The sequence below is a fragment of the Rhodococcus sp. ABRD24 genome, from assembly GCF_004328705.1.
Lineage (GTDB): Bacteria > Actinomycetota > Actinomycetes > Mycobacteriales > Mycobacteriaceae > Prescottella.
The window spans coordinates 3,047,935-3,163,277 of the sequence record NZ_CP035319.1 but is presented as its reverse complement, the minus strand read 5'-3'; the positions used below and the strand labels follow the sequence as shown (position 1 = coordinate 3,163,277).

Annotated in this window: 103 protein-coding genes, 1 tRNA gene and 1 other RNA gene (2 of these 105 only partly in view); 51 read left to right on the top strand and 54 right to left on the bottom strand. The window is 65.4% G+C overall.

Annotated features, from left to right (window positions below; translation table 11 throughout):
* Positions 1 to 660 carry the 3' portion of a site-2 protease family protein gene (locus ERC79_RS13950; RefSeq protein ID WP_131579031.1) on the top strand. It extends 495 nt beyond the left edge of the window, so the window shows 660 of its 1,155 coding nt (coding positions 496–1,155); its start codon lies beyond the left edge, outside the window; its stop codon occupies positions 658 to 660.
* A 25-nt stretch (positions 661 to 685) separates the two neighbouring features.
* Here the strand turns inward: ERC79_RS13950 and ERC79_RS13945 are convergent, their stop codons facing one another.
* Entirely contained in the window at positions 686 to 946 is a 261-nt protein-coding gene (locus ERC79_RS13945) for an acyl carrier protein (protein ID WP_131579029.1), read from the bottom strand.
* A 211-nt stretch (positions 947 to 1,157) separates the two neighbouring features.
* Entirely contained in the window at positions 1,158 to 2,456 is a 1,299-nt protein-coding gene (locus ERC79_RS13940) for an MFS transporter (protein ID WP_131579027.1), read from the bottom strand.
* 300 nt (positions 2,457 to 2,756) lie between these two features.
* On the opposite strand from ERC79_RS13940, the gene ERC79_RS13935 reads away from it, so the two are divergent.
* Positions 2,757 to 3,506, top strand: a complete 750-nt coding sequence (locus tag ERC79_RS13935; RefSeq protein ID WP_131579025.1) for an IclR family transcriptional regulator — start codon at positions 2,757 to 2,759, stop codon at positions 3,504 to 3,506.
* Between the two features lie 161 nt (positions 3,507 to 3,667).
* Here the strand turns inward: ERC79_RS13935 and ERC79_RS13930 are convergent, their stop codons facing one another.
* Positions 3,668 to 4,711 carry a PDR/VanB family oxidoreductase gene (locus tag ERC79_RS13930; protein WP_131579023.1) on the bottom strand — a complete coding sequence of 348 codons (1,044 nt, stop codon included), beginning with the start codon at positions 4,709 to 4,711 and terminating at the stop codon, positions 3,668 to 3,670.
* Positions 4,712 to 4,828: 117 nt separating this feature from the next.
* Here ERC79_RS13930 and ERC79_RS13925 point away from each other — a divergent pair, with 117 nt between their 5' ends.
* The gene (locus ERC79_RS13925; RefSeq protein ID WP_131579021.1) at positions 4,829 to 6,031 is read left to right on the top strand and encodes a cytochrome P450; all 1,203 of its coding nucleotides are present in this window, start codon (positions 4,829 to 4,831) and stop codon (positions 6,029 to 6,031) included.
* 90 nt (positions 6,032 to 6,121) lie between these two features.
* On the opposite strand, the gene ERC79_RS13920 is transcribed toward ERC79_RS13925, so the two are convergent.
* Genes ERC79_RS13920 through acsA form a run of 4 tightly spaced genes read right to left on the bottom strand, consistent with a single transcriptional unit; the run spans position 6,122 to position 11,019 of the window.
* On the bottom strand, positions 6,122 to 7,270 hold the full coding sequence (locus ERC79_RS13920) for a dihydrolipoamide acetyltransferase family protein (protein WP_131579019.1): 1,149 nt from the start codon (positions 7,268 to 7,270) through the stop codon (positions 6,122 to 6,124).
* Entirely contained in the window at positions 7,267 to 8,253 is a 987-nt protein-coding gene (locus ERC79_RS13915) for an alpha-ketoacid dehydrogenase subunit beta (RefSeq protein ID WP_131579017.1), read from the bottom strand. The genes ERC79_RS13920 and ERC79_RS13915 overlap by 4 nt, the downstream gene beginning before the upstream one ends.
* Complete coding sequence (gene pdhA / locus ERC79_RS13910) at positions 8,234 to 9,244, bottom strand: pyruvate dehydrogenase (acetyl-transferring) E1 component subunit alpha (protein ID WP_131579015.1); 1,011 nt, start codon at positions 9,242 to 9,244, stop codon at positions 8,234 to 8,236. Before pdhA ends, ERC79_RS13915 begins: the two co-directional genes overlap by 20 nt.
* On the bottom strand, positions 9,241 to 11,019 hold the full coding sequence (gene acsA, locus ERC79_RS13905) for an acetate--CoA ligase (RefSeq protein WP_131579013.1): 1,779 nt from the start codon (positions 11,017 to 11,019) through the stop codon (positions 9,241 to 9,243). The genes pdhA and acsA overlap by 4 nt, the downstream gene beginning before the upstream one ends.
* Positions 11,020 to 11,198: 179 nt before the next feature.
* Between acsA and ERC79_RS13900 the strand changes: the two genes are divergently transcribed.
* From ERC79_RS13900 to ERC79_RS13890, 3 genes are all read left to right on the top strand, one after another.
* Complete coding sequence (locus ERC79_RS13900) at positions 11,199 to 12,068, top strand: alpha/beta hydrolase (protein WP_131579011.1); 870 nt, start codon at positions 11,199 to 11,201, stop codon at positions 12,066 to 12,068.
* Between the two features lie 148 nt (positions 12,069 to 12,216).
* On the top strand, positions 12,217 to 13,740 hold the full coding sequence (locus tag ERC79_RS13895; protein WP_131579009.1) for an aldehyde dehydrogenase family protein: 1,524 nt from the start codon (positions 12,217 to 12,219) through the stop codon (positions 13,738 to 13,740).
* The gene (locus ERC79_RS13890; protein ID WP_242676566.1) at positions 13,710 to 14,681 is read left to right on the top strand and encodes an oxygenase MpaB family protein; all 972 of its coding nucleotides are present in this window, start codon (positions 13,710 to 13,712) and stop codon (positions 14,679 to 14,681) included. Before ERC79_RS13895 ends, ERC79_RS13890 begins: the two co-directional genes overlap by 31 nt.
* A gap of 27 nt (positions 14,682 to 14,708) precedes the next feature.
* On the opposite strand, the gene ERC79_RS13885 is transcribed toward ERC79_RS13890, so the two are convergent.
* A complete protein-coding gene (locus tag ERC79_RS13885; protein WP_131579007.1) occupies positions 14,709 to 16,055 on the bottom strand; it encodes an NAD(P)/FAD-dependent oxidoreductase in 1,347 nt (448 codons plus the stop codon).
* A 118-nt stretch (positions 16,056 to 16,173) separates the two neighbouring features.
* Between ERC79_RS13885 and ERC79_RS13880 the strand changes: the two genes are divergently transcribed.
* Positions 16,174 to 17,109 (top strand): LysR family transcriptional regulator, encoded by a 936-nt coding sequence (locus ERC79_RS13880; protein WP_131579005.1) that lies wholly within the window; start codon positions 16,174 to 16,176, stop codon positions 17,107 to 17,109.
* 7 nt (positions 17,110 to 17,116) lie between these two features.
* Here the strand turns inward: ERC79_RS13880 and recR are convergent, their stop codons facing one another.
* The 3 genes from recR to ERC79_RS13865 form a co-directional block, all read right to left on the bottom strand.
* Entirely contained in the window at positions 17,117 to 17,725 is a 609-nt protein-coding gene (gene recR, locus ERC79_RS13875) for a recombination mediator RecR (protein WP_131579003.1), read from the bottom strand.
* A gap of 10 nt (positions 17,726 to 17,735) precedes the next feature.
* The gene (locus ERC79_RS13870) at positions 17,736 to 18,053 is read right to left on the bottom strand and encodes a YbaB/EbfC family nucleoid-associated protein (RefSeq protein WP_242676565.1); all 318 of its coding nucleotides are present in this window, start codon (positions 18,051 to 18,053) and stop codon (positions 17,736 to 17,738) included.
* A 75-nt stretch (positions 18,054 to 18,128) separates the two neighbouring features.
* Complete coding sequence (locus ERC79_RS13865) at positions 18,129 to 18,563, bottom strand: SRPBCC family protein (RefSeq protein WP_131578999.1); 435 nt, start codon at positions 18,561 to 18,563, stop codon at positions 18,129 to 18,131.
* 177 nt (positions 18,564 to 18,740) lie between these two features.
* Between ERC79_RS13865 and ERC79_RS13860 the strand changes: the two genes are divergently transcribed.
* Both ERC79_RS13860 and ERC79_RS13855 read left to right on the top strand, forming a co-directional pair.
* Positions 18,741 to 20,315: an FAD-binding oxidoreductase gene (locus ERC79_RS13860; protein ID WP_131578997.1), complete on the top strand. Its 1,575-nt coding sequence runs from the start codon at positions 18,741 to 18,743 to the stop codon at positions 20,313 to 20,315.
* Positions 20,312 to 21,613, top strand: coding sequence for a class I SAM-dependent methyltransferase (locus ERC79_RS13855; protein ID WP_131578995.1), 1,302 nt, complete (start codon positions 20,312 to 20,314; stop codon positions 21,611 to 21,613). Before ERC79_RS13860 ends, ERC79_RS13855 begins: the two co-directional genes overlap by 4 nt.
* A 38-nt stretch (positions 21,614 to 21,651) precedes the next feature.
* On the opposite strand, the gene ERC79_RS13850 is transcribed toward ERC79_RS13855, so the two are convergent.
* From ERC79_RS13850 to ERC79_RS13840, 3 genes are all read right to left on the bottom strand, one after another.
* Positions 21,652 to 22,671, bottom strand: a complete 1,020-nt coding sequence (locus tag ERC79_RS13850) for a type IV toxin-antitoxin system AbiEi family antitoxin domain-containing protein (protein WP_131578993.1) — start codon at positions 22,669 to 22,671, stop codon at positions 21,652 to 21,654.
* 135 nt (positions 22,672 to 22,806) lie between these two features.
* Positions 22,807 to 24,948, bottom strand: coding sequence for a 3-hydroxyacyl-CoA dehydrogenase NAD-binding domain-containing protein (locus ERC79_RS13845; protein ID WP_131578991.1), 2,142 nt, complete (start codon positions 24,946 to 24,948; stop codon positions 22,807 to 22,809).
* Between the two features lie 31 nt (positions 24,949 to 24,979).
* Positions 24,980 to 26,194 carry an acetyl-CoA C-acetyltransferase gene (locus tag ERC79_RS13840; RefSeq protein WP_131578989.1) on the bottom strand — a complete coding sequence of 405 codons (1,215 nt, stop codon included), beginning with the start codon at positions 26,192 to 26,194 and terminating at the stop codon, positions 24,980 to 24,982.
* Positions 26,195 to 26,454: 260 nt separating this feature from the next.
* Here ERC79_RS13840 and ERC79_RS13835 point away from each other — a divergent pair, with 260 nt between their 5' ends.
* Entirely contained in the window at positions 26,455 to 28,149 is a 1,695-nt protein-coding gene (locus ERC79_RS13835; RefSeq protein ID WP_131578988.1) for an amidase, read from the top strand.
* A gap of 6 nt (positions 28,150 to 28,155) precedes the next feature.
* Here the strand turns inward: ERC79_RS13835 and ERC79_RS13830 are convergent, their stop codons facing one another.
* From ERC79_RS13830 to ERC79_RS13815, 4 genes are all read right to left on the bottom strand, one after another.
* Positions 28,156 to 28,794 carry a response regulator transcription factor gene (locus tag ERC79_RS13830; RefSeq protein WP_131578986.1) on the bottom strand — a complete coding sequence of 213 codons (639 nt, stop codon included), beginning with the start codon at positions 28,792 to 28,794 and terminating at the stop codon, positions 28,156 to 28,158.
* On the bottom strand, positions 28,791 to 30,749 hold the full coding sequence (locus ERC79_RS13825) for a histidine kinase (protein WP_131578985.1): 1,959 nt from the start codon (positions 30,747 to 30,749) through the stop codon (positions 28,791 to 28,793). Before ERC79_RS13825 ends, ERC79_RS13830 begins: the two co-directional genes overlap by 4 nt.
* 42 nt (positions 30,750 to 30,791) lie before the next feature.
* Positions 30,792 to 31,472 carry a hypothetical protein gene (locus ERC79_RS13820; RefSeq protein ID WP_242676889.1) on the bottom strand — a complete coding sequence of 227 codons (681 nt, stop codon included), beginning with the start codon at positions 31,470 to 31,472 and terminating at the stop codon, positions 30,792 to 30,794.
* Positions 31,473 to 31,641: 169 nt separating this feature from the next.
* The gene (locus tag ERC79_RS13815) at positions 31,642 to 33,792 is read right to left on the bottom strand and encodes a DNA polymerase III subunits gamma/tau (protein ID WP_131578983.1); all 2,151 of its coding nucleotides are present in this window, start codon (positions 33,790 to 33,792) and stop codon (positions 31,642 to 31,644) included.
* A gap of 354 nt (positions 33,793 to 34,146) precedes the next feature.
* On the opposite strand from ERC79_RS13815, the gene ERC79_RS13810 reads away from it, so the two are divergent.
* The 3 genes from ERC79_RS13810 to ERC79_RS23505 all read left to right on the top strand — a co-directional run bounded on the left by ERC79_RS13810 (position 34,147) and on the right by ERC79_RS23505 (position 36,183).
* Positions 34,147 to 34,884 (top strand): hypothetical protein, encoded by a 738-nt coding sequence (locus tag ERC79_RS13810; RefSeq protein WP_131578982.1) that lies wholly within the window; start codon positions 34,147 to 34,149, stop codon positions 34,882 to 34,884.
* A 53-nt stretch (positions 34,885 to 34,937) separates the two neighbouring features.
* The gene (locus ERC79_RS13805; protein WP_131578980.1) at positions 34,938 to 35,288 is read left to right on the top strand and encodes a hypothetical protein; all 351 of its coding nucleotides are present in this window, start codon (positions 34,938 to 34,940) and stop codon (positions 35,286 to 35,288) included.
* A 628-nt stretch (positions 35,289 to 35,916) separates the two neighbouring features.
* Positions 35,917 to 36,183 (top strand): cupin domain-containing protein, encoded by a 267-nt coding sequence (locus tag ERC79_RS23505; RefSeq protein ID WP_242676564.1) that lies wholly within the window; start codon positions 35,917 to 35,919, stop codon positions 36,181 to 36,183.
* A 146-nt stretch (positions 36,184 to 36,329) separates the two neighbouring features.
* Here ERC79_RS23505 and ERC79_RS13795 read toward each other — a convergent pair whose 3' ends face one another.
* The 3 genes from ERC79_RS13795 to ERC79_RS13785 form a co-directional block, all read right to left on the bottom strand.
* Entirely contained in the window at positions 36,330 to 36,761 is a 432-nt protein-coding gene (locus tag ERC79_RS13795) for a cupin domain-containing protein (RefSeq protein WP_347563569.1), read from the bottom strand.
* A 137-nt stretch (positions 36,762 to 36,898) separates the two neighbouring features.
* Complete coding sequence (locus ERC79_RS13790) at positions 36,899 to 38,494, bottom strand: AMP-binding protein (RefSeq protein ID WP_165497123.1); 1,596 nt, start codon at positions 38,492 to 38,494, stop codon at positions 36,899 to 36,901.
* Positions 38,488 to 40,449: an alpha-ketoacid dehydrogenase subunit alpha/beta gene (locus ERC79_RS13785; RefSeq protein ID WP_131578974.1), complete on the bottom strand. Its 1,962-nt coding sequence runs from the start codon at positions 40,447 to 40,449 to the stop codon at positions 38,488 to 38,490. The genes ERC79_RS13790 and ERC79_RS13785 overlap by 7 nt, the downstream gene beginning before the upstream one ends.
* A 290-nt stretch (positions 40,450 to 40,739) precedes the next feature.
* Between ERC79_RS13785 and ERC79_RS13780 the strand changes: the two genes are divergently transcribed.
* The 7 genes from ERC79_RS13780 to ERC79_RS13750 all read left to right on the top strand — a co-directional run bounded on the left by ERC79_RS13780 (position 40,740) and on the right by ERC79_RS13750 (position 47,821).
* Complete coding sequence (locus ERC79_RS13780) at positions 40,740 to 41,657, top strand: alpha/beta fold hydrolase (protein ID WP_131578973.1); 918 nt, start codon at positions 40,740 to 40,742, stop codon at positions 41,655 to 41,657.
* Positions 41,658 to 41,696: 39 nt separating this feature from the next.
* On the top strand, positions 41,697 to 43,010 hold the full coding sequence (locus tag ERC79_RS13775) for a sugar ABC transporter substrate-binding protein (protein WP_131578972.1): 1,314 nt from the start codon (positions 41,697 to 41,699) through the stop codon (positions 43,008 to 43,010).
* Between the two features lie 2 nt (positions 43,011 to 43,012).
* On the top strand, positions 43,013 to 44,542 hold the full coding sequence (locus ERC79_RS13770; protein WP_131578970.1) for a sugar ABC transporter ATP-binding protein: 1,530 nt from the start codon (positions 43,013 to 43,015) through the stop codon (positions 44,540 to 44,542).
* 9 nt (positions 44,543 to 44,551) lie between these two features.
* Complete coding sequence (locus ERC79_RS13765) at positions 44,552 to 45,568, top strand: ABC transporter permease (RefSeq protein WP_131578969.1); 1,017 nt, start codon at positions 44,552 to 44,554, stop codon at positions 45,566 to 45,568.
* Positions 45,565 to 46,416: a mycofactocin-coupled SDR family oxidoreductase gene (locus ERC79_RS13760; RefSeq protein WP_131578967.1), complete on the top strand. Its 852-nt coding sequence runs from the start codon at positions 45,565 to 45,567 to the stop codon at positions 46,414 to 46,416. The genes ERC79_RS13765 and ERC79_RS13760 overlap by 4 nt, the downstream gene beginning before the upstream one ends.
* A gap of 32 nt (positions 46,417 to 46,448) precedes the next feature.
* Entirely contained in the window at positions 46,449 to 47,282 is an 834-nt protein-coding gene (locus ERC79_RS13755; RefSeq protein ID WP_131578966.1) for a mycofactocin-coupled SDR family oxidoreductase, read from the top strand.
* 140 nt (positions 47,283 to 47,422) lie between these two features.
* Positions 47,423 to 47,821, top strand: coding sequence for a VOC family protein (locus tag ERC79_RS13750; protein ID WP_131578964.1), 399 nt, complete (start codon positions 47,423 to 47,425; stop codon positions 47,819 to 47,821).
* Positions 47,822 to 47,830: 9 nt separating this feature from the next.
* On the opposite strand, the gene ERC79_RS13745 is transcribed toward ERC79_RS13750, so the two are convergent.
* The gene (locus tag ERC79_RS13745) at positions 47,831 to 48,415 is read right to left on the bottom strand and encodes an HhH-GPD-type base excision DNA repair protein (RefSeq protein WP_131578962.1); all 585 of its coding nucleotides are present in this window, start codon (positions 48,413 to 48,415) and stop codon (positions 47,831 to 47,833) included.
* Between the two features lie 120 nt (positions 48,416 to 48,535).
* Between ERC79_RS13745 and ERC79_RS13740 the strand changes: the two genes are divergently transcribed.
* Entirely contained in the window at positions 48,536 to 48,982 is a 447-nt protein-coding gene (locus ERC79_RS13740) for a hypothetical protein (protein WP_131578960.1), read from the top strand.
* On the opposite strand, the gene ERC79_RS13735 is transcribed toward ERC79_RS13740, so the two are convergent.
* Positions 48,976 to 50,556 carry an AMP-binding protein gene (locus ERC79_RS13735; protein ID WP_131578957.1) on the bottom strand — a complete coding sequence of 527 codons (1,581 nt, stop codon included), beginning with the start codon at positions 50,554 to 50,556 and terminating at the stop codon, positions 48,976 to 48,978. The two genes, ERC79_RS13740 and ERC79_RS13735, sit on opposite strands and share 7 nt — an antisense overlap.
* Positions 50,557 to 50,779: 223 nt before the next feature.
* The gene (locus ERC79_RS13730; protein ID WP_207390523.1) at positions 50,780 to 52,732 is read right to left on the bottom strand and encodes an NAD(P)/FAD-dependent oxidoreductase; all 1,953 of its coding nucleotides are present in this window, start codon (positions 52,730 to 52,732) and stop codon (positions 50,780 to 50,782) included.
* Between the two features lie 154 nt (positions 52,733 to 52,886).
* Between ERC79_RS13730 and ERC79_RS23745 the strand changes: the two genes are divergently transcribed.
* From ERC79_RS23745 to ERC79_RS13720, 3 genes are all read left to right on the top strand, one after another.
* On the top strand, positions 52,887 to 53,021 hold the full coding sequence (locus ERC79_RS23745; RefSeq protein WP_278249706.1) for a hypothetical protein: 135 nt from the start codon (positions 52,887 to 52,889) through the stop codon (positions 53,019 to 53,021).
* Complete coding sequence (locus ERC79_RS13725; RefSeq protein ID WP_131578955.1) at positions 53,018 to 54,628, top strand: class I adenylate-forming enzyme family protein; 1,611 nt, start codon at positions 53,018 to 53,020, stop codon at positions 54,626 to 54,628. The genes ERC79_RS23745 and ERC79_RS13725 overlap by 4 nt, the downstream gene beginning before the upstream one ends.
* Before the next feature lie 85 nt (positions 54,629 to 54,713).
* Positions 54,714 to 55,301 carry a TetR/AcrR family transcriptional regulator gene (locus ERC79_RS13720; protein ID WP_242676888.1) on the top strand — a complete coding sequence of 196 codons (588 nt, stop codon included), beginning with the start codon at positions 54,714 to 54,716 and terminating at the stop codon, positions 55,299 to 55,301.
* A gap of 94 nt (positions 55,302 to 55,395) precedes the next feature.
* Here ERC79_RS13720 and ERC79_RS13715 read toward each other — a convergent pair whose 3' ends face one another.
* Positions 55,396 to 56,565: an iron-containing alcohol dehydrogenase gene (locus tag ERC79_RS13715; protein ID WP_131578950.1), complete on the bottom strand. Its 1,170-nt coding sequence runs from the start codon at positions 56,563 to 56,565 to the stop codon at positions 55,396 to 55,398.
* Positions 56,566 to 57,161: 596 nt separating this feature from the next.
* Here ERC79_RS13715 and ERC79_RS13710 point away from each other — a divergent pair.
* Positions 57,162 to 57,788 carry a DUF5701 family protein gene (locus ERC79_RS13710; protein ID WP_131578948.1) on the top strand — a complete coding sequence of 209 codons (627 nt, stop codon included), beginning with the start codon at positions 57,162 to 57,164 and terminating at the stop codon, positions 57,786 to 57,788.
* 40 nt (positions 57,789 to 57,828) lie between these two features.
* Here ERC79_RS13710 and ERC79_RS13705 read toward each other — a convergent pair whose 3' ends face one another.
* Complete coding sequence (locus ERC79_RS13705; protein ID WP_131578946.1) at positions 57,829 to 59,121, bottom strand: aminotransferase class I/II-fold pyridoxal phosphate-dependent enzyme; 1,293 nt, start codon at positions 59,119 to 59,121, stop codon at positions 57,829 to 57,831.
* A gap of 43 nt (positions 59,122 to 59,164) precedes the next feature.
* Positions 59,165 to 59,259, bottom strand: an RNA gene (gene ffs / locus ERC79_RS13700) — signal recognition particle sRNA small type.
* Between the two features lie 95 nt (positions 59,260 to 59,354).
* Here ffs and ERC79_RS13695 point away from each other — a divergent pair.
* The 5 genes from ERC79_RS13695 to ERC79_RS13675 all read left to right on the top strand — a co-directional run bounded on the left by ERC79_RS13695 (position 59,355) and on the right by ERC79_RS13675 (position 63,891).
* Positions 59,355 to 59,442, top strand: a tRNA-Ser gene (locus ERC79_RS13695).
* A gap of 221 nt (positions 59,443 to 59,663) precedes the next feature.
* Entirely contained in the window at positions 59,664 to 60,716 is a 1,053-nt protein-coding gene (locus ERC79_RS13690) for an iron ABC transporter substrate-binding protein (protein ID WP_131578943.1), read from the top strand.
* The gene (locus ERC79_RS13685; RefSeq protein ID WP_131578941.1) at positions 60,700 to 62,256 is read left to right on the top strand and encodes an iron ABC transporter permease; all 1,557 of its coding nucleotides are present in this window, start codon (positions 60,700 to 60,702) and stop codon (positions 62,254 to 62,256) included. The genes ERC79_RS13690 and ERC79_RS13685 overlap by 17 nt, the downstream gene beginning before the upstream one ends.
* Positions 62,253 to 63,314, top strand: a complete 1,062-nt coding sequence (locus tag ERC79_RS13680) for an ABC transporter ATP-binding protein (RefSeq protein ID WP_131578939.1) — start codon at positions 62,253 to 62,255, stop codon at positions 63,312 to 63,314. The genes ERC79_RS13685 and ERC79_RS13680 overlap by 4 nt, the downstream gene beginning before the upstream one ends.
* Before the next feature lie 19 nt (positions 63,315 to 63,333).
* A complete protein-coding gene (locus ERC79_RS13675; RefSeq protein ID WP_131578937.1) occupies positions 63,334 to 63,891 on the top strand; it encodes a TIGR03086 family metal-binding protein in 558 nt (185 codons plus the stop codon).
* Positions 63,892 to 63,906: 15 nt separating this feature from the next.
* On the opposite strand, the gene ctaD is transcribed toward ERC79_RS13675, so the two are convergent.
* Positions 63,907 to 65,706, bottom strand: a complete 1,800-nt coding sequence (gene ctaD / locus ERC79_RS13670; protein ID WP_131578935.1) for a cytochrome c oxidase subunit I — start codon at positions 65,704 to 65,706, stop codon at positions 63,907 to 63,909.
* A 193-nt stretch (positions 65,707 to 65,899) separates the two neighbouring features.
* Between ctaD and gluQRS the strand changes: the two genes are divergently transcribed.
* The 3 genes from gluQRS (at position 65,900) to ERC79_RS13655 (ending at position 68,709) form a co-directional block, all read left to right on the top strand.
* On the top strand, positions 65,900 to 66,814 hold the full coding sequence (gluQRS, locus tag ERC79_RS13665) for a tRNA glutamyl-Q(34) synthetase GluQRS (protein WP_131578933.1): 915 nt from the start codon (positions 65,900 to 65,902) through the stop codon (positions 66,812 to 66,814).
* Positions 66,815 to 66,918: 104 nt separating this feature from the next.
* Entirely contained in the window at positions 66,919 to 67,821 is a 903-nt protein-coding gene (locus ERC79_RS13660; RefSeq protein ID WP_131578931.1) for a hypothetical protein, read from the top strand.
* Between the two features lie 135 nt (positions 67,822 to 67,956).
* Positions 67,957 to 68,709 (top strand): queuosine precursor transporter, encoded by a 753-nt coding sequence (locus ERC79_RS13655; RefSeq protein WP_207390325.1) that lies wholly within the window; start codon positions 67,957 to 67,959, stop codon positions 68,707 to 68,709.
* On the opposite strand, the gene tgt is transcribed toward ERC79_RS13655, so the two are convergent.
* The 6 genes from tgt to ERC79_RS13625 all read right to left on the bottom strand — a co-directional run bounded on the left by tgt (position 68,676) and on the right by ERC79_RS13625 (position 75,808).
* Positions 68,676 to 69,941: a tRNA guanosine(34) transglycosylase Tgt gene (gene tgt, locus ERC79_RS13650; protein WP_207390324.1), complete on the bottom strand. Its 1,266-nt coding sequence runs from the start codon at positions 69,939 to 69,941 to the stop codon at positions 68,676 to 68,678. The two genes, ERC79_RS13655 and tgt, sit on opposite strands and share 34 nt — an antisense overlap.
* Before the next feature lie 79 nt (positions 69,942 to 70,020).
* Positions 70,021 to 70,857, bottom strand: a complete 837-nt coding sequence (locus ERC79_RS13645) for a class I SAM-dependent methyltransferase (protein WP_131578929.1) — start codon at positions 70,855 to 70,857, stop codon at positions 70,021 to 70,023.
* Positions 70,858 to 71,176: 319 nt separating this feature from the next.
* The gene (locus ERC79_RS13640) at positions 71,177 to 72,103 is read right to left on the bottom strand and encodes a DHH family phosphoesterase (RefSeq protein ID WP_131578927.1); all 927 of its coding nucleotides are present in this window, start codon (positions 72,101 to 72,103) and stop codon (positions 71,177 to 71,179) included.
* Positions 72,100 to 73,956, bottom strand: a complete 1,857-nt coding sequence (locus ERC79_RS13635; RefSeq protein WP_131578925.1) for a PEP/pyruvate-binding domain-containing protein — start codon at positions 73,954 to 73,956, stop codon at positions 72,100 to 72,102. Before ERC79_RS13635 ends, ERC79_RS13640 begins: the two co-directional genes overlap by 4 nt.
* Positions 73,953 to 74,504, bottom strand: a complete 552-nt coding sequence (locus ERC79_RS13630; RefSeq protein WP_165497122.1) for an adenylyltransferase/cytidyltransferase family protein — start codon at positions 74,502 to 74,504, stop codon at positions 73,953 to 73,955. Before ERC79_RS13630 ends, ERC79_RS13635 begins: the two co-directional genes overlap by 4 nt.
* The gene (locus ERC79_RS13625) at positions 74,501 to 75,808 is read right to left on the bottom strand and encodes a hypothetical protein (protein WP_131578920.1); all 1,308 of its coding nucleotides are present in this window, start codon (positions 75,806 to 75,808) and stop codon (positions 74,501 to 74,503) included. Before ERC79_RS13625 ends, ERC79_RS13630 begins: the two co-directional genes overlap by 4 nt.
* A 340-nt stretch (positions 75,809 to 76,148) precedes the next feature.
* Here ERC79_RS13625 and ERC79_RS13620 point away from each other — a divergent pair, with 340 nt between their 5' ends.
* The 7 genes from ERC79_RS13620 to ERC79_RS13590 are packed head-to-tail and all read left to right on the top strand — an operon-like array spanning position 76,149 to position 83,429.
* Positions 76,149 to 77,510 (top strand): AMP-binding protein, encoded by a 1,362-nt coding sequence (locus ERC79_RS13620; protein ID WP_165497121.1) that lies wholly within the window; start codon positions 76,149 to 76,151, stop codon positions 77,508 to 77,510.
* Entirely contained in the window at positions 77,507 to 79,243 is a 1,737-nt protein-coding gene (locus ERC79_RS13615) for a prenyltransferase/squalene oxidase repeat-containing protein (protein ID WP_131578915.1), read from the top strand. Before ERC79_RS13620 ends, ERC79_RS13615 begins: the two co-directional genes overlap by 4 nt.
* A 50-nt stretch (positions 79,244 to 79,293) precedes the next feature.
* Positions 79,294 to 80,055 (top strand): SDR family NAD(P)-dependent oxidoreductase, encoded by a 762-nt coding sequence (locus ERC79_RS13610; RefSeq protein ID WP_131578913.1) that lies wholly within the window; start codon positions 79,294 to 79,296, stop codon positions 80,053 to 80,055.
* A 26-nt stretch (positions 80,056 to 80,081) separates the two neighbouring features.
* Complete coding sequence (locus ERC79_RS13605) at positions 80,082 to 80,813, top strand: hypothetical protein (protein ID WP_131578911.1); 732 nt, start codon at positions 80,082 to 80,084, stop codon at positions 80,811 to 80,813.
* Positions 80,810 to 81,982, top strand: a complete 1,173-nt coding sequence (locus ERC79_RS13600) for a hypothetical protein (RefSeq protein ID WP_131578909.1) — start codon at positions 80,810 to 80,812, stop codon at positions 81,980 to 81,982. Before ERC79_RS13605 ends, ERC79_RS13600 begins: the two co-directional genes overlap by 4 nt.
* Before the next feature lie 38 nt (positions 81,983 to 82,020).
* Positions 82,021 to 83,058 (top strand): phytanoyl-CoA dioxygenase family protein, encoded by a 1,038-nt coding sequence (locus ERC79_RS13595; protein WP_131578907.1) that lies wholly within the window; start codon positions 82,021 to 82,023, stop codon positions 83,056 to 83,058.
* The gene (locus ERC79_RS13590; RefSeq protein ID WP_242676563.1) at positions 83,058 to 83,429 is read left to right on the top strand and encodes a holo-ACP synthase; all 372 of its coding nucleotides are present in this window, start codon (positions 83,058 to 83,060) and stop codon (positions 83,427 to 83,429) included. Before ERC79_RS13595 ends, ERC79_RS13590 begins: the two co-directional genes overlap by 1 nt.
* A 25-nt stretch (positions 83,430 to 83,454) precedes the next feature.
* Here ERC79_RS13590 and ERC79_RS13585 read toward each other — a convergent pair whose 3' ends face one another.
* The 8 genes from ERC79_RS13585 to ERC79_RS13550 form a co-directional block, all read right to left on the bottom strand.
* Positions 83,455 to 84,618, bottom strand: coding sequence for an acyl-CoA dehydrogenase family protein (locus tag ERC79_RS13585; RefSeq protein WP_131578904.1), 1,164 nt, complete (start codon positions 84,616 to 84,618; stop codon positions 83,455 to 83,457).
* 2 nt (positions 84,619 to 84,620) lie between these two features.
* Positions 84,621 to 86,519, bottom strand: a complete 1,899-nt coding sequence (locus tag ERC79_RS13580) for an ABC transporter ATP-binding protein (RefSeq protein ID WP_131581116.1) — start codon at positions 86,517 to 86,519, stop codon at positions 84,621 to 84,623.
* Positions 86,520 to 86,545: 26 nt separating this feature from the next.
* A complete protein-coding gene (locus ERC79_RS13575) occupies positions 86,546 to 88,279 on the bottom strand; it encodes an ABC transporter ATP-binding protein (protein WP_131578903.1) in 1,734 nt (577 codons plus the stop codon).
* A gap of 100 nt (positions 88,280 to 88,379) precedes the next feature.
* Positions 88,380 to 90,728: an MMPL family transporter gene (locus tag ERC79_RS13570; protein ID WP_131578901.1), complete on the bottom strand. Its 2,349-nt coding sequence runs from the start codon at positions 90,726 to 90,728 to the stop codon at positions 88,380 to 88,382.
* Between the two features lie 26 nt (positions 90,729 to 90,754).
* Positions 90,755 to 91,354 carry a TetR/AcrR family transcriptional regulator gene (locus ERC79_RS13565; RefSeq protein WP_131578900.1) on the bottom strand — a complete coding sequence of 200 codons (600 nt, stop codon included), beginning with the start codon at positions 91,352 to 91,354 and terminating at the stop codon, positions 90,755 to 90,757.
* A 111-nt stretch (positions 91,355 to 91,465) separates the two neighbouring features.
* Entirely contained in the window at positions 91,466 to 92,386 is a 921-nt protein-coding gene (locus ERC79_RS13560; protein ID WP_131578899.1) for an ABC transporter substrate-binding protein, read from the bottom strand.
* Positions 92,387 to 92,393: 7 nt separating this feature from the next.
* Positions 92,394 to 93,203 carry an ATP-binding cassette domain-containing protein gene (locus ERC79_RS13555; RefSeq protein WP_131578897.1) on the bottom strand — a complete coding sequence of 270 codons (810 nt, stop codon included), beginning with the start codon at positions 93,201 to 93,203 and terminating at the stop codon, positions 92,394 to 92,396.
* Positions 93,200 to 94,258 (bottom strand): iron ABC transporter permease, encoded by a 1,059-nt coding sequence (locus ERC79_RS13550; RefSeq protein ID WP_242676562.1) that lies wholly within the window; start codon positions 94,256 to 94,258, stop codon positions 93,200 to 93,202. Before ERC79_RS13550 ends, ERC79_RS13555 begins: the two co-directional genes overlap by 4 nt.
* A 78-nt stretch (positions 94,259 to 94,336) precedes the next feature.
* Between ERC79_RS13550 and ERC79_RS13545 the strand changes: the two genes are divergently transcribed.
* Positions 94,337 to 95,950, top strand: a complete 1,614-nt coding sequence (locus ERC79_RS13545) for an ABC transporter ATP-binding protein (RefSeq protein ID WP_165497120.1) — start codon at positions 94,337 to 94,339, stop codon at positions 95,948 to 95,950.
* Entirely contained in the window at positions 95,947 to 97,650 is a 1,704-nt protein-coding gene (cydC, locus tag ERC79_RS13540) for a thiol reductant ABC exporter subunit CydC (protein WP_131578893.1), read from the top strand. The genes ERC79_RS13545 and cydC overlap by 4 nt, the downstream gene beginning before the upstream one ends.
* 19 nt (positions 97,651 to 97,669) lie before the next feature.
* Here cydC and ERC79_RS13535 read toward each other — a convergent pair whose 3' ends face one another.
* The gene (locus ERC79_RS13535) at positions 97,670 to 98,125 is read right to left on the bottom strand and encodes an Rrf2 family transcriptional regulator (RefSeq protein ID WP_131581113.1); all 456 of its coding nucleotides are present in this window, start codon (positions 98,123 to 98,125) and stop codon (positions 97,670 to 97,672) included.
* Between the two features lie 143 nt (positions 98,126 to 98,268).
* Here ERC79_RS13535 and ERC79_RS13530 point away from each other — a divergent pair, with 143 nt between their 5' ends.
* Complete coding sequence (locus ERC79_RS13530) at positions 98,269 to 99,240, top strand: sterol desaturase family protein (protein ID WP_131578891.1); 972 nt, start codon at positions 98,269 to 98,271, stop codon at positions 99,238 to 99,240.
* Positions 99,237 to 100,673 carry a carotenoid oxygenase family protein gene (locus tag ERC79_RS13525; RefSeq protein ID WP_131578890.1) on the top strand — a complete coding sequence of 479 codons (1,437 nt, stop codon included), beginning with the start codon at positions 99,237 to 99,239 and terminating at the stop codon, positions 100,671 to 100,673. The genes ERC79_RS13530 and ERC79_RS13525 overlap by 4 nt, the downstream gene beginning before the upstream one ends.
* Before the next feature lie 116 nt (positions 100,674 to 100,789).
* Here the strand turns inward: ERC79_RS13525 and ERC79_RS13520 are convergent, their stop codons facing one another.
* From ERC79_RS13520 to ERC79_RS13500, 5 genes are all read right to left on the bottom strand, one after another.
* Positions 100,790 to 102,118: an MFS transporter gene (locus ERC79_RS13520; protein WP_131578888.1), complete on the bottom strand. Its 1,329-nt coding sequence runs from the start codon at positions 102,116 to 102,118 to the stop codon at positions 100,790 to 100,792.
* Positions 102,115 to 102,573: a MarR family transcriptional regulator gene (locus tag ERC79_RS13515; RefSeq protein ID WP_207390322.1), complete on the bottom strand. Its 459-nt coding sequence runs from the start codon at positions 102,571 to 102,573 to the stop codon at positions 102,115 to 102,117. The genes ERC79_RS13520 and ERC79_RS13515 overlap by 4 nt, the downstream gene beginning before the upstream one ends.
* Positions 102,574 to 102,778: 205 nt before the next feature.
* Positions 102,779 to 103,210: a hypothetical protein gene (locus tag ERC79_RS13510; RefSeq protein ID WP_131578887.1), complete on the bottom strand. Its 432-nt coding sequence runs from the start codon at positions 103,208 to 103,210 to the stop codon at positions 102,779 to 102,781.
* Positions 103,211 to 103,219: 9 nt separating this feature from the next.
* The gene (locus tag ERC79_RS13505) at positions 103,220 to 104,110 is read right to left on the bottom strand and encodes a dihydrodipicolinate synthase family protein (protein ID WP_131578885.1); all 891 of its coding nucleotides are present in this window, start codon (positions 104,108 to 104,110) and stop codon (positions 103,220 to 103,222) included.
* A gap of 29 nt (positions 104,111 to 104,139) precedes the next feature.
* Positions 104,140 to 104,928 carry an aldolase gene (locus ERC79_RS13500; RefSeq protein ID WP_131578884.1) on the bottom strand — a complete coding sequence of 263 codons (789 nt, stop codon included), beginning with the start codon at positions 104,926 to 104,928 and terminating at the stop codon, positions 104,140 to 104,142.
* Positions 104,929 to 105,080: 152 nt separating this feature from the next.
* Here ERC79_RS13500 and ERC79_RS13495 point away from each other — a divergent pair, with 152 nt between their 5' ends.
* Together ERC79_RS13495 and ERC79_RS13490 are read left to right on the top strand one after the other, a co-directional pair.
* Positions 105,081 to 105,668, top strand: coding sequence for an XRE family transcriptional regulator (locus tag ERC79_RS13495; protein WP_131578882.1), 588 nt, complete (start codon positions 105,081 to 105,083; stop codon positions 105,666 to 105,668).
* Between the two features lie 77 nt (positions 105,669 to 105,745).
* On the top strand, positions 105,746 to 107,011 hold the full coding sequence (locus tag ERC79_RS13490; protein ID WP_242676561.1) for an LCP family protein: 1,266 nt from the start codon (positions 105,746 to 105,748) through the stop codon (positions 107,009 to 107,011).
* Positions 107,012 to 107,056: 45 nt separating this feature from the next.
* Here ERC79_RS13490 and ERC79_RS13485 read toward each other — a convergent pair whose 3' ends face one another.
* The 3 genes from ERC79_RS13485 to ERC79_RS13475 all read right to left on the bottom strand — a co-directional run bounded on the left by ERC79_RS13485 (position 107,057) and on the right by ERC79_RS13475 (position 110,054).
* On the bottom strand, positions 107,057 to 108,685 hold the full coding sequence (locus tag ERC79_RS13485) for an alpha/beta-hydrolase family protein (protein ID WP_242676887.1): 1,629 nt from the start codon (positions 108,683 to 108,685) through the stop codon (positions 107,057 to 107,059).
* A gap of 149 nt (positions 108,686 to 108,834) precedes the next feature.
* On the bottom strand, positions 108,835 to 109,683 hold the full coding sequence (locus ERC79_RS13480) for a hypothetical protein (protein ID WP_242676560.1): 849 nt from the start codon (positions 109,681 to 109,683) through the stop codon (positions 108,835 to 108,837).
* A 38-nt stretch (positions 109,684 to 109,721) separates the two neighbouring features.
* Positions 109,722 to 110,054 (bottom strand): Lsr2 family protein, encoded by a 333-nt coding sequence (locus ERC79_RS13475; protein WP_131578880.1) that lies wholly within the window; start codon positions 110,052 to 110,054, stop codon positions 109,722 to 109,724.
* Between the two features lie 446 nt (positions 110,055 to 110,500).
* Between ERC79_RS13475 and ERC79_RS13470 the strand changes: the two genes are divergently transcribed.
* The gene (locus ERC79_RS13470) at positions 110,501 to 110,815 is read left to right on the top strand and encodes a hypothetical protein (protein WP_131578878.1); all 315 of its coding nucleotides are present in this window, start codon (positions 110,501 to 110,503) and stop codon (positions 110,813 to 110,815) included.
* 1,068 nt (positions 110,816 to 111,883) lie between these two features.
* Here ERC79_RS13470 and ERC79_RS13465 read toward each other — a convergent pair.
* Both ERC79_RS13465 and ERC79_RS13460 read right to left on the bottom strand, forming a co-directional pair.
* Complete coding sequence (locus ERC79_RS13465; RefSeq protein WP_207390321.1) at positions 111,884 to 112,522, bottom strand: RES family NAD+ phosphorylase; 639 nt, start codon at positions 112,520 to 112,522, stop codon at positions 111,884 to 111,886.
* Positions 112,519 to 113,025, bottom strand: a complete 507-nt coding sequence (locus tag ERC79_RS13460; protein ID WP_131578876.1) for a hypothetical protein — start codon at positions 113,023 to 113,025, stop codon at positions 112,519 to 112,521. Before ERC79_RS13460 ends, ERC79_RS13465 begins: the two co-directional genes overlap by 4 nt.
* Positions 113,026 to 113,347: 322 nt before the next feature.
* Between ERC79_RS13460 and ERC79_RS13455 the strand changes: the two genes are divergently transcribed.
* Positions 113,348 to 113,734 carry an IS3 family transposase gene (locus ERC79_RS13455; protein WP_165497119.1) on the top strand — a complete coding sequence of 129 codons (387 nt, stop codon included), beginning with the start codon at positions 113,348 to 113,350 and terminating at the stop codon, positions 113,732 to 113,734.
* The gene (locus tag ERC79_RS13450; protein WP_131578872.1) at positions 113,698 to 114,138 is read left to right on the top strand and encodes an integrase core domain-containing protein; all 441 of its coding nucleotides are present in this window, start codon (positions 113,698 to 113,700) and stop codon (positions 114,136 to 114,138) included. Before ERC79_RS13455 ends, ERC79_RS13450 begins: the two co-directional genes overlap by 37 nt.
* 8 nt (positions 114,139 to 114,146) lie before the next feature.
* Here ERC79_RS13450 and ERC79_RS13445 read toward each other — a convergent pair whose 3' ends face one another.
* Positions 114,147 to 114,344 carry a hypothetical protein gene (locus ERC79_RS13445; protein WP_131578870.1) on the bottom strand — a complete coding sequence of 66 codons (198 nt, stop codon included), beginning with the start codon at positions 114,342 to 114,344 and terminating at the stop codon, positions 114,147 to 114,149.
* A 39-nt stretch (positions 114,345 to 114,383) separates the two neighbouring features.
* On the opposite strand from ERC79_RS13445, the gene ERC79_RS13440 reads away from it, so the two are divergent.
* Positions 114,384 to 114,779 carry a hypothetical protein gene (locus ERC79_RS13440; protein ID WP_131578868.1) on the top strand — a complete coding sequence of 132 codons (396 nt, stop codon included), beginning with the start codon at positions 114,384 to 114,386 and terminating at the stop codon, positions 114,777 to 114,779.
* A gap of 115 nt (positions 114,780 to 114,894) precedes the next feature.
* On the top strand, positions 114,895 to 115,343 hold the 5' portion of the coding sequence (locus tag ERC79_RS13435) for a flavodoxin domain-containing protein (RefSeq protein WP_131578866.1). 70 nt of this gene lie beyond the right edge of the window; the window shows 449 of its 519 coding nt (coding positions 1–449); it begins with the start codon at positions 114,895 to 114,897; its stop codon lies beyond the right edge, outside the window.

Here is a 115,343-nt window from a genome sequence, read left to right as displayed (position 1 = left end):
GACGGCGGTCGCGTACTGCACGCCGCGCTCTGGCGCAGGAGCGGCGACCGACTGAGCGCGGCAGCCGGATCGGCCCGCAGCGGACGCGCCATCGGGCTCGCCCTGATCGCTCTCGGTGCGGTGCAGGCCGTGTTCCTCGGCAGCGGGGCGGGGCTGTGGCTGATGCTGCTGGGCTGGTTCCTGCGAACCGCCGCCAATGCAGAGCTGGCCAGTGCATCCATGCGCCACCAGATGGGCGACCTCCGAGTCGGCGACATCATGACCACCTCCCCCGACGTCGCGGAAGCGAACGACCAGGTGAGCACCTTCCTCGCCGATGTCCTGCCGACGATGCATCACCGCACGTTTCCAGTGGTCGACCGGCAGGGTCGGCCGGTGGGCGTGCTGTCTCTGCGCGACCTGTCCCGCGCATCGGCAGCCGACCGGGCAGGAACCATCGGATCGCTTGCACGGCCGCTGCCGGACTCGGCCCGCGTGCACCGAGACGACCACCTCGCGACGGTGGCCGCATCCGCAATGCTGCGCCCCGGCCTGGATCTGCTCGCCGTCGTGGACGGCGAGCAGATCGTCGGGGTCGTCACGTCGACCGATCTCGTGCGGGTCTGCGAGCGGACGGCACTGGGGTTGCCTTTCCGGCGACCCCCGGCGGAGCCGGAGTGACGTCAGGCCATCACTCCACTCGCTGTCACCGAGTCTGCTTGTCCTGCAAATAGGAAACCAGATCGTCCAGCGTCACCAAACGGGGGTAATCGGATTCCGGCACGTCCACCCCCAGCGCCGCGCGCAAACCCACCAGAAAGTTCAACCAGTCCATCGAGTCGAGGTCGACCTGATCGCGAAGCGGCTGATCCGGCACCAGCAGTTCGGAATCCACCTCCGGCGCGACTGTTCCGAGAGCCTCGACAACGATCTCTCGAATCTTGTCTGCCTGCGCACCAGAGTGCATCTGCTGATCATACGCGGCAAATCCTTCCGCCGAGGGTCGACCGAACGCCAACCGCGGGCCCGCCCGTGCCCGCTACTCGGTCGACTGACGATGCCTGCTGAACAACGCCGGGCATGATCATTGGACACTTTCCTAGGCCCAGCTCATCCCGACCTACCTTGCAGGCGTGGATCTTCCGGCGATCCATACGCAGCTCGAGCGCCTCCCGAAGCTAGGAGACTCGCCCTAGCTCTCGCGACGGGGTGGGATTCGTCGACAGCCCTCGTGGGATGGTGACCGCGGCTATGACAGCGGCAACGACGAAGCTGCCGCCGAGTACCAAGAATCCGACCACGGTAGATCCACTCACATCCGACAGCCAACCGACTGCAAAGGGACCCGCAAATCCGCCGATACTGCCGAACGTGGTCATCGCCGCAACAGTGATACCCGCAAAAGAATCGGGGAACATCAGACTGGGCACCGCCAAATAGGTTCCCAATGAAAGATAGCTTCCCGTTGCGACCACACACAGAAGCCCGAGTTGAATCACCACATTGGATGTGGCTTGGCCGGCGATGGTCGCCAGCCCAGCGGCGGCCAGGGGAGCGACGATCCATAGCCGCACCGATCCCCGCGAGTGGGTGTAGCGACTTGCTATCAGCATCCCCGCCAAAGCGGCGACATAGGGGACCGCGCTGAGGAGTCCGATGTGCAGGGCAGAACTGCTCGGCAACGCATTCTTGATCACAGTGGGCAACCACAGGACTACGCCGTACGCCCCGCCGAACCACAGAAAATAAGCAGCAATCAATTGCCAGACCGTGCGACTCCGCAACACTTCGCGATAGCTGCTGTTACCGACCATGGACTTCGACGCTCTCTCACGTTGCTCCTCGTCGATCTTCGACTGCACCTGAGTGCTCTCGCCGATGGGCAGCCACCGCGCCTCCACCGGCCGTTCACGAACGATCAGAAGCCACGGGATCAACCACAGCAGGGGAATGACTCCCTCAATGATGAAGACCGTTCGCCAATGCGTAATTGTGAGCAGCCAGCCGGTGAACGGGGAGGCCAGGACCGCGGACAGCGGGATGCAAGTGAGGAACAGCGTATTGGCACGACTGCGCTCGCTGTCGATAAACCACCTCGACAGCAACAGGACAATTACCGGAAGCACGCCCCCCTCGAAAACGCCGAGCGCGAATCGAGCCGCGTACAACTGCTCTTGGTTCTGCACGAACCCGCATGCGATTGCCGCCAACGACCACGCGACGAGCAGCACTGCGACGACAGGCCGCGCACCCCAGCGGCGGGCCATCAGTACTGACGGGACCTGCAGAACGAGGTATCCGATAAAGAACGATCCGGAGATCATTCCCTTGGCGGAACTGGATAGATGCAGGTCGTCACCGATGAACGGGAGAATGAGTGCGACATTGCCGCGATCCAGGTAGGCCAGAAGGTACATCACCATGACGACAGGGATCAGGTAGCCCCAACGTCTACTGGCGAGCGGGGAAGGGTCCATCAAGTATCTCCTCACTGTTTTTTTCACTCAGGGAGCAGTGAACTATGGTGCAAGTCACAGGTTCGTATGTATATTCCTGTAGCGCAGGAGAACCAACGGCGATTGCCACAGGGTGAGAGAGGCGCTGGTCCAACCGCCGAAATCGTCACCCTTCGAAGAAACCGTACGCCCCGATCCGCTGGGTCTCCCAAATCCGAGGACGACACGACCGGACACAAGTTCGGAGTTCGCTGTCCCTGGCATGGCAAAAACAACTCCAGTAGACAATCGCCAGTTCCATCGGAAAATTAGGATGAACAAATGGAGAATCAGCACGGCAAGCAACAGAACTCGTTCGCGCGCGGTTTGGATGTCCTGATTTCGATCGCGCAGCATGGGCAGACCACCGTAGCTGAAATCGCGGAGGAGCTAGGAATTCCACAAAGCACGGTATATAGATATATCCGCTCGCTTCGCGACCGCGCTCTAATCGAGGAGTCACGGGGCACCTACATACCCGGTTGGCGCCTGATGGATATTGCAGGGCATCACCTCATCAACACCAGACTGGTGACGGCGGGGACAGAGCGCCTTCGACATCTAACCGATCAGACGTCAGAAACATCGGTGCTAGCCATTCGCGCCGGATCACAGGGAATCTGCCTGAGGCAGGTCGCCTCGCCAAACCCTCATCGTCACGAGTTTCGGGTCAATGAGTTGCTGCCCCTCAACGCTGGGGCCGGCCAACGAATACTCCTCGCCTTCGCCCCGAGACCGATACTCGATATCGTGCTGGCCAGAATGGCACCTCACACGGCGAACACCCCGAGCGCCGAACAGCTCACCCAGCTCATAGAAACTACGCGGCGAAACGGATTCACCGTCTCTCGGGGAGAGTTCCGCACCGGAGCGGTCGCCATCTCTGTTCCAGTCTTCGCAGGTGGCGAGATCGCCTGTTCCCTGACGCTCGCGGGCCCGTCCGAACGGTGCTCGTCGGATCGCTGGTTACGCCGTTCCCTCTCCTTGTTGCGTGATGCCGCGGACAGTCTCGGCGACGTTCTCGTCGAGTAGCCGTGCCGGCGGCCGCGGGGTACCGGCCGCATGTCCGGGGCGAAAGATGCGGTGCCGATCCGGCGTGCGGCGCACCGGGAAAGCACGATCGAGCCGCTCTGTGCGGGCGGGCACAGTTGGGTGTCGACCGAAAGCGAACAGCAGTGGATCCCTGTCGACCGTCAGAGGTCGAGCTTCAGTCGGCTGCCTCGACACCTGGAAACACATGGAAAGATGATCTCGGCACCGTCGCGCTCATCCGGGCCCAGAATGTGGTCACGATGATCGGGAATTCCGTCCAGAACCCTCGTCTCACACGTCCCGCATATGCCGGAGTGACATGAACTGAGGACTCGCACACCTGACCGCTGAAGTGCATCCAGGATTGTCTCCGTCGAGCCCACGGCCACTTCGGTGCCATCCAGAAGCTCGACGGTGAAAGCGCGGTCCTCCGGAGATGACTCCACCGATCCTGCCGACGCGAACCGCTCGATCGTCAGACGGCACTGCGGACGATCGGCACGATAGCCCTCGAGGGAATCCAGTAGGCCCGCCGGTCCACAGGCGTAGATGTCGGCCGTTGCACCTCCGCGAGCGTCGAGTTCCGCGACCAGGTCGAGAATGCCATCGACACTGTCATAGTGGTGTCGGACATTGCTCCCGTACACAGCAAGCTCGTCCGCGAATGCAGTTGACTCTGGGTTCCGGGTGAGATACAGCAAGGTCCATTCAAGACCATCCGTTGCAGCTTGATCGATCATCGACAATAGCGGAGTGATTCCGATACCGCCCGCAACGAAGATGATATGTCTGCCATCAGGTTGGAAAGGGAAGTTGTTTCTAGGGGTAGAAACAACCAGGTCATCACCGACACACAATTCATGGTGGACAATGAAACTCCCTCCCCGGCCATCGACAGCCTCCAGTACACCAAGCCTGCAACGCGACGACAAAGGCGAATGGGACAGCGAGTACTGGCGGACGATCCCTTCTCCGAGAAACACCTCCACGTGCGAACCGGGCGCCCACGCGGGAAAATTCAATCCGCATCGCGGCTCGAGTTCGATGGAAATGATGCGTTCCGCGACAATTTCCATCGAAACGATACGCATCGTCAGCGTCTCGGTACCGGCCGGCGCTGATGCGCGTCGAATCGCGGATTCGGCGCTCACGTGAGTTACTGATGAATCGTCGACAGGAACTGCAGAATGCTTCATGCCGGCCATCGTCCCGAACTTTGCGGGGCGATTTCAATCGCGATTATCACCGGGTAAGAATCCTCGTTGAGATACCGACCCGACCCGCCTAGCGTGCATGGACACCCACAAAGAACAGGAGGCGACATGCCGCTGACGATCGATAGCATTCCATTGCTGGATGACGATCCGTACTCGGACGAAAACCTGACCGACCCCTATCCCCTGTTCACAAAGATGCGTGCTGCCGGTCCCGCAGTCTGGCTCGAAAAGTACAACACCCCTGCCTTCACCCGTTTCACCACAGTCAGGGACATTCTCGTCGACCACGAGTCATTCGTATCGGGCGCCGGCGTCGGACCACGGAACTTCCACCACGAGCCACCTTGGCGAAAGCCTGGAATTCTCGAGGTCGATCCCCCTATACACACACAATTACGCACGGTCATGTCCGACGTAATAAGTCCACGAAACCTCCGCGCCCTCCGGACAGATTTTCAAGAGTTTGCAACTTCCCTCGTTGACAGAATCCTTGACGAGCGTGATTTCGATGGCGTCAGCGGCTTCTCGGAATTATTCCCGATCCGCGTTTTCGGCGATGCGGTAGGAATACCGAGACAAGGCCGTGCGGAGAATCTGCTGGCGCACGGCGCCATGAACTTCGCCCATTTCGGACCGGAGGATGCTCGATACGAGCAGTTCACCCGCGCTGGCGCCCACACCACGGATTGGGTCACGGAGAATTGCGCCCGCGAAAACCTCGATCCGAATGGCCTAGGGGCCAAGATCTGGGAGCATGTCGACGCTGGATTCATCGAGGGGGAGGACGCTACGATCCTGGTGAGAGCCTTGCTCTCGGCCGGGCTCGACACAACAGTGATCTCCATCGGAAACGCCGTACGCTGTTTTGCCGCGAACCCGGACCAGTGGGAGATCCTGCGGGCAGACCCCAAGTTGATTCGCTTCGGCATCGACGAAGCGCTTCGATTCGACGCCCCATTTCAGTCATTCTTCCGAACCACCAGCCGTGCCGTTGATATAGACGGGATCCATCTCCCAGCCGGAAGCAAGCTCATAGTATTTCCCGGCGCTGCGAACCGGGACGAGCAACGTTGGGGAGCCGACGCGGACCAGTATCTGGTTGAGCGCGACAGCGGAGGCCACCTCACGTTTGGTATGGGAATTCATCAATGCGTCGGACAACCGATCTCTCGCCTAGAAATGGAAGTGCTATTCTCCGAGCTGGTGAAGCGCGTCAAGTCGATAGAGTTGACTGGAGAACCACAACCTTTCTTGCACAATACATTGCGCGGCTGGTCTTCCCTCCCACTTCGCGTCGTCCCCGTATAGCCGTGGTTTCAGCGGGGCGGAACGTACTTGATCGGAGGCGGCCGCCCCTCGGGATTCCTCGTCTGTCCACCCGCCGTCCACGATCATTCGTCACAACCGTTCCGGGTGCTGCAGTAAATCGGCGATCGCCGCAAGGAACAGCGCACCCCGCCGACCGTCGCTCACGCGGTGATCCGCGGCGAGACTGGCGACGAGCGTGGGCACCGCGCGCACCCGACCGTCGTCGACCCACGCCCTCTCCATCGGCTTCCCGAATCCGACCAGCGCCACCTGCGGTGGATAGATGACACCGAGCACGGATTCGACGCCTTCATCGCCGAGGCTGGTGACCGTCAATGTGGGATCCGACATCTCGGAACTCCGCATGCTGCCGACCCGGACTCGCCTCACCAGATCCGACAGGTCGGAGCCGATCTGCTGGAGGCTCTTGCTCGCGACGTCGTGAAGTGCCGGCGCAACCAACCCGCCCTGACGGAGCGCGATCGCGACGCCCACATGGACCGATTCCGCGGCCTGGAAGCACCCGTCCGACCAGAATCCGTTCATGTCGGGGTATTCGTGTGCAGCCAATGCCACTGCCTTGAGTTGGAGTACTACCGGCAACAGACGCTCGGTGACCGGACGACTCGCATTCTCTCGATTCAGCCACTCGAGCGTGGCCTCGAGCGGAACCGGCTGGGTGAGGTAGTAATGCGGGATTTCCCGTTTGGACCGGCTCATCGCGGCGGCGATCGCTCGCCTGGTCTCCGTGCTGCGGTCGACACCGCCAGGCTCCCGTTCCCCGCCGCTCGGGGCCGGTTCCACTGCTCCCACGGCAGCGGGCGCCGGTGTTGCTCCGCGGACGTCATCGAGGGTGACGGCACCGTCGGGCCCCGTTCCTGCGATCGCTCCGAGATCGATGCCACGGTCTGCGGCGGCCTGCCGTGCCGCGGGAGTGATGCGGCGGCGTCCTTCGCTGGAGGGTGGCGTCCGCGGCCCGGGTGTGACAGCGGGTGGCTCCTCCCCGGGCTCGAGCAACGTCGCGATCACCTGCCCCACCGGGACGGTCTCCCCCACGGGCACCAGCAGTTGGTGGACGGTGCCCTCCTGCCAGCATTCCACTTCCACTGCGGCTTTCGCGGTCTCGACGACCGCAACCACCTGGCCGCGTTCGACGGCATCACCCGGCGCTACGAGCCACTCGTCGAGCCGACCCTCGTCCATGTCGGCGCCGAGTGACGGCAATGTGAAGTCGATCAAAGTGTGCTCCCTCGAAGCGAACCCACGAGGGCGCCCACCGCCGCGACGATCTTGTCCGGCTGTGGAAGGGTCGCCTCCTCGAGATGACGGGCGTACGGCATGGGCACCTCCCGGCTGCACACCCTGGCCGGTGGCGCATCGAGATCGAAGAACGCCTCCTCGACAATGCGGGCCATCACCTCCGCCGCGAGGCTCCCACTGCGCCACCCCTCGTCGACCACCAGCGCTCGGTGGGTCTTGCGGACCGACTGCATGATCACGTCGGTGTCGAGTGGTCGCAGCACCCGCAGATCCACCACCTCGGCGCTGACGCCCTTCTCGGATAGCGTCTGCGCGGCGTCGAGTGTCTTGGGCAGTGAGCCTCCGTACGTGATCAGTGTGACGTCATCTCCGGCCCGGCGAATTCGGGCCGACGTAATGTCCACCGGCGCATCCCCCGTCTCCTCGGACCGGTTGTAGAGCTGGGCATGTTCGAAGATGACCACCGGATCCGGATCTTTCAGTGCAGGAGCGAGCATTCCGCGTGCATCCTCGACGGTTGCCGGAGCCAGCACGGTGATCCCCGGGATGTGCGCATACCAGCACTCGAGGCTGTGCGAGTGCTGTGCGGCGAGCTGGCGTCCTGCTCCGGTGGCCATGCGGACCACCAACGGCACCGAGAACTGACCGCCGGACATGTGCCGTAGCGCCGCCGCGGTGTTGACGATCTGGTCGAGCGAAAGCAGGCTGAAGTTCACCGTCATGACTTCGACGATGGGACGCATTCCACCCAGCGCCGCACCGATTCCGACGCCGACGAAGCCCAGTTCGGATAGCGGTGTGTCGCGGACCCGTTCCGGCCCGAACTCGTCCAGCAGACCCGTCGACACTGCATAGGTTCCCCCGTAGCGGGCCACGTCCTCGCCCATCAGGAACACCCGCGGATCCGACCGCATCGCGTCGCGGATCGATTCCCGAACAGCCTCACGGTAAGTAAGCCTCATGGTGGCTTTCCTCCATCGGGGTCATCACGTCCTCGTCCAGTGTTTCCACACTCTCGAGCGTCCCGGACTCTGCGAAATCGACTGCTGCAGCGACTTCTTCGTCCGCCGACCGTTGAACAGCCGCGAACTCCTCGTGCGAGAGCAAGTCTGCGTCCTCCAGCCGTGCCCGATAGCCCTTGATGGGATCGCGCTTCTTCCACTCCTCGACTTCCGTCTTGTCTCGGTAGAGCTCCGGATCGAACATCGAGTGCGCGCGGAAACGGTAGGTCGCGTATTCGACGAAGAACGGGCCGTGTCCCTCACGCACATGGCCCGCCGCGGTCTCGGTGGCGGCGCGGGTCGCCAGTACGTCCATCCCGTCCGCTTTGAGCGTCGGTACTTTGAAGGACGCGGCCTTGACACACAGATCGGTCTGGGACTGTGCCCGTTCGAGTGCCGTACCCATTGCATAGAGATTGTTCTCGCAGCAGAACAAGACCGGAAGTCGCCACAGCGCAGCCAGATTCATCGACTCGTGAAATGCCCCCTCCGCCACCGCACCATCTCCGAAGAAGCAGGCGGTCACGCTCTTCCGGCCCTGCATCCGGTCGGCGAGCGCCAAGCCGACGGCAACGGGCAGACCTCCGGCCACGATGGCGTTGCCGCCGTAGAAATGCGTCGCGGCATCGAACAAGTGCATGGAGCCGCCGCGACCATGCGAGCAGCCCTCCCGCTTGCCGAACATCTCGGCCATGATCGCGTTCATCGACACCCCACGTACGAGAGCGTGACCGTGCTCGCGATAGGTGGCGACGACGGCGTCCTCGTCACGCAGCGCACTCAGGGCGCCGACGGCAACGGCCTCCTCCCCGACGTACAGGTGGAGGAACCCCCGAATCTTCCTGGCTCCGTAGAGCTCCGCTGCCTTCTCCTCCATTCTGCGGATCCGGACCATGTCGAGTAGCAACCGGCGTTCGGACTCTCGGTCCGGCGGCAATGCGGTAGTGGTCATCGTTGCACCTGCGATTCGTGCGCGTCGGCACCCGACTCGAGGGTGGACGTATCCCCTTCGGGCAGGCCCAATTCCCGGGCCTTGAGCAGTCTGCGCATGATCTTGCCGCTGCGCGTGTGCGGCAGCTCGTCGACGAAGTCGATCTCCTTGGGTGCGACGGCCGCACCCAACCGAACGCGAGCGTGCGCGAGCAGCTCACGACGCACCACGTCGTGGGGTTCATCGACGCCCGATGCGAGTGTGACGAACGCCTTGACCACCTCACCGACCAGCGGGTCGGGCTTGCCGATGACGGCCGCCTCACTCACGGCAGGGTGTTCCATCAGTACGTTCTCGACCTCGAACGGCCCGATGAGGTGGCCGGACGACTCGATCACGTCGTCCATGCGTCCGACGAACCAGAAATAGCCGTCCTCGTCCCGCCGCACCAGGTCGCCGGTGAGATAGAGTCCGTCGGCGAAGCAGTCGCGATAGCGCTTCTCGTTGCCCACGTAGCCCCGGAACATCGATGGCCAGCCGACACGCAACGCAAGTTCACCGTCGACGCCGGGCGACGCCACCTCTTCCACGGTGCCGCCGGGCCGCCGGTGGACCACGACAGCGTCCACACCGGGGAGCGGGCGTCCCATCGATCCCGGCTTGATGTCGAAGGCCGCAGTGTTGGCGACCATGATCCCGCCGGTCTCCGTCTGCCACCAGTTGTCGTGGATCGGCAGTCCCAGAACATCACTGCCCCACAGCACTGCCTCAGGATTGAGTGGTTCCCCCACGCTCGCGACGAAACGGAGCTCGGGAAAGGCGTAGCGCCGCGCGAGGTCGCCGCCGGACTTCATCAGCATCCGAACGGCGGTGGGGGCGGTGTACCAGACACTCACGTCGTGGTCCTGGAGGATCCGGTACCAGCGGTCGGCGTCGAAATCGGAGTCGTCGACGATCGAGGTGACTCCGTGCACGAGCGGGGCAACGACGCCGTAGGACGTCCCGGTGACCCACCCCGGATCTGCCGTGCACCAATACGTGTCGTCCGCATGCAAATCCAGGGCATACAGCCCGGTCGCATAGTGAGTAACGACGGCGTCGTGGACATGAACTGCGCCTTTGGGTTTACCTGTTGTCCCACTTGTGAAATGGATGAGGGCTGGGTCGTCGGCGGAGGTAGGCTCGACGCCCGCCCGATCCGAGCGCTCCGCCATCAAGCGGGCCAGGTCGAGTGTGCCCGGGATCGGCGGGCCACCGGCGGCCGAGGGGACGACCAGAACATGCTCGAGTGTGGGCACTTTGTCACGAATCTTCGCGACTTTCCGGCGGTACAGCTGGTCGGTTGTCACGAGCACCCTGCCCTCACCCAGCTGCAGACGTGCCGCGATGGGTTCGGGACCGAACGCGGAGAACAGTGGAGTGACGACGGTCCCGTTCCGCAGGCTCCCGAGCATCGCCACGTACAGCTCCGGTATCCGTCCCATGAGGATGAACAGCCGATCCCCCTTTCCGATGCCGAGCTCGCGCAGGACGTTGGTGAATCGGCATGCAAGCCTGAACAACTCCGCGAAGGTGATATCCCGCGGATTGCCGCCACCGAGGAAGCGGAGCGCCACCCGGTCCGCGGCCGGTCCCGACGCGTGACGGTCGACCGCTTCGTACCCGATGTTGCGTCCGCCGCCGGGCAGCCCGTCGAGGCATGCCGCCATCGCATCCCAGGTGAATGCCGCCCGGGTCGCCTCGTAGTCGACGAGGTTCGGCACGACGCGCAGGTCGTGTGCGGTCTTCCGGATCATGATCACTCCCGGCTCGGCCCGGCTTCGTCGGAAACCGGACCACCACCCCATCGTGCGCTGCACCCCGGGCCCACAACAGGGGACAATGTCACCCGTCTGGTAACCCGCCTGGCGTGGCTCACCCGAACCAGGGTCGATGGGCCCTAGACGGTTGCGGCAACCGGCTGTTCGATCGAATCATGGACGATGTCCCGACCGACCCCGGTGCTCGCATCACATGGCACACCACCACCGTTGCTGGGCGCCAAACGCATTACGGGGTCGGAGGCGCCGGCCCGACAGTGTTGTTCCTGCACGGTTGGGCATTGACGAACCGTGCTTACAAACGTCCGCTGGCGCGGCTGACGGCGCGCCAGCTGCGCGTCTACGCACCAGCACTTCCCGGTTTCGGCGGAACTTCCGATCTCCCTCTCGAGGAACGTACCCTGCCCGGATACGCGCGCTGGGTCTCCGACTTCTGCGCAGCTGTCGATATCCCGACCCCCGTGACACTGGTCGGTCACTCGTTCGGCGGAGGAGTCGCGATCATGACCGCACACGACTTTCCTGACCTCGCCGCACGACTGGTTCTGGTGAACTCGATCGGAGGTTCGAAATGGACCGACGGTCGCGGGATTCTGCGAGCGAGCCGCGATCGCCCCATCTGGGACTGGGGACTTCACCTTCAGGCCGACCTGGGTCCCGGACGCCAGATCACTCGTGTGCTTCCGGTGATTCTGCAGGAGGCTGTGCCCAACGTGATCCGGAACCCACGTGCGGTCTGGCGGGTGGCACACCTCGCCCGCACCGCCGATCTCGACAGCGAACTTGACGAATTACGCACGCGCAGATTGCCTATCGTGATCGTGTGGAGCACACAGGACACGGTGATCCCCGAGACGACCCTGCTCTCGCTCCGGGCCGGACTGGGACACCCGAAGCTGATCACGGTGCCCGGGGGCCATTCGTGGCTCATCAGCAACCCACGTCAGTTCGGAGAGGTGATCACCAACATCGTGACGGGCTCGCTGACAGCGCCTCCACACGAATCGGATGAAGCAGCCGTGTGATGTCCAGATCCGGCCCCGCGGGCGATCCGGCAGCACCAATTCCGCGGCACATGGGGTTGTCGACGCACACCAGGCCGCATAATGTGATCGCCACCACAGTAAATCACATTCAGTATGTGTGATGCGATCCCATGGAGGGCGCGCGATCATGACCCGAGAACTGTCTTCGAGCGGTGCGGCGCCCACCACACCCCCCGGCGAGACGCCCACCACCTTCGCGAGTCTCGATCCCCGTACCGGCACTGCGCTTGCCGACTACCCGGTGGCTACTGCGGCGGACGTGACGGCGGTGGTGGAGCGAGCGCGGGCGGCAGCCCAATGGTGGGAAGCCCAGGGCTTCCGCGGTCGACGCGGCTGGCTGCTCGAGTTCAAGAAGGCGATCGCCTCGGACGCCGCCGGTCTCGCGACTGTCGTATCCGCCGAGACCGGCAAGCCACACGACGATGCCCTGCTAGAGGTGATGCTCGCGGTCGAACACCTGGACTGGGCCGCCCGCAATGCCAGAAAGGTACTCGAGACCCGTCGGGTGCGGTCCGGTCTGGTGAGCATCAACCAGGCCGCCACACTCGGCTACCAACCACTCGGCGTCGTCGGCGTCATCGGCCCATGGAACTACCCCGTCTACACGCCGATGGGGTCGATCTCCTACGCGCTCGCGGCGGGCAACGCGATCGTCTTCAAACCCAGTGAACTCACGCCGGGTGTGGGCAAGTGGCTCGAGCAAAAGTGGCATTCACTCGCGCCGAGCCAGCCTGTGCTGCAAGTGATCACCGGGCTCGGGGCGACCGGTGCCGAGCTGTGCCGGGCAGGCGTCGACAAGATCGCGTTCACCGGTTCGGGTCCGACAGCCCGCAAGGTGATGGCGGTATGCGCCGAGACTCTCACGCCACTGGTTGCCGAGTGCGGCGGGAAGGACGCGATGCTCGTCGCGGAGGACGCCGACCTGGACCAGGCCGTCGAGTTCGCGGCGTTCGGCGCATTCGGCAACGCCGGACAGACCTGCGCCGGCGTCGAACGAATCTACGTCGACGAGTCCGTCTACCAGCTGTTCATGGACAAGCTCACCACCGCGGTATCCCGCATCCGGCCGGGCTCGGGGAACGACTCGTCGTACGGGCCGATGACGCTGCCGCGCCAGATCGGGATCGTGCGCAACCATATCGACGACGCCCTCAGCCGCGGTGCACGGGCCGTTGTCGGCGGAATCGGCTCGGTACATGAGAGATTCGTCGATCCAGTGATTCTCACGGAGGTGCCGGAGGAATCGTCGGCAGTACGCGAGGAGACGTTCGGACCGACAGTCGTGGTGAACAAGGTGCGCGGCCTCGAAGAGGGCGTCGAGCGCGCGAACGCCACATCGTACGGCCTCGGGGCCTCGGTCTTCACCAAGAACAAGTCCCGCGGCCGCGAGATCGCCAACCGACTGCGTACCGGGATGGTGTCGGTCAACTCGGTGCTCGGATTCGCCGCGATCCCGTCGCTGCCCTTCGGCGGGATCGGCGAGTCCGGCTTCGGCCGGATCCACGGCGCCGACGGCCTGCGCGAGTTCAGCAGACCGAAGGCGGTTACCGTCCAGAGATTCTCGGCCCCACTGAATCTGCTTACCCTCGAGCGTTCGGCGCGCGATATGAAGATCTCCGCGTGGATGCTCCGGTCCCGGCACGGGCGGTGACGGCAATGAGTCTCGTCAGCTCCCGACGAGCCGGCGTCTTTCCTGCGCCCGACCGCGACCCCCGTCCCGGATCCGGCAGGTCCGGATGGGTGAAGGTGATCGCGAATCTCGATCCCGAGACCCGGCACCAGGACATCGTGCGGATTACCGCGGGCTACGAGTTCCCCTGGGACTACCAGCGGGCCCTGGAGTTCGCGCTGTTCCGAACCTACTGCGTGCCGACGATCTCCGAACTACTCGCTCGTACAGGTGAATTCGAGAACCGCCCGCAGAAGCGGTACGACGATACCTCACTGTTGATGAGCGAGTTGGTGGAGCACGGATACGATTCGGATCGCGGGCGCCAGTCACTCCGGAACATCAACCGCATGCACGGCCGGTACGCGATCTCGAATGACGACATGCGGTACGTGCTGTCGACGTTCGTATACGACCCGATCGACTGGATCGATCGGTACGGCTGGCGACGGTTGCACCCACACGAGCGGCTGGCGTCGTTTCATTTCTATCGCCAGGTCGGTATCCGCATGGGCATCAAGGATATTCCGGAGTCGTACCAAGATTTCCACGGATTCAAGACGGACTACGAACGCGATCACTTCGTCTACAGCGACGACAACAACCGGATCGGCTCGTACACCCTCCGACTGTTCCAGTCGTGGTATCCGAAGCGCCTCGAACGTCCGGTGGCATCCGCGGTGTATGCCCTGATCGACGACCGGATGTCGACCGCGTTCGGATTCCCGAAAGGATCACCGCGGGTGCGTACCGTGGCGGAGGCAGGTCTGCGGGCGCGGTCCGCGGTGGTCCGCCGACTGCCGAAGCGGCGCATCTCGGCGGCCGCCAGCGACCCGAACAACCGCACCTACCCGGGGTATCCGACGGGATACTGCCCGCGCGATCTCGGCGTCGAACACGTCCCGGATTCGAAGCGCGCCTGATCCCCGATCCGGGAGTTGTGCCGAGGACTACGCCGCCGACTTGGCCAGTTCGTCGTCGGGCATCTTGGCGTCGGGCGCTTCGATCGGAGCCGGCTCCTGCGCATAGTGGAAGTGCGGGCGTCGGTGGCCGAGGAAGGATCCGAACCACGACATCACCGCGACGTAGCGGTTACGGAAGCCCACCAGGTACACCATGTGCACAGCAAGCCACAGCACCCACGCGATGAAGCCGGTGAGTTCGATGCTCTTGACCTTGGTCACCGCACGGAAGCGGTTGATGATCGCCATCGAGCCCTTGTCGCGGAACTTGAACGGCGTGCCGCGCTTGGTCTTGCCGAGGATCGTCGCAGCCACGTGCCGACCACCCTGCATCGCCACGGGCGACTGTCCGGGCAGGTTGTTCAGCGACGTCATGTCGCCGACCGCGAAGATGTCGGCCCGGCCGCCGACCGTGAGGTCAGGGTTGACCAGCAGCCGACCGGCACGGTCGGTGTCGCAGTCGGCGCGCTTGGCGAGCACTGCGGCGAAGTCGTTGGCCTGTACACCCGCCGACCACACGATGGTCTCGGCCGTGCGGCGCTCACCAGTCTCGCTGCCGTGCGCCTTGAACGTCGCGCCGTGCTCGTCGATGTCGGTGACCAACGTGCTCAGCACCACCTCGACGCCCGACTTCTCGAGCGACTCCTTGGTGTACTCGCTGAGCTTGCCGCCGTAGGCGGGCATTGCAACGCCCGCGCCCTCTACAAGCGTGACGGTGACATCGTCTGCGGTGACGCCGCGGATCGATTGCTCGAAGTACCGGCCCGCGAGCTCCTTGATCTGCCCGGCCAGTTCGACGCCGGTCGCGCCGGCGCCGATCACGATGAAGGTGAGCAGGTTCTTGCGGCGCTCCATGTCGGTGGTGGTGTGCGCCTCTTCGAAGCAGCGCACGATCTGGGCGCGCAGCCGCTCCGCGTCGTCGACGGTCTTGAGCGCGTACGTGACCTTCGCGAACTCGTCCCGGCCGAAGTACGACTGACGCGCGCCGGTCGCGGCGATCAGCGAGCTGTAGCCGAGGGTGTGCCGCTCGCCGGCAGCCTCGTAAACCAGCTCCTGCTTGTCCGGGTGGACGTCTACGACCCGGCCGAGCCGGACATCGGCGTTGGGGTATTTCGCGAGGATCGCGCGCACCGACGGGGCGATCTCACCGGCCGCGAGGACACCCGTCGCCACCTGGTAGAGCAACGGCTGGAACAGATGTTCAGTGGTCTCCGAGATCAGAACGAAGGGCTTGCCGGCTTTGGCCAGCTTCTTCGCCGCAGCGAGGGCACCGAATCCGGAACCAACGATGACTACTTCGGTCCGGTCGACTACTGCTGCGCCCTGCTTGCTCACGGATACCTCCTCGTTGAGATGTATGAGGAACACCGTAGGAGCGCTAAGTACATTTGCGCTAGTAATCAGGGATATTCGGAAAACAGTTATCTGGATCGCTCATAAGTAAACTGCCGTCATGGACTTCCGTCAGCTGCGCTACTTCCTGGCCGTCAGCGAGGAGCTGAGCTTCAGCCGGGCCGCCGAACGCTGCTTCATCTCGCAGTCCGCGATCAGCCACCAGGTCACCAAGCTCGAACAGGAGCTGGGGGCGTCGCTCTTCGAGCGCTCCACCCGGGTCGTGCGGCTCACCCCGGCCGGCTCCCGGCTCGTACCGATCGCACAGGAGGTGTTGAGTCTCGAGACCAAGGCATTCGCCGTCGCGAAGGAACCGCGGAACCGCATTCGGATCACCGCGAGTATGAGTTTCGCGACCCAGAGCCTCGACGCCATCGCCCGCGTCCGGGAACGACACCCCGACCTCGACATCGAGTTCGTGATCAAGAACTTCACCGACCGCGTCGACGCGGTGTCGTCCGGAGACGCCGATATCGCTCTGATCCGCGGGGAGGTGGACCGTCCCGGCCTGGAGACACTGGAACTCGGGGTCGAGGACCTGATGATTGCCACGTCGAGCAGGCACCCGGTGTCCGCTTTCTCGACCGTCGAGCTGAGCGAACTCGCGCCCTACCCCCTGCTCCTGCCGCCGCGCCACAGCCAGATCCTGATCCACACGGTCGTGGAGAATGCCTTCGCCGACGTCGGGCGGCGCTTCCAACTCGGACCGCCGATTGCGCGCGACCACACCGCGATCCTCGACGTCATCACCAATCCCCGGGCGTGGACGGTTCTCTACGCGAGCACCGTCACCGAAGCGCCCCGGACCGGGCTGTGCGTCATGCGCGAGCGCGACAACCGACTGCGGGTACCGGTCAGCGGGATCGTCCGCAGCGGCGCGGCCTCACCCGGGTTGCTCGATCTGGTCGACTCGTTGCGGCAGACGGTGATCAGCGGGCAGACCAGTGTGCCCCTGAATCCACCGCAGCAGATCAGGGGCACACCGAAAGCGCAGTAGGCGACCGCTACATCGTGCGTCGCCCGGACAGCGCGCGGCCCAGGGTGAGTTCGTCGGCGAACTCGAGGTCGCCGCCCATCGGCAACCCCGAAGCCAGCCGGGATACCGTCAGCCCCGGGAAGTCCCGCAGCATCCGCACCAGATACGTCGCGGTCGCCTCACCCTCGGTGTTGGGATCGGTTGCGATGATGACCTCGGCGACGTCGACGCCGTCCTCCTGGTTCCCGATGCGGGTCAGCAGTTCCCGGATCCGCAACTGGTCCGGGCCGATGCCGCTGAGCGGATCCAGCGCGCCGCCGAGCACGTGGTACCGGCCCTTGAACTCACGGGTGCGCTCGATCGCCTGCACGTCCTTGGGTTCTTCCACAACGCACACCATGGTCCGGTCTCGACGCTGGTCGGCGCAGATCCGACATTTCTCCTCCTCGGAGACCGTGCCGCATACCACGCAGAACTGCACGCCGTCGCGCACCTTCTGCAACACCGCCTGCAGTCGGTCGATGTCCGGCGGCTCGACCGACAGCAAGTGGAAGGCGATGCGCTGAGCGCTCTTGGGCCCGATGCCGGGCAACTTGCCCAGCTCGTCGATCAAGTCCTGGACGGGACCTTCGTACAACGCGTGCCTCTCAGAAGCCGGGCAGGCCGGGCAGACCGCCCCCACCGAGGCCACCGGCCAGCGGACCGAGCTTGGTCGCTGCGAACTCCTGCGCCTTGCCGGACGCGTCGGCGATCGCGCCGATCACCAGATCCTGCAATGTCTCGATGTCGTCAGGATCGACGACCTTGGGATCGATCGTCAGGCCGACGACCTCGCCGGTGCCCTTGACCGTGGCGGTCACCAGACCGCCGCCGGCCTGTCCAGTTACCTCTGCCTGCGCCATCTCGGCCTGCGCGGCCATCAACTGCTGCTGCATCTGCTGCGCCTGCGCGAGGAGCTGCTGCATATCGGGCTGTCCACCTGGTTGCACTGGCCTACGTCCTTTCCGAAGTCGCTCCGCCAGCGTAGTCCGTCACGCGGACTAGCCGAGCTCGCGAACGAGGTTCTCGAGCGTCTTCTCCTGAATCTTGCGAAGTCCGATGGGCGCGAAGGTGCGTTCGAAGAAGCCGCCGATGCCGCCGGCGCCCTTCCACTCGGTCGTGGTCGTGACGGTCGCACCGGACCCGCTGGGCGCCACCACCCACGTCGTGACCATGGACGAGTTCGCGTCGCGCTCTGTGATCGTGTTTCCCGAGACCGTCACCGACGACTTGACGTTCCGCGACCGCTTCTCGGTGGCTTGCAAGGTCCACTGCGCCACCGTGCCCGCGCCCTGGCCGCCCTCGAGTACCCGGTAGTCGAGGTACTGCTCCGGGAGGATCCGCGGACGCACCGTCTCGTAATCGGACAACGCAGCGAGAACCTGCTCCGGTCCCGCGGTGGTGGTGATCGAACTGCTGGCGCTGACCTGTGCCACTGAAGATCTCTCCTTGATCGAAGGGGTGTCCCCATCCCATCCTGCATGTTCGGCCGTGATGATCGCGATCACACGCCTCACTCCGACGAGGACCACCATGGGAGCCGCCGCCTGGCGAAACGCGGACTCACCGGTATATCCGTGGAACGCGGGGCCGACTAGCGATAGCGTCAAGGGGTGGCCGTCTCTCCGAGTGGATCCCGCGAAACTGGGCTCGCCGCGCATCGTGCGGGAGTCGATCGCCTACTGTCCAGCTATCGAGCAATCCCACCCGATGCAACGGTACGGCTGGCGAAAAAGACATCGAACCTGTTCCGGGCCCGCGCCAAGACCAATGCCCCCGGCCTCGACGTCTCGGGCCTCGACGGCGTCATCTCGGTGGATCCCGACGCACAGACCGCCGACGTCGCCGGCATGTGCACGTACGAGAACCTGGTGGCCGCCACGCTTCCGTACGGATTGGCGCCACTCGTGGTGCCGCAGCTCAAGACCATCACGCTCGGCGGCGCCGTGACCGGCCTCGGCATCGAGTCCACGTCGTTCCGCAACGGCCTGCCGCACGAGTCCGTCCTGGAGATCGACATACTCACCGGCAGTGGCAACATCGTTACTGCGACACCGGACGGCGAGCACGCCGAGTTGTTCCACTCGTTCCCGAACTCCTATGGCACCCTCGGGTATTCGACCCGATTGCGAATAGAGCTCGAAGCGGTGAAACCATTTGTAGCGCTACGCCATCTCCGCTTCGACAGTGTGGATCAGCTGCAGGCCACGATGGACCGGATCGTCGAACAGCGCACTTGGGACGGGATCCCGGTCGACTACCTCGACGGCGTCGTGTTCACCGCCACAGAGTGCTATCTGACACTCGGAGAGCAGACCGACGAACCGGGTCCAGTGAGCGACTACACCGGCATGGACATCTACTACCGGTCCATCCAGCACGAGTCGATCACCCACCCGAAAACCGACCGCCTGACCATCCACGACTACCTGTGGCGCTGGGACACCGACTGGTTCTGGTGCTCGCGCGCATTCGGGACACAGAACCCGAGAATCCGCCGAATCTGGCCGAAACGCTACCGGCGCAGCAGCTTCTACTGGAAGTTGATCGGCCTCGACCAGAAGTACGACATCGCCGACCGGCTCGAGGCACGAAAGGGTCTGCCGCCGCGCGAACGCGTTGTCCAGGACATCGAGGTACCGATCGAGCGCACAGCCGAGTTCGTGCACTGGTTCCTCGACGAGATCCCGATCGAGCCGCTGTGGCTGTGCCCGTTGCGCCTTCGCGAGCCCACACTCATCGGTCCCGACCCCGGACAGCACGACACACAGGCCGCACCGCGGCCCCACACACAGGCCGCACCGCGGCCCCACACACAGGCCGCACCGCGGCCCCACACACAGGCCGCACCGCGGCCCCACACACAGGCCGCACCGCGGCCCCACACACAGGCCGCACCGCGGCCGTGGCCGCTGTACCCGCTCGAACCGGGCCGCACATACGTCAACGTCGGATTCTGGTCCTCGGTGCCGATCGAACCCGGCGCGCCCGAGGGCGCAGCAAACCGGCTGATCGAGAAGAAGGTCAGCGAGCTCGAGGGGCACAAGTCCCTGTACTCCGACTCCTTCTACGAAGAAGACGAGTTCACACTGCTGTACGGCGGTGACCACTACACACAGGTCAAGAAGCGTTACGACCCCGATTCACGACTACTGGACCTCTATTCCAAGGCGGTGCAAAGAAAGTGACAACTCTCAGAACGAACCCTGACACGGCGCAGAAACTCAGCATCGCGCAGATCCTCGAAACCGTCGCCGATGGTCGAATACCGCTGCGCTTCACCGCGTACGACGGCAGCGCGACGGGCCCGGAGGACGCCTCGTACGGGCTGCACCTGAACTCGGCCCGCGGCACCACATACCTGGCCACGGCGCCCGGCGATCTCGGTATGGCCCGCGCCTACGTCTCGGGCGATCTCGAGGCTGTCGGAGTGCACCCCGGCGACCCGTACGAGATCCTCAAGGCGATGAGCAACCTGCAATTCCAGCGCCCATCGCCCACCAAGATCGCGGCCATCACCCGGTCACTCGGCTGGGACCTTTTGCGCCCCATCGCTCCCCCACCCCAGGAGCACCTGCCTCGCTGGCGCCGTTTCGCGGAGGGGCTGCGCCACTCCAAGACTCGCGACGCTGAAGTGATCCACCATCACTACGACGTGTCGAATGCCTTCTACGAGATGGTGCTCGGCCCCTCCATGACCTACACATGCGCCACATACGAGTCCGAGGACCAGAGCCTCGAGGATGCACAGGAAAACAAGTACCGATTGGTGTTCGAGAAGCTGGGACTGCAGGAAGGCGACCGCCTCCTCGACATCGGATGCGGCTGGGGCTCGATGGTGCGCTACGCCGCCCGGCGCGGCGTCAAGGTCATCGGTGTGACACTCTCGCGCGCACAGGCCGAGTGGGCGCAGAAGGCAATCGCCGAGGAGGGCCTGTCCGAACTCGCCGAGGTGCGCTACTCCGACTACCGGGACGTGTACGAGACCGGGTTCGACGCGATCTCCTCGATCGGTCTGACAGAACACATCGGCGTCCAGAACTACCCCGCCTACTTCGGATTCATGAAGTCGAAGCTGCGCGAGGGTGGCAGGCTCTTCAACCACTGCATCACCCGCCCCGACAACCGCAGCGGCGCCAAGGCCGGCGGCTTCATCGACCGGTACGTCTTCCCCGACGGGGAGCTCACCGGATCGGGCCGGATCATCAGCGAGATCCAGAACGTAGGCCTCGAGGTGCGGCACGAAGAGAACCTGCGCGAGCACTACCAGCTCACACTCGCCGGCTGGTGCCGGAACCTGGTCGAGAACTGGGACGCGTGTGTCGCCGAGGTCGGTGAAGGTACCGCGAAGGTGTGGGGCCTGTACATGGCCGGGTCGCGACTGGGATTCGAGCGCAACGTCGTCCAGCTCCACCAGGTGCTGGCCGTCAAGCTCGGCCCCAACGGCGAGGCACACGTGCCGCTGCGCCCGTGGTGGAAGGGCTAGCGCCCTGTGCGTGGTTAGTGAGTGTCCACGCTCACCAATCACGCACAGGCGCGGCAGCGCCCATTGGTCAGCCTGACCCATCCCTCACGGCGGAGGACCGTTTCGACTTCCTTCGCAACCAGGCACGGCGTCAGGCTGACCTCGTCGAAGCCGTACACCAACCGGGGTAGGTCGGCGAGTTCTGCAGCGTTGTCTCGCCTGCGGTCGCGGAACTGGACTTCGCGCATCGAATGCGACCACCGACCGTCCAAGCGGACGATCAACGGAACTCCGTGCTCGCCGTAGTCGACGTCCTCGTACAGGGTCCGCCCATCCACTATCACCGGGCCTTGCCGGTTGGCCCCGGGCAGACCGTGTGCCTGCTCGACGTCGACCGCATAGCGATACTCGAGCATCGATTGGACCCCGTCCGCGAGAAGGCGAACCGCAGATTCGAGGGCGCGGCGATATCGACGCGGAGTTCGCTCCTCCATCCGTGTTCGGACGTCCGCCAGCCTTATCCGCGCATTGGTGACGGTGGAGATCAGCGACACGTACGCCTCACGTGCTGTCGGCTGTTCGATCGCCACGTCCAAGGCCGTGTCCGCCCGTGTCGTGCGCGGTGGCACCAATTCGACGCCGATATGTCGTTGTGCCCGAGAACGGTGCACGACAACACCTGGATGGAGAACACCTCCGACGCCTGGCACGACGGCAGAACCGTGCACCGGACTCTGGATGTAAGAGACGGGCTGTGAAAGCGCCGATTTGCCGTACGGCACCGTGACGTGAATCGGTGCCGTGTCATCGGTGCGGATCATTCCCCACACCTCGGCCGCCGTTCGGTGGCTCAGGAGTGCAGCATCGCCCCCGTACAGAAGTGCTGCTGACAAGACCGCATCGCGCGTCAGTCGGCCGGAGGTTACGGCGTACACGCCTCGTAGTACTCGTTGCCACCGGCCACACTCGACGCGATGCCGTGCCTGAGATTTGGGAATGCCCAGTGCACATACCTGTGCGGCGGTAATGAGCCCGTACTGAGCGTCGACGAGGCTCTGCAGGGGCGATGTCGAAGTCATGGCGGACACCTTCACGCCCACTACCGACAGCGAAGGCCGTCGATCGCCGAGAATTCCACAGGGTGGGGATAAATCCCCTGTGCGTGGTTAGCGAGTGCTGGGACTCGCTAACCACGCACAGGCGCGCAGCGCCTACTAGTCCTTCATCGACGCCGGCGGGGTGAAGCGCTCACCGTACTTGGCGGCGAGTTCCTCGGCGCGCTTGACGAAGCCCGCCTTGCCGCCTTCGTAGCCGGCGACGAACTGGCTGACGCCGCCCGTCCACGCCGGGTAGCCGATGCCCATGATCGAGCCGATGTTGGCGTCGGCGGTGGACGTGATGACGCCCTCGTCGAAGCACTTCTGGGTCTCGATGGCCTCGATGAACAGCATGCGGTCGACGAGGTCCTGGATCGGCGGCGTGACCGAACCGGAGTCGAAGTGCTCACGCAGGCCCTGCCACAGGCCGGAGCGCTTGCCGTCCTCGTAGTTGTAGAAGCCGGCACCGCCGAGGCGGCCCTTACGGTCGTTGCCCTCGACGAGGTAGTTGATGACGTCGCCGGCGAGGTCGGCCGGAAGCTCCTTGCCCTCGGCCTGAGCGGCGGCCTTCGACTCGGCGCGGATCTTCTGCATGAGCGTCAGGTTCAGCTCGTCCGAGAGCTGCAGCGGCGCCGCCGGGTAGCCGGCCTGCATGCCCGCCTGCTCGATGGTGGCCGGCTCGATGCCCTCGGCGACCATGCCGATCGCCTCGTTGACGAACGTGCCGATCACGCGGGAGGTGAAGAAGCCGCGCGAGTCGTTGACGACGATCGGGGTCTTGCGGATCGCCTGCACGAAGTCGAACACGCGGGCCAGCGATTCGTCGGACGTCTTCTCACCGCGGATGATCTCGACCAGGGGCATCTTGTCGACGGGCGAGAAGAAGTGGATACCGATGAAGTCCTCGGCCCGCTTGACGCCGGTCGCCAGGTCGGTGATCGGCAGCGTCGAGGTGTTCGAGCCGAGGAGAGCGTCGGGCTCGACGATGTCCTCGATCTCCTGGAACACCTTCTTCTTCAGGTCGGGCGACTCGAAGACGGCCTCGACGACGAAGTCGACGCCCGCGAAGTCGGCCGGATCCGCGCTCGGCGTGATCAACGCGAGCAGAGCCTTGGACTTCTCCTCTGTGGTCTTGCCACGCGAGAGCGCCTTGGCCTCGATCTTCTCGGAGTACGCCTTGCCCTTCTCCGCGGCCTCGATCGTGACGTCCTTGAGCACCACCGGGATTCCGGCCTTGGCGCACACGTACGCGATGCCGGCGCCCATCATGCCGGCACCGAGGACGCCAACCTTCTTGATCTCGCGCTTGGGAATGTCCTTCGGACGCGACGCGCCCGAGCCGATCGCCTGCATGTCGAAGAAGAACGCCTGGATCATGTTCTTCGCGACGCGGCCGGTCACCAGGTTGGTGAAGTACCGGGACTCGATGAGGAGCGCGTTGTCGACGTCGACCTGCGAGCCCTCGACGGCGGCAGCCATGATTGCGCGCGGCGCCTCCATCGGGGAGCCCTTGAGCTGCTTGCGCAGGTTCGCCGGGATTGCCGGCAGGTTCGCGGCAAATGCCGGAGTGGCGGGGGTGCCGCCGGGGATCTTGTAGCCCTTGACGTCCCACGGCTGCACGCCGGACTCGGGGTTGGCCTTGATCCACGCCTTGGCGGCAGGGACCAACTCCTCGACGGAGGAGACGACCTCGTCGACCAGGCCGACCTCCTTGGCCTGAACCGGGCCGCGCTGCTGGCCCTGCAGCAGCATCTGGGTCAGCGCGGTCATCAGACCGAACATCCGGACGGTGCGGACGATGCCGCCGCCGCCGGGCAGGAGGCCGAGGGTGACCTCGGGCAGGCCGATCTTGACGCCCTTGACGTCCGCCGCGATGCGGTGGTGCGTCGCGAGCGCGATCTCGAGGCCGCCACCGAGCGCCGCACCGTTGATGCAGGTGACGACGGGCTTGCCGAGAGTCTCGAGGCGACGCAGGTCCGCCTTCAGATTGAGGGAGTGCTCGAAGATCTGCTGCGCGTCCTCGGGCCCGACCTTGATCATGCTCTTCAGATCGCCGCCGGCGAAGAACGTCTTCTTGCCAGACGTCAGCACGACGCCGGTGATCGACTCCTTCTCCGCGTACAGCCGGTCCACGGTGGCCCGCATCGAGGAGATGTACCGGTCGTTCATCGTGTTCGCGCCCTGGTTGGGGTCGTCGATGGTCAGGACTACGATGCCGTCGGCATCCTGCTCCCAGCCGATGATGTTCTGATCGCTCACTGTTTCGTCTCTCCTGGTTGTCCGCTGAGCGTCAGACGCGCTCGATGATGGTGGCCACGCCCATACCGCCGCCGATGCACAGCGTGATCAGGGCGCGCTTGGCGCCGCGGCGCTCGAGCTCGTCGACCATGGTTCCGGTGATCATGGCGCCGGTGGCGCCGAGTGGGTGACCCATTGCGATGGCGCCGCCGTTGACGTTGAGCTTCTCGTCCGGGATGTTCAGGTCCTTCTGGAACTTGAGCGCCACGGAGGCGAATGCCTCGTTGATCTCGAAGAGGTCGATGTCGTCGACGGTGAGGCCGGCCGCGGCGAGCGCCTTCTTCGACGCCGGCGTCGGGCCGGTGAGCATGATCGTGGAGTCGGCACCGGAGGTGGCGGTCGCAACGATGCGGGCACGCGGGGTCAGGCCCATGTCCTTGCCGGCCTGCTCGCTGCCGACCAGGATCAGCGCGGCGCCATCGACGATGCCGGAGCTGTTGCCGCCGTGGTGCACATGCGTGATCTTCTCGACCCAGTGGTACTTCTGCAGCGCGACGGCGTCGAAGCCGCCCATCTCGCCGACCATCGCGAACGCGGGAGTCAGACCCGCCAGGCTCTCGACCGTGGTGCCGGGACGCATGTGCTCGTCGTTGTCGAGGATCGTGATGCCGTTGATGTCCTTGACCGGGACGACAGACTTGGCGAAGTAGCCGCCGGTCCACGCCTTCGCGGCCAGATCCTGCGAGCGCACCGCATACGCGTCGACGTCCTCGCGGGAGAAGCCCTCGATCGTGGCGATCAGGTCGGCGCCGACACCCTGCGGTACGAAGTAGTTGTCGTAGTTGGTGGCCGGGTCCAGCGCCCACGGGCCGCCGTCGGATCCCATCGGCACGCGCGACATCGATTCGACGCCACCGGCGATGACCAGCTCGTCCCAGCCGGACCGGATCTTCTGCGCGGCCATGTTGACGGCCTCGAGGCCGGAGGCGCAGAAGCGATTGAGCTGCACGCCGCCGACGGTGTCGGGCAGCCCGGCGTCGTTGACGGCGATACGGGCGATGTCCATGCCCTGGTCACCGACCGGGGTGACGACACCGAGGATCAGATCGGAGATACGGTCCTCGTCCAGATCGGGGAAGCGCGTGCGCAGTTCTTGGATCAGGCCGGTGACCAGCGAGATCGGCTTGACCGAATGCAGCGATCCGGTCTTCTTGCCCCGGCCGCGTGGGGTTCGGATGGCTTCATAAATGAATGCCTCTGTGGTCACTGTGAGGTGTTCCTTCCTGTTCACGTCTGCAGCGCCTCCGTTCATATCGGCGGCGCGGCTGTCATGTCGACGGCACTGCTCGGTACGAGGCCCAGACCTCTGCGCACCTCACCATAGAACGCGTTCCATTCGCCGTGAAGGACCGAAGCGATCCCGGAGTGTGACCGAGGCGATCACCGCGGTGGCCCCGCCGCCACTTCGACCCGCGAGTCCGATCGCCGCTAGTCTCAGTTCCACTCAGTATCAACGGGAGGACGGCGATGCCACACGAAGCCCCGGGTACGGTACCGGGTTTGACCCGACGCCGGTTCCTCGGAGCCGCGACGATCGGCGTGAGCGCCGCGGCAGCGGGGGTACGTCCCGCCGCGGCGCGCACGAAACCGGCGCCGGGCCTGCCTGGTCCCGGGACGATCACCGTCACCGACCCGGCGCTACTGAGCGCCACCGAGGCCGCGAGCCTGCTGCAATCCGGCGACATGCATCCGCGAGAGCTGTTGGACGCGTGTCTGACCCGCAGCGCCGAACACGACGGCGACATCGGCGCGTGGGTGCGGATCTATCCGGAGATGGCATACGCCGCGGCGGACGCGGCGGCACAACGGCTATCCGCGCGCGGACGCAACAACACCGGTGCCGCGCCGCCTCTCGTGTGCGGGCTGCCCATCGCGCTCAAGGACCTCTTCGCGGTCGCCGGTCTGCCGCTGACGGCGTCGAGCCGGGTCCTCGAGGGCAATATCGCCGCGGGCGACTCGACGGTGTGGCGGCGGCTACGAGACGCCGGGATGGTGTTACTCGGCCACGCGCACACCGACGAGTTCGCGATCGGCGTCGCCACCGAGCAGGTGGGTAACCCGTGGAACACCGAGTTCTCCCCCGGTGGGTCGTCCGGCGGCAGCGCCGCGGTCCTCGCGGCGCGGTTCGCGCCATGCGCGGCCGGCACCGACACCGGCGGCTCGCTGCGCCTACCCGCGAGTGCGTGCGGCATCTCCGCGATCAAGCCGACATTCGGCCGATGCAGCACCCGCGGCGTCATTCCCCTGACGTGGACACGTGACCACGTCGGCCCGATGGGCCGCAGCGTCGCCGACGCGGCCCTGCTGCTCTCCCACATGGCTGGCGAGGATCCTGACGACCCCACCACTTCCGTCGGCCCACCAGTTCCCGCCGACGGTTACCGAATTGCGGCCCTGGGCGGGCCGGCACCGTTGTCCGGCAAGCGTTTCGGTGTGCACCGGAGCGCCGTGAACGAGCTGCCGGCCGCACTCGGCGCCCTCTTCGAGCAGTTCCTCGATCTCGTCCGGCGTCTGGGCGGCGCCCTCGTCGACATCTCGATGCCGATCTTTCCACCGGACCTGCTCGCAGGCGACCAGGTCGAGATGGGCAGCTATCACCGCCAGTTCACCGATCGATTGGACGCATACCGGCCGGAGAACGCCATCTCTGTGACTGCCGCTGTGGCTTCGCTGGCCATACCGGCGATCGACTACCTGACGGCGGAACGCAATCGCCTGCGATTCCAGCACGACTACAACCGCATGTTCGCCGACAACGACCTCGACGCGGTGCTCGTGCCCGGATCGAAGGTGGACGGTTCCAGACGCGTCGAGATTGCCGGAATCTCCGTCTTCGCCGGGATCACCGGGGCCGTGGGATGGGCCAACATCAGTGGTGCTCCGGTGGTGAGTACGCCCGCGGGCCGCTCGGCGGCGACCGGGCTTCCGTTCGGCGTCCAAATCGGTGGGCGCCCCTGGGACGAGGCCACACTTGTCGAGATTGCGCTGGAACTGCAACGGGCCCGGCCTGATTGGCAGGAGGCGCCACCGATTGCGCCGGCATCGCGTGTCATCCCCGAATCCCATGTCAGCGCTCCCGGCCCGGGACCGGACCCCACGAACACCGGCAACGTGGGATTCGGCCACCGATTCGTTCCCACCCTGTCGACCGCGGCGATCTGACGCGGATCAGACACCGAGCCCGGCCTCGCGCGCTCGGACGATGGCCGCGGATCGATCCGGCAGTCCGAGTTTGGACAGCACGTTGGACACATGGTTTCGCACCGTCTTGGGGCTGAGCACCAGGCGACGGGAAATGCTCGCATTGTCGCAGCCGCGGGCGACCAGGTCGAGAATCTCGCATTCCCGCTCGGTCAGCTCAGGGAACGCCGTTACCCGGTGTGGTGGGGCCGAGACGGCCGTCATTGCCTTTGCGGCGACGGCAGCGCTGACGATGAGTTCACCATTCGCGACCGCCCGGATTCCTCGTTCCACCTCGTCGGGGCCGGCGCCCTTGACCAGATAACCACCGGCACCGGCGCGGATCGAGGCGATCAACGATTCCTCATCCTCATGCATGGTTACCATGAGGATGCGCAGCCCCGGGAACCGCGAGCGCAACACACGGGTGACTTCCACCCCCGAGCCGTCGCCCAGCTCGAGATCCATCAGCACCACGTGCACGCCGCCATCGACGACCTCGAGCGCCTCTGCCGCAGAGCTGGCCTGGGCGACCACCTCGATGTCGTCCAGCGTGGACAGCAACGCGACCATGCCCAGCCGGAACACCGGATGATCGTCGACGACGGCGACGGCGATGGCACTCATGACGTCGTCAACGGTAGCCGGGCGGTGACGACCGTGCCGGTTGGACAAGCAGATTCGATCGTGACCGTTCCGCCCAGTTCACCGGCACGCTCACACATCGACCGGGTACCGACGCCGGCCGGCCCGGACGCATCGAAACCACGTCCCCGATCTCGGACGACCAGGGTGAGGATCGGCAGACCGGTACCGTCCGCGACACACGACGCTTCGATCCGGCACCCGGGCGCGCCGCTGTGTCGGCGCGCGTTGGTGACGGCCTCGACCGCGATGCCGTATGCCGCCGCACCGGTCCGGGCATCCAGCTTCGGCGGGACGTCGGCGTCCACCTCCAGCTCGAATCCGCTGCGGGCGTGACCGGCAGCGAGATCGTCGAGCGCCGCGACGAGGCCGAGTTCGTCCAGGACCGGCGGAAACAGGCTCCGCGAGAGCAGGCGCACGCCGTCGACCTGGTGGTCGAGTTGCTCCTGGAGCGCATCGAGCAACGCTGTCGCAGCGACGGGATCGTCGGTGAGGAGATTGCGGACCCCCTCGAGCCCCAGCCGGATGCCGGCGAGGGACGGCCCCAGACCGTCGTGCAGTTCCCGGCGAATCACCCGACGTTCCTCGGCACGAGCGGAGGCGAGGCGGTGGCGTGCCGCCTCCAGTTCCTCGGAGGACCGCAGCACCACCAATCCGGCAGTGACAACAGAAGCGAGTTCCACCAGAGACTTCCGCGATCGGACGCCGAGGGTTTCGCCCGGCGGCGCAGTTACCGCGATGCGGCCTACCAACGCCTCCCGATATGTCAAGTCCACCGACTCGGCCACGCCGGACGGGGTTCCCCACTGCGCGATCACCCCGTCGTCGTCACCGCGCACCGTCACCGATTCCAGCCGCAGCCCCAGCCCCACTCCGGCCGCAAGCCCGTCGAGCAGCGCCGTCGGAGACTCCGCGCTGCCGAAGTGCCGGCCCAGTTCCAGCACAGCCCGCGTCGGATCGGAGCCGTCGCCGTACACCAGTCGATGCACTTTGTGTTGCAACCAGATCCGCGACGGCTGCACAGCCACCGCGACCACCGCTGCCGCAACCACCTGCGCCCCCGCCGAGGTACCCGTCGGCAGCAATCGCCCCAGAACTGTGGCCACCACGACGTACAGCACGATCAGGAGGGCGGTGAGACTGCCCATCACCACCGCACGGCTCACCGCGAGGTCCAGACCCCACATCCTTTGTCGCAGTATCGAAACGAAGATCGCACCGAGGAAGAACGGCTGAACGACGAGGTGCATCACGGGGGTGAACATCCACAGGCCCGGCCACGTCGGCGGCAGCATCAGCGGCACGAACGACAGCGCCATCAGTACTGTTCCGAGTGCCAGCCACCCCAATCCGACGCGTTCGTCGACGGGGCCCCGCCGCCACCGCCGGGCCACGTCTGCGGCGGCCGCGAACCCGACGGTCACGACAGGAGCAATCAGCGGGACGGGCGCAACCCCGGCGAACGTGCGGGCCCAGAAGAACCAGGCCGTCACCGCCACACCGGCGACCAGTCCAACGCGGGCAGCGGCGTCCAGCCGGTGATCACGAACGAGCCAGGGAATGATGAGGAAGAGCGCCAGAGTGCCCGGAATCCACGCCGTGTTCTGCAGTGGCGACAGCATTGCCGCCCCCGGCAGCCCGGGCTGCACCGCCGCCCACTGCGAGTAGCTGTAGCCCAATGCGGCGAGCCCGATCCCGACTGCCGCCGCCCCGAGGATGATCGGGACCGGGTGAACGCGTCGAGCCAGTACGACGCCGGCGACGGTGCCGTACACCGCGGAACCGACCACATCGACGAGAAAGAAGAGCTGATTCGAATCGATCGTCGGATCGGCGGCGAGGAAGGCCACGATGGCGAGGACGACCACCGTCCAGCAGGTCAGGGCGACCGTAGCGGCGGCGACTGGCGCGCCGCCCCCCGACTTCGGCTCGGTCATGTCCCCTCCCTGCATATCCTTCCGTCGAGCAGTATGGACCCGCTAGGCGCGCGCCCGATCCCCGAATGCGAAACCCACCGCCACCACCAGAATCCACACCGGGCCGGTGAAGCCGGCCATGTACTGCAGCGGCGAAATACCGAACAGCGCGGTGACGGCGCCGAGGACGAGAGACGTCCAGCCGATCCAGCGCGGCCCCGCCCCGTGCCGCAGCAGCGCCGACGCCACTGCCAGCGCGCTGACTCCCACGCCTGCCCACAGCCAGGGAATGGTACCCATCCAGTGCGCACCGACCACTGCGTATTCGGGCACCAACTGGTCCACCTCACCAAGGCCGAACACCAACTCGGTGGTGAACCCGGTCCCGAGCAGGCAAGCCACACTGGTGAGGACCATCCCGCCGGCGGTGACGGCCGGCAACAACGTGCCCTCGGGCAAGCGCTCGGACAGGCGACGGGCCGCGCCCGCGGCAAAGACGAGCAGCAACAGCGCAGCGATCGTCATCGCGACATGCATGACGACCATCGCGGCTCGCTGGTCGGCGAGCCGATTCATGATCGCGACCGGATCTCCGGCGGCCCCCTCGTAGTACACCGCATCGATCGCAAGGCTGGCCTGAATACCGACCACGCTGGCCAGGCCGGCCGCCATGCCGCAGTAGGCCCACAGACGCGGTCGCCGCTGCGGTACGGCAGCCCGGTTGGCCGATTGGTCCGGGGACAGATCAAGTGAGCTCACGGTTTCTCCTCAGGCCGCGGCTGTGCTCGCCCCGTCCGGGACACGTCAGCCGGAACGCGTCCATCGCGTTCCGGCTCAGATTCCGACGCCCGCCGTCCCGAACACCAGGGACCAGCGTCCCGACCGTTCGGGACTACTGCCGGCCAGACGTCGCCTAGCCGTCAATCTTGCGCGCGCCGAGAACCTCCGAGAGTAATTCCAGCGCAACATCTTCCGGATCGCGTCGGCTAGCCGGATCGACCGGCTCGGCCGCCTGCGCCATCATCTCCTCTTCGTCCTCAGGTGTCGCCGGAGGCGGAGCTGCGTCGTAGTCGACCGGCGGCGGGCCCGGATCGTCCGGATAGTCCGGCGCCTCAGGCGGCGGAATATCGTCGAGTTCGACGGGGCCGCTCGGCGTCGACGGACGAGGCGCCGCGGCAGCCCTCTCCTGACTCGGCCGGGAGAAACGGGGCCCGGTCGCGGGCTTCGCCGGCGCCTTGGCGGACTGAACTGGGCCAGCCTGCGCCGCCGGAGCAGTACCGTGCTCGCAGGTGACCTCCCAGTCCCCGCCGAACACCTCCGTCAACGCCGCCCGGATCACATCCGTGTTCCGCGGCTCGACCAACCGCTTCGCGAGCGGGGCCGAATCGTGGCCGAGCACCAACCGGGCGCCGACGACGTCGCGGACCGTGGCACCGGACAACATCACCTCGACCGTGCGGCTACGCTCGCGCACCTTCACCCGAACCTCGGACCACACCGTCCGCACCGCAGCCGCATCGGGACGCGATGAAGCATCCCGATGAGCGGGTTCAGGTTCTGGATCTGGCACCAGCTCGGGCTCGGGTTCGGGCACCACGGGCACAGGCTCCCGCTCGGGCGCCGCATACGCGGCGGCTGCGGGCTCCGGAACACTCGGGGCCTCGTCGACCGCTGGAGGCGCCACCGCCGGAACAACCGACGCCGACGAGTCGGGCTGACGCTGCGGATCAGGCTGACGCTGCGGCTCAGGCTGACGCTGCGGCTCAGGTTCACGTGCCCGATCCGGCGTCGCAACCTCGGGCTCGCGGCGCTGCGACGGGCGCTGGTACACCGAGGCCGCCGGATCGAGGGGCGCCGGGGCGGGAGTGGGCGCAGGCGCGGACGCTGACGCCGGCAGCGTCGCACCCGGCGTGACCATTCCCTGCTCGATGCGCTCCAACCGTTGCAGCACAGCAGATTCCGCTTCGGACGCAGACGGCAACAGCATCCGCGCGCACATCACCTCGAGCAGGAGCCGCGGCGCGGTGGCACCGCGCATGTCACCCAGACCATCGTGCACCAGCTGGGCATAGCGGGCCAGGGTCGCCGGTCCGATGCGTTCGGCCTCCTCGCGCATCCGGTCGAGTACGTCGCCGGGGGCGTCGACCAGACCGCGCTCCGCGGCGTCGGGCACCGCGCGCATGAGAATGAGGTCGCGCAGCCGCTCGAGCAGATCGACGGCGAACCGGCGCGGGTCGTGTCCGGCGTCCATCACCTTGTCGACGGTGCCGAACAGGGCGGCGCCGTCGTTCGCGGCGAGCGCGTCCACGGCCTCGTCGATGAGCGCGATATCGGTGACGCCGAGCAGCGCGAGCGCGCGCGGATAGGTGACGCCGTCGTCACCAGCACCGGCGAGCAGCTGATCGAGCACGCTCAGCGAGTCGCGCGGTGATCCGCCACCGGCCCGGATGACCAGCGGGTACACCGCGTCGTCAACCCTCACATGTTCCTGGGCACAGATTTTCTCGAGCAACCCGCGCATGGTGGACGGCGCGAGCAACCGGAACGGGTAGTGATGCGTGCGGGACCGGATGGTGGGCAGCACCTTCTCCGGCTCGGTGGTCGCGAAGATGAAGATGAGGTGCTCCGGCGGCTCCTCGACGATCTTGAGCAGCGCGTTGAAGCCCGCGGTGGTGACCATGTGGGCCTCGTCGACGATGAACACCCGGTACCGCGACTCGGCGGGCGCGTAGAACGCGCGATCGCGCAGCTCACGGGTGTCCTCGACACCGCCGTGACTGGCCGCATCGAGCTCGATGACATCGAGGTTGCCGGGGCCACCGGGGCCGAGCGCGACGCACGACGAGCATTCCCCGCAGGGCTGCGAGGTGGGCCCTTGCACACAGTTGAGCGAGCGCGCCAGGATGCGCGCCGACGACGTCTTGCCACAGCCACGCGGGCCCGAGAACAGGTAGGCGTGATTGATGCGTCCGGCGTCGAGTGCGGTGCTCAGGGGCTCGGTGACGTGCTCCTGACCCACCACCTCCGCGAACGAAGCTGGTCGATACTTCCGGTACAGGGCCACGGCGAAAGACTACCGGCGAGCCATGACAGCCCGCCGCAGGACCGCGCCGGGGCTGGAACCGGCAAGAGCATGATCACAATGATCTTGATGCGCTGTGGCCTGAAACGCGAGGAGCTGGTCCCCGATCTACGAAGAGCTCGAACAGGCCGTCGCCGACCACATCGCCGAAATCAGCCACACCGCGCCCGCAGGCGGCGGCCAGAGGTCGTGCGCCGCATCCTGGATCACGACCCCGACGGGCCGCTCGCCGAAGCTGCGTCGTCCAAGCAACGCCTTGGCCGCGCCACCGAGGCGCTGCACGACGGCGACACGAACCCCGCAGAGCTGTCATGACGAGGTGGTTGGCTCAGAGCCATGACCGAGTGGCGACGCGTCAACTTCGCAATTGCAGGTTCTTCCCCGGAGGAGTGGACCGCGCACCTGAAGTGGAGCGCGCGAGTCCTCCGCCACGCCGGTGTGGAGGTCCCCGACACGGAGCTATCGGCGGAGATCGACCACGAGGATCGAGAGCAGCAGACACGGCGGCCGATCGGGCGACGGGTGCCACCGGATTTTCGAAGGCACCCGCATCAACAGGAACCCGCCCTGTACGAACCTGATCTGTCGATCCCCTTCAAGACCAGGAAGGGTGTCGACCTCCGACTCGGACGCATCCGAGTGTTCGCGACGGGAGTCTCCTTCCAGCTGATCGCCCGCATACCTGACCCCCATCCCGACCAAGGCGTCATCATCGGCGCTGAAGCAATGAACCTCGGCTTCCGGATCAAACCAGGCCAGCCCCACCGAATTCGCCTGATCGTCACCGTCGATCCCCGACGCGGACCGTATGGGTTCTACGGCGGCACTGTCCTCGCGAACTCGTCGAGCCCCTGTGACTTTCCCGAAGACCCCGGCGCCCCCTGGCTGGCCGGTGGCAACGATCGCTGCGTACGGGTCGGGGATGGAGAACTCGAGTTCGCCGCCACCTACTTCCTCAGCCCCGTACCGACCAGGGGCAAGCTCGTCTTCACGATCGCCTATCCGGAGTTCGACATCGATGTGACCGATCTGATCCTCGATGCAGCTCAGTTCACTCAGAAGCCGCCCGGCTGAGCGGACCGGACGTCCTCGAACTGGAGAAACCCTTCTTCGACGAGTGATTACGAGTGGCGACCCCACGGTATCGACTCGACAACATACAGCTCCGCGGAGTTGGCGGTGCATCGCTGGCAATAGTCCTCGTAGTGGACATCGTCCGTGACGCAACAGCCCAGTTCAACCGACTAGTGCCGCAGCGAGCTAACGATATCGACCGATTCCGGGACCTCCGGATGGTTGCCGGTCAGCACCCCCCAGGTGCTGCCCACGACGCCAGAACTGGCCTGGCGATCGGAGCCCTGCCGGTCGGCCAGCTAGCGGCGGAGGTCATGGCCGGCAGCGTGGAGGATTTGCTGCACGACGGCCAGCCGCCTCCACATCCTGGGCTGTTCGCCCTTACACCCGAGCGGCCGCCCTGACGAGTGCGACCACCGGCGTGAGTCGATCAATTCTTCTGAATCGACTGGAGTAAAGCATATTTCACGCAACATAGGCGCAATCACCTACCGCACCACGATGCCCTGCACGCGAGTTCCAGCCCCACGAAATGCTGTCCTGCAGGTCGCAGCGAGGTGCATGCACCCGAGAATGTTCGACGGCAGGCGGTACGGTGGCGAACGTACCCAGTCGATGACTACTCGTGTTAAGGAAACCAGAGCCAAGATGGCAACCAGGGAACGAAAGACAAGCCCCGCCAAGGGTGTTTCCAAGGATGCGTCCAATGGTTCGCCGCCCGCATCGACACGCGGAACCGAGCCGACGATCGGGCTCGCGGTTCGCCGTGCCCGAGAAGCCTCGGGGATCTCCATTCGCGAGATGTCTCGGCGCCTAGGCGTGTCGGCATCCTTCCTTTCCCAGTTCGAACTAGGGCAGTGCCAAGCTTCGGTCAGCACTCTTTTCGAGCTGGCAACCGAGCTGAACCTGTCCTTGGACGAACTCCTCGGGACTCGCTCGCGAGAAGAGGCACGCACGCCCGCAGAGACTCCGGAAGCGGCCTCAGGTTCGAGTGAGTTCCTTTCATTCCGTACCGGAATTCGTTGGACGAGATTGGCCGGCATCCCGGCAAATCACCATGTCCAGTTTCTGCTGACCGAATACGACCCCGGCGCCGACTCCGCACCGGAAGGATCTGCGCAAACCCATCGGGGGGACGACTACGGGTACATCCTCGAAGGCACACTCACCATCGAGATCGACGGCGTCGAGCGAACCCTGTCGAAGGGCGAATCCATCCAGCTATCGGGACGGGCTCCGCACCGCCTGCGCAATCGATCGAAGCGCATGGTGAAGGCCATCTGGTTCGTAGTCGAATAGCACATTCCGCGACCTCATGAGGCAAATGCCCCGACGTTCGGATGTCGGTCCGGACGCCGGGGCACTGCAGTGAAGGCATGGATCAGCCTTCGAATGCGCATCGCGGGTGATCGATACGCACGTTCACAGGTTTCGGACGACTCCGATCAGTCGGCAATGAACCAGATCGCCTTCACCAGATCCGCCGACTCGTTCCTCAATCGATGCGGAACAGCGCCAGCAAGATGAATCGACTCACCGCTTCCCAGCACGTGCCGAGCTCCGTTCACCTCGATCGTCAACCGGCCCTCCAGCACGTAGCCGTAGTCGTCCCCCCGATGCGTCTGAGGAGACCCCTCCGGCGCCGAGTCGGCTCCCGGTTCGTACTCGGTCAGCAGAAACTGAAGATGGTGATCGAGTGGGACATCGGCCAAGTTCTTCCAGCGGACCCCTGATTGGAACGCGAGGTACTTCTCGACCGGCAAGCGTAGGTCGTCGGGTCGACCGGCTTCGTCGGACACGCCTGACCTGCCGGTTCTGCCGAGCAGGTCGTCCAGGGACAGATCCAATTCGGTTGCGATGGCAAACAGCGTGCTCACCGCAGCTTGGCTCTGCCCCAACTCGAACTGAGAGAGAAAAGACGGCGATACCCCCAATCGTCGGGCCAACTCGCGGACCGGGATGCCTTGTCTCTTCCGCTCCGCCCGCACCCGCTGCCCGATAGTCGCGTGCGATGTCAAAGCGATTCCTCGCCGGTACCCTCGCCCGACGAACATTCGCGTCCGATCCGGTCCCTGAGCACGAACTTCTGAATCTTCCCACTGGCATTACGGGGAAGCACGTCGATCGCAATCATCCGTTCCGGGGCCTTCTGCACGGCGAAACCACGGCCGACGAGAAACCTTCTGATCTCCGCCACCGAAGGGGGATCCTCTCGAGCCACAACGAATGCGCATGCCCGCTCCCCCAGCTCCTCGTCCGGATAGGCGACGATTGCGACGTCCTCGATACGAGGGTGTTCCTGCAGCGCGAATTCGATCTCCGAGGCACTGTACTTCTCCCCACCACGGTTGATGATGTCCTTGATCCGACCCGTTACTCGGATTTCACCGTTCGAGTCGACCTCCGCGAGGTCACCGGTGCGGAAGTATCCGTCCTCAGTGAAGGCCTCTTCGTTCAGACGGGCGTCGAGGTATCCGACGAACAACTCGGGTCCACGGACGAGGAGCTCACCGCTGGAATCGACGCGAACCTCATTGTGTCCAATCGGACGACCGTCACCCCTGGACCGGTCGACGAGCGAAATCCGGGGATCAGCCATCACGACGGTCGGCAGCTCGGTCGAACCGTAGGTGCGGAGGACGTCTGTACCCATTGTCCCGTGAGCGGCGCGGACGAGCTCGGGCGGTATGTCCGCACCGCCGCACACGAAGCGAGTGAGACTCGAGCGAGTCACCGACCTCTTCGAGTAGACCTCGTTCAGGCCACGCAGGAAAGGGGTGGCGCTCACGGTGAATGTGCAACGTTCCCGCTCGATCAGGTTCACCGCAGACTCCGGTGCCCACCGTTCCATCAAGACGGTCGCACATCCGATGTCGGCTGGCAGGATCACCCCATACGCGAGACCCGTGATGTGCGACAGCGGTGACGGCATGAAGACCGAGTCCGTCGACGTCAGTTCGCAGTGCCGGCGAATCGTTGCGGTCTCCGCGAGCAAGGTCCGATGAGTGTGCAGGACACCCTTGGGCGACGAGGTCGTACCGGACGTATAGAGAACGGCGGCGACTTCGTCTGCGCCCGCACTGACGGTAGCGAATCCTGTTTCCCGCCAATCTTTTTTGATCATCTCCTGAAACGATGTCGCCCCGACAGTGACGTCCTCGCCAGCTCCGCGGACCTCGACGAGGAGGGTCCCCGGGTCCGATTGCACGATCTCGCCGATCATCCGGGCATGGCGGCATCCGCGATATTCTCGAGGCACCACCACCGCCGCCGGTCGGCTCTGCCCGATGATGAAGGTCAACTCCCTTTCCCGGTACAGCGGCACCACCGGAAGCACCGCGCACCCCGCAATCCACGTCCCCCAGATCGTCACCAGGTGCTCCCACCAGTTCGGAAGCTGAACCATGACGACGTCGCCACGGCGGACGCCGCGTCGATGGAGCGAGGACGCAAAATTCGACGCCGCGTTCAGCAATTCGGAGTAGGTCAGGCGTACATCGCCTTCGACGACGGCGGTCTCGTCAGGTGCACGCCGTACTGAACGACACAGGGCGGCAACGAGGGTGGAGGCGGGGCCCTCATACCCGTGCGGGCGGGTGGCGGTCAGCATGCGAGAACCCTTTCGGCCGCGGCGACGATGTCCGCCGGACCCGCCTCCCATTCACGCTCGAGGACAGGCGAATAGGGCGCGGGAGCATAGTCTGCACCGACGCGCACGATCGGCGCATCCAGCGACCAGAATCCGGAATCCACTGCTATGGCGGCGATCTCGGAACCAATACCGAAGTCCCTGACCGCTTCCTGAGCGATTACCATACGGTTCGTTCGACCGAAAGACTCGAGAATGGTATCCCGATCGAGAGGCGCAACCGTACGAAGGTCGATCACCTCTGCCTCGATACCCCGCCGCGCCAGTTCCTCTGCCGCAGCCAGTGCGTGAGTCGCCATTCTCGACCACGAGACGATCGTGAGATCACGTCCCCGGCGAGTGATGGCAGCCTTGCCGAGAGGCACCCGGAAGTGCTCACCCGGAAGTGCCGCCTTCTTCTCGTACAAGAGCCTGTGCTCGATGAACACGACCGGGTTGTCGTCTTCGATCGATGCACGCAACAACCCGTACGCATCCGCCCCGGAGCTCGGCATCACGACCGTGAGACCAGGAATATGGGCAAGCAGCGCCTCCAGACTCTGCGAGTGCTGACTGCCGGACGACCGTCCGGAGCCGAACTGGGTGCGCACGACGAGCGGGAGCGTGACCGCGCCACCCGTCATCAGTCGGAGTTTGGCCGCCTGGTTCATCAGCTGATCGAGACACACTCCGAGGAAGTCGAGGTACATCAGTTCGACCACCGGCCGCCGGCCGGCCATCGCCGATCCTACGGCCAGTCCCATGATCGCGGCTTCCGAGATCGGAGTGTCCAGCACTCGGCGCGGGTGCTTCTGCGCCAGCTCACGGGTGATTCCGAAGACGTTCCCCCCAGCGACGTCGATTCCGGCGAGGAAGACGTCCGGGTCGGCAGCCAACGCATCGTCCAATGCTTGGCGGAGGATCCTCGACTGCGACACCACCTGCCCCGATTCGTCTGGACGAACGGTCGGATCCACATGGTTGCGCGGCGCATAGACGAAGTCCCGCGCAGACGCCGGGTCCGGAAACGCCGACTCCCGCCCGTATTTCTCGGCATCCTCGACTTCAGCGAGCACTCGCTGCTCGACGGCAGCGATCGTGTTCTCTTCGATGCCCCGTTCAGCGAGACGGGTTCGAGCAACGGTCAACGGGTCGGCTTCAGCGATCTCGCGAGTCATGCGCTCCTTGTCACGATAGCGCTGAGGATCTCCCTCGTAGTGCCCGTGCACACGCACCGTCACGACCTCGACCAGCACCGGCCCCTCACCCGCCCGAACTCTGTCGTAGACCGGTGCGATTCCGTCGGCCACGGCCTCGACGTCATTGCCCGGCAAAGTCACTACGTCCAGTCCGTAACCGGCTGCTCGCGCCGCAATCGGCACGGGGTGCTGATCCGCGGTGGCCGAGAACTCCGAGAAACCGTTGTTCTCGCACAGGAAGATGACGGGCAGCTTCCACAGGGCAGCAAGGTTCACCGCTTCGTGAAATGCACCGGTCGCGATGGCACCGTCGCCGAAGAACGCCACGACCAGATCGTCACCACCACGGTCCGCGAGCGCGTACGCCGCACCGACCGCGATCGGCAGTCCGGCTCCCACTATGCCGTTTGCTCCGAAGATTCCGAGGCGTGGGTCCGCAACGTGCATCGACCCACCACGCCCGAGATTCGAACCGGTCTCCTTGCCCATCAGTTCGGCCATCATCCGGCGAGGTTCGAGGCCCTTGGCGAGGACGTGGCCGTGTCCACGATGAGTGGAGGTGATGACATCGGTGACTCGGGAGTGGAACAGCGCTCCGACAGCGCATGCCTCCTGCCCGATGGACGTGTGGACGAAACCCGGTATCGAGTCACCCTTGTAGAGGACCGATACCCGCTCCTCCATCCTCCGGATCAACACCATCTTCTCGTACGCACGCAACGCGTCTTCGTTGTCCATGAAACCTCCGGATCGCTCCAATTATGTTGAGCACGTTTCTATTACGAGTTATCGGTGTCGATCGGGAATATACCGACCGAAGACCAAAAGCGTCCAGTAGCACTGGACACTATTCGCAGTCGCGCCGAAAAGACAGTGTCCAGTAACACTTGACAGCGACTGTGGCGTAGCTCACGATTGCACTGTCCGGGCGATCACCGCTCACCGAGTTCCGGATCTGGGATCGGATGCGCCACGACGGTGGTTCTACGCGTCCACCTGCCCGCCCCTACTCATCGAGGAGACCACGTATGCGTCGAGAAGATGTCGAGTTCACCAGCGAGGGCACCACGGTCCGTGGCTGGCTCTACCGCCCCGACACCGAAGAGGACGTTCCCGCTGTCGTACTCGCCGGCGGTTGGTGCTACGTACGTGAACTCGTCATGCCCTACTATGCCGAGGCATTCGCGTCCGCCGGCATTGCCGCTCTCGTGTTCGACTACCGCAACCTCGGTGTTTCCGACGGCGAACCGCGGCAACACCTGGATCCGAAGGCTCAGATCCTCGACTACCGGAACGCACTCAGCTTCCTGGAGGAGGCTTCGGGGATTGATTCAAACCGACTGGGAGCCTGGGGTATTTCCTACTCGGGCGGTCACGTGATGGTCCTCGCCGCCACAGATCCCAGGGTACGTGCGATCGTCTCGCAAATCCCCGTCGTGGACGGCTACCGGAACATGCGGCGCATACACGGCACCATGGGATACCGACGGTTGTGGGATGCCATCCTCGAGGATCGCCGACTGCGTTACGCCGACCCCTCCCAGCGCCTGTACATCGCGCACGCCAGCGAGGACCCGGAGAACGAACTCTCGTCGTGGCCCTTCCCCGAGACCAAGCGAACCTTCGCTGCACTCCAGGCCACCGAAGCACCTCTGTACCAGAATAGTTCGACGATGGAGTCGGTCGACCTGTTACTCGACTACGACGTCAACTTCTTCGCTCCGCGCATACTCGACACGCCCTCGATGATGATCGTCGCCGAGGGCGACGACCTCACGTTGTGGGATCTCGAGATCGAGACCTTCAACAGGATCCCGACCACGAAGAAAGAACTGGTCGTACTTCCCCACACCTCCCACATGACCCTCTACAGCGACAAGTCCAAGCTGGCGGTGGCCGCCGAGCATGCTGCCCGCTGGTTCACCGAGCATCTTCTCGCAAAGTAGTTCTCTCCCAAACCAACCCATCGACGCAAGGAAGTGAACATGCCTTCGATCGAGTCGAAGATCGTAGACGTCGCCCGCAATGCACCGTTCGCCCATCCGCTCACCCGCCGCTCCTTCCTCGCGGTCGTCGGAGCTGCCGGCATCACCCTCGGCGTAACAGCCTGCGGCGGTGGCGGAAACGGAAGCTCGGGCGCCGCCACCAATGCCGCGGCCGGTGGCGGAGCTGGCGCCGGCAGAATCCAGGAAAAGACACTCTGCCAGGTCACCACCCTGTCCAACGACTATTTCGTCGCGTTCTCCAACGGTGGCAAGCAGGCGATGGATGCTCTGGGCGTCCCGATGTCATCGGTGGAAGACCAGGGCAATGTCAACACCGCGCTGGGCCAGGTCGGCAATGTCCGCGCGGGTGGTGGCAAGTCGATCTTCGGCACCCCCGCAACCGAGGCGCAGGCCGCCGCGGTGACCAAAGCGTGTCAGTCGGCGGGGATCCTGTACGCGAGTTCCTACACGGCGCCACCCTGGTTCACACCGGCCGACGCGGACAAGTGGGTTCGGTTCATCACCCCTCCCTCGACCAAGATTGCCGAGGCCACCGCGCGGGCGCTGTTCGACAAGGTCGGCGGGAGCGGCACGGTCATTCACGTTCCCGGGCAGAAGGGGTCATCGGCCGACGATCAGCGGACTGCAGGGCTGAACGCCGCACTCGGGAACTACCCGGGGATCAAGATCGTCACCGCGTCACCCGGCAACTGGACGTCCGAGGATGCCCGCAAGTCCTTCACCAATATCCTGCCGTCCGTACCGGACTTCGTCGGAGTCTTCGCGCAGAACGACAGCGAGGCGGCCGGTGTGATCGCAGCACTGGACGCGCAGAAGATCACCGGGAAGATCGTGGTCGGTTTCGACGGCAACAAACAGAACGTCGAGTACATTGCCCAGGGCAAGCAGTACCTGACGAGCTCGACGGTCGGAGGGCTGACGGCCGGATTGCTCGGCGTCACGCTCTTCGACGTCCTCAACGGCGTCGAATTCTCGCTGCCGGAACGATTCCTGTCCCAGGGCGCGCTGCTGGTCAATCCCGACAACGCCGCCAACGTCCTCGAGACGGTCTACGCGGACCAACTCCCGTTCGACTGGGCGAGGATGAGCAAGGCACTGAATCCGAACGACTGGGATCCGCAGACCGTTCTCGACCCGATCGATCCCCGGGAGTACTACGCGGGCGTGCCGCAGGACCAGTACAAGCTCAACTCCGCGTGGGATTCTGTCGACATCGCCGGTGTCCGAGCACAGTACGGATCCGCCTTCCGTTCCGGACCACTGTTCCAATACAAAGATCAGCTGGTCGCGTAATCATGTCGGCGCCAGCAACGATCCGACTGGACGGAGTCTCGAAGAGCTACGGTCCCGTCCGAGCATTGCGCGATGTGTCGCTCGAGATCTCGGCGGGCGAAGTACTCGGCCTCATCGGCGAGAACGGGGCCGGGAAGTCCACCCTCATCGGCGTGCTCACCGGGACCGTCACCCCCGATGCCGGCAGCATGCACGTCAGAGGTGATCAGGTTCCGCTCGGCGATGCGCGGGCTCTGCGCGAACTCGGTGTTTCCGTCGTCGTCCAGGAGCAATCGCTCGTCGATGCACTCCGCGTCTACGAGAACATCTACCTGGGAAGGGAATCCGAGATCGGGGGTCTCGGTCCCGGCCGACGCCGTCGGCTCCTCCGGGCAGCCGAACGGCTACTGGCGGAGCTGGAGATCACCGATCTCCCGGCCGACATGGTCGTCGCCGAACTGACGTACCCGCAGCGGCAGTTGGTCGAGATCGCGCGGGCATTCTCGCGAATCTCCACAGACACCCTCGCTCCGACGATCCTGCTCGACGAACCGACCAGCGCGCTGACCGAGACCGAGGTCGAGATTCTCTTCAGTCTCATCGAACGTTGGCGCGACCGGGTCGCGTTCATCTTCGTCTCCCACATCCTGCAAGACGTGCTGAGGATCAGCACCAGGCTACTTGTGCTACGTGACGGCCGATCCGTCGAGAGCTTGCCGAATGTCGGCGTCACCACCGACAGGCTGCACGAGTTGATGGTCGGGAGCGAACGCAGCGCCGACTACTACCGCGAGGGAGACCAGACGGGAGCGCACTCGCTGACCCCACTCGTCGAACTGTGCAGCGCCGGAGTGGACGGCGAGTTCCACGACGTCGATCTCGTCATCCGGCCGGGTGAAGTGGTCGGGCTCGCCGGAGTGATCGGTTCGGGCAAGGCGTCACTCGCCGCGGCCGTGGCCGGCGCAGAAAGGTTGTCCCACGGGGAGATAGTGGTGGACGCGAAGCCCCGACGATCATGGTCCGTACCCCGAGCGGTTCGAGCGGGTGTCCTCTACATCCCACCCGAACGGGCACAGGACTCGCTGTTCGCCGCGGCCTCGATCCGCGAGAACATCTCGATCGGATTCCTCGACCTTCTGCGGCACAGGTGGATCCGGCTCATCAATCTTCGAGACGAGCAACGGCAGACGTCGAAACTGGCACGCCGCCTCCAGGTGAAGGCTCCGTCCATCGCAACTCCGATCGGCGAGTTGAGCGGCGGCAACCAGCAGAAGACGATCTTTGCGCGCTGGCAGGGTCGCGCCTGCCAGGTACTGGTGCTCAGCGACCCCACCCGTGGGATCGACGTCGGTACCAGAGAGGAGATCTACACGCTCGTACGCGACATGGCCGCAACCGGAATCGGCGTGCTGTTGTGCGCCGAATCCCTCGAAGAAGTCATCGGCATGTCGGATCGGATCGTGGTGATGAAGGACGGCGTCGTCACCGCCGAATTGGAGGCTCCGGCGGATGCGAAACCCGCCGAGGTCGACGTCATCAAGCACATGATGTGAGGAAATCCAGTGTCCAATACAACCACCACAAACTCACCGCAAGACACATCCGCGCCAACCACTGTCGACGGGCGCACTCTCGCCGGTCGGCTCGGGCAACACCGGAACATCCTCGTCCCGGCCGTCGCCGTGCTCGTCCTGGTGGTCTACTTCCAGACCAGAACCGACGCCTTCATCACCACGAATTCATTGCAAAATGTCCTCAACCAGATGGCGTTCCTCACTGTCTTGGCACTCGCTGGCACGTTCGTCATCCTGATCGGCGGAATCGATCTATCCGTCGCGGCGAACGCAACGCTGGCCGGCATCCTCATCGCGACGTGGATCGACAAGTTCGGTGGCCCCTTGGCGATCGCCATGGTGATCGTGGCGGGCGCCGTCGTCGGGTTGGTGAACGGGCTGATCACGACCCTGCTCAGGGTGCCGTCATTTCTGGTCACTCTCGGCATGATGTCGATTCTCGACGGCATCTCGAACACCATCTCGAAGGGTGGTCCGGTCTCGTACAACTCTTCGCTGCTGCAGATCCTGGTGAACGACTCGTGGATTCCACACGTCCCCAACGGCGCGCTGATTGCCATCCTCCTCACGCTGGGCGCAACCGTGATGGCCTTCGGTACCTCGTTCGGCCGTCACATGTACGCAGTGGGCGGGAACGAACGGGCAGCGGGCTTGTGCGGCGTCCGCGTCCAGCGCACCAAGTTGGCGGTCTTCGCAGTGGCGGGCGCCGCCGCTGCCATCGCCGGGATCATCTTCACCGGGCAGGCCAGCACCGGTGTTCCCGGCGGAGCCGGTCCCAGTCTTCTCAACTCGATCGCCGCGGTTGTTGTCGGAGGAACCGCGCTTTCGGGCGGCGTCGGCGGGCCGCATCGGACGCTACTGGGCGCGCTCGTCATCGTGCTGCTCAGTGCCGGCATGGATCTCACTGCAGTCGATCCCTACACCCAATTGGTCATCAAGGGGGTAGTCGTCATCGGCGCAGTGGCACTCACCATCGACCGCCGTCGTTACGGAGTGATCAAATGAGGACAACTTCGTCGCCGGCCGGCCGTGTCGCCGGGAAGGTCGCTTTCGTCACCGGAGCAGCACGGGGCCAGGGCCGCGCCCACGCCGTCCGACTCGCGGAGGAAGGCGCCGACATCATTGCGCTCGACATCTGTGCAGACATCGACGGAGTGCCTTATCCGCTCGGCACCCCGGAGGAACTCGAGGAGACTGCTGCGCTCGTGGAGGCCACGGGCCGCACGATCGTCACCCGAACCGCAGATGTGCGCGACTACCTCTCCGTCGAAGAGACCGTCAGTGCCGGCCTGGACGCATTCGGCCGGATCGACATCGTATGCGCGAACGTTGGAATCAACATTCCCGGCGCAGCTCACGAGCTGTCCGAGAAGCAGTGGCACACCGTCATCGACATCGACCTCACTGGGACCTGGCGCACGGTCAAGGCAGCAGTTCCCCACATGATCACTGCCGGCGCCGGCGGATCGATCATCATGACCAGCTCCGCCGCCGGCCTCCGCGGCTACGGCAATATCGCGCACTACACCGCCGCCAAGCACGGAGTGAACGGCCTGATGAAGACTCTCGCCCAAGAGTTGGCGCCGCACCGTATCCGCGTCAACACAGTCAATCCGACCCAGGTCGACACACCGATGATCATGAACGATCCGATGTATCGACTGTTCTGCCCGGGAAGCGATTCGCCGACCCGGGAGGAGTTCGCTCCGGTGTCCCAGGCAATGAACGCGCTGCCTGTTCCGTGGGTGGAACCGGTCGACGTCAGCAACGCGGTGCTGTTCCTCGCATCGGATGAATCCCGCTACATCACCGGAGTTGCGCTGCCGGTGGATGCAGGCGTTCTCGTCAAGTAACGCATACGCTCACAATCACGAGGAGAGTAATCATGGCAGGTCGTGTCCAAGGAAAAGTTGCCTTCATCACCGGTGCCGCGCGCGGTCAGGGGCGAAATCATGCGCTGCGCCTGGCACAGGAGGGCGCAGACATCATCGCCGTCGACTCGATCGAAGGCAACGACACCGTCCCCTACCCATTGGCCAGCCAGGCCGACATCGACGAGACCGTGCGCCTCGTCGAGGCTGCAGGAGGGCGAATCGTCTTCTCCCACGCGGATGTACGTGATTTCGAAACGATCGACAGGGCTCTGACGGACGGCGTCGACCGTTTCGGGCGCCTCGACATCGTCATTGCCAACGCCGGCATCCTGTCCTTCGGCAACGTCCACGAGATCGACGAACACAAGTGGGCCGAGATGATCGACGTCAATCTGAGCGGGGTGTGGCGGACCACCAAGGCCGCCATCCCCCATTTGATCGAGCAGGGCACCGGAGGCTCGATCGTGCTCACCGCATCAGTCGCCGGCTTGCGTGCTTACACCGGGGTTGGGCACTACGTCGCGGCCAAGCACGGTGTGGTCGGCCTGATGAAGACCCTCGCGCAGGAACTCGCGCCCCACCGAGTTCGGGTCAACACCGTCAACCCCACCCAGGTCGACACCGAGATGGTCCAGAACGCCGCGATGTACAAGCAATTCGCGCCCGGCGTCGACAATCCGACCCGGGAGGACTTCGCAAAGGCATCCGGCGACATGATCCTCTACCCGATCCCGTGGGTCGAGTCGGACGACGTGACCAACGCCGTCCTGTTCCTCGCCAGCGACGAATCTCGCTACATCACCGGGGTATCACTGCCCGTCGACGGCGGCGTCCTCGTCATGTAGTTCCTCGACTCGAACTGTCTGGGGGCGTGGGATCTCGCAGCACAGCCGATCCCACGCCCCGGCGGCGATGCCGCCGTACACGACCGTGAACGACGTTACGCTTGTACGACACCAGCACCTCCGGAGGGAAGAGGTCCACCGTGGCACAGTTTCCAGCTATCACCCACGTCGCGGTCACGGTGTCCGACCTGGCCGCAAGCATCGAGTGGTATACCCGATTGTTCGGCGCACCACCGGTTCTCGACGAAGACGAGGAATCGGGCGCATTCCACCATGCCGTATTCGCGCTGGGCGGCGGGACGATGTTCGGCCTGCACACCCATACCGATTCGGCACCGGGCAACGCCTTCGACGAACGTCGCGTCGGGCTGGACCACCTCGCTTTCGCGTGCACTGCCGAGGAACTGTCACTGTGGGTCGAACGGCTCGACAGTCTCGGCATCGCGCATGAGGGCATCAAGACTGCCGCCTACGGATCGGGACTGTCCTTCCGCGACCCGGACAACATCGCGCTCGAGTTCTTCGCGCCGCCGAGCTGATGCGGGCGCCTACTTCTCCTTCGCCGCCTTCGCCGCAGCCTTTGCAGCCTGTTTGAACTCGCGCACCTCGAGGAGCGTCTGCCGGTCGACGACATCGGCGATGGACCGCCTGGCACCGTCGTCGCCGTAGGCGCCGGCGGCCTCGCGCCAGCCCTTCGGCTCGACGCCGATCTGCTTGCCGAGCAGCGCGAGGAAGATCCGCGCCTTCTGGTCGCCGTACCCGGGCAGCGCCTTGAGCCGCTTCAGCACTTCCTTGCCGTCCGGGTCGCCCGATGTCCAGATCGCAGCGGCGTCGCCGTCGTAGTGCTCGACGATGTACCGGCACAGCGACTGGGTGCGCTCCCCCATCGACTTGGGGAACCGGTGCACCGCCGGCGCCTGCGCACACACTGCGATGAAGTCGTCCGGATTCATCTCTGCGATCTTGTGCACGTCCAAGCCGCCGAGGCGGTCGTCGAGCTTCTTCGGTCCGGCGAACGCCGTCTCCATCGGCACCTGCTGATCCAGCAGCATTCCGATCAGCAGCGCGAGCGGATCCGACGCCAGCAGGGCGTCCGCGTCCGGGTCACCGACGAGGTTCAGCGTGAGAGACATGCTCCGATCCTGCCACCCGACCGCGCACTCTGTGGAAGTCCTTTCGGAACCACTCATGTGGGTGGTGGTCGAATGCCTGCCCGACGGCGCAGGGCTGACGCAGCCTATAGCCTGATCGTCATGGGGGCGGGGAAGATCCAGACAGCAATGCGGTGTGTGCCCTTCGCGATCCTCCTCGCCACTGTCGTCGCGCTTGTCTACTTCAGTTGGGAGCCGCCTGCCGCACCGAAGCCTCACGAAGTTGCCGAGCGCCACGGGTTACCGAGTTGTGGCGATGCGGCGCCTCGCCCCGGGTCCGAGCCACTGGAGTCGCTCACCCCGGCGGTGATCGACTGCCTGTCGCAGGGTCGACAGCGTGACGGCGGCGAGTTCGCGCTCACCCTCTACACGACCGAGGGCGACCCCATCGTCTACTATCTGCGAGCTGCGGCCGGTGCGAGTGAAGTCGAGGTGCTGGTCGACTCATCGCAGGACCAGTTCGGAGGCGGCCCCGGCTGGCGCAGGATCACCTGCTCGATTGCCGACCTCTCGCCTGACCTACTCCGAAACTGCATGGCCGGCTACTGAATGCGCAGGTCCTTGCGCAGGATCTTGCCCGCGGCGGACTTCGGAACGGTGTCGATGAACTGCACCTGACGTACCTTCTTGTGCGGTGAGACGCGCTCCGCGACGAACGCTATTACCTCTTCCTCGGTGAGTTCGGTGTCCGGCTGGCGCACGACGAACGCCTTGGGCACCTCCTCACCCTCGTTGTCGAGCACCCCGATCACCGCCGCGTCGGCGATCTGCGGGTGGGTCAGCAGCAGCGCCTCGAGCTCGGCCGGCGGCACCTGGTAACCCTTGTATTTGATCAACTCCTTGAGCCGGTCGACGATGGTGACGTTGCCGGCTGCGTCGACGGTGGCGATGTCGCCGGTGTGCAGGAACCCGTCTGCGTCGAGGGCGTCCGCGGTGGCCTGTGGGTTGTCGAGGTAGCCGACCATGACGTTGGGACCCTTGCACCACAGCTCACCCGGCTCGGACACGCCCTCGCCGGTGGGGTACTCGACCTCTTCGCCAGTGGTCGGGTCGACGAGTTTGCACTCCATACCGGCAAGCGTCGGGCCCACCGAGTCGAGCGGAATGTCGTCGCCGTCGAACGGGATAGCGTGGCTCACGGGGCTCATCTCGGACATGCCGTAACCTTGGCGGACCTTCCAGCCGAGTCGTGCGGTAACGGCGTCGCTGAGCGCTCTGTCGAGCGGCGCCGCGCCGGAGAACACGGTGTGCACGCTGGAGAGATCGAACTGGTCCACGAGTGGGTGCTTGGCCAGGGCCACCGCGACAGGCGGCGCGATGAACACGTAGGTGCACTTCCGCTCGGAGACGATCCGCAAGAACTCCGGCAGGTCGAACTTCGGCATCGTCACCAGTGACGCACGGTTGAACAGGGCAGCGTTGAGGAGCACGGTCATGCCGTAGATATGAAAGAACGGTAGAACGGCGAGGATCCGATCGCCCGGGTCGATCCTGATCGGGGACCTGATCTGGCACACATTGGCCACCAGGTTGGTGTGCGTGAGCATCACGCCCTTGGGACGGCCGGTGGTACCGGAGGAGTACGGCAACACGGCCAGGTGGGTGGCCGGATCGAACGACACCTCGGGAGTGGGGGCGTTCTCGGCGAGCAGGTCACGCAGGGATGGATGTCCGTCGGCGCCGTCGATCACGACGAGGCGGTCCTCGGGGATGCCGACGGCGGCCGCGGCCTCCGCCGCATGCGGCAACAACGCTGAGACTGTGAACAGGAACGTCGCCTTGGAATCTCTGAGCTGCTTGGCTATGTCATCGGCGTTGTAGAGCGCGTTGACGGTGGTAGCCGTGGCCCCCGCTCGCAAGATGCCGTGAAAGACGGCCGCGAAGGCAGGCACGTTCGGCGAGTGCAGACCGACGATGTCACCGACTCCCACACCCCGCGCCGCGAGGGCACCGGCGATCGCGTCGATCTGCCCGACCAGGGTCCGGTAATCGGTGACGGCTCCGGACGCGCCCTCGATCAATGCCGGGCGATCGAGGTCCGCCTCCGCGATCGAACCGAACAGGAAGGCGTAGACACTCAGGGCCGGGATTTCAACGTCGGGGAAAGGACTGCGAAAGCTCATGGATTCTCCTGTCAGCAACTTCTTCGATCCGAACGATGGGGTACTGATCGGCACAGCTAAAGGGGACAAAATTCGTCAACACTCCGGGAATTCGCGTTCCGAAGTCAAGAACGTCCGTCACAAGCACGCAGAACACGGCTCGGACGATCAATTGGGCACTCGCAGATAGGAAAACTCCCTCCGCGACCGGCGACTTCTCCCTCGGTGCCCCTGTCCCGCATCCTCACTCACCCCCAGCGGTGAGGGTCTGGACCGACTCGGCGCGGGCTGGCTCGGTATGGAAATCCGCCGGGTCGACCTTGTAGGTCATGGCCCAGTAATCGTTGATCCTCCAAGGGAGTACTGACACGACGCGACCGTCCGGGTTGCGATACCAGTTCTCCATCCCGGGGTGGGTCCACACCATCTGTGCGTGCTGTCGGTCGACGGCCTCGTTGTAGCGATCGTTGACCTCAGGCCGGCACTCCATCGCGCCGAGATCCTTCGATCGCATCAACTCCAACGCATCCATGATGTAGCGGACCTGACATTCCAGGATCGTAATGAAGCTCCCCCCGTGTCCCAGGCCGGTATTCGGTCCGGTCATGATGAAGAAATTCGGGAAGTCCGGAACCGTGATCCCGAGATAGGCGCGCGCGTCGTGCTCGCCCCAGATCTCTCTGGTGGACCGGCCGGATCGACCGACGATGTCCATCGGATAAAGAACGCGCACGCTGTGGAAACCCGTCGCCATGACGATGATGTCCAGCTCGTGCTCGACGCCGTTCGTATCGACCAGGCCGGAGGGTGTCACGGCGCCGACGCCGTGCGGGACGAGCGTGACGTCGGGCTTGCGCAACATCGCAAACCAGCCATTGTCCAGCAGCATCCGCTTCCCGAAGGGCGGATAGTCCGGCAGCGACGCCTCGATCAAATCGGTTCGGTCGCCCAGTTGATCACGGAGATAGCGTTCGTAGAACTTGCGATGACCATGGTTGGTCGCGTTGATCGAGGCGCTCGGCTCGGGCCAGGCCGGGTCCACCTGGAGGGACTGGTACACCTTGTCGTTGAAGATCCACGACAGACGGGCCCGATACCACTCGCGATACCCGGGGAGGTGGTCCATCAGCCAGTGGACGTCTTCGTCGATGGTCGCGAAGTAATCGTCATTGGGTGCGATCCACTGCGGCGAGCGCTGGAAGATCGTCAGCGATCCGACACGATCCGCGATGGCCGGCCCGATCTGCATCGCGCTGGCGCCCGCCCCGACGATGCCCACTCTCTTTCCGCGGAGTGACTCCGGATCGTCGAGCTCGCTCGGCCACTCGGCGGAGTGGAAAAGGCGACCGCGGAAGCTCTCCATTCCCGGGAGATGCGGGATCTTCGGACGGTTGAGCAGACCGACCGCGCTGATCAGAATCGGGGCCTCCAAGACCTCCGATTCCCCGTCCGGCCGCCGAACGGTCACACGCCAACTCTGTCCCGGCTCATCGAACTCGGCGCGCGTCACCTCATGCCTGAAGCGAACATGGCGCCGGATGTCGTTTGCCTCCGCAAAGTGCTCGAGATAGCCCTGCACCTCGTCACGCTTGCCGAAGTGGGTCGACCAGTTGTGCGGGAACGACGAGATCGAGTAGAGATGGCTCGGCGTATCCACTCCGGCGCCCGGATAGCGGTTCTCCCACCATGAACCGCCGACATCGTCGTTCTTCTCCACGATCATGTGCGGGATTCCGGCACGGGTCAGCTCGAAGGAGGCCAGCATCCCGGCGATGCCGGCCCCGATCACGATGGCGTGGAGTCGCTCGGCGCGCTTGCCTGGAACAGGCTTGACCTGCGGACCATTGACGATCTCCGCCATCATTGGCGCGAAGTCCGGCGGCACGGTCTCGCCGCAGGTGAAGTTGAGGATTCGCTCAACCTCCGAGCTGTCCATCATCTGCCGGGACGACCCGCCCAGGGCCCACCAGCGTTCAACCGCGTCGACCAACGCATCTTGGATTTCGGCCTGAACCTCGTCCGGAAGCCCTCCCGTGGAGTTGTCGTCCATGCCCCGACTGCGCGTAGGCCGGTAGCGGGGGGCCATCCAACGATCGTCGGCGGTCAGTTCCAGCAGCACGGCGAGCATGGTCGGAACATTTCCCCGTCGCACCGCCGAACGCAGACGGTCACGGTCGTGGTCAGTGACGATAGACATACGGCGAAGGCTAACAAAGGTTAGTCTCACTGCCAAGGGTAGCTCTCGATTCTCACCCTAAGCTCGACTCTTCTCCTTGACCGCTAGGGATGTCGGTGACAATATGAGCCGCGCCATACTAACAGTGGTAAGCACTGTCGGAGAGTGAGGAACCATGGACCTGTCGGTACGTGTCGAACCGAGTGCCGCCGATCTGCGGCGGTGGTCGGGACTGCTTTGCGGACCTGGCGAGAAGCGCCGCGCCGCCGCGACTGCCGTCGCCCACGTCGACGCCTTCGAGGCCGCATGAGTGCGGTGAACGGGATCGCCGGCAGCCGTTCTCTCACGGCGACCCAGTCGTCACCGCTAGGCCGGGCGACGTTGGGCGACCAACTTCGCCGCCACGCGCAGAGCCGGTCCTCCAAGGCCGCGATCGTGTCGTACGCCCCCGATGGTCGACGGACCGTGACCACCTACGGTGCGCTCGATCAGGGCGCCAACCGGGCGGCCCACATGTTCCTCGGCCTCGGAGTCTCCCGCGGTGACCGGGTCGCCGTGATGGCCCGCAACCGCGTGGAATCGGTGGTCGCCTACTACGGTGCCCTCAAGATAGGAGCGGCGTACTCCGGCATCAATGTCCTCTTCGGGCCCAGCGAGGTGGCCCAACAGATCGGACACCTCGAGCCCGCGGCTGTGGTCGTGGCGGCGGAATTCCTGCCCGTCCTGGAAGAAGCATTGGCAGACCTCGGAAACCGCCCCGAAATCGTTGTTCTCGACGGCGCAGACGACGTCGAGGGCCACCGCTTCGAGCAACTCCTCGAGTCCTCGCCGGCGACGGAGCCGGATTGCGATGTCGACGAACACGACCTCGCGATGATCGTGTACACGAGCGGAACCGAGGCGGCGCCGAAGGGGGTCATGCTGCCGCATCGCAACTACCTGGCGTCCACCGCACCTGCGTACACATGGGGGCTGAGATGTCTGGACGACGACGTCTGGCTCTACGTCATGCCATTCCACACAATCGCCGGAATCGGCTCCCTGACATCGCTCCTGCTGCTTGGAGCAACGCTCGTACTCCCCGCCAGCCTCGCGCCTGCCGACGCATTGCACATGATCAAGACGGAGCAGATCACGGTCCTGGCTCAAACCCCGACCTTTTTCATCTCACTGGCAGACCACCCGCACTTCGGTCCTGAGACCGTCGGCACCATCCAGCGCTGCCTGACCTACGGAGGACAGGTCTCGCCACGAACGGTGGACGCCTGGCACCACGCGGCGCCTGCATCGGTGTGGGGCACCTACTGGGGCCAGTCCGAGTTGACGCAGCTGGGCTCCGTCGGCTGGTTCAAGCGACTCGAGGACATTCCCGATCAGGATCCGACCTGGATCGGCAAGCCGGTCGGCCATCTGGAGGTCAAGGTGGTCGACGCCGACGGAAATGAAGCCGAAAGCGGTGAACTGCTTTGTCGCACACCGTCGGTGATGCTGGGTTACTACAAAGATCCAGAAAGGACCGCCGCTGTCCTCAATGGCGGCTGGGTCCATACCGGCGACATCGTCCGCCGCGACTCCGAGGGCAACATGTTCTTCCTCGATCGCAGCAAGGACATGATCAAGACGGGCGGCTACAACGTGTCCTCTCAGGAGGTCGAGCGCGTACTGCAGACCCATCCCGGAGTATCGCGAGCAGCCGTCGTGGGACTTCCGGACGACTACTGGTCCGAGGCTGTCACCGGCTTCGTCATCCCCGTCGACGGCAGCGACCTCTCCGGTCAGGAGTTGCGGGACCACTGCAAGACCGTGCTCGCAGGCTATAAGGTCCCCAAGACGATCACGATCGTGGACGAGCTGCCCACCGATCCCCAGGGAAAGCTGCTCAAGAGAGAACTACGCCGCCTGTACGCAAAGGACTGAAACGCTGAAACCCGACCTTGCCAGCAGCGCGACACCCACATCCGGTCGACCACCAGTCGCAGGTCTTCCCAGTCGACGTGACGCCATCCTGGCCGCGGCAGCCGAATACTTCGCTGATCAGGGCTACCATTCGGCCGGCATGCGCGGCATCGCCGATTCGGTGGGGATCAAGGGCGCGAGCCTGTACAACCACTTCACCTCCAAAGAGGAGATCCTCTACGCGATCGCCCTGAAGATGACCCAGGTCCCGGTTGAGGAGCATCTACTGGTCCTCGACGAGCCCGGAACACCGGCCGAGAGACTCACCTCGCTGATCGATGTTCATCTGCGGCACTTGGCGGTGAATCGCGTCGAGCACTTGGTGAGCCTACGGGAGCTCTCGGCGCTCAACGTCGAACACCGCGAACAGGTGCTCGAATACCGCAAGTACTACCAGCGGCGGGTACGCGATGTGATCGCCGCCGGAATCCGCGCTGGAGAGTTCGACAACGCCGACCCGCTGCGTGCGGCCGTCGCCGTCTTGGACCTCATGAACGGTGTCAGCTGGTGGCTCCGGGACGACCACGACATCGAGGCGCTGGTGGCCACCTACGTCGACTACATCGTCGTCGGAATTCTCCGTCACCGACCCGAGACGGAGAAGGGTGCCGGCGGTACGACCAGCCGACGGTGACTCTCACCAAGCCCTCCGAATACAGCTGGTCTCCCTCCTTCTGACGGGGAGGGAGACCAGCTATATTCGCGTTTCAGAGCGCCCGCGGCAAGTTTCAGAGCGCCCGCTGCAACAAGGGCACTAGCGCGTCCGGATTTGCAATGGGGTTCGGGTTGGTCCCACACCAGATGTCCTTGAACGTGTACGTCGCCAGGCTGGAGAGGTCGTTCTCGGTCAGCCCGACCTCTCCCAGCGATCTCGGCATGCCGAGCCGCCGGATGAGCGAGTCCGCCAACTCGTGCGCCGGCGTCTCCGGCGCACCCAAGGAGGCACTGATCAGCGCCTGGCGATGCTCGTTGACCTCACGGTTGTACTCGAGCGCGAAGGGCGCCATGACGCATGAGGTGTACCCGTGCGGAACGTTGAACGAGCCACCGAGCGCATGCCCGACGGCATGGCTGACGCCCATGTCGAGGCCCGCGACGATCGCAACCATCGACGACCACGCACCGACCTGGCACATCAGGCGAGCGTCCACGTCGTCGGCGTCCTCCTTCACCCGGACGAGCCCCTCGGAGAGCAGTCGAATGGCATTCATCGCCATCCCGTCGTAGTACCCGTTCGATTCGAGTGAACCCAAGGTCTCGAAGGCGTGATCCAGTGCGCGCACCCCGGTCGACAGCCACAGCCACTCCGGCGTGTGCCGAGCGAGCACAGGATCGAGGATGACGGCCTTCGGGGTCATCGCCGGATGCAGATAGCCCTCCTTGACGTTGCTCTTCTCATCCGTCGACCCGGCCAACGCGTTGAACTCACCACCGGCCAGGGTCGTGGGCGCCACCACCACCGGAATTCTCGGGGCCGAGAAGCTGGGGGCAGTCACCGACGTGTCGGGATTGACCTGCAGGTGGTAGGCGTCCATCTGAGACGCCTCGCGAACCCCGTGTTCGAGAGTGACCGCGAGGATCTTCGACAGGTCCGTCGCCGACCCACCACCCACGCACAACAGCATGTCCGGCTCGGCGTCGGCGGCCGCCCGGGTCGCCGCGATGACGTCTTCGCGCGGCACGTGGGGCCGAACCGCGTCGAACAGCCCCACGAATCGCGCACCCAACGCCTCGGTCACCCGATTGATCTCATCGGTCTGCGAGTTGAGCGTCCCACTGCACACGACGAAGACACGGTTCGCCCCAAGCAACTCCGCCTCCTGGGCTGCGGCCTCCGCGACCGGAGTCCCAATGCGGACTCTCTCCATGGACGACAGAGAGACAAGTGATGACTGCACGGCGATTACCATCCTTCTTTCTTCATCCTCGACCCACCAAGGACGTCGACAAGAGCGCTCGGCTCTCACTCCGCCCACGCAGAAGGGATTTCGAGTGTGGATCCGGCGCCGGGCAATCTCTCGCGCCCCGCCGAAAGCTAACGGCTGTTACCTTACAACAGATCTGTGGCGTACACCACAGTTCCCCGCCTGTGCGGTAAGCGAAACGGCAGTGGATGGGAAGCCCTGACACGCACCATGGCTCTGAACAGCAATTTTGTGCAAACTAAAGGGTTTCACATGAAGCGAGCAGCTCCCCCATGCGGCGAACAGTGACGATTTTCGGGGGGCTTGATACCCGCACGGGACACTGAACCTAACAGCGGATTGCTCTCTGTTTTGACGCTTGCTGCATGAGGCAATGAGGTTGGAGATACCTGCCCGGGTCGGGCCCCAAGACTTTGCTGACGTCGGTAACCACGCCCACCAGTAGCTCCGCGACCTGTTCGCTCGCATCGCCGCCACTGAAAATTGCCGCCAGCGGAAGTCACGGAGAGCGGGAACCAATACCCGCGTGCGGACGTTGGACCGTCCACCGTCACCGAAAGGAACCTGCAGTGACCGACGCTATTGCCGAGTTCGACCGTCAACTCGACCACCTCGTCGCCCTCGGCCATCCCGCCCTCGCCGGGACTACCGAAACGGCGTTTCGGGACGGCCTGGCCCCGCTGCGCGAGGTGATCGCCACGCGACCCGACGCCGCCGTCGAGCGAGGCGAGGACCACATCCCGTTCGTGCTGGTCCCGACCGGATTCCCCCGGGAGGAGGCGATGTCCCGGACTGCACTCGGCAACCGGCAGGGTTTCACCGTGCTGGAACCGGGCGAGCTGACGACGTTCCGGCCGATCGAAGGCATCACTGTGCCAGTCGGCTCCGGCTATCTGCTGTTCGACATCGACACCGGCACCGAGTTCCTGAACGTCACTCCGCAGGACGCGCTCGTGAAGATCACGGCAGACGGCCGCAGCCCGCTCACCATCGACGAGGGCATCGCATTGATCACCGTGCGCCCGGACATGTTGCGCAAGAACAAGTGTTTCTCACTGCTGGCGTCACGGTGCGGGGACAAGCGCGTCCCCGCTGTATGGATCAGCGACCGTCGGCCGAAGCTCGGCTGGTGCTGGAACGGCAACCCGCACACGTGGCTGGGGTCGGCGCACGCGGGCGAACGCGTCGGCGCCTGAAGGGCACCCTTCGCTGCCCGGCAGTCGAAGCGCGGCGAATCTACTGCTTGGTGAGCGCGTGCTCGGCAGCGGCGAGGAGGACGCAGGTCGCGACACCGTCCATCGCCTTCGCTAGCTCGTCCATCGACGGAAAGCTCGGGGCGAGGCGGATATTCCTGTCCTCAGGGTCCTTCCTGTACGGGAAGGCCGAACCCGCGGCGGTCAGCGCGATACCGGCGTCCTTCGCCAGCTGGATCACGCGCTTCGCGGTGCCGTCGACTACGTCGAGGCTGATGAAGTAGCCGCCCTTGGGCTCCGTCCACGACGCAACCTTCGACGCACCCAGGCGATCCTCGAGGATCTCGAGTACCTTCGCAAACTTGGGCGCCAGGATTTCGCGGTGCTTGTCCATGTGCGCGCGAACGCCGTCGGCGTCCTTGAAGAAGCGCAGGTGGCGGAGCTGGTTGAGCTTGTCCGGTCCGATGCTCTTCTTGCCCAGATACTGCTGATACCAGGCCAGGTTCGCATCGGAGGCGCCGAAGAAGCTCACACCCGCACCCGCGAACGTGATCTTCGACGTGGACGCGAACACCAGCGGACGGTTCGGATGACCGGCCTCCGCGGCCATGCCGAGGATGTCGAGCGCGGGCGCGCACTCCTCGACAAGCGGGTGCACGGCGTACGCGTTGTCCCAGTAGATGCGGAAGTCGGGGGCGGCAGCCGGCATCGACGCCAGCGCGCGGGCGACATCCTCGGAGTACACCGCACCCGTCGGGTTCGAGTACGCCGGCACGCACCAGATGCCCTTGATCTGCGGATCGGAGGCGACCAGCTCGGTGACCTCGGTCATGTCCGGGCCGTCGTCGCGCATCGGTATCGCGATCATCTCGATGCCGTACGACTCGGTGATCGCGAAGTGACGATCGTAACCCGGTGCAGGGCAGAGGAACTTGATCGCCGGCTCCTGCGACCACGGCCGCGGGGAATCGGGCGTGCCGTGCAGCAGCGAGAACACGATCGCGTCGTGCATGATCTCGAGGCTCGCGTTGTTTCCGGCCAACAGATTCGCGGTGGGAATACCCAGCAATTCGCCGAAGATCGCGCGCAGCTCCGGCAGGCCGGACAGGCCACCGTAGTTGCGGCAGTCGGTGCCGTCGCCATCGCGGAAATCACCGTCTCCGGGCAGGGAGAGAAGGGCCGCCGACAGATCCAGCTGCTCCGGTGCAGGCTTGCCGCGTGTGAGGTCGAGCTTGAGCTTCTCGGCCTTCAGCTGCTCATACTTCGCGGACTGGCGCTCGAGCTCGGAGCGAAGTTCCTCATGGCTCATCAACCCGATTTGGGTTTGCACAGGCATGCGGGGCGGCCTTTCACCGACGCGACCGGTCGGGGACGGGAAAGATAGAGGACCCCGCGCACCCGGCAGAGCCCGTTGACCCTTGCTGCCTTCCGGCCCTGGGGGAGTTCACAGGATGCGCGCCGCGCGGGATCCGTCTACGAGTGTAACCGGAGTTTCCCGCCACGCAGTGACGCACCCCTCCCCAGGACCCGTTTGGCATTTCGGCCCCTGGAACAGGTAGGCTCCCCCACGGAGGATTCGCCTAGTGGCCTATGGCGCTCGCCTGGAACGCGGGTTGGGTTAACGCCCTCAGGGGTTCAAATCCCCTATCCTCCGCCACGGGAAGCCCCCGATCAACAGCGTCAGCTGAGGGTCGGGGGCTTTCTGCATCCAGCCGCCTTCGCATCCAGCCGCCTTCGCATCCAGCCCCCGCCAACCCGTGGCGGCAGGGCCGAAAGTCCCGCCGGGCGGACGGCCCGACGCCCCCCACACCGATGCGGTGTATGTTGCTTAGCCATACCTCACCGGAGGCGCCGGTGGAGAGCAACGAGAGGTCCGACATGGCATCAACGTGGAAGAGGATCGCCGGTGCGGCGTTCGTCGCGTCGACACTGGTAGGCATCACTGCGTGCTCCGGTAATTCGGATTCGGACTCCTCGAATTCGGGCGCATCCGGTGCGCCGTCCGGTGAGATCACCGTCTACAACGCGCAGCACGAGTCGCTCACCCAGGAATGGGTCGACGGCTTCACCGCGGAGACCGGCGTCAAGGTGACCCTGCGCAACGGCAAGGACACCGAGCTCGCGAACCAGATCGTCGCCGAAGGCTCCGCCTCCCCCGCGGACGTGTTCCTCACGGAGAACTCGCCGGCGATGGCGCTCGTCGAGAACGCCGGCCAGTTCGCCGACGTCGACGCCGCGACCCTCGACCAGGTCCCCGCGCAGTTCCGCCCGTCCACCGGCAAGTGGTCCGGCATCGCGGCCCGCTCCACGGTGTTCGTCTACAACAAGGACAAGCTCGCCGCCGACCAGCTGCCGAAGTCGCTGCTCGACCTGCAGAACCCCGAGTGGAAGGGTCGCTGGGGCGCGTCGCCGTCCGGCGCCGACTTCCAGGCGATCGTCAGCGCCCTGCTCGAACTCAAGGGTGAAGACGTCACCAAGCAGTGGCTGGCTGGGATGAAGGAGAACTCGGTCGCCTACAAGGGCAACAGCACGGTCATGAAGGCCGTCAACGCCGGTGAGATCGACGGCGGCATCATCTACCAGTACTACTGGTTCGGTGACCAGGCCAAGACCGGCGAGAACAGCAAGAACACTCAGCTGCACTACTTCAAGAACGAGGATCCGGGTGCGTTCGTCAGCATCTCCGGTGGTGGTGTCGTCAAGTCCAGCAAGAACGCCGCAGCCGCCCAGGCCTTCCTGAAGTACATCACCGGCAAGGCCGGCCAGGAGATCCTGCAGACCGGCACCTCGTTCGAGTACCCGGTGGGCAGCGGCGTCGCCGCCAACCCGAAGCTGGTGCCGCTCGCGGACCTGCAAGCGCCCGTCGTGGACCCGTCGAAGCTCAACAGCCAGAAGGTCACTCAGTTGATGACGGATGCCGGTCTTCTCTGATCGGACCGGGGGGCGGGCACGGCCCCGCCCCCCGCTGGTTCTCGTTCTGATCGTGGCCGCACTCGTGGCGGTCACACTGATCCCCCTCGGTTATGTCATCACAACCACGATCTCGACCGGGTGGACGACGGCGTCGGCACTGATCTTTCGCCCCCGCGTCGGCGAACTGCTGATCAACACGGTTTCCCTGGTGATCGTCACCATCCCGATCTGCGTGGCAGTCGGGGTCGCTGCCGCCTGGCTCGTCGAGCGCACCACTGTGTTCGGATTCCGTTGGTGGGGTCCGGTTCTCGCGGCCCCGCTGGCCGTTCCCGCATTCGTCAACAGCTATGCCTGGGTGACGGTGATCCCCTCGCTGCACGGCCTGTGGTCGGGCGTCCTCGTCGCCACGCTGTCCTACTTTCCGCTGGTTGCGCTGCCTGTTGCGGCGACGCTGCGACGGCTCGACCCCGCGGTCGAGGAGTCGGCCCGCGCGCTCGGCTCCAGTCCTTGGGCAGTGTTCTTCCGGGTGATCGTGCCGCAGCTGCGCCTGCCCATCCTCGGCGGCGGACTGCTGATCGGCCTGCACCTGCTCGCCGAGTACGGCGCGTTCGCGATGCTGCGGTTCGACACATTCACCACCGCAATCCTCGAGCAGTTCCAATCCACGTTCAACGGCGTCGCGGGCAGCATGCTGGCCAGCGTGCTGGTGCTGCTGTGCCTGGCGCTGCTCGTCACTGAATCCGCCGCCCGCGGGTCCGCCCGTTACGCCCGGGTCGGCTCCGGGGCACCCAGGACTGCACCCCGCGCCCGTCTCCGGTGGAGCGCGGCGCCTGCCGCGCTGGGCCTCGTCGCGCTGACGGTCCTGGCACTCGGCGTTCCGGTCTGGACGATAGTGCGGTGGCTGCGAATCGGCGGCGCCGAGGTGTGGCGGTCGGCGGCACTGTGGCCCGCGCTGTCGCAGACACTCACGTTCGGCCTGGCGGGCGCGCTCGCGGCGACGGCACTCGCGTTTCCCGTCGCATGGCTGGCGGTCCGGTGGCCCGGCGCGATCAGCAAGATCGTCGAGAGCACCAACTACGTGACCAGTTCGCTGCCCGGCATCGTCACCGCTCTGGCACTGATCACCGTCACCATCCGGTATGCGAATCCGCTGTACCAGACCACGATCATGGTGATCGTCGCATACGTACTGATGTTCCTGCCGCGATCCCTGGTGTCCTTGCGAGCGGGTCTCGCGCAGGTGCCGGTCGGCCTCGAGGAAGCCTCGGCGGCGCTCGGCAAGCCGCCGTGGACGACGTTCCTGCGCGTGACGCTGCGGCTGACCGCGCCGTCCGCCGCCGTCGGCGCCGCGCTGGTGTTCATGGCAATCGCGACGGAGCTGACCGCGACCCTGCTGCTTGCCCCGAATGGCACCCGCACGTTGTCCACCCGATTCTGGTCGCTCACCAGCGAACTCGACTATGCGGCCGCAGCCCCGTACGCGCTGCTGATGATCGCGCTGGCGTTGCCGATGACCTACCTCTTGTTCAGCCAATCTCGGAAGGCGGCCGGCGCGTGAGCGAAATCGTGATCGACAAAGTGTCGAAATCGTTCGGACCGACGGACGTGCTGCGCGAGGTGAGCCTGGAGGTGGAGCACGGCTCGATCACGGCAGTCGTCGGTGCGTCTGGCTGCGGTAAGACCACCCTGCTCCGCATCATCGCCGGGTTCGAACGCCCCGATGACGGAACGGTGTCCATCGCCGGATCCGTCGTGGCCGGCGGCGGGAAGATGGTGCCCGCGCACCGTCGGCGCGTCGGATACGTCGCACAGGACGGTGCGCTGTTCCCACACCTCACCGTCGCCGGGAACATCGCGTATGGGCTCAACGGGCCCCGATTGCACGGCCGCAAAGCGGCCGAGCGGCGGGTCACGGAACTACTCGAGATGGTCTCACTCGACAGCTCGTACGGGCGTCGGCGCCCGCATGAGCTGTCCGGCGGCCAGCAGCAACGCGTCGCCCTCGCCCGCGCCCTGGCCCGGGATCCGGAGGTCATGCTGCTCGACGAGCCGTTCAGCGCGCTCGACGCGGGCCTGCGCGTAACCACTCGAAAGTCGGTGGCGGCAACGCTCGAGGCTGCAGGCGTGACAACCCTGCTGGTCACGCACGATCAGGAGGAGGCACTGACCTTCGCCGGCCAGGTCGCGGTGATGCGCACCGGACGCTTCACGCAGGTGGGCACACCCGAACAGCTCTACCGGTCTCCGGTCGACGTGTTCACCGCGGAGTTCCTCGGCGAGTGCGTCCTGCTGCCGGCCGTGATCGCGGATGGCATCGCCGAGACAGCGTTGGGTCCGATCCCCGTGCAGGAGAGCACCTTCCACGGACCAGCCCGGGTGCTGCTGCGCCCCGAACAGATCGTGGCGACCGAGATGGCCCCCGAGAAGTCCGGAGCCCGGACGGGGACGGTCCGCAGCATCGAGTTCCTGGGTTCACAGGCCATGCTCGACATCACTCTCGACGCCACCCACACCGAGATCCGGGTGCGCCAGGCGAGCACGCACACCCCGCACGTCGGCGCCGCGGTGTCAATCGAGGTGTTCGGCGAGGGCGCAGCGTTCGCCCAAACCGACTGAGGCGAGGAGAATCAGCCGCATGATGACCACCGAATCCACCCCAGACCTGTACCGGCGGCTTGCCGCAGCCCTCACCGACCGCATCGACGCGGTCCCTGCCGACCGCTGGGAAAGTCCCTCGCCGTGTGACGGTTGGAGCACCCGCGACGTCGTGGCACACATCGTCGAAACGCAGGCCCACATGATGGGTGTCGTGGGCCTGTCCATCCCGGAGGGCCCGTCGACGGAGACCGACCCGGCCGCCGCATGGCACCACACGCGAAACGCAGTGCAGGCCATCCTCGACGATCCGTCCAAAGCGAGCCTCGAGTATGACGGCCACTTCGGACGCACCGACCTGTCGTCGACCGTGCGCACCTTCTACTGCTTCGACCTCATCGTCCACGGCTGGGACATCGCCCGAGCCGCGGGACTGGACGAGACAATCCCGGCCGAGGACCTCGCGTTGGCCGACGCGGTCATCGCCCAACTTGGCGACTCCCTTCGCATGGACGGGGTGTGCGGCCCCGCGATCGCCGTGCCGGCCGAGGCGGACCACCAGACCCGGGTTCTCGCCGCCCTCGGCCGCAGCGCCTGACCGGCGGCGCCGGGTTCAGGTGTCGTCGCGGTGCCGGCCCAATCCGCGCTGCTCCTCCTCGGGCGGCGGCTCACGATCGCTGTCCGCCTCCCGGTCACTGCTCTCGATTACCGCAGTCACCTGCCGGCCGGCACTGCCCGGACCGACGTGAGCCTCGGCACGTAGCCGCTCGACCATGTGCGGGTAGTGCAGCTCGAATGCCGGACGCTCACTGCGGATCCGGGGCAGCTCGGTGAAGTTGTGCCGCGGCGGCGGGCAACTGGTGGCCCATTCGAGCGAGTTGCCGTAGCCCCACGGGTCGTCGGCGGTGACGACCTGCCCGTAGCGGTAGCTCTTGAAGACGTTCCACAGGAACGGCAGCGTCGAGGCGCCCAGGATGAACGAGCCTACTGTCGACAGCGAATTCAGGACGGTGAAGCCGTCGGACGGGAGGTAGTCGGCGTAACGGCGCGGCATGCCCTCCGCACCGAGCCAGTGCTGCACCAGGAAGGTGGCGTGGAAACCGAGGAAGGTCAACCAGAAGTGCCACTTGCCGAGTCGCTCGTCGAGGAACCGTCCCGTCATCTTCGGGAACCAGAAGTAGATGCCCGCGTAGGTGGCGAACACGATGGTGCCGAAGAGTACATAGTGGAAGTGGGCGATCACGAAGTACGAGTCGGTGACGTGGAAGTCGATCGGCGGGCTCGCGAGCAGCACGCCCGACAGACCGCCGAAGAGGAAGGTCACCAGGAAGCCGACCGAGAAGAGCATCGGGGATTCGAACGTCAACTGGCCCTTCCACATCGTGCCGATCCAGTTGAAGAACTTCACGCCGGTCGGAACCGCGATGAGGAATGTCATGAACGAGAAGAACGGCAGCAGAACGGCTCCCGTCGCATACATGTGGTGCGCCCATACGGCCACGGATAGAGCCGAGATTGCGATGGTCGCGTACACCAGGCCGGTGTAACCGAAGATCGGTTTACGCGAGAACACCGGGAAGATCTCCGAGACGATGCCGAAGAACGGCAGCGCCACGATGTAGACCTCGGGGTGGCCGAAGAACCAGAACAGGTGCTGCCACAGGATCACTCCGCCGGTTCCGGGGTCGTACACGTGTGCGCCCAACTGGCGATCGGCGAACAACCCCATCAGTGCCGCCGTGAGGATCGGGAACGCGATCAGGATCAGGATGCTGGTGATGAAGATGTTCCACGTGAAGATCGGCATCCGGAACATGGTCATGCCCGGGGCGCGCAGGCAGATGACGGTGGTGATCATGTTGACCGCGCCCAGAATGGTGCCGAGGCCGGCTATGGCGAGCCCCATGATCCACAGGTTGCCGCCCATGCCGGGTGAGTGCACCGCATCCGACAGCGGCGTGTAGGCGGTCCAACCGAAGTCCGCCGCACCACCCGGGGTGATGAAGCCGGCGGACGCGACGAGGGCACCGAACAGGTACAGCCAGTAGCTGAACGCATTGAGGCGTGGGAATGCCACATCGGGGGCGCCGATCTGCAGCGGCAGGATGTAGTTCGCGAATCCGAACACGATGGGCGTCGCGTACAGCAGCAGCATGATCGTGCCGTGCATCGTGAACAGCTGGTTGTACTGCTCGTTCGACAGGAACTGCAGCCCCGGCAGCGCCAACTCCGCACGCATCAGCAGCGCCAGCAATCCGCCGAGCATGAAGAACGCGAATGACGTGATCAGGTACATGATCCCGAGCAACTTGGGATCGGTGGTGGTGATGATCCGAAAGATGAATTCGCCCTTGCGCGCGCGTCGCGGCGGATACGGTCGGACAGCTACGGGATGGAATTCGACGGTCGCCACCGCTCCTCCTGACCGCGTGCCAGCGGGCACGCTCCTCGTCAAGGCACAGCCGGTCGTGGTCTGCACGAAAGCTCTGCTCGCAGGCGGCCACCGACACAGGCTCAGCACCCAGGACGCTACGCCTTCCATCCGTCGTTGGCTATGGAATCCACGGTGCCGGCCGGGCCGGAAACGACCTCGATAAGCTGCAGCAATGCCAAACGAGGTCGACGGATCGTCACAAGCCGGACGATTCGCCCCGAGCCCCTCCGGCGACCTTCACCTGGGCAACCTCCGCACCGCGTTACTCGCGTGGTTGTTCGCGCGATCGACCGGACGCCGATTCCTGCTGCGCGTCGAGGACCTCGACCGGGTGCGACCCGGAGCCGAGGAACGTCAACTCGCCGATCTCGCGGCCCTCGGCCTGGACTGGGACGACGACGTCGTCCGCCAGTCCGAGCGTCTCCCGCTGTATGACGCCGCCATCGCCCGCCTACAGCGTGCCGGACGGACATACGAGTGCTTTTGCACTCGCAGGGAGATCCTGCGGGCAGCCTCGGCGCCGCATGCCCCCGCCGGCGCCTACCCGGGCACGTGTCGGGATCTCACCCCCGCGCAACGGGAGGAGCGCCGAGCCAGTGGGCGCCCACCGGCGCTGCGATTACGGTCGGGTATCGACTCGTTCACCGTCGAGGACGTGCTGCACGGCAGCTACACCGGCACCGTCGACGACCTGGTGCTGCGCCGCGGGGACGGCATCCCCGCCTACAACCTCGCCGTCGTGGTCGACGATGCCGCACAAGGCATCGACCAGGTGGTGCGCGGCGACGACTTGCTCTCATCGGCGCCGCGCCAGGCCTACCTCGCCGGATCGCTAGGGTTGCCCGCACCGACATACGCGCATGTCCCGCTGGCCCTCAACGCCGCCGGCAGGCGCCTGGCCAAGCGCGACGGCGCCGTCACCCTCGCGGATCAGGCCGCACTTGGCCGAACCCCACAGGATGTGCTGGACCTACTCGCGCGGTCGCTCGGGCTGGCCGACGAAGGCGAGTCCGTCTCCCTGTCCCAACTCCTGGATCGGTGGGAACCGCTGCAAATCCCCTTGACTCCCTGGATTGCCGGCATCTGAGCACCACGTGTCGACCCAGCGAAACGACCACTCGCCACGTAATGTTTCGAACCAGAAGTTCGATCTTCGCCGTGAGCAGTATCCGACGAGACCCAGGTGCACACATGACCACTGGTGGACAAGACCCGAATCAGAACCCCGGGGGCGGCAACAACGAGCCGTGGCAGCCCGGTGGAACCCCGCCGCCGGGTGGCTACCCGCCGCCCGGGGGCTACCCGCCGCCTCCGCCGCCGCCCGGGGGCAGTTTCCCGCCTCCCGGCGGTTACCCGCCGCCTCCGCCTCCCGGCGGTTACCCGCCGCCTCCGCCTGCATTCGACTCCGGATACGGCCAGCAGCCCGCCGGTCCTCCGCCCAGTGAGGTGACGGTCGGCGCCGCGCTCTCTTACGGCTGGAACAAGTTCAAGGCCAACCCCGGTGTCTGGATCGGCATTCTGCTCGTGGCCGCCCTGATCTCCTTTCTGGTGTCGCTGCCGTTCAGCTTCGGCAGCAACCGAGAGTTCGAGGACTTCAGCGACCTGGTCGCGTCGTCGTTCAGCGTGTGGCAGATCATCGGCAACATCATCATGACGATCGTCGGCTATCTGATCAGCGCCGCCCTGATCCGGGGCGCACTGCACGAGACGGACGGCCGTCCCCCGGGGTTCGGATCGTTCTTCGAGTTCAAGAACGTCGGCGCAATCATCATCGCGAGCTTCCTCGTGGGCTTGATGACCACTGTCGGCTTCGTTCTCCTGATCATCCCGGGCCTCATCCTCGCCTTCCTGACATGGTGGACGCTCGAGTTCGTGGTCGACCAGGATCAGGACGCGATCACCGCGATCAAGTCCAGCTTCCGGGCGATCTCGTCGAACTGGGGCCCGTTGCTGCTCCTGGCGATCGCGCTGTTCTTCCTGAACCTCGTCGGCTTGCTCCTCTGCCTCGTCGGCCTGCTCGTGACCATTCCGGTCACGATCATCGCGTCCACCTACGCGTACCGGGTCACCGTGCAGGGGCCCGTCGCGCCGTAGGACAAACTCCACTCCAGGCTCGTTTTGCGCACTTGTCGCTCTCCGGAACACTCGGGAATCAGCGATAAGTGCGCAAAACGGGCAGGGGTGGGATGCGAATCGCTGTCACGCAGCCGCGGGTGCTTGGATGTCGTCGTGACAGAGTCAGTGCAGTCCCACAACCGAGCGTCCGAACCGGCGTCCTTCGCCCACATCAGCCGCGGCTACTACGCCACCATGGTGGCCCTGTTCACCGCGACACTGCTGATCTCGAATATCTGCGCGACCAAGGGGGTCGCGTTCTTCGTCGATCAAAACGTAACGCTCGGACCGTTCCAGGTCCTGCCGATCATCACCGACGGCGGCTTCTTCCTGTTCCCCCTCGCGTACGTCATCGGCGATGTCCTCAGCGAGGTGTACGGCTTCAAGGCCACCCGCCGCGCGATCTACATCGGCTTCGGCGCGCTACTGCTCGCGGCACTGAGCTTCTGGTTCACCCAACAACTGCCGTCGGCCGACTTCTACGAGAACGAGGCCGCATTCGACGCCGTCGTGGGCGTCGTGCCACGGTTGCTGATTGCCGGACTGGCCGGCTACTTCGTCGGGCAGCTACTCAACTCCGCCGTCCTGGTACTCATCAAGGAACGCACCCGAGAGAAGCATCTGTGGGCGCGCCTGATCGGATCGACGGTGGTCGGCGAGTTCGCCGACACCCTCATCTTCTGCTCGATCGCAGCCGGGGCCATCGGCATCTCCACATGGGACGATTTCATCAACTATGTGATCGTCGGCTTCGTGTGGAAGACCCTCGTCGAGATTCTGGTGATGCCCGTGACGTACCGCGCGATTGCGTTCGTCAAGAAGCGCGAGCCCAGCTATGCGCCGGTGGCCGACGGTCTGTTGCCGTAGAACCGGCCGAGCATCTCGCGCTTGTACTCCTCGAAGTACCCGCCGTCGATGCTCTCCCGGATCCGGTCCACCAGGCGCACCGTGAATCGCTCGTTGTGGATGGTGCAGAGCGTCGAGGCCAGCATTTCCTTGGCCTTGAACAGGTGGTGGATGTAGGCCCGGGTGTAGTTGGCGCACGTGTAGCAGTCGCACTCGTCGTCGATCGGGGTGAAGTCTCGGCGGAAGCGAGCGGTGTTGATGTTGAACCGGCCGTCCGGGTGGTAGATCGCGGCGTTGCGGGCGACGCGGGACGGGTTGACACAGTCGAACGTGTCGGCGCCGTTCTCGATCGCGACAAACATGTCGTCGGGCTCGCTGATGCCGAGCATGTGCCGCGGCTTGTGCTCGGGCAACTCCTCGTTGACCCAGCGCACGATGGTGCCCAGATTCTGCTTCTCGAGCGCGCCGCCGATGCCGTAGCCGTCGAAACCGCGTCCGCTCACGCCCGTGATCGACTCGAGGCCGCGGGCCGCCTGACGGCGCAGATCCTCGTACTGCGCACCCTGCACCACACCGAACAGCGCCTGGTACGGACGGTGCGCGCGCTCGGCGGTGAGCTTCTCGTGCTCGGCGATGCACCGCACCGCCCAGTCCTGCGTCCGCTCGACGGACTGCTCCTGGTAGCCGCGAGTGTTCATCAGCGTCGTGAGCTCGTCGAACGCGAACATGATGTCGGCGCCCAACTGGTGCTGGATCTGCATCGACACCTCGGGGGTGAACCGGTGCGCCGAACCATCGAGGTGCGACTTGAACGTGACGCCGTCGTCGTCGACGTGCGCCAGACGCTCCTTACCGACGGCAATGACGTCATCGGACTGCACGCCGACCGCCTCCATCGCGAGCACCTTCTTGAAACCGACGCCCAACGACATCACCTGGAAACCGCCGCTGTCGGTGAACGTGGGCCCGTCCCAGTTCATGAACTTCCCGAGCCCGCCCGCCTCGTCGACGATGTCCGGGCCCGGCTGCAGGTACAGGTGGTACGCGTTGGCGAGCACTGCCTGCGCGCCGAGATCCTTCATCGCTTCGGGCAGCACCGCCTTGACGGTCGCCTTGGTGCCGACCGCGATGAACGCGGGCGTCTGAATGTCGCCGTGCGGGGTGTGCAGGGTGCCGGTCCGCCCGAGCTTGTCAGGCAGGCGCGTACCCACCGTGAAGAACGGATCGGGCGGGGTCGGCAGGGCGTCACTCACGTCGCCATCCTGTCACAACGCCCCCTCCGCCCTGTGCGTGGTTGGCGAGTGCCTACCCTCTCCAAGCACGCACAGGGCGCTAGCCCTTACGCGCGGTGAGCAGCAGATACTCCCAGTCCATCGCGAACGACCCGCCGTCGACGTCGAACTGCCGGGCGAGGTCGGCGAGGGCGCGGTCGAGCGCCGCAACCTTGTCCGGATCGTCGGCAATGGCCTTGTACACCGCGATCGTCGGACCGTAGTTGGCCTTGAAGTAGTCGCGGAACGCCTCGGGGCCGTCGAAACAGTCCACCCGGACAGTGTCTTGCTGTGCCACGACGTCGGTGACCCGGCCCCCGAGTAGCTCACGGACGTGAGGTTCGTCGCCCCATAGTGGCGGCGGCTGCGCCCCGGGTGGAGGAGGTGGCGCGAACGGCTTCATGACCGCGAACATTCGCCCGATGAAGCCGGCGGGTGTCCAGTTCAGCAGACCGATCGGCCCGCCCGGTTTGCACACCCTGACCAGTTCATCGGCGGCCCGCCGGTGATGCGGCGCGAACATCACCCCGACGCACGAGAGCACGACATCGAACTCGTCATCGGCAAACGGCAGCCCCTCGGCATCGCCCTCACGCCAGTCGAGTCGAGCGCCGCGCTTCTCGGCCACTCGGCGGCCCGCGCCGAACAGCTCCGGGGTGAGGTCGGACGCGACAACACGCGCCCCGGTCAACGCCGCGGGGATCGCCGCGTTGCCCGTCCCGGCCGCCACGTCCAGCACCCGCTGCCCGTCGTGCACACCGCACGCCCGGACCAGAACCGCACCCAGATCCGGGATGACGTCAGCCGCAACAGACGGGTAGTCCCCCGACGCCCACACCGCGCGGTGCTTCGCCTTGAGCGCGCGATCTGCTTCCTTCGCTACAAGTGATTCGCTCATAGTTCGAGCGTCCGCTCACCCGGCCCCGAGGACAAGGCCTCCCCCAGGTTCAGCTCTCTCCCACACGCCGACAAAGGCTGGGCACAAGAAGCATCCTCAGTGGGTTCAGCGCTATGCCCCTGTCATCGAGGCGGGCCGACACCGTCCTCGATTCTGCGTCTGACGACGTGAACCCACGGATCGGGCGCACCGTCCTTGTCTCGGACGATGCACTCGCGGATCTGGACCGAGACCGCCAGCGGGGCGATGACGGCCAGACCGCAACCCGGCAACCCTCCTCACACCTGAGATCCGGCGACACGCCCGTTGACGGCTCTCGTCAACGGGTAAGCGCTGGGATGACATGCGTCTTGCGGAGCGCTACGAATGGCAGACGCAGTGTGACGGTGCCGACAACCTGAGGCGACAGGGTCATCAGCAGCTCACGAACACGCGGATCCGCAGTCACCAAAGTGGTTGTGCCCATTGCCGTGTCTACCAAACTCAGCAAGCTTGCATCGACATCCATCTCCTCGATGAGCTGCTCCAGGTTTTCGAGCAGATCCTCCCGATCGAGCAGATTGCTCGCGCCGTCAGCTTCGAGTTGGGAGACGGCGATCTGGCCGAACGAGCCGTCGATCACCTTGATGTCTTGCTGTACTGCTTCTTTGGTAGGCAAGGACAGAAACGTCTGACGCCAGATGCGCATCTTGCTGGTGAGTGCTTCGACCTGTGCACCCCGACCCGATGCCGCCACCAGGCCCTCGAACGAAGCGCGATCTCGGGCCGTCACCGATGGTGCCGCAAAGTCGAGTGTGTTCGAAGCGATTGCACAGGCAAGAAGGACGGCGTGTTCAGCCGTTAGACCCTCGAGCCCGGCTTCACTACGCGCTGCGATGCGTTCCGCCACGAGCGTGGCGGCCGCTCCCACGAGCTCATTCTGAATGTCCGCGTGAGGAAATGCACTTGCGTCGCCATCGGGGTGATGATCGATCACGACGGATACGGCTGTCAGATCGTCGACGTGTGGAAGTTGGGCACGATGATGACAGTCCACCAAGACGACGTCGTCCCATCGAAGGCCATTCACTTCCTCCAACAGACCTGGCTCGCTCATCCGGAGCTCCGCCAGCACACCGCGGGTCTCCATGTTCAGGCTGCCCGCGAACCGCGGCAGCACATCGCCACTGGCTAGATACTCCGAGTAGACGATTGCAGATGCAACCCCGTCAAGATCAGGGTTCTTGTACGTCGTTACGATCTTCATGCTTCAGACGCCTCCTGGTGGACGACGATCTCCTCGTCATATGTGTTGATAGCGAGCCGATCCGCCCGATCGATCAGCGAGTCGATGGCCTTGGCTGGAAGCGTGACGGCAGCCAGCCCGCGCTCCCTGAGCACCACTGGCAGATGGGCGAGTAGTGATGCTCTCTCGAAGATGAAGCCACTCGAAGGATGCGCAGCACGAACGAGTGGCAACAGGTCGATCGATGCTTGGCGCGCGATGTAAACGGTCGGACCCAATGCCGCGCCGCCGTTCAGGGCGGTGTCGTACAGGTGGGCATTGAGATCGTCATGAACAGCATCCACTCGAAGATCGACCAGGCGACCCATCGCTCGTCCCGCCGATACGACTCCCCGTTCAATGTCTGCTACGGAGAAGACGTCGACCTCGCTGTCACTCTCGGCCACATCGATCATGTAGGGCTCCAACTCGTTTCCTGCACTTCCCAGGAGCCCGAACTCCAAGGCAACGGCCGGGCGTCGATCAAGAATCGGCAGCATGGCGCGGACGAGACGTTGAAGATCGGAGTCCGCGAGCACTAGTTGTTCGTACGGAGGGCTCTCGACTATGACGTGGCCGTTCAGGAAGTGGTACGCCTTGCTTTGCGGTACTTCGTCACGAAGCGTGACCGAAAGGTCTTGCGTGAGTGCATAGGTAGATGTCTGGATGTAACCCTTGGGCACGAAGTGACCGAGAGCAGCCTCCACGAGGTAGCCATCGGGGGTTCGACGAAGAATCCCAGTCGCGTAGGCGTGCAGAATCTCTTGCTCGATCACACATGCCACTGGTCCGTGCTCGAGGCCCATCCCGAGAGTACGTGCAATCGACTGAGCAGCACCGGCTTGGGGAGGATATTGTCGAATCGCGTAGCGCTGGCATCCTCGCACAAAGAACTCGACGTCGGTCGCGCAGTCTTTCGTGAACTCGCGCACAATCTTTCCCTCGACCCGAGCTGGATGCAGGAGTACCACACTGCGCCCCGCCGAGTGGTCGCTCGCCAGGAAGGGACTGACCGTTGGAATGCCCGACGTCCCGGTGGCCAGGATCGCCCGGGCACGAGCCATGGGGACACCCAGACGAGTCGCCTCCGAACGGAGCCATAGTTTGCTATGCGACGCAATGCCAGCCGGAAGACTGGCGAACGCGCCGACCGTATCGAGGTCGGTGACGCCGGGTATCGGCAGGACAATCGGCCGAAGCTGTAGGAGCACAAGTGTTTCAGATTCGGTGACCGACCACTCCACGTCCACAGGCTGTCCCACGAGGTCTTCGAGCTTGCGGAGGATGTCTGCAAGTTCGCGCAGGAGTCCGACACCAAGAGGCCACTCGCCCGAGGACACGGCGCCGTCCTGCAGGCGCACCTCGACGTCATTACCGATCGCCGTACCGCTGACCAAACCCTCGCCGAGTCCGCGCACCCAGGACACAACTGCTACATCGCGGGCGAGCGTGACCGGGTGGCAAGAAAATGCAACTCCCGACACGATCGGTCTGTCGACCATCTCCTGAATGACTACCCCCATAGGCATCTCGCCAGCACCACTCATACGCACCTCATCGATGGATGCGAGTAGGTTACGGAGACCTCGGACGCCGAGGTTCGTCTTGAAATGACCTGCATACGAGCCGGTATGGGTGTCTTCGGCCAGTCCGGAACTCCTCACTGCATAGGCAAGTTCAGAATTGATGCCCGACAGAACGGGTACTTCATCGGGGGCGAGCGCGAGGGCTCCAGGGACGACAAAACCTTGCTCCATCAAACGGCTGAGGTAGTGAGCTTTCCAACCGTAGATGGAGGGATCGGCAATCCGGGTGGCGAGATCGAGCATGGTCATACCCTCAGGGAATCGATCAGGTTGTTCTCGGCGATGTAGCTCGAAACTCCTGACGGAACGAGGTGCTCCCACGGCTCTCCGTCACGGATCGCGTTGCGCACGAACGTCCCCGAGGTGAATCGTTCGTCGTACGTCCGCCTCCAGAGTGTGGTCGTCGGGTACCCGAGCGCTGCGATCTCCCGGGCCTTCTGCTCACCCCACTCGTCGTAGACCGTCACGAAGAACTCCGACTTCGCCGAGCTCGGGAGATAGACCGTAAGCCGATCAGGATCGGTGATGGGAGCCGCCATCAGACAGAAGGTGTCTGCATCCCATCCAAGTTCCAACAGGGCCCGTTCGATCATGAGATGACGGTCGATGTATGTGAACGGGTTGTTCTCGGCCAGCGAGCGCTTCGCATCCGCCTCACTGATAGTCGCCTTGGACGTGTCTGGATTGGTGATGCCGATGAACAGCCGCTCGCATCGAGCTTTGGCGGCCTGGAGGTACTCCACATGGCCGTGATGAAGTGGCTGGAAACGTCCCAGGACAATGCCGTACGGAGTCATCGAACAAATCTCCTTGAAGGTTGTTGTGGAGTCGGTCGTTGTGGCGCCGGAGGAAGCTTCAGATCCTGTGCGGTCGACCATCGTTCTTCGAAGTAGAGGCGGAACGCTTCAGACAGCGGGTACGGGGCCAGCGGATCCAGCATGATGTGGGGCGCATCCCAGCCGTACTTGCTTGTCGAATATCTCTCCGCATCAAGGGCATAGGGCGAGAAGGTGACGAAATCGTCGTCGATCACAACGATCCGAAATGCCGGTAGGGAGTTGACGACCCTGACCTGAAACGATCGATGCCGTCGCACGAGTCGCTGAAGATGTGGGACCGAGTCTGCACTCAGCCGCCCGCCGCGCAGCTGGTACAGCTGCTGATATGCCTCGCCTTCGGGATCGATGATCAGGAACCTCACATCACCCTCTTCACCATCGAGCTTGCTCAGCAGAGCATCGAACTCGCTCCGGATACCGGCCTCGGCCACCCATTTCGACGCCAGCACGCCGGAGAAGTAGAGCCGGCGTTCAGTGCGTTCGATGCACTCAGCGGGTTCAACTTCCTCTCCGCGCAGCTTCAACAGCGAGGTGATGCCGAGGACGCGGGCGATCTCGTGAATCGGGTCGTCCTCGGCGTACTCGAGCGGGGTGTGCAAGGGGTGGGAGCGGTGTGGATCCCAGGGTGTGTTCGCCACCTTGGCACTCGGCGGCGCGAGTTCCTCGAGGTCCTTGGGAAAGGACATGCGCTCCTGCCGGTAGAAGGACTGAACCAGCTCCCACGCGTTACGGTGTTGCCGAAGATCACCGGACAGTTGTGCCGCTTGGAGCAAACGGGGAAACACCTCTTCCGGGGGATCCGGATCGCGGGCGATCTTGAACAGTCCCTTGAGTAGGTCGAGCCCAGTCTGCTTCGTCGGAGTGATGAGCATGCGGCAGTCCGCAAGCATCAGCTGAACGGAACTCCAGTGCTGCACCCACTCAGAGACGATGTCCTCGAGTTCCATCGCCCAGCTTTGGTGCTGCGGAGGGACCTGCTCCATTGCAAACCCCGACAATCCCATTGACGGGTTGCCGTCATAGAGCTGATCGATCTCCTGCAGCTCCGGAAAAATCTTCTCGGCCAGGTCACGATCGATCGTTTCTGCGCCGTCGATACATGCACTGATCACCTTCAGCTTCGTCTCGATCAGGGCCGCGTCCGTGGCTGTCCGATCGCCGCGGTACTCCATGAAGCCACCTTTACGGTCCACCGACTTGCTGCCCAAAGCTGCCCGTAGCTCACCCACGTAGCGCCCGATGCTGGACTTCGCCACCCCCATGACCACATGGGCACCGTCAATCGGAACCTTGGGGTTTGGCGAAAGCAGCAGGAGGCGTAGGAGTACGCCTGCTGTCGCCTTGACCGACTCGGTGCCCCCTGCTGGATGTGGGACAGACGGATCGCTCGTACAGATCTTGATCACCGACGCCTGCTCCTCTCCTCGCGAACCCTCCACACGCTTGGGGCCGAGCGTACGAGTGCTCGGTGACAGAAATGTGATCAATCACGGATTCATCTCGAACGAGCGTCACAGACGCGGCACGAGCCCACCATCGCCACCGAACTTTCTGGTCACACCACGCTCGCTACAACGGAGTCCCGACCAGAGAGAGGTCCAGATGATGCTCAGGAAGATTCCGGCGACCAAACCGGTTGCGCCGCACATCGAGGCACTCGCCGGCAATACCAGGTGGCGTGTCACCGCAGCCGTTGCGCAGCCGAAGATCGACGGTGCGTCGCCGAAGGTGCCGCCGAGGGGGCACGATGCCGAATCCGAGACGGCGCGCTCGCAGAACGGTCCGGTGGACGTCGAGGTACACCTCGATCGCGCACTGGAGACCGACGCCTACACCGGCATCTCAGGGACCAGCTTCGAGGATCTGCCGCTCACGTCCGCCGCGGATGTCAAGGCCGCCCCGGCGCGCTACATGACGCCGCTACACACGCCGGCGATGCGTGTCGGCACCTCGGGTAGCACCGGCAGCCCGACGGTCGTCTACCGCTCACGCGACGAGGTCGAGGAGAACGCGAAGGGGATCGCCGAGCGCTGGTCGACGCTGTTGCCTAACGGCCCGCATCGCGTGGCCAGCCTCCTTGACCACAACCGCTCCGCTGCCGGCCTCCTGGTCGAACACATCATGTACACCCTCGACGCTGTCACAGCCCGTCTGATGCCCTACACACCTTCTGGCCCCAACTGGATGCAGTTCGCAGAGGCCGTGACGGAGTTCAGCCCGACCGTGATCATCGCCACGCCCGGCGTTCTACTCGACGCTGAACACGAACTGCGCGCCCTCGGCGTCTTCGACGAGATCCGCTCTACTGCAACGACGTTGCTGACGTTGGGGGCCACCAACACCCCGGCCATGCGGCGCCGTTTGGGCCGTTCGTGGCAGGCACTTGTGGTCGACGGCTCCTTCGGCGGCACCGAGTGCGGCACCATCGCAACCGGGTGCCGTCTCGGCAACCTTCACTCGATGGTCGGCCGCGGTACCTACGAGGTCCTCATCGAGGACGGCTCGCTCGTGCCGCTGGCGGCCGGCGTCCGCGGCGAGCTGGTCGTCACACCGACGCTCTTCCGCCACTTTGTCTTGATCAGATACGTCACGGGCGATCGGGTCGATGCCCTCTCCTGCCCGTGCGGCCTCGACGGCGTGGCCTTCAAAGTGCTCGGCCGCCTGGACGACCGCATCCGGATCCACGGCCACTGGATCGAGCAGGCCGGGATCGAGCAGACGGTTTTCGCCGACCCGGCGGTCGAGGACTACCAGCTCGTCGCCGATCTCGATGACAATCTGACACGCATCGAGATCAGCCTCTTGCCAGGCTCTTCGCCGGCAGGGAGCACTATCGCCGCGACCATCGAGACGAAGCTGGGGGTCGACACCGCCGTCGTGGATGCGGTATCGCCGATCGCGCGTACTGCCGGCGTCGTGAAGTCGTGGGCTCGGACGCGAGTTCGTCGCGAGGTGATCCGATGATCCCGACCTCGCTCCGCGCGGATGCGCCCCGACATGCGGTAGACCTTGCGGATCTGGCGGTCACCGGCGGTGGATTCCGCAGTAACCAGCTCGATCTGTTCGCTTCGCACAGCGCGACGGCCGCCCTTTCGGACATTCAGCATCGACCGGCATCACACCTCATGACCGCCCGCGCTGTGCTCAGCCGAGCCTCGGCTCGGGGCATGGGCGAGACCATAGGAGCGCAGGAGGATGCCTGGTCGACGACCTACGGGTCGGGCATCCTCTTCAACCTCGGGTACGTGGCGCCGCCGGCCTGGGCATCGTTTTTGTCTTCGCTGGAGCAGAACGGCGGTTACGCCATGTTCCCTGGAGGAAAACCTGACGCCTGGGCGACGGGGTTCGCCGCGCTTGCCCAAGCGCGCTACGACCCGACGTCCGTGAGGAAGGCGCCGCTGGCTCGCTGGATCGGTTCTGCCCAAGCCTCCGACGGTGGCATCACCTGGACGCCCGAGCAGGCCCGTCGCGGTTCAGGGGACGTACGCGCAACTGGTTTCTGCGTCGAAGCCCTCCGGCAGGTTGCTGCCGTTCCCCTTCTCGCCGGCTACGCCGACATCGAGGCGCTCGCGACATTCGTGATCGGCCAGCAGATCGATGCTGGGGGCTTTGCGCTCGACTCGCACAGCGCACCGTGTATGTGGGGTACCGGCGAGGCGGTGGCCGTCCTCGACGCCCTCGAGATCCCGATCCCGAACCGGACCTCCGTGATCGAGTTCGTCATGGCCCACTTCGACGAAGCCACCGGCGGTTTCCGTCGCGGACCGGCCTACCACACGCAAGCGGATGTCTGGGCAACCAGGCAGGCGGTACGGGTACTACGGGTCGTTGCCCCGGACCGACTCGCCACGCTGGCACCTCGGGTCGTCTCGTTCGTCGAATCCTGCGAGCTTCCGCACGGCGGCTACACGTATACCAACGTCACCGACGCCGGAGACGTGCTGTCGACGTCGGCAGCACTGCTCGCCGGCTACGGCACCAGCCAGACGGCCGATTGGATCGCGTCCTGCATGATGCCGGATGACGACGGCTTCGCGTACATGCCGGGACGTGGGGCTGAAGCACGCACCTCCCAGTGGGCGACCGCCGCGCTCGACGCGGCCGGTATCTCCTACAACGCCGACGCGCTGCTCACCTGGGCGTCGCGAATGCAGAATCTCGACGGCGGATTCGGCCGCTGGGCCGGGCGGGTCAGCGAGCCGGTCTCGACTGCAGCGGTGGTCGCGACCTTGGCCCGCACCGACATGCTCGGTAGCTTCCCCGGTCTCGGCGCCCTGGCCAACTGGGTGGGCAACGCTATCGAGGGTCTCGATGACAGTCGACCAGTTGACGCCGTGACTACCGCCAATCTGGTCCGCGCCGCGAATGCCATCACCGGCGCATCGGACGCGTCCATCGACATCACCCCATGCCTGAGCATCATCCGGGGTCTGCGTGTCGACGGTGCGTTTCGACGTAGTACGCGTGCGGTGCCGGACCTCGCCACCACCTATGCGGTGCTGGTTGCCCATCAGTCGATGGGAGACGAAGACAGCTTGCCTGCCGCCCGCAGCTGGCTCAACCACCTGACCGTGCACCCGAACGGTGTGGCCTGGAGTCCCGCTAGCTCAGAGGGTGGCGGCCTGCTGGCAACCGCGCTCGCCGCCCTCATCGCCAACGCGGCTGACGGCGCCCGGCTCCCGGATCTCAGCCTGTAGCACCGACATCCCGGAACCGTTCCGGGGCAACGATCGAGAGGAAGAAGAACATGACCACCCAGAACATCCCGTCCGGCAATTCCCGCGTCATCGTCGTGACCGGCGCCAGCAGCGGTATCGGCAAGCAGATCGCCATCACGATGTCGCCGACCGGTGACCTCGCCCTGATCGCCCGCCGCAAGGACCGTCTCGATGAGCTCGCTGCCGATCTCCCCGGCAAGGCCACGGTTCACCCGGCCGATCTGACCGATCCCGAGCAGGTGGCCGAGGCCGCCGCCGAGATCAAGGAGCGTCACGGAGAGATCGACATCCTGATCAATTGCGCAGGGGCTCGCCCCGACCGCGTGCTCACATCCATGGAGTACGCGGATGTCGTCAACTTGTGGGACCAGCAAGTCCTCCTCAACCTGACCTCCGCCGCCTACACGAGCTTCGCGTTCGCTCCGTTCCTGCGCCGCAACGGCGGACGGATCATCAACATCTCCAGCATCGCGGCCGTCACGGGCGGGCGCCGCCCAGGATCAACGGCCTACGCGGCTGCCAAGGCCGGCGTCCACGGCCTGACGCTAGGGCTGTCCCGCGAGTTGGCCGAGCAGGGCATCACCGTCAACACCGTTGCCCCCGGCTTCATCGCCGACACCGAGTTCACCGGCGCCTGGGGACCGGAGATCACCGGCCCACTGATCGCCGAGACTCCGGTCGGCCGTGCCGGGACGGTCCACGACATCGCCGACGCCGTCGCTTTCCTCGCTTCCGCCGAGGCCTCATTCATCACCGGAGCCAACCTGGGCGTCAACGGCGGCACTCGTTAATGGAGAAGTCAAAAGGAGAAACAGCCATGCCACGAATCGAAGTTGTCACATCGATCCACAACCAGCAGCAACACCGCCGCGTCCAGGGCGCGATCACCAGCTTGTTCGCTGACGAGGGGATGTCAGCCGAGCATGTGTCCACCGAGTTCCGCCCGATACAGCACACGCTCATCTACGCCGGGCAGAAGTCGCTCGACGAAGTGCTCGGCAAGCACGACTTCGCGCTCCTGCGGGTCTACATCTCGACTCGCCGCAGCCAGGAGTTCCGGGACAAGTTCGTCGGCACCATCGTCCGCGTGTTCGAGGACCTCGGCGTCGGGTCGTCGAATGTAGCGATCGACTTCGTTCCGCGCGAGGCCGTCGACGCCTACATCGGCACGGTGTCGATGGGAGCCACGCGGATACCGCGCGGACCCGTCCCGGTCGCCGCCCCGGTCGCCGCCGAGGACATGCCCACCGGAGCGAAGCCGAGGGCCGACACGGTCGAGGAGGACGTCCGCGAGCTACTGGCGCGCTTCTGGGGAGGGCATGTTCGCTCGGCCCTGCCGAACAGCACGCTCCTCGCCTTGGTCCCCAACCCAATGGGGTGGAACTCGCTGGCGAAGGCGGAGATCGCTACCAACCTGGAGTCGTGGCTGGGCCTGCCGTTCAACACCCTCGACGTCGGCACCGAGCGGGTCAAGCAGATGTTCGGCGACACAGTCACTCTCGGCCACCTGGTCGACACCCTCACCACGCTGGCGGGAGGTGTGGAATGACGACCGTGGCCACGGCGGTGGCACTCGAGTCGGCGTCCAATCTCGGCTCGGTTTGGACCACCGACTTCCGCCACCTGCTCGACGGCGAACTCGAGCACCTGCTCGCCAGCGTCGATGAGGTGGGATTCACCACGTCCGGAACTTCGAGCAGCCCGGTCACCTGGGCACGCGATGCGCGGCAGCTGTCTCTGGAAGCGGCCACCACGGTGGACGTGCTCGGCGACGACCACGATGCCGTCTACTCCACCGTCCCGCCTGAATCGCTGTACGGATACGTCGCGATCCTCGTCGCCGCGAAACTGAAAATCCCGTACCGGTTCGACCGGTGGGGCACGCGCCGGCTCCCGCTCGTCGGGAACCAGCCCTTGGTCTTCTCGATTCCGCCGTCGTGGAACACCCTGCCGGCGACGTTGACCGATTTCTTCGAGAGCAGGAACACACCGTCGAAGGATCCGGCGGTCACGGTTGTCCACGCCGGGGCTCGACTGCCCAGACTCGCCGACGAGACCGTGCAGGCGATGCAGTGTCGCGGTCGCCGCATCACCGGCGTGGAGCTCTTCGGCGCCTCGGAGACAGGCGTCGTCGCTGCGCGCGAGTTCACGACCATGCGCGAGACGCCATGGGTCGTCGTCCCCGACGTCGAAGTGGTCCCGAACGACCAGAGTTCCGTACATGGTCGCGAACTCGACGATGCCATCCACCTACTCACGGTCTGCAGCGCCCGCGTCGGCCGCCGTGTCGAGTCGGCGGCACCGGCAAACGCGGTAACGACAGGCGACCTCATCTGCGGCATGGACAGGGGGACCATGCGCATCGTCGGTCGAGCCAGCCGCCGGGTGAAGCCGGGAGGAAGCTGGGTGGACCTCGATCACCTCGACGGCCAACTTCGTGAGCTTCTTCCCGGACTCAATTTCGTGACGACTCCGATCGATGACCCGCTCTGGGGCGAGCACATCGAACTGATCGTCGACGCCCGGGGTGGAGACGACGCCGGTGATCTTCATCAGCACTTACGGCTGCATAGCGACCGCATCGACATCGTGCCGATCCGCGTCCGGACCGATGTCGTCCTCGACTGGTCGCCCATGGGCAAGGTCCGCGTGACAAAGGCGAATCAGTTCATTCCGACCATCCCCGAGCCCTACTCGGTCCCGAACCGTGCCGCATAGGGCGCCGCGATCCTCGCCAACCAAAACAGGAGGGAAGAATGATCACTCAAGAGCTGATCGATCAATTCAACCAGCAGGGCGTCGTCAGAGTGCCGGGCGTACTTCGGCCCGGCGATTTCGTTGCCGTACGCCAAGAGTTCGCAGATCTCCTTCGTGAGCGAGCAGAACGGTGGTGCGGCCGCGGCCTGATCGCCCCCGAAGTATTGAACCGCTTCATCGGCGACTTCGAGCGGGACCTGCTCATGCTCAGCGCTGTCCACGGTTTCGACACCGAGTTGCTCGCCGAGTTGGACATCTGCCTGCCGCACAGCCCCTTCTCCGCGATCACGTCTGACGCCTTGTTCCACGTCGGACCCGGGCTGCTCCGCCTCATCTCCACACCCCACCTCCTCGACACGATCGAGTCCTTCATCGGCAACGAGATCTCGGTCAGCGGCAACGCGCACATCCGACTGAAGTTGCCGGCCGCCAAGGCCACCACGAGCCACGTTGGACGCTCAGCGGCCAATACGGCGGCCGAGACACCGTGGCACACCGACGGCATCACGATGGTGGAGGAGTCCATGGACACCCCACTGATCACGGTCTGGATCCCGCTCCGCGACGTTGGGGCAGAGAATGGATGCCTACTCTTCCTGCCCGGAAGCCACCACGTGCCCGATAGCGTGCCGTGGCCAGTAGGTCCCGAGCTCCGTGCGGAGTTGAACCGCAAGGCGGTGACCTTGCCGGCCAGGTTCGGCGACGTGATCATCCTGCACAAGCATGTCGCTCATGCCTCGGCGCCGAACATCTCGGACTTCCCGCGCTGGAGCTTCGACCTCCGATTCTTCGACCACACCCGGCCGGGTGACCGGCCGTGGTTCCCCTCGATCCCGCTCCGCTCGGTGACCCACCCCGAGTCGGTCGTCACCTCCGGCGAGGAGTGGCGGACACGGTGGGAAAAGACACGGGCTCGCCTGGCCGCCGCCGGCAGGCCGCTTCCTGGCCGTCCCGTATACGCCCGTGCTGTCGCCGAGGCCTACCTGCGCCGTTGGAGCGACGGCGACTACGGACCCGTCGAACAAGGACATCGATGATGTCCTACATGATCGGCATCGGGATCGACCTCGTCGAAGTTCAAGGCTTGAAGAAAGCACTCGAGCGAACTCCGATCCTCGGACCCCGACTGTTCGGACCCTCAGAACTCGATCGGTCGGTCGAGTCGCTGGCTGGTTGCTTCGCGGCCAAGGAGGCACTCGCCAAGGCGCTGGGCGGCGGTGACCTGCCCTGGGGTGACGTTGAAGTGATCCCTTTGGCATCAGGTCAGCCAACCCTCCACCTGACCGGGAAGGTCGCAGCGCGTGCACACGTCCTCGGAGTCTCGAAGCCCCACCTCACGATCACCCACGACGGAGGGTTTGCTGCCGCTATCGTCCTCCTCGAGGGAGAGAGACGTGGGTGGCGCTGATTCTTCGGCCATACTGCGCCCGCACTCAGCGGAACGCGGCATGCCCGGTCAGCGCCCGCCCGATCGACAGCAGGTGCATCTCGCTGGTGCCCTCGTACGTGAGCACCGACTCGAGGTTGTTGGCATGTCGCAGCGGCGAGTACTCGAGCGTGATGCCGTTGGCGCCGAGGATGGTGCGGCACTCGCGGGCAATCTTGATGGCCTCGCGAACGTTGTTGAGCTTGCCGACGCTGATCTGATCGGGGGTGATCTCGCCGCGGTCCTTGATCCGGCCCAATTGCAGCGCGAGCAGCATGCCCTTGCCGAGTTCGAGCGTCATGTCCGCGAGCTTCTGCTGCGTGAGCTGATAGCCGGCGAGGGGGCGGTCGAACACCTCACGCGTCCCGGCGTACGCGATGGCCGTCTCCAAGCTGTCCCGAGCGGCGCCGAGCGCCCCGAACACGATGCCGAAGCGCGCCTCGTTCAGACACGACAGCGGAGCTCCGAGGCCGTGCGCGCCGGGCAATTGCGCCGACGCGGGCAGCCGGACACCGTCGAGCACCAGTTCGGATGTCACCGACGCCCGCATCGACAGCTTGCCGTGCACGGTGTTGGCGGCGAATCCCGGTGTGTCCGTGGGCACGAGGAAGCCGCGTACGCCGTCGTCGGTCTGCGCCCACACCGTCGCGACGTCGGCGAGGCTGCCGTTGGTGATCCACATCTTGGTGCCGTCGAGAATCCAGTCGGAGCCGTCGCGGCGGGCGCGGGTGCGCATGCCCGCGGGGTTGGAGCCGAAGTCCGGTTCGGTGAGGCCGAAGCAGCCGAGCGCCTCACCCGCGGCGAGCCGCGGCAGCCACTCCTGCTTCTGACCCTCCGAGCCGTACCGGTGGATCGAGTACATCGACAGCGAGCCCTGCACGGAGACGAAGCTGCGCAGCCCGCTGTCGCCGGCCTCGAGTTCGAGGCACGCGAGGCCGTAGCTGACTGCGTTGGTGCCGGCGCAGCCATAGCCCTGCAGGTGCATACCGAACAGACCCAGACCGCCCAGCTCACGGGCGATCTCGCGGGGCAGCGTCCCCGACTCGAACCACTCCGGCAGCTGCGGTCGGAGCCGCTCGTCGACGAACCGCCGGACCGTCGCCTGAATGTCGCGCTCCTCGTCACCGAGGAGGGCGTCGATCCCGAAGAGGTCCAGCGGCTTCATCGTCATACTCAGTCCACCGCTCCCACGAACTGGCTGTTGTACAGGTTGTAGTACGCCCCGCGACGCTCGAGCAGCTCGTCGTGGTTGCCCTGCTCGACGATCCGGCCATCCTCCATGACCACGATCAGGTCGGCGTCACGGATGGTGGAGAGCCGATGCGCGATCACGAAGCTGGTCCGGTCGCTGCGCAGCGACGCCGTCGCCTGCTGGACCAGTAGTTCGGTGCGAGTGTCGACGGAGCTGGTGGCCTCGTCGAGGATCAGGATCGCCGGCTGCGCAATGAATGCCCGCGCGATCGTGATCAGCTGTTTCTCGCCGGCACTGACGTTACTGCCCTCTTCATCGATGACCGTGTCGTAGCCATCGGGCAGCATGTGCACGAAACGGTCGACGTAGCTCATCCGAGCGGCCTCGCGGACCTGCTCGTCGGTCGCGTTCGGGTGCCCGTACGCGATGTTGTCGCGGATCGTGCCGCCGAACAGCCACGTGTCCTGCAGCACCATGCCGATCCGCGAGCGCAGGTCGTCGCGGGTCATCTGCGAGATATCGGTGCCGTCGAGGGTGATACGTCCGCCGTCGAGCTCGTAGAACCGCATGATCAGATTCACCAGCGTCGTCTTGCCGGCGCCCGTAGGTCCGACGATCGCGACCATCTGTCCCGGCTCCGCGGTGAGCGAGAGGCCCTCGATGAGCGGGGTCTCCTTGTCGTAGCTGAACCGAACGTCCTCGAACTGCACCCGGCCGCGGGCCTGCGCCGGCGTGGCCGCAGGATCCACATCCGGGGATTGCTCGTCCTCGTCGAGGACCGCGAACACGCGCTCGGCGGACGCGATGCCCGACTGAAGCAGGTTCACCATCGAACCGATCTGGGTGAGCGGCTGCGTGAACTGGCGCGAGTACTGGATGAACGCCTGCACGTCGCCGAGACTCATGGTGCCCGACGCCACCCGCATGCCACCGATGACGGCGATCGCGACGTAGTTCAGGTTGCCGAGGAACATGATCGCCGGCATCACCATGCCGGAGATGAACTGCGCCTTGAACCCGGACCGGTACAGCTGCTCGTTCTTTTCCTGGAACGCGGCCTGGACCTCACGGCTGCGGCCGTACGCGGTAACCAGCTCGTGGCCTGTGAGAGCCTCCTCGACCTGTCCGTTGAGCTCACCGGTCGTCTTCCACACCGCGCCGAAATGCGGCTTGGACCGCTTCGCGATCATGGCCGCGACGATTGCCGACAGTGGCACCGTCAGAACCGCGATGAGTGCCAGGAGCGGCGAGATGATGATCATCATCGCAAGGATGCCGATGACGCTGAGTGTGGCAATGACCAGCTGGCTCAGCGTCTGCTGCAGGCTCTGCGAGACGTTGTCGATGTCGTTGGTGACGCGGCTGAGCAGATCACCACGCGAGGTGGTGTCGAAGTAGCGCAATGGAAGCCGGTTGATCTTCCGTTCGACGTCGTTGCGCAGATCCCGCACCACACCCTGCACGATGATGTTGAGCAGGTACGCAGCCAACCAGGACACGAACGACGACGCAATGTACAGCGCAAGCACGAGCGCGAGCACGCGTCCGACGGCCGTGAAGTCGATGCCGGCGCCGGGCACGACGTCCATACCCGAGACCATGTCGGCGAACTGGTTCTGTCCTGCCGCGCGCAACCCCTCTACAGCCTCGCCCTTGGTGAGGCCCTCCGGCAGCTGCCGGCCGATGACACCATCGAAGATGATGTTGGTGGCATGGCCCATCAGGCGCGGGCCGATGACGGACAGCACGACGCTGGCGGCGGCGAGGACGAGCACGAACGAGACCGCGAGCCGATGCGAACGCAGCCGTCCCAGCAGACGCTTCATGGACGCGCCGAAGTTCTGTGCCTTCGCCGCCGGCGCCCCGGGGGCTCCTGGCATCGGGGGCGAGGACTGGGCCGCGGTGCTCACAACGCCTCCTGCACGGAACGCTGGGACTCGACGATCTCGACGTACGTCGCGCACGTCTCGAGCAGTTGCTCGTGCGTGCCGATGCCGACCGTCGCGCCCTCCTCGAGGACGATGATCTGGTCGGCGTCGATGATCGTCGACACACGCTGGGCCACGATGATCACGCAGGCATCCTCGGTTTCGGGTTTCAGCGCCGCACGCAGCCTGGCGTCGGTACTCAGGTCGAGCGCCGAGAACGAATCGTCGAACAGGTACACCGCGGGGCGGCGCACGACCGCGCGGGCGATCGCGAGACGCTGTCGCTGACCACCGGAAACAGTGGTGCCGCCCTGCGAGATCGGGGTGTCGAGTCCCTGGGGCATCGCGCGGACGAAGTCGGCGGCCTGCGCGATCTCGAGTGCGCGCCACAGTTCCTCGTCCGTGGCGTCTGGCTTGCCGTAGCGGAGGTTGGTCGCGACGGTGCCGGAGAAGAGGAACGCCTTCTGCGGCACCAGACCGATCTGCGAGCGCAACAGCTCGGGATCGAGCTCCCGGACGTCGGTCCCCGACACGGCAACCGAGCCGGCAGTGACGTCGATCAGACGCGGGATCAGGCCGAGCAGCGTGGTCTTGCCGGAGCCCGTGCCGCCGATGATGGCGGTGGTCTTTCCGGGCTCGGCAGTGAAACTGATGCCACGCAGCACCGGCTCCTCGGCGCCGGGGTACTTGAACTCGGCATCCCGCAGTTCGACGAGTGCGGGCTGGTCCATCACGGTGACGGGGGCGGCAGGGGGCACCACCGACGGCTCGGTGTCGAGCACCTCGGTGATGCGCTCGGCACATACCGCCGCACGTGGGGCCAGCATCGCGATCATCGACGCCATCATGACCGCCATGAGGATCTGCATGATGTAGCTGAGCAGTGCGGTCAGGGAACCGACCCCCATGGTGCCCTTGTCGATCTCGTGGCCGCCGAACCAGATCACCGCAACGCTGGTGAGATTCGCGATCATCATCACGAGCGGGATCATCAACGCTGCCATTCGGCCGACCTTCAACGCGGTGTTCGTGAGGGCGGAGTTGGCCTCGTCGAATCGCTCGGCCTCCGAACGCTCGCGCACGAATGCGCGGACCACGCGGATTCCGGTGATCTGTTCGCGAAGCACACGGTTCACCGCGTCGATCCGCGTCTGCATCGTGCGGAACGCGGGCACCATCTTCGAGATCATGACGATCATCACAAGGGCAAGGAGCGGCACGCTCACCGCGAGGATCCAGGACAAGCCGGCGTCCTGACGGATCGCCATCACGATGCCGCCGATGCACATGATCGGGGCCATCACCAGAATGGTCGCGCTCAGCACCACCATCATCTGCACCTGCTGCACATCGTTGGTGCTGCGGGTGATCAGAGAAGGCGCGCCGAAGCGGCCGAATTCGCGCGATGAGAACGCCCGGGCCCGGCCCACGACGGCGCTGCGCACGTCACGGCCGAAGCCCATCGCGGCGCGCGCACCGAAGTACACCGACCCGATGGAGCAGATGATCTGCACCACCGTCACGAGCAGCATCTTCGCGCCCGCCGTCATGATGTAGCCGGTGTCGCCGGTGGCAACACCGTTGTCGATCAGGTCGGCATTGACACTGGGCAGATAGAGCGCAGCGCCGGTGGCGACGAGTTGGAGGAGGATGACGCCGGCGAGTTCGCGCTTGTATGGCCCCAGATAGGTGCCGAGGAGTCTGATCAGCATGGTTTGCGAAGGTTACCAATCGAAAGGACGAAAAAGGAGAGATCAGGCCCGCGCAGTGGGGTCCGATCCCTCCCTCTTCATTGGATGTTCACATCGGCTTTCAGGAAACCGTTGCGTCTTCGAGTTCGCGCTTGTCCCGTGGCAGCGCACGGGCCAGCTTCTCGCCCTCGATGTCGACGTTGGGCAGGATCTTGTCGAGCCACTTCGGCAGCCACCAGGCCTTGTCGCCCATCAGCGCCATCAACGACGGGATGATCACCATGCGCACGATGAACGCGTCGAACAACACGGCTGCGGCGAGCGCGAATCCGATCGACTTGATGAACGAGTTGGGCTCGAGCATGAACGCCCCGAATACCGAGATCATGATCAGCGCGGCGGCTGTCACGACGCGAGCGCCATGGCTGAAGCCGATGGTCATGGCGCCCTTCGCGGACGCACCGTGCACGTACTCCTCCCGCATCCGGGTCACCAGGAACACCTGATAGTCCATCGCGAGTCCGAACACCACACCGATCAGGAAGATCGGCATGAAGCTGACCAGAGGCTGCGGGTTGGCGATCAGCCCGCCCCAGCCCTCCTGGAAGATCGCGACAGTAGCGCCGAACGTGGCGGCCACGCTGAGCAGGAAGCCGAGGGCCGCAGTCAGCGGTACCAGGATCGAGCGGAAAACCAGCATCAGCAGGATGAACGCGAGCCCGACCACGATGATCAGGTACGGCACCAGGGCGTCGAGCAGGCGGTCCGAGACATCGGTCTCGAGCGCGGTCTGTCCGGTGACGCCGTAGTGGACGCCGATCTGTTCGTTGAGCGCGCCCTCACCGTCACGGATGGACTGCATCAGGTCGATGGTCTTCGCGTCGGCCGGTGCACTGCCGGGAGTCACCAGGATCTGTGCGGTGTCCCCGGCCTGGTTCATCGCCACGATCTGAGCATTGACGACATCGTCCTGCTCCGAGATGGTCCGGACCACCTGACCGAAGGCCTCCGGCGCCGGGACAGTGGCGTCCCTGGCGTCGACGACGACGAGCAGCGGGGCGTTGCGGCCGGGTCCGAACGCGTCGGACACCAGGTCGTAAGCCTGCCGCGAGCTGGTGGCGGGGTCGCCGGTGCTCTCCGAAGGCAGAGCTAGCTTGAGTCCGGCGGCCGGCAGTGCCAGCGCGCCGAGGACGACGATGCCGGCGATCAGCGGGATCGCGGGCTTGCGGGCGACCCAGCCGGCATAGCGGGCGGCCGCGCCGGGAACCGCGTCTTCGGCCTCCGGATCCGGAGCCTTGACGAACGGAACCTTGCCGGCGAACGCCTTACGGCCCAGCAAACCCAGGAAGGCCGGCAGGAAGGTGAGCGCCACGAGCACCGCCACGAGCACCGCAAAAGCCGCGGCCAGGCCCATGTCGCTGAGGAACTTGATGCCGACGACGCGGAGCGCGACGAGCGCGATGATCACCGTCAGGCCGGCGAACACGACTGCCGAACCGGCGGTGCCGACCGCGCGGCCCGCAGCCTCCTCGTGGTTACCGCTGACACTGACCTCGTGCCTGAAACGGGAGACGATGAACAGCGAGTAGTCGATGGCCACGGCGAGGCCGATCATCACCGCCAGAGTCGGGGTCATCGATCCGAGCTCGGTGAATCCGGTTGCGATGGTGATACCGAGGCTGCCGATGCCGACACCGATGATCGCGGCGATCAGCGGCAGCCCGGCAGCGACGAGGGAACCGAAGGTGAGCAGCAGGACGACCGCGGCGACGGCCAGGCCGATCAGCTCGGCGGATCCACCCGGCATCTCGGGAGCCTGTGCAGCGCTGCCGCTGACCTTGACCGTGAGCCCGGCGTCACGCGCGACCTGCGCGGCGGCGTCGATCTGGTCGATCAGTTCGGTGTCGACGTTCTCGAAGGTGCCGGAGAAGGGGACCTCGACGTAACCGACCGTCTTGTCCGGGCTCAGCGGGGACAGTGCCGCGGCGTCGGCCCGCGCGACGTCGAGGGGCTTGCCCGTCTGTTCGGCCTGGGCCGCCAGCTTCTGGGTCAGACCGGCGTCGGCGACGACCGGGTTGACCAGCGCACCCTGGGCGGCCTCGGGAGACGCAGTGGCCGGGTCGACCTTGGCGGCCGGATCGACGAGCGCGATGCCGCGGACCTGAGCCAGTGTCGCGTCCATCGCGGCCTGGTTCTCCGGGCTGTCGAGGGTCTGGCCCTCGGGCGCCGCGAAGACGTACCTGGCAGAGATGGAGCTGAACGGATCCTTGGCCGAGTCGGGGAACCGCTCGGCCATCAGGTCCTGCGCCTTCTGCGCCGGGGTTCCGGGAATGGAGAACGAGTCGTTCGTCGGACCCGACAGCGTCGCGGCGCCGACACCCATCAGAACCAGGATGGCCAGCCAGATGGACAGGACCGTGCCTTTTCGCCGGTAGGCGAATCGGCCGATCCGATAGAGATAGGTGGCCATGGTGGCTCCTTCGTGATCGGGTGGTTCTAGCGCGTGGGGGCGGTAAGACCTGAACGCAGGTGGACGAAGGCCTCACGGACGAGTTGCTCGGGGTTCTCGGCCGACGACCGACCGCTCATCCACAGGTCGAGCGATGCCTTGCAGGCGGCGCCGACCACCATCTGCAGCAGGCCCGGGTAGAGGCCGGAGGCCCCGGTGCGCTCGGCGATGACCTCGTCGAGCATCGGTGTGAGCCGTACGTGCATCTCCATCTTCTTGGCCAGCAGAGTGGGGCTCGAGTCGATGAAGTCGACGAGCGCCTTCATCTCCTCGAGTTGTCGACCGGACTCGGCAAGTGCACGCACCACGACGAGCTCGAGCGAATCCAGGATGGGTTCGTCGGCCGGTCGTTCACGCAACCAATCGGCCCACTCGAGCACCTGCGCCTCGAGATGGTGCAGGACGGCTTCCTCCTTGCAGGAGAAATAGTTGTGGAACGTACGGGTGGACACACCGGCCTCGGACGCGATCATGTCGGCGGTGACGAGTTCGATGCCCCGCTCCTTGACGAGGCGGGCGGCGGCCTCGCTGAGCGCGATGCGCGTCGCCACCTTCTTCCGGTCCCGCAGACCGAGCGTTTCACTCACCCTCTCCAAGGTACGGAAGGTGCAGAGCTCTGCAATATTGCAGAGCTCTGCACCTTTTGTGTGATTGGCCACACACCGAGGCACTGTGCGTCGCACGCCACACCGCATCGGTCAGCCCAGTCCGGTAAGCCACCCACGCAACTGCGAGAGACCTTCGGGTATCGAGCGCAGGCCGAGCGCTTGACTACGCTTCCCGTCGAGCACGAGGATCCGCCCCTGCTGCACTGCAGGCAGGGCGGCCACCGCGGGGTTCTCCAGGACCGACGCGAACGAGCCCTCGCCCGCACCGCGGATGTCGACGAGCAGAATCGCGTCAGGGTTGGCACGGGCGACCTGCTCCGGATCCGCGAGAGCCGTACGGACCAGCCCGGCATCGTCTGCGGCATTGCGCCCTCCGGCGCGGGCCAGCAGATCGAGGGTGAATCCCCTGCCCGCGTTGACCATCGGGCGACCGGCCTGATTGCTCAGGACCAGTACGGACGGAGCGGGCCCGGAAGGGAATTCGACCGAATCGAGCCCCTCATCGAGCTCACGAACGAGTTCCGCGGCCTGTTCCGGGGCGCCGATGGCATCCCCGATCAACGTGATGTTGGCGAGCATCTCCGCACCCGACTGCCACGAGTTGGGCAACGTGAGCACCGGAACGGCGGACGCCTCCAGCAGCGCGGCGGTATCGCTCTCGCCCTCGTGCCGGGGAGTGATGATCGCGATATCCGGTTCGGTGGCGAGGATCTGTTCGGGGTCGGCCGGACCGTGGGACGCGATGGTCGCCGGCACGGCCTGCATGACCGACAGGTGGTTCGTCAATGCCGGGTTGACCGCGGTCTCCGGGATCAGCACCAGCCGGTCGCCTGCACCGAGCGCCGCGACGGTCTCGGCGACGTCAGGAGAGATCGCCGCAATGCGCTGCGGCGCAGCGACGGTCGTGGCCTCGGTCGAGGCGGGCGGGGCCGGCGAGGTGCATCCGACGAGGGTGGCCGCTACACAGCAGAGCGCGGTGAGCAGGCCGGGTCGGCGAAAAGTCGGGTTCATGGTGCTCCTATGGGCAAGGGGTGATTGGGCTGGAGGCAGGAAGGGCGGTCACGCGCAAGGTGCCGGTGATCTCGTCACGGCAGGTGCCGATGTGCACGCCATAGACCCGGGCGAGCAGCTCGGCCTCGAGCACCTCGTCCGGGGTGCCCGTGGCGACGATGCGCCCGGACTGCATCAGGACGAGATGATCACAGAACCGGGCGGCGAGGTCGATGTCGTGCAGGCTGGCGACCACGGCCCGTCCGCGCCCGCAATCCACCCTGTCGGCCTGCGCGCGGGCGAGGGTCAGGACGGTGAGCTGGTGGGCGATGTCGAGCGCGGAGATCGGTTCGTCCATCACGAGCACGGGGGCATTCTGCGCGAGCGCCCTGGCAATCTGGACGAGTTGCCCCTCCCCACCAGACAATCGGGAGGCGGGCCGGTCGGCAAGGTGCGCACATCCGGCGCTCTCGATCGCCGCGGCAACCAGTTCGTCCCGAGAGTTGGCATGCCCGGTCACAATCGTGCCGAGCGCGACGATCTCTCGCACGGTCAGGTCGAAGGTAAGGCCCGTCTGTTGCGGCACGAATGAGACGTACCGCGCCCGATGCCGTGGCCTCAACGACGTCAAATCCTTTTCTCCGAAAAGGATCTGGCCTGCTGCCACAGCCGTGCCCGCACCGATGGCCGAAAGCAGCGTCGTCTTGCCCGAACCATTGGGTCCGATGAGCCCGACGACGGCACCCGGCGCGATGTCGAGATCGAGGTCGTGCAGTATCGTCCGCCGCCCGCGGTCCACCCGGACGGCCCGCAACCGGAGCAGGGCTTCCGCGCTCATGCGGCGCCCTCATGTCCACTCCCGCGACGCAAGACCAGATAACCGAAGACCGGTGAACCTACAAGGGCGGCAACGGTTCCGGTCTGCAAGACGACTGGATCGAACATCAATCGAGCACCCAGATCAGCCAGGACGAGGAACGCAGCACCGGAGAGCATCGCGGCGGGCAGCAGCATGGCGTGGCGGGGCCCGGCGATCAACCGCACCGCATGAGGGATCACCAGGCCGACGAAGCCGATCACGCCGGTAACGGCGACTGCGGCGCCGGTCACGAGCGCGCCGGCGAGCAGTAGCAACAGTTGCTGCCGGCGTACGTCGACCCCCAGGCTCGTGGCGGTGCGCTCGCCGAGCAACATCGCGTCCAGTACCCGGTGGCGGGACAGCAGGATCGCGGTTCCCACCAGAATCGGCACGGTGCACAGATACACGTCGCCCCACACGCGAGCAGTGAGATCACCGTTGACCCAGAACACCACGGAGCGCACGGCAGAGTCCTCCGAGGCGTTGGCGACGAGCACCGCGGTCAGCGCGGAGCAGAACGAGCCGAGAGTGATCCCGACCAGGACGAGAGTCATCGGAGAGGCATCGCGGCGCAGCCGCGTCACGACGAGCAGCGCGATCATCGTCACCGCCGCACCCAGGAAAGCGCCGAGGGGCAGGGTTGCGGACCCGAACACCGATGTCCCGGTTACCAGCACCGCGACAGCACCGACTGCGGCGCCGGAGGAGACCCCCGTGATGCCGGGGTCCGCGAGTGGGTTGCGAAAAACTGCCTGCATGACGGCGCCGGCAACGGCGAGGGCGGCACCGACCATCGCTGCGACCAGCACACGGGGCACCCGCACGTCCCACACCAGCGCGGCATGCGGAACCCCCGCGCCACCCCGGGTGGCGATGGCGTCGAGGACGTCGGGCCAGGGTACCGAGACAGGGCCGAGCGAGACGGCGGCCAGGGCCGCCAGGACGAGCCCGGCGGCGGGAACGGCCAGCGCGGCGGGAGGCAGTCGTCGCCGAGCGACCGGGACCGAGTCGACGACGGGAGTGTTGGGGGGCAACGGGAGTGGGCCTTTCCATGCAGTAAGCTCCGATAGATCGAAAACGATAACAGTTTTCATTATCGAATGGAGGCGAGGATGCGTCAGTCCCCATCGGCGCTGCGCATGCCCATCGGCGCATACGTCCGCGGCGCGGTCGCGCTCTCCTGGACCGCATCCGTCGCGATGTGCCTGTTCTATCTCGCACTCGGTAATTCGTTGACCGACAGTTCCTTTCAGTGGAACTGGATACTCTCGTTCCTCATCGCCGCCGTCGGTGCCGCGGCCGTCACGGCCGTCCCCCTGATCAACGACCGCGCGCAACGCCTCGTCGAGCAGACGGTGCGCAACCGCCTGCTGACACGTGTGCTGACAGCAGATACCGTCCTTGCCCGCGCGGCACTCCCTGCGACCGGCCGGATAGTGTCCACCGGGTTCGACGGTGCCGCGAAGGTTGCCGCGCTGCGCGGCGGCTTCGTCGCGTCGATCATCGCGGCCGGGACCGCACCGCTCATCGCGCTCGTGGTGGTCGCGACGACGGTGAGCTGGGTGCTCGCGGGACTCCTGTTCGTTCTGGTCCTGCTCGCCCCGGTCACGGTCGGCGGTTTCCAACGACTGTTCCGGCGTTCTGCGGCCGATTACCGGACACAGTCCAGGCGGTTGGCGGGAGAGTTCCTCGAAGCTCTGCGCGGGCTGAGGACGGTCTCACTTCTCGGGCGCACGGACCAGCAGGCCGCCCACCTGGCCGACGAGAGCGAGCTGCAGCGCCGCACCGTCATGCGACTGCTACTCGGCAACCAGATCGTCCTGCTCGTGACCGATATCGTCTTCTACGGCGGGGTGGTCGGCACCGCGGCCGCCGTCGGCGTCCACCTCGGGACCAGCGGAGAGCTGCCCCTCGGCCGAGCGCTGACGCTGGTCCTCCTCGCACTGCTGCTCACAGCCCCCATCGACTACATCGGCCAGTTCTTCTACATCGGCATGACCGGCGCCGCTGCCCAGCGCGAGGCGGCGGCGCTGATCGGCACGGACGACGACTCGGACCGGTCGGCGACGCCGGTGATGCCGGCCACCGTGCAGACGCCCGTCTCGTGCGCAGTACGCGATGTGGACTTCACCTACCCCGGGCGTCTTCCACTGCTGTCGGCAACCACCATCGCGGTCGCCGCCGGAGAGACTGTCGTACTCACCGGGCCGTCCGGGGGCGGTAAGTCCACCCTGCTGGCGCTACTGTCCGGCGACCTGCGCCCGGACGCGGGCACTGTCGAATTCGACGGCGTGGTGGCCGACCCGCGCGCCTTCGTCACCGCGATGCACCAGAACACCTACCTGTTCAGCGGGTCCGTCGCCGACAATCTGCGCCTGGCCGCGCCCGTCGCGTCGGACACCGACTTGTGGGAAGTTCTCGACCGCGCCCATCTGGCCGACGAGATCCGTTGTTTGCCAAATGGTCTCGACACCGAGGTCGGCGAGTTCGGCACGAGCTTGTCCGGCGGACAGGCCCAGCGGCTCTCGCTTGCCCGCGCACTGCTGCGCCGCACTCCGATGCTGGTCCTGGACGAGGTGACCAGCCATGTCGACGCCCGGTCCGAAGCTCTGATTGCGGACACCCTCGCATCACTGGCCGGGAACACGACCCTGGTGATCGCGACCCATTCTGCGGGCCTGCTCGCCCTCGCAGACCGCACGATCGAGATCGGAGCTACTACATGACAGCCGCCGCCACTGCCCGTGTCACCGGACACGTCTCCATGACCGGCTGGCTGCTGGCCTTCGGCCGCCCCGTGCGATGGCCGCTGGCGATCTCGGCACTGTGCCGCGTCGTCGGCTTGACTGCGGGTATCGCTCTACTCGGGTACGCCGCGCACGCGGTGGTCACGGCGGCCACCACCGGAGGCGGCGCGCCATGGACGGTGTTCGGCGTGCTTGTCGGACTCGCCGCGATCAAAGGCCTCTTTCAGTACCTCGAGCACTACACCGGCCATTGGGTCGCGTTCCGCGCGCTGGCGATGCTGCGGGTGTTCTTCTACGAGCGCTTGGCAGTCCTGGCTCCCGCCGTCACGGTGCAGCGCCGCACGGGCGACCTGCTCGCCCGAGTCACCCGCGACATCGACCGCCTCGAGGTGTTCTTCGCCCACTCTGTCGTTCCCGCCGTCACGGCGGTGATCGTGCCGGTCGGCGTGCTCTGCTATCTCGCGGCAGAAGTCGACCCCGCAGTAGCCCTGGTCACCGCGCCGTTCCTGCTGTTGCTCGGCGCGGTGATCCCCTTCGCCGGCCGGCGCACCACCCAACGCGCGGAGGGGCAGACCGTACGACTCGGCGGGGTCATGTCGGCGCACCTGACGGACACCGTCGGTGGGTTGCGCGAGATCACCGCGTACGGCGCCGAGAATCGTCGCCGCACGGATCTGGCCCGGCTCGACGCCGCGTCCGGCGCACAGCACCGCATCGTTGCCCGGTGGGCATCGATCCGGGCCGGCTCGACCCGGGCAGCGCAGGCCGGAGTGCTGATCGTGATCGTGGCGGTCGGCACAGCCCTCGGCTTGGACTCGGCGTCCGTCGCCGTCGCGGTGGCCGTCACTGTCGCGACGTTCCCGGCCCTCGAGGCCGTCGACGGCTTCGCCGCCCTCCTGGGCAGCACCCGCACATCCCTCGACCGGGTTCGAGCGATCGCGGAGGAGGAGCCGGCGGCTCCCGAGCCGGCCCCGGACACGGTCTGGATCCCGGGCGACGGTCCACCCGAAATCTGTTTCCACAATGTCGATTTCACCTACCCGTCCCGTGACGTACGGCCGCCGGCGCTGACTGGGGTCGACCTGACGATTCCGGCAGGGCACACCGTCGCGATCGTCGGCCCGACCGGCAGCGGCAAGTCCACAATCGGGGCACTGCTCGCCCGAATCTGGGACCCCACCGCAGGGGCCGTCACGTGGGACGGCGCGGACATGCGCCGCATTCCGTCCGCCGAGCTCCGCCGCCGCGTCACGGTGATCGACCAGCAGCCCTTCCTGCTCCACGGCACCGTCGCCGACAACCTGCGACTGGCCGATCCGGCGGCGACGGACGAGCAACTGTGGCGCGCCCTGCACATCGCTGATCTCGCCGACACCGTGCGGGTACTGCCAGACGGGCTGCAAACGCATGTCGGCGAGCGCGGCGCCGCGCTGTCCGGCGGTCAGTGCCAGCGTCTGGCAATTGCGCGTGCGGTGGTGCACGGCGGACAACTCCTCGTCATCGACGAAGGCACGAGCCAACTCGACGAATCCACCGAGCGTCGTGTCCTCGGCCGGCTCGCGGACGCGATCGGCGACTGCACCGTCCTGTGGATCACGCACCGTCACACAACGCTCGGGATCTGCGACGCGGTTCTCGAGATCGACGAAGGGCGAGTATCGGCATACAAAGCCGGGTGAGCCGAGGAAGGTACCGGGGCTAGCGTCGACGCCACGCCCCCGGATCGGCGGTCAGTTCCGTCACGAACTCCGGCAGCGCACCCGCGGCGACATCGGCGACGGTGACCCCCTCGAGCACCGCCCGCAGGTTCACCCGAACAGCGATCCACACCTGTTTCAACGACTCGGCCGGCCCGTCGTACGTGACATCCTCGGGTCGCTCGCCGCGCACGGATGCAAGCGGACCCTCGACGGTGCGGATCACGTCCGCGATCGTGATCTCGGCGGCGGGACGGGTCAGCCAGTAGCCACCGTCGGGTCCCCGCCTGCTGCTCACCAGGCCACCCCGACGCAGATCGGCAAGCACCGATTCGAGAAATTTGTGAGGAATGGACTGCGAACTCGACAACACCTCGGCTTTGACCGGACCGGGTGCGGAGGCCGCGAGTTCGACGAGGGCGCGCACCGCGCAGTCCACCCTCGCCGTGATGTGCACGCCAACCCCCGCCCGATCCGACACCGTGTCGGCACAGACGTTACCCACCAGCACGTTGGCAGTGACCCAGGTCACCTCACGGGGTAGATTTTCGGGCAGGCGCGCGAAGTCCACTCAGGTGCATTCGACAGCTCGGAGGAATCATGTGGGAGACCCTCACCGGGGCGTGGGGTTCGCTGCTCGAACCGCTCGGCGATCCGGTAACCCTCGCGATACCGGCGTTTGTCGTCTTCCTGGGTCTCGAGTGGTTCGCAGCCCGCAAGCTCGAAGAAGCTGAGATCCACGACGGCCGCGCGCACCCGCCCACGGCCGGCTACGAGTACCGGGATGCGCGGGCATCGATCTCGATGGGACTGGTGTCGATCGCGACGACGGCATTCTGGAAGGCCCTCGCGCTGATCGGGTACTCCGCGATCTGGGTGTATCTCGCCCCGTGGCACCTACCGGCGAATGCCTGGTATACGTGGGTGATCCTGCTGGTGGGCATCGACCTGCTGTACTACACGTATCACCGTATGGCGCACCGGATCCGGCTGATCTGGGCAACGCACCAGGCGCACCATTCGAGCGAGTACTTCAACTTCTCCACCGCGCTACGTCAGAAATGGAACAACAGTGGCGAGATCCTCATGTGGATTCCTTTGCCACTGATCGGCATTCCGCCATGGATGGTCTTCGTAGGATTCTCGGTAAGCCTGGTGTACCAGTTCTTCGTACACACCGAGCGGGTCGGCAAGCTGCCGCGGCCCATCGAATTCATCTTCAATACCCCGTCGCACCATCGTGTGCACCACGGCTGCGATCCCGAGTACCTGGACCGCAACTACGGCGGCATCCTGATCGTGTGGGACCGCATGTTCGGCACATTCCGAGCCGAGAAGCAGCGCCCCACCTACGGTCTGACGAAACCGGTGGGCACCCACGATATCTGGAAGCTGCAAACTCACGAGTATGCCGCGATCGGACGCGATTTTCGCTCGACATCATCGTGGCGGGAGCGCGCCGGCTATGTGTTCGGCCCGCCCGGATGGGCGCCGTCGAGCGCGGGCCAGGGACACCAGAAAGTCGACCCTGCCAGCGCCATCGACCGTCACGAATCCCATCGGCTGCGATGAGTTTCGTAGACGAGCGCTATGCGCCGGTCCGCACCGAGTTGACTGAGTACAACCTTCCTGTTCGTGGCGCGATTCCGGACTGGCTCGACGGCAGGTATCTCCGCAACGGACCCAATCCGATTGCCGATGTCGTTCCAGCCGAATACAACTGGTTCACCGGCGACGGCATGGTTCACGGCATTCGTATCAGCGATGGACAGGCGTTGTGGTACCGGAACCGATGGGTCGACTCGGAGGTCACCTCGGCGGCCCTGCAGCGGTCGGCTCCTCCCGAACGAGGTAGATCGCCCCTGCACGGACCGTCGGCGAACACCAACGTCATCGGGTTCGCCGGACGCACGCTCGCCCTCGTCGAAGGAGGCGTGGCGTGCGCGGAGCTCTCCGAGGAACTCGAGACGGTCGATGTCTGCGACTTCGATGGCACAGTCCGCGGCGGCTACACGGCCCACCCCATCGAGGATCCGGATACCGGAGAGCTTCACGCAGTTTCATATCACTTCGGTCGGGGTGACACGGTGCAGTACACGGTGATCGGCCCGGACGGTCGCCTCCGGAAGAAGATCCCGATCCGCGTCGGGGGCAGTCCGATGATGCACGCGTTCTCCCTGACCCGAGATTACGTGGTGATCTACGACCTCCCGGTGACCTTCGACGTCCGCAGCGCCGTTGCGGCGAACGTCCCGCGCCCACTGCGCCCGCTGGCGACCCTGGCGCTCGGCGCGACGATCGGCCGCATCCGGCTGCCCCACCCGGTCCTCAACCGTGTTCCACGGACACGAGTGGGGAGCTTCCCGTACTCCTGGGACGACGGCTATCCCGCGCGCGTCGGGTTGATTCCCCGGCAGGGAGATTCGACGCCGATCTGGTTGGACGTCGAACCCTGCTACGTGTTCCATCCCGTCAACGCGGTCAGCACGAGCGATGGCGTCGTCGTCGATCTGGTAGTCCATGAACGCGTGTTCGACGGAGACCTCACCGGCCCCTCCGAGGGTCGGCCGCGCCTGGAACGCTGGCACCTTCCACGGACCGGTAGTTCGGTCCGACGGGAGAGGCTCGGGGACGAGCATGTCGAGTTTCCCCGATTCGACGAGCGGCTCACCACCGCGGTCCATCACGACTGCTGGCTGGTCTCCGGCACCGACGACCTCTCCGGAGAGCACCGACTGCTCCGCACGGATCGAGATCGCGGCGCGGTCGCCACTCGCGACTTCGGACCGCGATCGGCAGTCGGGGAGTTCGTCTTTCACCCGGATTCCCCAGACAGCGCCGAGGGGCACGGCATCGTCATGGGCTTGGTGTCCGATCTCGCTCGCAACGAGACGGAGCTGCGGATCCTGGATGCCCAGACCTTGGAGGACAGAGCCGCCGTCCGACTTCCACAACATGTTCCGGCGGGGTTCCACGGCAACTGGATACCGACAGCGACGGGGTGATGGTGCCCATCGTTGTGTCGGTGGCGACGTTGGTTCTCCTGTCGCAAGTGCGGATTACGGAGCAACTGGCATGGCCGGCGTCTTCAGGTCTCATGCAGCCTCGGGTTGCCCGAAGGTCACGCCGCTTTCGGACGCACATCCGCCATCGCCGCCGGATCCTCGGTGCTCGCGAGACTCGGGGTGACCGGCCCCTCCGGGTCCCCGGGGATCGGCTCGGTCTGCGCGGCAACCTTCCTGCCGCGGCCGATCACGATCGCCGCAACGAGAGCCACGACCAGGCAGGTGATCGCACCGAGCAGCAGCCCGGCCCGTCCACCCCACTCCTGACTGACCCACCCCGCGATGGGCCCGCCGATGGCCGTCGAGCCCTGGAACGCCGTGGCCCACAGGGCCATGACCCGGCCGCGCATCTGCGGTTCGGCCTCGAGCTGGAGGGTGCTGTTGGTGGTGGAGTTGAAGGCGATGCTGACGGCGCCGACGATGGCGAGGGCGATCAGTTCGAGCGCGAGCGTGGGCGCTGCCGCCGCGGCGACGAGCGCGAAACCGAAGGCCGCCGCCGCCACGATCAGGACGCGCGTGCCGGTGCGACCCCACGTCGCGACAAGCAGACCGCCGCACACTGCGCCGATGCCCATCGCGGCGGTCATGAATCCGTACGCCTCGGAACCCGCGCCGAAGGTTTGGTCGGCAACGATCGGGAGTACCACCTGGAACTCGAAGGCGAGGCAGCCGATGAATGCCATCATCAGCAGTGGCACCGCGAGATTGCGGTTGCCACGCACGTAACGCAGACCCTCACGAAGCTGGCCGCGTGCGCGTTCCATCGGCGGCGAGCGGCGCAGCTCCGAGATATCCAGCCGCAGTAACGATGTCACCACCGCGACGAAACTGGCCGCATTGAGTAGGAAACAGATACCGAGACCGCCCGCGGCGATCGTGACGCCCGCAACCGCCGGACCGACGATGCGCGACGCGCTCACGAGCGTGGATTGCAGACTCACGGCGTTACGCAGATCCTCCGGCCCCACCATCTCGAGCAGGAACGACTGTCGCGCCGGGTTCTCGAAGGACTGGTTGAGGCCGAGCAGTAGCGCCAGCAGGTATACGTGCCACAGCGCAACGGCGCCACTGAGCGTGAGGACGCCTAGGACGACGGCCTGCACGCCCATCAGCGACTGCAGGCCGATCATCAAGCGGCGCTTGTCCGCCCGGTCGGCAACGACACCCCCGTACGGCCCGAGCAGTAAGACCGGCAGGGTCTGCAGCGCGACGACGAGGCCGATCGCAGTGCCGGAGCCGGTGAGCTCGAGGACCAGCCACGACTGTGCGACCAGCTGCATCCAGGTACCGATGAGCGAGACTGCCTGGCCGCTGAGGAAGCAGCGGAAGTTGCGGTTCGCCAGCGCGGCAAAGGTTTGGCGTCCGAGACTTCCCGCGGTCGTCATGAGCGGCTGGCGCCCCGGGCCCTACACATCCGCTCGCCGAGGGCCTCCAGGGCCGGCAGGGCGTGGAGCAGATCCTGGGTCTCGGCCTTGGGAAGTTGCGCGAGGTACTCGGCGAACAACTGAGTCCGCTTGTCCCGCAGCTGCGTGTGCAGCGCAACCCCGTCGGGGGTCGCGGAGACGACGACGGCGCGGCCGTCGTCGGGGTCGGCCGAGCGGGTCAACAGCCCGTCGGTTTCCATCTTGCCGATCATCCGCGACAGCATCGTCGGATTGAGGGTCTCGATCTCGGCCATCTCGCTGGCCCGGATCGGCCCCCGGCGCACCGCGGTGGTGAGGATCGAGAACTGCGTCTTCGTCAGTTCGCCGCGGGAAGTCTGCCGATCGACCTGCCGGGAAATGCGTCCGAGTGCGATCCGAAGCCGGGAGACCTCGTCGTCATCGAAGAGGCTCGTCAAAGTCCACCTCCAGTTACTTGCTTATCAGCAAGCATACACTGGACGGCGTCGAACCTGGTGCGCCGACCTGTCGGTCACCGGCGAGACCGGTGACCGACAGGGTTCTCGTAGATACGATTCGACGCGCGCTCGCCGGGTAACTCACGGACCCCGCCGACGAGCAACTCCCCCGCCACCACCGGAGGCACCACGTCGCCCCGTCTACTTACAGCATCTGCCCCGCGACGAATCCGGCGAGAAGTACCGAGAAACCACCCATTTCGCCGCCGATGAGCAAGACCATCGCGATATGCATCCCACGATCAGGATGCTCGAACTGATTGTCGGTGTCGCGCAGCGCACCGTGCACGATATAGCTGACAATCGCCGCGAGGAAGAAGAACACGAGTACCGCTGCGGCGGTCAGGTTCACCCACGTCGGCCAGGAACTGAGCTCCACGAAGACCGCGACCAGGAGCGTCGCGAACGCGTACAGCAGCGCCGATCGGTGCGCGATATCGACGTACGGGTGCGCCAGATGGTTGTCCGACGTCACCATCTGGCGGTACTTCCAAACCCCGAGGCCGAGCGCGAGCAGGAAGATCAGCCCGGCCGCGAGCAGGGTGACGACTGTGTCCGTTCCGAGGTTCGCGTCCACAACTCCCTCTTATCCGCACGCGGCGGCGATGAGCCCCCGAAGGTGCGCGGTATCGGTTTCATCGAGGGGCATCAGTGGGCGACGCGGGTCCCCTGCCTCGATGCCGATACCGCGCAGGCCCGATTTGATCGTGGTCGGCAGTCCGCGGCTCACGATCATGTCGAGGAACGGACGGATCCGGTCGAAGAACTCAGCCGCTCCAGCCTGGTCCCCCGCCACGACCAGTCGATGGAATGCCACAATCTGGTCCGGGATCAGACACGGTGCAGCCGTACACCATCCGGCGGCTCCTGCCTCGAATGCCTGCTGTGCGAGCGGGTTGCTCCCGTTGAAATAGGGCAGTGTCCCACCGCTGAGCTCACGAAGACGGTGCATACGGGTGACGTCACCCGTCGATTCCTTGACCATCGTGATGTTGTCGACGCTTGTGACCAGGTCGAACAGGAACTCCGGCGTCATATCGATGCCGGTGGTGGCGGGATTGTTGTAGACCATCACCGGAATGGACACCGCATCCGCGATCGCCATGAAATGCTGGCGCACCTCTTCCTCGGTGAGCCTCCAGTACGACATCGGCAAGGCCATGACCGCCGAAGCGCCGAGGCTCTCTGCGATTCGTGCACGTCGGACGGCTCCGGCTGTCGTCAGGTCTGACACTCCGACGACGGTCGGCACACGACCGTCGACATGGCCGATGGATTCGTTTGCGACGGCTGACCATTCGCTGGGATCGAGGTAGGAACTCTCCCCGGTACTGCCGAGTGGCGCGATCGCATCGACACCCGCGTCGATCATGCGGTCGAGCAGTAGGTGCAGGATCTCGACGTTGACGGTGTTGTTGTCGCGCGGGTGCAGCGGGGTCACGGGGTACGCAACGATGCCGCTGATAGTGCTGGTCATGTGTGCTCCTCAGATGGCGTAGGTCAAAGTCAGGGAAGGTCGAAGACGTCCGGATGCGCCCGCAGCGCCTTGCGCGCGTAGTAGCCGAAGTTCGCCTCGCTTCGGCGTGGGGTCAGCGTCCAGTCATGAGCTTCCTTCGCCAGCCGCGGCGGAAGCGGTTTGATCTCGCCCGCGGCCATCGCCAGCAACTGCAGGCGCGCGGCCCGTTCGATCAGATGCGCCAGCGAACACGCCTCCTCGATGGTCGACCCGACCACGAGCTGCCCGTGATGCGCCAGCAGGATCGCGCGCTTGTCGCCCAAGGCCCCGGCGATGATCTCACCCTCCTCGTTGCCGACCGGCACACCTGGCCAGTCCGGCAGGAAAGCGCAGTCGTCGTAGAGCGGGGCCATGTCCATCTGCGATACCTCGAGCGGGACCTCGAGCATCGACAGCGCCGCCACGTGCAGCGGGTGCGTATGCACGATGCAGTTCACGTCGGGCCGCGCGCGGTAGACCCAGCTGTGGAACCGGTTGGCCGGGTTGGCCATTCCTTCGCCTTCGAGGACCGTGAGATCCTCGTCGACGAGTAGCAGGTTCCCCTCGGTAATCTCGTCGAACCCAAGACCGAGCCGCTGGGTCAAGTACGTTCCGGGCTCGGCTCCGCGGGCCGAGATCTGCCCCGCCAGGCCCGAGTCGTGGCCGGCGTCGAAGAGCGCGCGGCAGGTCAGTGCGATCTTCTGACGGTCCGTCCACTGCTGCTTCGGAATCTGTTCGAGCATTGCCGCTTTCGCGGTCTTCATCAGCTCTTCCTTGCCGAGGCTCATCGTGGTCGCCATACCGGTCTCCCTTCCAACTATCCCTGTCAGTGACACAAGTAGGACTATAGGACACTTTGTGTCATTTAAGCAACCATGGGAGATCACCGTAGGATCGGGAATCACTAAGCCGACGCGACGGGCGCGGCAGCAAACAGAGGAGAGGCGGAGAGTTGGTGGCGTTCCTCCGCTCCCATCGACGCAGGGCCGGATTGACACTGGAAGCCCTCGCCGAGAGCACCGGACTGACAAAGAGCTATCTATCCAAGGTGGAGCGCGGCATCAGCACGCCATCCATCGCCGTCGCGCTGAAGATCGCGCGAGCGCTCGACGCCGATGTCGGGCAACTGTTCTCCGACGGCCTCGACACCGACGCGATGGCCCTCGAACGCCACGACCAGCGCATACCCGTCGCCGACGGCACCGGAAGCGCGGTCTACGATCCCATCGCCACCCGGATGGTCGGAAAGTCGATGCAGCCGTTCATCGTTCACCCGACCACCGAGTCCGGATCCGACTTCATGGAACACCCGGGCGAGGAGTTCGTCCTCGTCACCCGGGGCACGGTCGAAGTGAGCATCCCCAACCAGGTGATCACTCTCGATCAGGGCGACAGCCTCTACTTCGACGCGAACACCCCACACCGGGTGCGGTCGGTGTCACCCGAACGCGCGGAGCTGGTGATCGTGGTCTACGACAAGGACTCCACCCTGGCTCCGGAAACGCATACGCCGCAGCGGCGCTGCGGACCCGGGTCCTGACGGGACCTGCCCCCTGGTTCGAATGAGACCGCACGGCCTCCAAGCTTCTTCTCAGTGTCGCACGCTATCTTGACGCGGTGAATGCCCAGCAGAAGCACAGACTGGCCGGACGGGGTCGCCATCATGCGATTCCCCGCCGACGGGGGGCGACTGCGCTTCGCGTCGTCGCTGCGTCGCTGTCGGCCGTGGTCCTGGCGTCGAGCGGGCTGGCGTGGGCGGCCCAGTCGCACCTCGCCGCGGGGCTCACCCGATCAGATGCGCTCGACGCCCTGTCGGGTGAGGAACGCACGTCGGCGCATGGCGATACGAACATCCTCCTCATCGGCCTCGACAGCCGGAAAGATATGGACGGCAACGACCTTCCAGCCGAGTTCGTCACCGACCAGCTGCATGCCGGCGACAGCGATGTCGGCGGGTACAACACCAACACCCTTATCCTGCTGCATGTTCCGGGTGACGGCAGCCGCGCCACGGCGGCCGCCATCCCACGGGACGACTACGTGGCCGTTCCCGGCTACGGAATGCGCAAGATCAAAGAGGCCTACGGGCTGGCGAAGGCCGATGCGGACATTGAACTAGCCGAGGCCGGGATGAGCGATCCGGCCGAGCGTGAGCAACGCGCCCGGGATGCGGGGCGGCGTTCGACACTCCGGACGGTCCAGGATCTGCTGCGCGTGCCGATAGATCACTTCGCCGAGGTGAATCTCGTGGGCTTCTACGACATCGCCCGGGCGCTCGGGCCGCTCGAAGTGTGTCTCAACGCCCCCGTGGACGATCCCTACTCCGGCGCACGCTTCCCCGCGGGCCGGCAGTCCCTGGATCCGTCGCAGGCGCTGTCGTTCGTCCGCCAGCGACACGGCCTCGACAACGGCGACCTCGACCGCACCCACCGGCAGCAGGCCTTCCTCAGCGCGGTCCTCTACAACCTGAAGTCGACGGGAGTGATCGGCAACATCGGCAAGCTGCGCGCGCTGGCCGATGCCGTCAAGAACGACATCGTCATCGACTCGCAACTCGACCCCGTCGACTTCGCGACCCACGCACGCGCCCTGACCAGAGGAAACCTCGACTTCTACACGCTACCGATCCAGAGCTACGCCACCATCGACGGTCAATCGGTCAACCTCGTCGATCCGAACCTTCTTCGCAGCGAGATCAAGGAACTCTTCACTGACGGTCGCGCTGCTCCACCCCCCACTACCTCCACGCCGCCGAACACCGTGGACGCCCAGGACCTCTCGGTGCCGGACGGGCGCGCCGACGCCGTGACGATCCCCACCAATGGCGTCCAGGGTGCACCCATCTCCGCGGACACCCCGAACGGAATCCCCTGCGTCGACTGACGCGACCGACCACCGGGCCGGACAGTCATACCAGCGGCCGGCAGGTCAGCTCGCGGCTTCGCGCTCGGCCAGCCGGTCGGTGTCGGCGTCGGTCCATCCCGTCGGCGGAACGATCTTCGCCCACGCGACGGCGACCTCGGGTCCGTAACTGTGGCCGTAGCCGTCGGGCACGGCGTTGGAGAACGCCATGTCGATCGCGACCTGGAAGAACGTCACTCCGGGGATCCACTGCATCGCCGGATCGACGTCGCGTCCGCGTGGCTCGGACAGCCAGTCCGGCTTGTGCAGGATCAGGCGCGGCGACCACCACACGATCGGGTCCGACGCGTGCTGCAGGTACACCACCCGCGGGTCGGCCCACTGCGCCGGCAGGTCCAGATCGGACGGCCTGCTCGAGAACCGGACGGAGTGCCCCTCGTCGACGATCGGGAGGATCTCCGGCGAACCGGGGTCGCGGGAGTCGGTGATCCGCTGCCACTGCTCGCTGAAACTCGGGTTACCCACCCACAGTGCGCCGTCGGTGCGGGCGACCATGTCCTGCGCGCCGGTGAACGCGCTCTGACCACCGAACGCGCCGAGGCTCTCTCCGAAGACCACGAGTTTGGGGCGCTGTGCCTCGGGAAGTTGTGCCCACGCCGCGTGCACCGCCTCGAACAGGATCCGGCCGGCGTCCTTCGGTGTCTCCACATCGGTGAGGAAGGCGACCGGGCTGGGCAGGAACGAGTACTGCATGGCCGCGATCGCGGTATCGCCGTTCCACAGATACTCGAGGGAGTTCGCGGCGGACGGGTTGACCCAGCCCCGTCCGGTGGTAGTGGCCACCGCAAGCACTGCACGATCGAAGGCCCCGGTGCGGTCGAGTTCGGCGACGACGTTCTGCGCGACACCCTCGAGATCGTCGGCCGACGCCATACCCGCGTACGCGCGGATCGGCGTCTGCGCGGGCCGCGCGCTGAACTCGGTGAGCTGCTCGGCGGTGGGACCCGCCGCGACGAACTGGCGTCCCTCCTGGCCCAGGGTGTCCCACGCCTGCGTCGATGCGGGAGATCCGGAACGCTCCGGCGCGGTCGGCTGCTCGGTGCCGGGATGAGTGCCGTGGTCGGCCTCTGCGAACGCGTTGTTCGCCAACCGCAGGAAGCCTTGGTAGAGAGCATCGTTGGCAATAGTGAAGGATAGGAAGGCCACGAGCACGACGGCGACCGCGCGCGCGACCGGTGCCGGGACGAACCGGGAGCCGAACTTCGCCACGCGTCGCGTCCCAGCACGGAACAGTCGGCCGATCCCCAGCAGCAACATCGCCACCAGTACCGCGACCGTCAACACCAGCAGGTACAGCGAGCGCGGAGTCTCCTCGACCGCGACCAGCGAACGCACCGTCGCCTGCCATGACGACCCCAGGTACAGGAACAGTGGGACGACGATCACCGCGGCCACCGCCAACGCGAGCCACCCCCGGCGACGGGTCTGCGCCGACCACTGCGGATCGAACCCGATCTTACGGACGATCCACGCAACGACCACGCCCAGCGCGTAGCCGATCACGCACGAGACGCCTGTCGCGATGCCCTGGAAGTACCACGCGCGCGGCAGCAGTGACGGCGTCATCGAGAAGGCGAAGAACACCAGCGCCAGCGTCAGGCCGACGGCACTGAGTGAGCGGCCGTATCCGGTCACGGCCGCGATGAGACGCGGTCGCAGCGGCGGCTTCGCCGACGGCGACGCGACCGGCGGATCCTTCTGCTCGGGGTCGGACTGGACGTCGGGGGCGACTGGAATCGACACCGGCGAAGTGTAGACGGATCTCACAGTGGAGAGTTATCGCGTCAGGTCAACTTCACTGTGCGGCCGATGGGCAGGACCCGCTGCTGGTTGTCCACCCACTCCCGCATGACGATCATCTCCTCGCGGCGCTGCACCGAATCCCAGGTCGCCATCTCGATGTTTCCGACTAGGTTCTGGCTCTCCTTGACGACGCGATCACGCTTGGCCTGCACCACCCGGTCGCGGTATCGCTTGACGGAGATCCGCAGGTCCTGGATGGCGTCGATCTCGCTCTTGATGACCTCGATCGGGCGCATGACGTCCTCGTCGAGCTCGGCCGGATCCTCGATACCGGCCGCGACGAGCCGCTGCTTGAACAGGTGGATTCGGTAGACGTCGTTGTGAATCTTGCGGGCCACCTCGTCGAGCTGCGCGGGCGTGACGCGGATCGCCGCGACCTCCCCACCGGCCCACTCGAGGAACGCCTTGAACAGTTCCACCTCGGTGGTCAGGTACACCAGCAGCGCCACCTCGGTGAGCACCTTGGGGTCGTCGGGGTGCGGCCGCGTCTTCACGCTCAGCAGCTCACCCTTGACGAGCACCTCGTGCTTGGGGAACACCCGGTGCAGCAGATCGAGGTAGACCACGGGGCCCACCTTCTTACTGCGGATGCGCTTGATCCCGAGCTCGTAGTGGGCATTCCACTCGCCGCCGTCGTTGGGGATGTCGTACAGGAAGACCCGGATCGGATCCTGGTGCGAGTACGAGACGTCGGTGGCCGGGGCGACGGCGTCGACCTCCTCCGGTGCGTCGTCGGATGTCTCAACGACGAGGGGGGCCTCGAGGTCGTCGACGGCCTCGGGAACAGACGGCTCGGGAGCCGGAGATTCGGAGGCAGGAGGATCTGGCACTACGCCGGCCTTCCTGCGCCTACTGACAGTTGCCATCGCTAGTGAGCGGCCGCGTACGCCTTGAACACGTCACCGGAAATGCGTCCACGGGCCGAGACCGCGAAACCGTTGCGGCTGGCCCATTCGCGGATTTCCTGGGTGCTCGCGCCGCCGCCCGCGGGCTTCGCGGCGCGCACCGTCTGCCGTCCGCCGACCCGGGTCGCGTGACGGATGTAGTAGTCGAGCTTCCGGTGGAACTCGACGGCGTTCTTGTCGTTGAGGTCGATCGTGTACTCGACGCCGTTGACGGCGAATGTGATGGTCTCGCCACCAACGTCGATGGGCTCGCCATCAAGATCATCGACGAGCTCGACAACTACCTTCTTTGCCACGTGTATCTCCCAGGAGGATCGCCAGACAAGCCTCATAGGAGATTACGGGACAACCCCGCGCACAGGCCGATGCGGATCGGGGTTGCACATCGTCGGCCGTGACGATGAGGCCCGCCCGGTCCGCACCGAGTGCCGGTCAGCGGGCGTCGATACCGGTCTGCGCGTATTCCACGTCCTGCTCCGGCTGCGCACCGCCGACGATGACGCCGTCGACGATGACCGGCAGACCACCGGGCAGAGTCGTCAGGGACTGCTGAACCTGCGCATCGATCAGGTCGACGAACTACGAAGCACCATCGTCTCGGTCAGCGGCGCCGCCTCACTACGCGCCGGACTGATCGCCTCCGTGACGGAGGCTGGCGGATGGGCCGCCATCGTCGGGCTACCCCGCCTGAGCTTGCTCGCGGGCCGCGGAGATGGGTGCCGACCTCCGCAGGTGTGCGCTCGTGCCGAACCCGGGGCCGGATCCGGTCGCCGTGGCCGCGGCGCTGGTCGATGGCGTCGACTTCGTCCTCGTCTCGCTCGGCGGCGCCGACGTGTCCCCGAGCAGGGCCCGCGCCGTGACCGCGCGGGCTCGCCGCAACGGCACAGTTCTCGCGGTCATCAACGGTCGCTGGCCGACCGTCGATCTGCAGCTCAATGCCCGCGTGGCCGGCTACACCGGCGTCGGGAAGTGCTGGGGCCACAGCGGCGCCCGGACCGAGGAACTTTCGCGCCCGCTACGCCCTCGCCGAGCTCAAGGCCGAGGTCAACGCCCGTGAGAATTCCCCCGGAGCACTCGCGGACCGGGGTCACGACCTCGACCGTCGCCGCGCCGAGGGTCTGTATCCGAAGTGGCCTTTGGACCTGAACTCCACACGCGCACACGCAGAGAAGGAGAAAACCAGCCCGGCCGCGCTCGCCGAGTCGGTCCCGGAACGGATGGCCGCATACGCCGAACAGTGGAAGGCCGGCGAAGCCGACCGCGATAGCGGCCAACCCGGCGCGCGCATCCAATGGACCGACCGGGCCTGGCACTGGAGCGCCTGGGGCGCAGACGGCACCAAAGCCAGCGACTTCGAAGACCGCCGCGACGCTGCCCGCTACGCAGCCGAGACCGCTCTCAAACGGTTCGAGAAGGAACCGGCGGCCATGCCCACCGGGATCGAAGTCGCCCGTAGCGCCGGCGCCACTCTGGACGCGGGCCACCCGCACAATCTGCGGCAAACAGTCCACCGTGAAGTTCGAACGCGGCGATCAGCACCGGACAGAACCCGAGCCCGGTCGCGACACCGACCGCGGGCTGTAAGCAACCACCCGGAACGCTGCCCCTGGGTCCATGCCAGGCGAGGGGCAGCGTCACGTACTAGGTTCGATCGCCCGGTGGGCCGGGCATTTCGAAATGGTCCTGCACAGCGGAGCTGGCGTTGAACAGGCTTTGCCTGCTCCTAACCCATTGTGTCGCGCCATTCGTGATCGCCTCAGGATCAACCCCGCCATTCCGGGTCGGATGCAACTGGCGAAACAACTCTGGGTGCCCATCCTTGAAACGCATTTCCCCCGTCCGGCCGCTGACAGGAACCCGAGGCGCCGGCGCGTGGGTCGGATACGTCCGCCACCACCACAGATTCCGGCACCCCAAGCCACTTGCCCAGGCGAGGATGCCGATCGGCATCGGATCGAGTCGCTACGACATCGATCAGATCGATTCTCCCCCAAACCCGGTTCGTCACGCCAGCTTCAGACAACAGCTGATCAAGGTGGTCGGGGACAGACGACTCACTGAGCCTCGAAACTCCGCGACTCCATGAACGACCTGAACCTGGTTGGTAGCCTTGCGTTTCCGCCAGTCAGAAGCTCGCCGGGATGTCCAGAACCTCAATACCCGCCACACGCTGCAAGGCATCCCACAGATCGGGCCGGTCCGACAGTGCCGCGGAACCGAGAACCGTGAAGTCGGTTGGCGCAGTTGGTGCACTGGTCTGGTCCCCACCCGGGGCGAACAGCGCGAAGCAGGCATCCGCGTGTGCCATCTCGTGCCGTGCCCAATACCGGATGCCGTCATAGCCCGCATCGCGCAGCGCAAGGGCCCACTGCTGTGTGAGGGGATAGTCGATGGTCGTGGAGATCTCAGAGGTCATGCCGAACTGGATCGCGGCGTTCGATGTCATGTCCGCGACCTGGAGCTCTCTACTGACAGCCACCGTCGAGATCGATCGCTTGTTGATCTCGGGCCGCGGAATCAGTTGGATTCCGCCCCATGTCTCAAGCAGCGTGATCAGTTCCGCCTCAGCGGTGTAGCAGGTCCCGTGAGGACCGGGCAGGTCGAAGCGGCCGCCGCCGGTACCGAACCACCACGGAGCGAACTTGGACCCGTGAGTGCGGTACATGCGCGTTCCGGCTGGGAGAGCGACCACAGGAAACCGTCCCCGGAGTTCATCCGAGGACGGTGGCGGGCTCAGGTGCTGCTGGGCGCGCGATGCACTCATGCGACCAACCGTGCAGACGCCTGCTGCGCGAGCGTGACGACGTCACTCGTGTCCCCATCAACAAGGGCTTGCCGCGGGGTACGCCCACCCAGTTCGGGCTGCGGGCTCGACATCCACGAGGCGATAGTCCAGCCTTCGACGTCGGCATGCGCCCACGCCCCCAGAACGCCCTTGATCCCCAGGATCGGGACGTGCGGATCGGTGTCGGTCAAACCGCCTGACCAATAGCCCGCGGTCCCTTCAGCAGCCTTCAACTGCAGCACCCGATGCTCTCGGACAGCTTGGCTGAGGGCCTGCTTGCTCCAGCCGGTGACATGGAGGGCCTGCTTGTGGGTAAGGACCGCGCCGATGTGGTTCTCCCAGGCGCGGCGTGCCCTGAGGCTCGACAGCACGCTCTTCACCCCGGCGGCAACATACTTCGCATCGGCGGCGTCGAGAGGCTCCCCTGCCATACCGCTGGCATCCAGTTGGTCGTCGACAACCTTCTTCAGTGGAGTGCTCATGACTCCATAATCCTAGGTCAAGCAGGTCAAGTCAAGTAGGTCAAGCAACTTGCGTGGGTAGGCGAGATGCCACTGCGCACGCCGGCCACCCGTGATCCACCGCAGTCTCGGGTCGTTTGCGCCAACACCACGCTGATACGGCGGTCAAGCGCATAGGCCGCGGCGAAGACCACGTGAGCTGCGCGAACAGAACACCCGGCTCAAGCGACTGCTCGCCGAGGCCGAACTCGAGAAGGACGCCCTCCGCGAGGTGGCCAAGGGAAAACTCTGAGCCCGGACGCCACACGCCGCGCCGTCGACATGCTTCGAGGACGTGCTGAGCATGTCGGAACGGCTCGCGTGCAAAGCGGTCGGGCTCGCCCGCTCCACCTACTGGCTGCGGACGTACTCGAAGACGAATCCGTGCCACGGGTTCCGGCGTACCTGGGCGGCGTTGCGGTTCGACGAACACCAGGGCGTGAACAAGAAGACGGTGCATCGCCTGTGGAAGGAGGAGGGCCTGCAGCGGCGGGTCCACAGCGCCCGCACACGTGTCGGCTGCTCGTCGTACCCGACGACCCCGGCCGATGCGCCGAAGGTGTTGTGGGCCCTGGACTTCCAGTTCGATTCCACTGTCGACGGCAAGTCGGTGAAGATCGCGTCGCTGCTCGATGAACCTCCCCCACGCACTTCGTGCAGGACGGTACCCCCACCCGGCAGTCGCTGTTGAACATCGTCGAGCGGTCGATCACCGCCGAGCGGCTCACCCGCGAGTTGGAGGCGTGTTTCGCTGCAGCGGGCGGTCCGCCGATGGCCCTGCGGATGGACAACGGGTCGGAGTTCATTTACCAAGCGCTGCAATCATTTTGCGCCGCACAGGTGGGGCTGTCGTACATCCGTCCGGGTACGCCGTGGAACAACGGCTACATCGAAACGTTCAACAACCGCCTACGACGGGAGTGCCTGAACCGGAACCACTGGACGAACCTGCTCGAGGCCCGCGTCGTCATCGGCGACTTCAAGCACGAGCACAACACCCGTCACCGTCACTCGAGCCTGGGCTACCTGACCCCGGTCGAGTACGCTGCCCGATGCAGCCACAGGCACCACCCCGTGGCCTGCGCGATCAACTGAGATCGGTATCAATCACAACCTGGCTCCAGAACCAGCTGGACCGACTTTCGGGGACCTGCCGAAGCGTCGGAGATCGGCTCCGGATCGTCGTAGTCGTTATCGTCCCCGGCGCCGGCAAGTAGCAGTTCAGCAAGCGCTGGACTGGCGCTGTAGCGGCGGATCGAGTCTCGGACGGTGTCGGCATAATCGGCTTCCACCACCAGCATTTCTTGATCAGCACAGGCCGGTTCGCAGGGAACGACACGATGGCTCTGTCCTTGGGTAGCGTCGCGAGATCATCGTCCGTCAAGATCGACCGCTCCTGCCAGCTCTGTGACCTGTTTCCACCGCCGCGGCCGCCGAAGTGGCTGTACTGGCCCGGAAGCAACTCGAGTATCACCGTGTTGGTCGCCTCGTCGAGTACCGCGACCCACCAACAGATCGTGTCCCCGCGCATCGACGACGGCGACGCTTACACTGCTGCCGTCCCGCCGAGCGGCGTCGAGCGCCGCATCCACGGCGATCCTCGCGGTTGCGTGATCGAGCCGTTCCTGCCTGCCATCGAAAACCCCTCTGCGTTGACTGTTGCCACCGACTCGATTCGTCAGCGTGATACTTCTGCGTCGACGAGCGTCACACCAGCCTCGTCGGGCCAGCGGTAGCAGTTCAACTCGGGTCGGTTCGGCCTCCTGCAGGCGTAGGCTCTCACTTTCAACGTGGTCGTGACGTCGAGGGCGCAGTCGCGCCGGCGACTACCCGTCGAAAGGGCTTCACCACATGGCCGTACTGGTGGGTTACGCGACGGCCAATGGGTCGACTCGCGGTGTAGCTGAGGCCATTACAGCATCGATCAAGCGGTCCGGTGAGGACGTGGACATTCGCCCGCTGGGCGAGACGACATCGGTAGCCGGCTATCGGGCATGCGTGTTCGGAAGCGCGATCCACAACGGACAGTGGCTCACCGAGGCCAGTGAGGCGATCGAGCGACTGAGCACGGATCTGCGCGGACGAACTGTTTGGGCGTTTTCGGTGTCCTCGGTGGGAACGACCAGCACGTTTCTGTCGCCACTTCTGGCGCGGGGTTTGCGCCGGGCGACTCCCGAACCCCGTGCCGTAGCGACACTGCGATCAACGGCACGCGTGCGCGATCATCGCTTTTTCGCCGGGGCGATCGCTCCTGGCGATTGGCCCGGGACTGGCCGAATCGTGTTTCGGATGATGGGTGG

Excerpts from the sequence above, each read along its gene's own strand:
- ERC79_RS13705 (WP_131578946.1), bottom strand. The coding sequence starts at position 59,121 with ATGCCTGTGCAAACCCAAATCGGGTTGATGAGCCATGAGGAACTTCGC.
- ERC79_RS13675 (WP_131578937.1), top strand. The coding sequence starts at position 63,334 with ATGATGACCACCGAATCCACCCCAGACCTGTACCGGCGGCTTGCCGCA.
- ERC79_RS13525 (WP_131578890.1), top strand. The coding sequence starts at position 99,237 with ATGAGTTTCGTAGACGAGCGCTATGCGCCGGTCCGCACCGAGTTGACT.
- ERC79_RS13500 (WP_131578884.1), bottom strand. The coding sequence starts at position 104,928 with ATGGCGACCACGATGAGCCTCGGCAAGGAAGAGCTGATGAAGACCGCG.
- acsA (WP_131579013.1), bottom strand. The coding sequence starts at position 11,019 with ATGATCCGGAAGACCGCACACGACCTGCGCGTCGTGCCGAACCTCGTC.
- ERC79_RS13455 (WP_165497119.1), top strand. The coding sequence starts at position 113,348 with ATGTCGGAACGGCTCGCGTGCAAAGCGGTCGGGCTCGCCCGCTCCACC.
- ERC79_RS13605 (WP_131578911.1), top strand. The coding sequence starts at position 80,082 with ATGCCACGAATCGAAGTTGTCACATCGATCCACAACCAGCAGCAACAC.
- ERC79_RS13600 (WP_131578909.1), top strand. The coding sequence starts at position 80,810 with ATGACGACCGTGGCCACGGCGGTGGCACTCGAGTCGGCGTCCAATCTC.
- ERC79_RS13745 (WP_131578962.1), bottom strand. The coding sequence starts at position 48,415 with ATGTCTCTCACGCTGAACCTCGTCGGTGACCCGGACGCGGACGCCCTG.
- ERC79_RS13645 (WP_131578929.1), bottom strand. The coding sequence starts at position 70,857 with ATGAGCGAATCACTTGTAGCGAAGGAAGCAGATCGCGCGCTCAAGGCG.
- ERC79_RS13730 (WP_207390523.1), bottom strand. The coding sequence starts at position 52,732 with ATGTCTATCGTCACTGACCACGACCGTGACCGTCTGCGTTCGGCGGTG.
- ERC79_RS13505 (WP_131578885.1), bottom strand. The coding sequence starts at position 104,110 with ATGACCAGCACTATCAGCGGCATCGTTGCGTACCCCGTGACCCCGCTG.
- ERC79_RS13545 (WP_165497120.1), top strand. The coding sequence starts at position 94,337 with ATGCGTCAGTCCCCATCGGCGCTGCGCATGCCCATCGGCGCATACGTC.
- ERC79_RS13690 (WP_131578943.1), top strand. The coding sequence starts at position 59,664 with ATGGCATCAACGTGGAAGAGGATCGCCGGTGCGGCGTTCGTCGCGTCG.
- ERC79_RS13440 (WP_131578868.1), top strand. The coding sequence starts at position 114,384 with ATGGCTCTGTCCTTGGGTAGCGTCGCGAGATCATCGTCCGTCAAGATC.
- ERC79_RS13530 (WP_131578891.1), top strand. The coding sequence starts at position 98,269 with ATGTGGGAGACCCTCACCGGGGCGTGGGGTTCGCTGCTCGAACCGCTC.
- ERC79_RS13900 (WP_131579011.1), top strand. The coding sequence starts at position 11,199 with ATGGACGATGTCCCGACCGACCCCGGTGCTCGCATCACATGGCACACC.
- ERC79_RS13850 (WP_131578993.1), bottom strand. The coding sequence starts at position 22,671 with ATGACTTCGACATCGCCCCTGCAGAGCCTCGTCGACGCTCAGTACGGG.
- ERC79_RS13925 (WP_131579021.1), top strand. The coding sequence starts at position 4,829 with ATGCCGCTGACGATCGATAGCATTCCATTGCTGGATGACGATCCGTAC.
- ERC79_RS13630 (WP_165497122.1), bottom strand. The coding sequence starts at position 74,504 with ATGACTCCGTACGGCATTGTCCTGGGACGTTTCCAGCCACTTCATCAC.
- ERC79_RS13445 (WP_131578870.1), bottom strand. The coding sequence starts at position 114,344 with ATGCTGGTGGTGGAAGCCGATTATGCCGACACCGTCCGAGACTCGATC.
- ERC79_RS13810 (WP_131578982.1), top strand. The coding sequence starts at position 34,147 with ATGACCGAGTGGCGACGCGTCAACTTCGCAATTGCAGGTTCTTCCCCG.
- ERC79_RS13615 (WP_131578915.1), top strand. The coding sequence starts at position 77,507 with ATGATCCCGACCTCGCTCCGCGCGGATGCGCCCCGACATGCGGTAGAC.
- ERC79_RS13940 (WP_131579027.1), bottom strand. The coding sequence starts at position 2,456 with ATGGACCCTTCCCCGCTCGCCAGTAGACGTTGGGGCTACCTGATCCCT.
- ERC79_RS13790 (WP_165497123.1), bottom strand. The coding sequence starts at position 38,494 with ATGCTGACCGCCACCCGCCCGCACGGGTATGAGGGCCCCGCCTCCACC.
- ERC79_RS13595 (WP_131578907.1), top strand. The coding sequence starts at position 82,021 with ATGATCACTCAAGAGCTGATCGATCAATTCAACCAGCAGGGCGTCGTC.
- ERC79_RS13880 (WP_131579005.1), top strand. The coding sequence starts at position 16,174 with ATGGACTTCCGTCAGCTGCGCTACTTCCTGGCCGTCAGCGAGGAGCTG.
- ERC79_RS13640 (WP_131578927.1), bottom strand. The coding sequence starts at position 72,103 with ATGAAGATCGTAACGACGTACAAGAACCCTGATCTTGACGGGGTTGCA.
- ERC79_RS13935 (WP_131579025.1), top strand. The coding sequence starts at position 2,757 with ATGGAGAATCAGCACGGCAAGCAACAGAACTCGTTCGCGCGCGGTTTG.
- ERC79_RS13755 (WP_131578966.1), top strand. The coding sequence starts at position 46,449 with ATGGCAGGTCGTGTCCAAGGAAAAGTTGCCTTCATCACCGGTGCCGCG.
- ERC79_RS13660 (WP_131578931.1), top strand. The coding sequence starts at position 66,919 with ATGACCACTGGTGGACAAGACCCGAATCAGAACCCCGGGGGCGGCAAC.
- ERC79_RS13825 (WP_131578985.1), bottom strand. The coding sequence starts at position 30,749 with ATGACCGAGCCGAAGTCGGGGGGCGGCGCGCCAGTCGCCGCCGCTACG.
- ERC79_RS13830 (WP_131578986.1), bottom strand. The coding sequence starts at position 28,794 with ATGAGTGCCATCGCCGTCGCCGTCGTCGACGATCATCCGGTGTTCCGG.
- ERC79_RS13520 (WP_131578888.1), bottom strand. The coding sequence starts at position 102,118 with ATGACGACCGCGGGAAGTCTCGGACGCCAAACCTTTGCCGCGCTGGCG.
- ERC79_RS23745 (WP_278249706.1), top strand. The coding sequence starts at position 52,887 with ATGGACCTGTCGGTACGTGTCGAACCGAGTGCCGCCGATCTGCGGCGG.
- pdhA (WP_131579015.1), bottom strand. The coding sequence starts at position 9,244 with ATGACCACTACCGCATTGCCGCCGGACCGAGAGTCCGAACGCCGGTTG.
- ERC79_RS13570 (WP_131578901.1), bottom strand. The coding sequence starts at position 90,728 with ATGGCCACCTATCTCTATCGGATCGGCCGATTCGCCTACCGGCGAAAA.
- ERC79_RS13620 (WP_165497121.1), top strand. The coding sequence starts at position 76,149 with ATGATGCTCAGGAAGATTCCGGCGACCAAACCGGTTGCGCCGCACATC.
- ERC79_RS13635 (WP_131578925.1), bottom strand. The coding sequence starts at position 73,956 with ATGACCATGCTCGATCTCGCCACCCGGATTGCCGATCCCTCCATCTAC.
- ERC79_RS13780 (WP_131578973.1), top strand. The coding sequence starts at position 40,740 with ATGCGTCGAGAAGATGTCGAGTTCACCAGCGAGGGCACCACGGTCCGT.
- ERC79_RS13835 (WP_131578988.1), top strand. The coding sequence starts at position 26,455 with ATGCCACACGAAGCCCCGGGTACGGTACCGGGTTTGACCCGACGCCGG.
- ERC79_RS13465 (WP_207390321.1), bottom strand. The coding sequence starts at position 112,522 with ATGAGTGCATCGCGCGCCCAGCAGCACCTGAGCCCGCCACCGTCCTCG.
- ERC79_RS13575 (WP_131578903.1), bottom strand. The coding sequence starts at position 88,279 with ATGCTGATCAGACTCCTCGGCACCTATCTGGGGCCATACAAGCGCGAA.
- ERC79_RS13460 (WP_131578876.1), bottom strand. The coding sequence starts at position 113,025 with ATGAGCACTCCACTGAAGAAGGTTGTCGACGACCAACTGGATGCCAGC.
- cydC (WP_131578893.1), top strand. The coding sequence starts at position 95,947 with ATGACAGCCGCCGCCACTGCCCGTGTCACCGGACACGTCTCCATGACC.
- ERC79_RS13580 (WP_131581116.1), bottom strand. The coding sequence starts at position 86,519 with ATGCCAGGAGCCCCCGGGGCGCCGGCGGCGAAGGCACAGAACTTCGGC.
- ERC79_RS13585 (WP_131578904.1), bottom strand. The coding sequence starts at position 84,618 with ATGACGATGAAGCCGCTGGACCTCTTCGGGATCGACGCCCTCCTCGGT.
- ERC79_RS13770 (WP_131578970.1), top strand. The coding sequence starts at position 43,013 with ATGTCGGCGCCAGCAACGATCCGACTGGACGGAGTCTCGAAGAGCTAC.
- ERC79_RS13870 (WP_242676565.1), bottom strand. The coding sequence starts at position 18,053 with ATGCAGCAGCTCCTCGCGCAGGCGCAGCAGATGCAGCAGCAGTTGATG.
- ERC79_RS13740 (WP_131578960.1), top strand. The coding sequence starts at position 48,536 with ATGGGGGCGGGGAAGATCCAGACAGCAATGCGGTGTGTGCCCTTCGCG.
- ERC79_RS13895 (WP_131579009.1), top strand. The coding sequence starts at position 12,217 with ATGACCCGAGAACTGTCTTCGAGCGGTGCGGCGCCCACCACACCCCCC.
- ERC79_RS13590 (WP_242676563.1), top strand. The coding sequence starts at position 83,058 with ATGTCCTACATGATCGGCATCGGGATCGACCTCGTCGAAGTTCAAGGC.
- ERC79_RS13725 (WP_131578955.1), top strand. The coding sequence starts at position 53,018 with ATGAGTGCGGTGAACGGGATCGCCGGCAGCCGTTCTCTCACGGCGACC.
- gluQRS (WP_131578933.1), top strand. The coding sequence starts at position 65,900 with ATGCCAAACGAGGTCGACGGATCGTCACAAGCCGGACGATTCGCCCCG.
- ERC79_RS13785 (WP_131578974.1), bottom strand. The coding sequence starts at position 40,449 with ATGGACAACGAAGACGCGTTGCGTGCGTACGAGAAGATGGTGTTGATC.
- ERC79_RS13760 (WP_131578967.1), top strand. The coding sequence starts at position 45,565 with ATGAGGACAACTTCGTCGCCGGCCGGCCGTGTCGCCGGGAAGGTCGCT.
- ERC79_RS13625 (WP_131578920.1), bottom strand. The coding sequence starts at position 75,808 with ATGGGGGTGGCGAAGTCCAGCATCGGGCGCTACGTGGGTGAGCTACGG.
- ERC79_RS13610 (WP_131578913.1), top strand. The coding sequence starts at position 79,294 with ATGACCACCCAGAACATCCCGTCCGGCAATTCCCGCGTCATCGTCGTG.
- ERC79_RS13555 (WP_131578897.1), bottom strand. The coding sequence starts at position 93,203 with ATGAGCGCGGAAGCCCTGCTCCGGTTGCGGGCCGTCCGGGTGGACCGC.
- ERC79_RS13735 (WP_131578957.1), bottom strand. The coding sequence starts at position 50,556 with ATGAGCTTTCGCAGTCCTTTCCCCGACGTTGAAATCCCGGCCCTGAGT.
- ERC79_RS13945 (WP_131579029.1), bottom strand. The coding sequence starts at position 946 with ATGCACTCTGGTGCGCAGGCAGACAAGATTCGAGAGATCGTTGTCGAG.
- ERC79_RS13930 (WP_131579023.1), bottom strand. The coding sequence starts at position 4,711 with ATGGCCGGCATGAAGCATTCTGCAGTTCCTGTCGACGATTCATCAGTA.
- ERC79_RS13915 (WP_131579017.1), bottom strand. The coding sequence starts at position 8,253 with ATGAGGCTTACTTACCGTGAGGCTGTTCGGGAATCGATCCGCGACGCG.
- ERC79_RS13685 (WP_131578941.1), top strand. The coding sequence starts at position 60,700 with ATGCCGGTCTTCTCTGATCGGACCGGGGGGCGGGCACGGCCCCGCCCC.
- ERC79_RS13560 (WP_131578899.1), bottom strand. The coding sequence starts at position 92,386 with ATGAACCCGACTTTTCGCCGACCCGGCCTGCTCACCGCGCTCTGCTGT.
- ERC79_RS13775 (WP_131578972.1), top strand. The coding sequence starts at position 41,697 with ATGCCTTCGATCGAGTCGAAGATCGTAGACGTCGCCCGCAATGCACCG.